This is a genomic window from Westiellopsis prolifica IICB1 (assembly GCF_004323185.1).
GTDB lineage: Bacteria > Cyanobacteriota > Cyanobacteriia > Cyanobacteriales > Nostocaceae > Pelatocladus > Pelatocladus prolificus_A.
Map to the genome: position 1 here is coordinate 584,237 of NZ_NAPS01000001.1, position 89,017 is coordinate 673,253.

Genomic DNA, 89,017 nt, shown 5'->3' on the forward strand with positions numbered 1-89,017 from the left:
GGCATTGGGCATCGGGCATCGGGCATTGGGCATCGGGCATTGGGCATGAATCAGTTAACAGTTTAATTTGATAACTGATAACTGATAACTGATAACTGACAAGTCTCCCCACACCCAGACGCGATGAATCGCGTCTCTACATTACTCCCCACACTCTCTTGTCTCCTTTATACCTGAATGCTGACGCCTGAATCCTGGCAAACGTGGTAATATCGGTTTCCTTAGACAATTGCACAGGGTTGTGACTACAGTAATTAAATCTCGTCGGGTGGATAGAAAACACCGGGGTTCTGTTCATCCCCTCAAACGCCTGCTGAACTACGGACACAAGTATCGCAAACAAATTTGGTGGGCTACTATTTGTTCTATCCTGAATAAACTTTTTGACTTAGCACCACCAGCGTTAATTGGTATTGCGGTGGATGTGGTAGTCAAGCAGCAAGATTCTATCATTGCACGGTTGGGAGTCAGAGATATCTTTGGACAATTTTTAATTCTTTCTGCCCTCACTGTGATTATTTGGATTTTAGAATCGGCTTTGGAGTACGCTTATGAGAGATTTTGGCGAAATTTAGCACAAAACATTCAGCATGATTTACGTCTTGATGCTTATGAGCATTTACAAGATTTAGAATTAGCATATTTTGAGGAACGCAGCACTGGTGGTTTGATGTCTATTCTGAGTGATGATATCAACCAACTCGAACGCTTTTTAGATGTCGGCGCCAATGACATTATTCAGGTTGTGGTGACGGTGTTAATTATTGGCGGTGCTTTCTTTATTTTGGCTCCGAATGTTGCATGGATGGCAATGTTGCCTATTCCTTTTATTCTTTGGGGAACATTCACTTATCAGAATGTATTAGCACCCCGCTATGCTGATGTGCGAGAAAAGGTAGGTTTATTAAATTCTCGCTTGGCTAATAATTTAACTGGCATTACTACGATTAAAAGTTTCACGGCTGAAGATTATGAAATATCCCGTTTAGGTTTAGAAAGCGAAGCTTATCGTCGCAGTAATTCCAAAGCTATTCAACTTTCTGCTGCTTATATTCCTTTAATTCGGATGTTGATTTTGGCAGGATTTACCGCATTACTGTTTTATGGTGGATTAGCAGCAGTTAATGGGACAATTTCTGTCGGTACATATAGTGTTTTAGTATTTTTAATTCAACGATTGTTGTGGCCTTTAACTCGATTAGGCGATACTTTTGACCAATATCAACGAGCAATGGCTTCTACAAATCGTGTGATGAATTTGTTAGACACGCCGATCGCAATCCATCCGGGAGATATATCTTTACCTGTTGAAAATGTGCGTGGGGAAGTAACATTTCAAAATGTCACTTTTAATTATCAAGATCGCCAAGCGGTAATTAAAAATTTATCATTAGATATTCCTGCTGGTAAAACGATCGCCATTGTTGGTTCGACTGGTTCTGGTAAAAGTACTCTCGTAAAATTATTACTCCGCTTCTATGAGGTGCAATCTGGAACAATCACCCTTGATGGAATTGATATCCAAAACCTGCAATTACGAGACTTACGCCGTTGTATGGGTTTGGTAAGTCAAGATGTATTTTTATTTCATGGTACTGTTGCCGAAAATATCGCCTACGGAACTTTTGACGCTACAGAACAAGAAATTATTACGGCGGCGAAGATCGCAGAAGCACACGATTTTATAATGCTATTGCCCCAAGGTTATGAGACAATTGTCGGGGAACGAGGGCAAAAGTTATCTGGTGGACAACGCCAAAGGATTGCTATAGCCCGTGCTGTATTGAAAAATCCACCGATCCTTATATTAGATGAAGCGACATCAGCAGTAGATAATGAAACAGAAGCAGCAATTCAAAAATCGCTAGAACGAATTACTGTTAATCGAACAACGATTGCGATCGCTCACCGTCTCTCTACGATCCGTAATGCTGATCGCATCTACGTTATGGAATACGGAAAATTTGTTGAATCTGGAACCCATGAACAACTGCTAGAACAAAACGGAGTCTATGCAAGTCTCTGGCGTGTGCAGTCGGGTTTAAGATAGGGGATCGGGGATTGGGGATTGGGGATCGGGGATTGGGGACACGGGAGACACGAAAGACACGGGAGACACCGGAAAATTATTTAATAAGTCTCTTTGTGATCCCCGTTACCCCTTCGCCCCTAATCCCCACTCCCTTGGGGGGAGTGGGGGCCGGTGAGTTCCCCAGAGGGGACCCCACCTTAAGCGATCGCTATTACTTTAATACAAATAAGTTGGGTTTCAACTGGCGATCGCATCTTGAGTTTTGCCTAGAAGTCCCAAATCTCTGGATAAACTAAATAGAGTCAGACCGAAATACCATAGATGCGATCGCTACTTCAAGGGAGAGTAATTTCAAATCCAAAATTGTCTGACTTGTGCAATAAGTCAAAATACTTTGCACTTTTGCGCCTATGGGTGAGATTATATTTTCTGATAATCCAAAATCCAGAATTAATATGATCTTCGGTACTACCCAACCAGAGTCACCAGATAACACATGGCGTCGCCAATTAGATCAATTTGTGAAAGCACATCAGCAAGAATTAGGGGCGCTGGCTTGGGGTCTATGGCTAGAAAATGGTAACACTCAGGGTACTATCGGTATTGATTTGCAACCTCAGCCGCATTTTGTTTATTGTCCCAAAGAAGCCATAGAAAAATTAAATGATAATGTTGAAAATAGGCTTCAGGAAATTATTGGAATCATAGAACATTATCAACCAGAAGTTGAAGTTGTGATGGTTGGTATTGGTAAAGATCAAATCAAGCTGATTCATTTTGAACCACAACCAGCACCACCAGATTGTTTTCAACAAATTGGTCAGGATGTTAATAGTTTATTGGATGTTTTGGAAAAACTTTTAACAAAACAATTGCAAGAGTATAGGTAAGGCGCAACCGTGAGCGAATAAGCAGGTGTGTTAGAGAGCGGCCAGGATTTTCACCCTAGCCTCTATTCCCTGTCTAATCCTCATGATCCTCAAAGGGATCGCTCAACTGCTTAGAGGGAGGCCCGAAAGCAGTATAAATAGATAGCGCTGTGATGACGATCACAACTGTACCAACGGAAATGCTAAGAACTGTTGCGGGTTCCATAATTTAAAGATGGATTATGAGTGCTATTCTTATAGAATATTACAGAAGATTAAAAAATGCTTTGGCAACTATCTTAAGGTGAGATATGGCACAACGGACGCGGTTAGGAGATATCCTCAGACCTTTAAACTCTGAATATGGTAAAGTTGCCCCAGGTTGGGGTACTACTCCTGTGATGGCTGTTTTTATGGGTCTGTTTTTCGTGTTTCTGCTGATTATTCTGCAACTTTATAACAAGTCAATTATTATCCAAGATGTCAGAGTCGGTTGGTAGAGCTTGGTCTATTAACTGAACACATAAGCTTTACAGCAATAAAAGCAGAAAGCCCAGCTTCCGTACCCGGTTAGTCCGGGTTTTTTTGTCACTTGACCATTGACACTTGACTCTTGAATTAAACTAAATCTGTAGGACTTTGGGTTCTTCAACTTACAGGAGAAAGCACAAATGAACGTATTTGGTATTGGTCTACCGGAAATGGCTGTGATTATGGTTGTGGCGCTATTAATATTTGGGCCAAAGAAATTGCCAGAAATTGGTCGGAGTATGGGAAAGGCGATTCGCGGTTTCCAAGATGCTTCTAAGGAATTTCAAAATGAGTTTCAAAAAGAAGCAGCTCAGATAGAAGCAGCTGTCAAAACTACTGCTGAACTCGAACCAAAGCAATTAGAAGCGCCTAAAAAAGAAGAAGCGTAAAGCTAGTTATCAGTTATCAGTTATCATTTACCAGTTATTAGTTAATAACTGTTTACTGTTTGCTCATTTTACACTTCATACTTGATATTCCCAATGACAGAAGCTACTGCCAAAACAACTTTGGTGATTCCCCAATTAATTGTTGGGTTGGGGAATCCAGAACCAAAGTATGATCAAACACGTCATAATATTGGTTTTGCTGCTTTAGATGTTCTATCTCGTTCTTGGCAGATTCCTCTGGCTGAAAATCGCAAGTTTCAAGGTGAGTACGGTGAAGGTATCGCACCAACAAAAGACAAAATCCGTTTGCTGAAACCACTCACTTATATGAATCGTTCTGGACAGGCTATACAAGCTGTTACCAGTTGGTATAAGTTACCGCCTGAGTCTGTGTTAGTTATTTATGATGAGATGGATTTACCCCTTGGGAAAACTCGTCTGCGGTTGTCTGGTTCTGCTGGTGGACACAACGGAATGAAAAGCGCGATCGCACACTTGGGAACACAAAATTTTCCTCGCCTGCGTATCGGTATTGGTAGACCTAAGAATGGTACTAATGGCGACGAAGAAAATACTGTGTCTTATGTATTGGGAAAGTTTTCAAGCACTGAAACTAAGTTTGTTTCTGAGGTATTAAACTTTGTCTGTGAATGCGTAGAATTATGCCTCGAACAAGGAGTAGAAAAAGCGATGAACCGTTGTAACAGCAATGGTCTTGTCTATCCTGAGCCTAATAATGTTAAGTAACGTCGGTTTGTAAGCAGTGATCAGTAAAGCTATACTTTACTCATAGCTCCTGAAGTTCTTTATTTATAATAATACCTGAGTCTGCTAGACACAGTCTTTTTTGTCTTATTTCAATGATTGGGTTGATGGGCAGCAATTCAGCTTGCTCCATCCAACCGCTATCGGACACTCGGCGCGCTCCGTAACTTGGCAAGTATATTATTTTACACCTCTATTTGAGGAGGTGGTTCTTCTTGCTTATTTTTTTTCAAAATGATAACGGAGGCTCTGTAGCTGTTTTAACATTAATCTTGTCAAGCAACGTCAGTGCCGATTTCTTATTTAAAACGCCGCTTACGTCTAGCAGCCACTGCTTTGCGTTTGCGTTTTTCTAAAGGTGTTTCAAAATGCCGATGATACTTCACATCAGCTAAAATGCCAGCTTTGGAAACCTGGCGCTTAAAGCGCCGCAGAGCTGACTCTATTCCTTCATTCTCTCCTAAAACCACCTGGGTCATTCTTTGTCCTCATTCTCATGATCAATATTTATCCCATTGTAATAGCTATTGGGAATTGGGAATTGGGGCATTGGGCATGGGGTATCAAGAATTGTCTTTCGTAAACAAGTATTTCTATTTCGCTGACGACTGTTTGATATTCGGCGGCGACTGTTTGATATTCGGCGGCGAGTCTTTTATACTCGGCGACGACTGTTTGATACTCGACGGCGAGTCTTTTATACTCGACGGCGACTGTTTGATATTCGGCGGCGAGTCTTTTATACTCGGCGACGACTGTTTGATACTCGACGGCGAGTCTTTTATACTCGACGGCGAGTCTTTTATACTCGGCGACGACTCTTTTATACTCGACGACGACTCTTTTATACTTCTATTGCAAGAGCTAGTTGATAAAGTTGACGGCGGGGTAGGGAAGTTGCTTTTGCTAACTCTCGGCTAGCTTGCGATCGCGACATTCCCTGTACAATGAGTTTTGTTAATTCAGCTTTTAATTCTACATCCGATAACACTAATTGGGTGGGTGGGCTTCCTGCTAAAACTAAAGTGTATTCTCCTTGGGGTTCCTTTTGACCACAGTAAGAAAGCGCCTGGGCTAGGGTTCCCCGCCAGAATTCCTCATACAATTTAGTTAACTCCCGTGCTAAAACAATTTGGCGATCGCTGCCAAAAATCTCTGCTAAATCTTGTAAAGTATCTCGCAAACGATGAGGAGATTCATAGAAAATTAAAGTGCGGAATTCTGTCTTCAAAAATTCTAAATGTTCTCGTCGCCCTTGGGCTTTTGCTGGTAAAAATCCTTCAAACACAAACTTATCAGTTGGTAATCCTGCTGCACTCAACGCCGTAATTGCAGCATTTGCACCGGGAATCGGTACTACAGAGATTTGAGCGTCAATACAGGCTTTAACTAATTCAAACCCAGGATCAGAAATGCTTGGCATACCCGCATCTGTCACCAAAGCGATCGCTTTACCTTCACTCAACTGCTGTACTAATTCTGGAATACGGCTATTACGATTATGTTCGTGGTAACTAATTTGTGGGGTCTTAATTTGAAAATGCTGTAGCAATTTCCCCGTATGGCGTGTATCTTCAGCCGCAATCAGATCCACCATTTGTAAAATTCGCACTCCCCGGAAAGTCATATCTTCCAAATTGCCAATGGGTGTAGCGACGATGTAGAGTATTCCTGGTTTTGGATCAGTTTGCATGAAAAAACTTTGTTGATAGCTGATGGTTGGTTAGAACAAACAACAAATGACTAATTTCTTGTACAGACGCGATGTTCCTCGCGTCTAATAACAAATGACCAATTATGCCTTATTTGTAGGTTTAGTAACCCTCGATCTAATTTACCTTGCTCAATCTCCCCCTCAAAACAATCAAAAAATAGTTGCTGTTGATTATACTGTTGCCGCAGGTGGTCCTGCTACCAATGCTGCTGTTGCTTTTAGCCATTTGGGTAATCAAGCTAAAGTGTTGGGTATAGTAGGTTCTCACCCGATGACACAGTTAATTCGTGGAGACTTACACAAATATCAAGTAGAAATCACTGATCTTGATCCCACTACAACCAATCCACCGCCAGTTTCTTCTATTATTGTGACTCAAGCCAGTGGCGAACGGGCGGTAGTTTCGATCAATGCTGTCAAAACTCAAGCCAATAGCCAAGCTATCCCAGCAGATATTTTACAAAATGTTGATATTGTTCTCATCGACGGACATCAAATGACGGTAGGAATAGAAATAGCTCAAACAGCAAAAGCTAACAATATTCCTGTTGTCGTAGATGGTGGTAGTTGGAAACCTGGTTTTGACAAACTTTTACCTTTTGTAGATTACGCTATTTGTTCTGCTAATTTTCATCCCCCCAATTGTCAAACTGAGGAAGAAGTCTTTAATTATCTGCGTCAACTTGGAATTCCTCACATCGCCATTACCCACGGTGAAAAACCAATTGAGTATTTCATACAGGAAACGGGTATAAGTGGCTTGATAGACGTGCCAAAAACTACTGCTGTTGATACACTGGGGGCTGGAGATATTTTCCACGGAGCTTTTTGTCATTACGTATTGCGAGAAAATTTTCCTGATGCACTAGCATCAGCAGCAAAAATAGCTGCTTTTTCCTGTCAATTTTTTGGCACACGTCACTGGATGGAATCTTTTCAATAAGATGGTTTAGGGGAGAATGTTAAACCCCCAAAAAATATAGGAACAAATTAATGCCAGACTTAAAAGAAATACTTGAACTCACTCGTTCTGTTGGTTGGGGTGCAGCAGAGATACTGCGGACTTACTACCATGGAACTCACAAAAATTTAGACGTACAGTATAAAGATAGTGATCCTGTGACTGCTGCTGATTTAGCTGTTAATCACTTCATTTTGTCAAAGTTGCAAGCAGCTTTGGGGAATGAAGATTTTGCCTACATTAGTGAAGAAACTTATAAAGAAGAACAAACTAAGCAGTCAGCTTCTGAGTGGTCATGGATTATTGATCCTCTAGATGGTACACGAGATTTTATCGAAAAAACTGGTGAGTATGCCATTCACCTTGCCCTAGTGCAGGAACATCGTCCCGTGTTAACAGTCGTAGTAGTTCCAGAGCAAGAAAAATTATACTATGCGACTAAAGGAGGCGGGGCATTTGTAGAAACTCGCGATCGCCAAACTACCCCTTTAAAAGTATCATCAAGAGAACGCATCGAAGATTTAACCCTAGTTGTCAGTCGTTCCCATCGCAACGACAGACTCGAATATTTACTACAAAATTTACCTTGCCAAAATCAAAAAGCTGTCGGTAGTGTCGGCTGTAAAATTTCAACTATTGTAGAACAACAAGCAGATATTTATATTTCTCTTTCTGGTAAATCTGCACCCAAAGATTGGGACATGGCCGCACCCGAATTAATCTTAACAGAAGCAGGTGGTCAATTTACTCACTTCGATCGCAGACCATTGCAATACAACACCGGAGATATTAATCAGTGGGGTGGATTATTAGCCAGTAACGGTCAATTTCATGAAATACTTTGTCGCGAAGGAGAAAGGATATTAGCAGAGTGGGAAAAAATCAAAAGTTAAGGTAAGGGATCGGGGATCGGGGATCGGGGATTGGGGATTGGGGATCGGGAAGCTATGACAAATGACAATTGGCACATGACAATTGACTAACTACTAAGAATTCATTAATTGAGTCACAACTTTCATAATCTGGGCATGATATTCAAAAGGTAAATTATCAACAGACAGGCTTGGTACTCCTTTAATACCGTCTATTGCTGGCCCATGCTTAACAATTGATTCCAAAATATCAAATTCTGTTTCGGAATTTAACCCAGAAATAATTGCTAATTTCCAATCAGGACGAAGTAAAGATAAAGCAGTTAATAAACCAGTTGCTCCCCAATTAGATACACCACAAACTATTAAATAATCACAATTAACAATACAAGCTATTTTTTCGCCATGCTGAATATGTTGACGAATTATATCTTTAGGAATATTGCCCATTCCTAATTCATTTCCACCATCACCAATACCTACTGTAATGATATTTTTTGATGCAAATAAAAGATGTAAAGGTGCTGTATAAGCGGTGATATCTTGTCCTCGCATATTGCGGACAATGCCATCATAACTAGGGCCTGGTCTTTCTATAGAAATAAGATGAGAAACCGGTGTTTCTAAAGATTCCCACAAGTTCAGCAGTGAAGAAACCGCTTGCGGGTTTTTTGTCGTCTCTATTGGCACAATATCAAAGGGAATTTCACCAGTAATTCCAGCGGCTTGCACTGCGATTTTAACAGTACGGAAGCAAAGAGAGTCAGTGACGATTCTTACAGATACACCCGCTCTAATCAAACCTGCTGCTAACAATGCACAGCCAATCGGCCCATCAGTTTCGGGTGCGGGAGGATGACCATAGGGAAGAAAAAAACCTGTAATAATAGCTATATTTGGCTTTGGATGTTCTGCGATCGAACGAGCGGTTTTTAGTAGTCCTCCCCTAGTTGCTTCCACTAGAGGCTGAATTCCTCTACCAACATCTTGCCCACAAATAGATTCTAGTTGAGCAATTTTGTTGATGATTTCTTCTTTTTTCCCTTTAAATTTTAGCCCGTCACCCATTAGACATCTCCAGAAATTAAATATGGGTTATCCAGAACACTGCTACGTCTCTACATTCTTTTTCACCAGGTGTTTATTTTAAAAAAAGATTGATTCATCTTTGAGATCCGTGATCAACATATGTCCAGGAGCATGAGTGATTGCTATTTCTGGTTTTGCTTGAACTATTGCTGTGTGTGTCGTCACACCACAAGCCCAGAATACAGGAATTTCGCCTTCTCGAATGGTAACAGGATCACCAAAATCAGGAGAGTTGATATCTGCGATCGCGATCGCACTGGGATCACCTAAATGTACTGGCGCACCGTGTGATTTTGGAAAACGACTGGTAATTTGTACCGCCCGAATAGCATCAGCAGGAGAAAAAGGACGCATGGAAACTACTAAAGGACTAGAAAATACCCCAGCCGATATACAATTCAGACTTGTTTTATACATCGGTATATTTTTATTTTCCTCAATATGTCTCATCGGTATACCCGCACTCAACAGCGCAGCTTCAAAGGAAAATGAACAACCAATCAAAAAACCAACAAAATCATCACGCCACAATTGTTTGATATCTGTAACTTCTTCTACTAGTTCACCATTACGAAACACATGATAACGAGGTAAATCTGATCTGATATCAGCACCAGGCGCAATCATCCGGGGTTCAGGATTTCCAACTTCCGTGACATCTAATAAGGGACAAGGTTTGGGGTTGCGATGACAGAACAACATAAAGTCAAAAGCAACAGACTTAGGTAAGATGACTAAATTAGCTTGTACGTATCCAGATGCAAGTCCAGGAGTTGGGGCTTGATATTTTCCATGACGACAAAGTTGGCGAACTTCGTTTGCTGTTAATAATTGATTCATAACTTTAGAATATACGCAGGGTCATATCTAATTCTCATTTTAAGTTTGTAATGAGGACTTTAGTCCTCATTACAAACTTAATAGATAAAGTATTTTTTGTTGTTTTAATGTTTCTCTTTTATCGGTATAGTTGGAATTTGGTTTGATTGACAAAGTAAACAAGACATGAAAAAGAACAAATTATTTCTAATTCCAATAACAGTAGTGCTTTTAGTAATTTTTAGCTGTAACATCAATTTTAATGGTAATATATCCAATCAACCACAGCAAGAAATTAAAATCTCTGGTTATAGTAGTGTTTATCCAGCGTTAAAGGTGTTAGCTGGTGCTTACGAGGCGAAAAATCCTACTACCACAGTTTCCATGCTTACACCTACTAAATTAGAAGTAAGTATTGCAGCAGTGAAAGACGGGTTGTTAGACATTGGAACTCTAAGCCGGGAATTGAAGCCAGAAGAAAAAGAAGACAAAGTAGAATATTATTTACTAGCAAAAGATGCTCTTTTAGTTGCCACTCATCCCAGTGTCACAAATATCATCAATGTGAGTACAGAGCAACTGAAGGGAATATATAGTGGTAAGATTAAAAATTGGAAAGAGTTAGGCGGTTCTGATGTTAATATTGTTATTTTAGATCGAGCAGAAAACGAACCCGCTAAGTATTTATTGCGTAAAAATTATCTTGGTCAAGACCTTAAAATATCCTCAGAAGCAATTGTTCTGCATAATGAAAGCGAAGTAATTGCAGCTATCCAAAATATACCTTATAGTATTGGTGCTTTTTCTTTAGCTTATGCAATTTCCAACAACTTACCAGTGAACCGCCTCAGCTTGAATGGTGTGGAACCTAGCATTGAAAATATCAAAATAAATAAATATCAAATGGTCAGATCGATTGGAATTACGATCAAAAAATCACCTGCAAAGCCAGTGCAAGAGTTTGTTAATTTTGCCATGAGTAAAGCTGGAAAAGAAGAATTAGCAAAGTATAACTTTGTTGCATATACAGAGGAAAAATAGAGATAGTCATTTGTCATTTGTCATTAGTAGAGACGCGAGGAAGATCGCGTCTGTAATGATTTAAATAATGTCTTTAAGCTGACGATATGATATCAAAGCTAAGGTTGGACAGTCCCTATAAATTTACCGCAAGGAGGTTGCAAATTTCCTTTTTTCTCCCCCAGGGATTTTCTCTAGTTGCAGATACCGGGAAAAACCACGTATTTATCAGAATTAGAAGAACCATCATTTTTCATAACCAAGCTCTGACTTTCGTTAGAGGGATAATTATTTTTTGAAAGTTAGTCTTATATTTGTGTTCAAAAAACTCTCTTGGTTCGGAAGTAGGTTATGGGTTGGTTTTTATGAGAATTCAACGCTAACCTATAGCTCCAATTTATTAGCTAATTACACTTAGAAGCTAAGTTCAGTTTCTCACAGTATTAGCTGAAATTGGAGTGAGCTAATTGTAGCTATCTCAAAATTATGAAAAATTAACTCACGGAGTATAATCATGACCAATTTGATTTCTAATGCGATCGCTCGTGTCAGTTCTTTGTTGAAGGGACTCCAAGTTAAGCGTTTTTTGGCTGTTGTGATGCTTGGTGTTCTCTTGCTGACAACCAATACCTACATCACTCCTGGTGATAATAAAGCTTTAGGAAAAGAAGTTCGCGATCGCGCCCATCTGAATGATACTCAAAGACCAAGAACAACAGGCGAATGGCAAAAAGAAGCTAAGGAAGTAAAAGGTAATCCTGGTGAAAGACTGAAGAGAATTGGAGAAGATTCAGCCGAAGCTTTTAGAGATTTTGGCTCAGGTTATGTAGAAGGTGCTAAGAGAACCGCTAATCAAGTAAAAGACAACGCAGTAGACGCAGGTAAAGATATTTCTAACCAAGTTCGACGTTAAGTGTCTGCTGAGATCACATAGTTTCAACTAGCTATTGAATCTGCACTGTGTAAACTCAGTGCAGATTTTGGTGTATAATGCACAAACTTATTACCATCCATTGTCACCATGATCATACAAGTTCTCGCAGTCATCAAAGCTACTGCAACTGGGTTGTAAGTTATCAATAGCACGAGACTGAATGACTTTTCCATTCTTAATTGTGACATGAATCTCTTGTTCATACACGGAACCAAAGCCCATGTGAACATAACGAAGCAGTTTCCCTTGAGGAATTTTGATCACCCCAGTAAACCAATTGGCAGGAATTGGAGCTTTGCCAAGCATTTTATAAAAGCCAAATACATCTACAAGATATAATTGACCATTTTTAATTTCCCAAGTTCCGATCTGGAAGCGCCAGCAAGTAGTTGAGAATGTTAAGGGGCTATCATTATCTATGTTTATATTTTGATCATTTAACTTCATCACTCTGGGCTTTTGCTCAAGCAATTGCTGACGAAATGCCATTGGGATTATTTCGCCGTTAAAGATTAGTCTCTCACAAACCTGAGCTGTCATAATCAATCTCCTCTTAATTATCTCTGCGTGCTTGTAGTAAAGCTACAAGTCCATCTACAAGATTTCCTGATTTCGATGGAAATTTCCTCAAAAATTTTTCAGAATGCCATTATAGTTATAGTACGAACATACTGGAGATAGAACTACGGTTTACGCACGTCCTCTAGCACGCCTAATAGAACAGTTGCAACGCTTACCTGGAGTGGGGCCAAAAACTGCCCAAAGACTCGCGTTGCACATTTTGAAACGTTCAGAAGCAGAAGTAGAAGCTTTAGCACAAGCTTTGATTGAAGCCAAAAAGCAAATTGGTTTGTGTAAAGAGTGTTTTCACCTTTCTGCTGAACCTGTTTGTGAAATCTGCCGTAATCCTAATCGGGACAACACTACTATTTGTATAGTAGCAGACTCTCGTGATGTGATTGCTTTAGAAAAAACTAGAGAGTACAAAGGTAAATATCATGTTTTGGGTGGAGTAATTTCGCCGATTGATGGTATCGGCCCAGAACAATTAACAGTTCAACCTTTGGTACGGCGAGTCAGTCAACTAAAACCCAAAGAAGTCATTCTAGCAATTAGTCCGAGTGTAGAAGGAGAGACAACAACACTATACGTCGGTCAGTTACTCAAACCATTTACCAAGGTGACACGGATTGCCTTTGGTTTACCAGTAGGTGGTGATTTAGAGTATGCTGACGAGGTGACGCTAGCGCGAGCTTTGGAAGGACGACGAGAGTTGGATTAGCTTATCCAGTACGCTTGGAAGGCTCAAAGGGGTATGAAAATTTATTCCCTAATCCCCTTTCCCCTTTCCCCTTTCCCCTTTCCCTTTAAGCTCCTCGACTTAGTTGGAGACTTTGTTGTTGAACGACTTCTTCATATAACAGCTCTAACTGAGCAATATTACCGTTAAGGGTGTAGCGTTCTAAGGCTCGTTTTCTGGCTTTCTGCCCCAGCAAAGTTGTGAGTTCAGGGTGATCTTGGAATAATGGTAGTAGGGTTCTCAGTTGGTGCCGTACTGATTTCGGGTTAATAATTACACCTGCTCCTTTTTCTAAGACTTCTCCATCAGCTCCAACATCAGTAGCTAAACAAGCTACTCCACAAGCCATTGCTTCTAATAAAGATAAAGATAAACCTTCGACTAATGAAGGCAAAATATATACATCTGCGCTCCGTAGAATTTCGATTCGTCGTTCTTCGTCAGCGACAAATCCTAACCAGTGAATACCATTCTCGGAGTTATAAAAAGGTTCTAAAGAAGACTTGAGGGGACCATCCCCAACTATTAGCAACTTGCTTGTTGGTGCCATTTCTGATTGCTTCCAAGCACGCAGTAGAGCTTCAACGTTTTTTTCTGGAGCTAACCGTCCTTGATAAACAAACAGGCGATCGGCATCAAATTCTGCTTTAACTTGAGAAATACCAGGAGAATATTTATTAACATCCACGCCATTGGGTATGACAGCAATATTTTTTGACGGTACACCCATGCGTGCTAATAATTCACGCTGAATTTGGGAAAATACAATTACGCGATTGTAATTGCCTAGAAAAGGCGCGTAGAGTTGATAAGCCAATAGTTGGGTTCCTGAGACTAGCTTTGCTCCTTTACCTGCAAAGGGTGTGTGGAAAGTCGCAACTAATGGTAGGTTTAGCTCCTCACAAATTTCTGGCAAAACAAAATCTAGGGGAGATAAGGTGAGAGAAGCATGAACAATGTCAGGTTTAATCCGCCGCAGCGATTGAGTTAAAACTTTAGTCGCTTTGAAAGTGGGAATAGTGTAAACCTGAGATTTATAAATGAAGGGCAAAGGGACTTCTGGACAATTTGGCCAGTTGTCGGGCTTGGACTCTTCTTGAGCGAAATGCAGGAAGCTAACTTCGTGTCCCTGCTCTAGTAAAGCATTCGTAATCTCTCGACTGTAGGTAACATTGCCACAAAAGGGCGATTTTTTTCCAATCCAAGCTATACGCATTCTTTATTGATTAATTTATGGGAAAAGCGGGTTTAATTGATCAGTTTTTTACCACTATTCTGCTGCTGTTTGTGATTTTACTTTTTTTTTGGCTTGTTGATTTATCATAAATCACAGCCAGCACCCACCTAACACACAAAATTTTATGTTTTTATGAAAAAATCCTGGAATTTATTTATTTTGTTTATGATTCGGTTTTGAGATATGAAGTGACTACAAATTAACTAGACGCGAAAACTGCGCCTAGCTGATGTAGACATGATCTCTCTGGTAGTATCCAAGATTTTATTATGCATTTCAGCTTAACACAAAAGCATTAATCCCCACTAGAGAACGAAATATACCAGTTTAATAAACCACCTAAGAAAACGATCGCAGCTAATCCTAAAAATACAGCTTGCAAACCAACAAAAGTTTCTGCTACACCTGCTAATCCTAAAGGCAAAGTTAGGGCTATATTGATGACATTATTTTGTAAACCAAAAACCTTACCACGCATTTCTGTGGGCGTTTCTGTTTGAATAGCGGTTTGCATGGGTATACCTAATAAGGCCCCGAAAATACCCAAAGTCATTACTAAAGGCAATACAGCCCATAATTGTTGTGTAAATATCGATAAACCAATTAGGGATGCAACCATACCAACACAGCCAATTAGACTTAATTGAGTATAGGAGAAGCGTTGCCCAAACTGACCTAAAATTAATGCTCCTAAGCCAATTCCCACACCACCAGATGCTAGTAAAAAGCCAAATTGTTGTGGTTTTAAGTTCGGAATTATTTCTGCCATCCGGACAGCTAGGACTGTTAAGGCTGCAAATACAGAAAATAAGATAATTAATTGGATCAGAGCGTTGCGGAGGCGATGATTTTTTCCTAGATAACGCAAACCATCCCGCAGATCGTCAAAAATGTGAGGAGATTCCTGTGTGGGTGCGTGGGGTTTTTCATTGGTTACGAGTAGTAGTAAAATTAGTCCTGCGATCGCATAACTACCACCGACAACTATTTCTTTTCCAAATCCGTCACTACCACCAAGAAGTAACCATAAGCTATCGGCTGCTGCTAATAGTGGTTCACCAATAGCAAAACCAACAATCACCGATGCCATCATTGTTGTGGTGTAAAGAGAATTAGCTGAAAGTAAATCCTTCTCTTTTACCACTAAAGGAATTGCTGCTTGTTCAGCTGGTGCAAAAAACTGTGTGAGTGTGGAGACTAAAAAAGTAATCCCTAGAATAATCACAAAACCTACAGGTAACATGGCGATCGGTTGCCAATCCTGAGTTAACCACAGTAGTGAGGGAATAACCAAAACTAGGATACCGCGCCAAATATTTGTTCCTACCAGTACCATCTTTTTTGACCAACGGTCTACAAACGCACCAGCTAGGGAACCAAACAACACAGCAGGTACTGTAAAAGTCATCATCAGCGCTGACACCCAAGCGCTAATAGTTTGAGCGCCTGTCTGAAAATGAGTGTTGATCAAGGCGATCATCAACACTAGATATACTTTATCTGCCAATTGACAAAAGACTTGACCACCCCAAAGAGCCAAAAAATTAGGGTTTTTCAATACTGGCCAAAATCCATATTCTTGGGTATCAACTGAAGTTGATTCTGTGTCTACAGGTTTATCCCCATCTGGTTTTTGAGACACCGCTGCATTTGGTTCATGAAAGTTGGCTTCCCCTGGTACATCGTTTTTAGCTGCTGGCGATGTAAAATTTTGATTTTGATCTTCTTGAGAAACGTCTTTTGCAGACATTTCTTGCCGATGAACTTGACTGGGTGTGGTATCGCGAACTACACTCAGATAATTTTGTGATCTAAAGCTTGATGTTTTATTGTGTTTTTTAACATGGCTTGGTGATAGTGGTAGGATTTTTTTATCCAAATCAGACGATTGCATCATAGTTAGCAGCAAAGTAAGAGTCAATCAAGGCAGCAGAGCGAATAGGACGACCAAAATGATACTGAGCATACTGACGCAGAATTTGCTCAACAGATAACCAGCTATTTTTTTCGGCTGCATTTAGCATTATCTCTGATTGCGACAGTTGCTGGAGTATTGTCAATTCTTCCGCATCCAAGCGCTTAGAAAGCGCTGGTATTTCTTGGCGATGGGTGATAGTTTCGTAGGCTTGGGGTTTAGGGGTATAAGAGTGTAAGGGTATAGGGGTATGAGAAGAAATACTATATTTCACCCTCTCGCCTTCTGCTACTTTCTTAGTGTCTCCTTCCTTCTTCAGGCGTTCCCAAGCTGCAAGACAAACCGTTCCACCAGCACTGACACTAAATCCGACTCGTGAGTGGGGGTCTTGAAAATCTGGTTTCAAAGTGCGTCCAGTTAAACAACAAATTTGTACTTGTGGCGTCAATCCTGCCAAAGCTAAAAGCTGAAATACACCATGTGTCAGATGGGCTACAACACCGGGTGTATCTGTGTTAGGTAAATTCTCTATACGTTGGAGATGTTCATTTAGTAACTCATACAATTCTATTTGGGGTTGTTCACTTAAAGCCTGACATAGGACAATTTCGGCTAAGTATTGGCTGGATACTAATTTTACCAAGTCCTGAGCTAGACGGGGGTAAGATTTTATAGTTTGTGCTTGTGTAATTTTATCGAGCGATCGCCCTTTAGCAATCAATAATTCATTAACTACAAACATTGCACTCCTACCGCTCAAGCTAGAATTGTGTTTACGAGAACCAGGAGCGATCGCACGAATCAGCCCAAATTCCTGTGTCAAAACTGTCACAAGTCGATCCGATTCACCAAAAGCCTGAGTTTTAAGATTAATACCAGTTGCTTTATATGTTTTACTCATTTGTTATTTGTCATTTGTCATTTGTCATTTGTCCTTTGTTATTTGTCATTTGTCATTTGTTATTTGTAATAAGTAGTGAGTATTAATCAATGCCCAATGCCCCATGCCCAATGCCCCATGCCCAATGCCTAATGACTACTCTTTTCCAGCGTATCGCGCTGTTTTAGTAAATCGACACTATAAGATGTTCCTAATCTCGTAGCACCCGCTAAAATTAAGTCTAGGGCTTGGTCAACAGTACGAATACCACCCGAAGCTTTGATTCCAACTCTTTCCCGTGCCACCTCTTTAATCAAACCCACATCAGCCACTGTTGCACCTCCATTCCAACCTGTACAGGTTTTGATGAAAGCTGCTCCTGCATCCATACATATTTCCGTAGCAAGCCTTTTCTCGCCATCCGTCAGTAGGTTGGTTTCTATTATTACCTTGACTACTTGCCCCGTTTCTTCGCAAATCTCAGCAATTTCTCGATGCACTTCATCAGTTTTACCAGCTTTTAACCAACTTAAATTGATGACTACATCTAATTCAGTAGCACCGTTTTCCACCGCTTCTTGAGCTTCATACAATTTCACTGCTGAAGTCGTCGCTCCAGTAGGAAAGCCTATTACGGTACAGATTTTCGGTGTTTTATTATGGAGTAATTCAGCCGCTAGGCGTACATAGCAGGGGTAGACACAAACTGCTGCAAAGTTAAACCGTTGTGCTTCTTCACACCATTGTTCAATATGCTCAGTCGTAGCTGTGGGTATCAGCAGAGTGTGATCTATATATGGCGCAATATCAATATCATGATCTGGATATTCTGCTGCCATTGCTTTATTACCAGTAATTAGTTCTAAAAGATTTATAAAACTTTAAGACTATTTTAATAAAAAAATCTACAATTCTTAGCATTTTGCGGAAAAACCAGTACTACTTTGCTGAGAATATAGTAGAGACACAACTAATTACATTTCTACTGTTGACAATTGTAATGGTCTTGTGAAAGTCCTAAAACTTCCAGAATAGTTTGAGCTAAGGCTTTCGATGCTAAATAAGGTACACCATTACCAATAGTTTTAAACATATTAGTTAATGACATACTTTCTGGAAGTACAAAATTTGCAGGTAAAGATTGTATTGCTAAAGCTTCAGCCACAGATATTCGCCGTATTTTATAAGGATGTAAATGTACTTCATTATTGCCATAGCAAGCAGTGGGAGAATAACGCCATCTGTGCAGACGTTTATATGATTTTTTGGAATTATCCCCTTCATCAATCGTAGCAATTTTTTTCATGCCTGCCCTGGGTTGAAAATAATGTTTAGCATTGGGGTGATGAAGAACATTGTTTTTCTCAAACCAATATTCGACTGTTAATTCTTTGGGAATATTATTAGGACAATGGGATATGGAATTTTCTCTGAATGGTTCACTTTTTATCCAAGGATAGGTAAAAACTATTTCTTGAGAAAATACAGAATATTTGTTCCAGGGGAAAGTAAATTTAGAGATAGATATTCCCATATCAATTATAAGCTTGTTCTGTAAACCAATCAAAATGATTCTATCTCTATCTTGAGGTACACCGTATTCCACAGAATTAATCAAACGCTCTGTTAATATATATCCAAATTTTTTGAATTTCTGCTTCAAGGATTCATAGAATGAACGATGTTTTTTAGTCTTCAACAAACCTTTGACATTTTCAAATAAAAAAAAATCTGGTTGTTGTTGGCAAATTAAGTCAACATAAGAAGCTGAAAGTTTACCGCGTTCTCCTAAATAGCCTCTATTTTTACCACCAATAGAAAAATCTGGACAGGGAGGACCACCAATAAAGCCAATGATATTATTAGATTTGCGACAGTCTTTTACTAATTCCTGTAAGCGTAGAGATTGTAAATTTTCAGTGAGTTTAGCAACATCTGCTTCTTCACCGCAATGATAACCATATTCTGCTAATGGGAGATTCAAACAAGAGCGTGCATAACGGTATGCTTCCATGAATGAAGCAGAAATTTCATTCACATAAACAATATTAAAACCGCTATTCTCAAAACCTAAATCTAGAAAACCAGACCCCGCAAAAAAGGAGAAAATACAAGGGCGATCGCTCATTTTCTTTCTTTAGCCAAATGCGATAACGATTTTGCTCCTAAGAACCTTCCCAAAAGGGAGTAAAGTTAGCCTCAACAATAACTAGAAAAATGAACCAGGAAGACCCGCGCCCTACACGAAGCATGAGCGCTGGGTAATTCAATTATTTCCTGTATGTACAGTTTTCACCCATTTCAAACGCTTAGGACGCACAGACATGCGAGCAGTGGTGCTACTGATTACTATTAACCAGTGAAGCATATAGAAAGTACCACGCAAAGTCTGAAGCAGCAGCACAAAATAACTAGATAAATTTAGCCCCTTTTGTTTTCTGATCCTTGCTAGACCAGCAAACATACCTGCCATAGACATTGTAATGGTCAAACTTGTCATGGGGCTAAGTATTGGTGGACGATGCCGAGCGATCGCCATCAATAAATCTGGTACTGCTGCTGAGGGCAAAATATACTGACTGAGCAGGAAGACCAGCATATCCCAAGTTTTGCGGCTACCCATGCGGTTTTTGAGAATTAAATCCCAATAATCCAGGTAGCGTTGATAACCACCCTCCGCCCAACGGTTACGCTGATGCCAAAGAGCGATCGCATTTGTTACACCCTCTTCTTCAACTGCGGTACTGAAGACATTTTCTATATCCCACTTATCTAGGTGCAGGCGGAATGTTAGATCCAAATCATCGGTGATTGTCTCTTCATTCCAGCCACCGCAACGTTTCAAGGCTGCTCGCCGGACAAATTGACCGTTACCCCGTAGTTCGCCCAAACCACCAATGACAGTCCGTCCCTGTTGTAAATAGGCATCTATTGCCATTTCTGCCATTTGTCCCTTTGTCCAAAAGTTTTCTTTGGCGTTGGCGATCGCTTTTCGCACTTGCACCGCCCCCACTTTTTGACGTTCAAACAAAGGTACGACTTGTAGCAGGATGTCTGGTGATACTTGAGCATCAGCATCAAACACCGCCAAAATATCACCTTTAGTGAGTGGCAAAACCTGATTCAAGGCTCCAGATTTGCCACCACCAGATCCTGGCGAGCGTTGCAGAATTTTTAATTGCTCGTATTCATGAGCAAGTTCTGCTAAAAATTGCGGCGTGCGATCGCTGCTATCATCATCAATAATCCAAACTTCGTACTTTCCTTCTGGATATTCCAGATTGCAAAGGTTTTTCACGAGTTTGCCAATCACAGCTTCCTCGTTTTTTGCAGCTACTAACACCGAAACATAAGGATAATCACCTTCTATTGCTTCATGACTATGACTGGGTCTAGCAAACACCAGCACAAATACATGAAGCCCGATGATAGTAGTTAGTCCTAGTACGAACAAATAACCCCAAGAAACAAGATGCAAAGCGATCGTGCCACTCCAGACCATTGTCAGAACTAGAGCAGCTTTGCGTCTGCGACCTTGAAACCGGGATGGAACAGACACACAAGGCGATGTCTCTTCTTCTAACTCCTCTTCCATTGATAAATCAGAAAGCAAAGAGTCGAGCGGATCAAGCTCTTTGTAAGAATCGTTTTCGGGCCAGGAATTCGCTGGCATAGGTCACTTGATTCAACCACCAGTATTTGTCAACACCCATAAAGAAGCTGGGTATCAGGTAACACCAAACTGTACAACCTTCACACACTTTTAACTTACCTTGAGATTGGCGGTAACTTTCTACCTCCTCTGACTCACGATAAAGTTCGTAAAGTCTTCCCTGGATGGGAACTCCGGTTTGGGCAAAGTGGTAACAAGGTAGCAACAGCTCGTCGTTAGGAGAAATTGCAATGACTGCATCTACCGCTTTACAGCGAGGATTCTTAGTGTCATTACCTCCAGCTTCAATAAAAGCCAATGCAGCCCTATTGTACCCGACATTCTTGTATTTCTTGGCAGTAGCTTCGATCGCTGCCACCATTTGAGGCGTAGGATTTTTATTTGAGTTGTAGTGTTCATGGGCTGTGAAAGCAGGATTCAGCCAGACGCGCACACCCAAATTTTTCCCCAATTCACCCACTTCATCAATACGTTCGTAGTTTTGGGCAGTAACGGTATGATTCAGGACTGGGAATTCTCCCAAAGACTTAGCAATTTTTACCGACTCGACCAAGTTGTCAAAAATTTTTACTCCACGTGAGTGATCGTGAGTTTCTGCATCCGCCCCATCCAAAGAGAAATTCAAAAAGTCCACTAACCCCTGAATTTCTTTTGCTTTCTGCGGATACAAAATTGTATTTGTGGTCATGCTAGTATAAAAACTTTGGCGCTTTGCCTCAGTATAAATCTGACCCACATCTTGCCGCAGCAACGGTTCACCACCTGTAAAGTCCACATATTTGACTCCCAGACGGCGTAAATCATTCAAATTATGTTTGATTGTCTCAAAATCAGCTTCTTTCCCAGGTTCTAATGCCCAGATGTTACAAAAATGACATCTAGCATTACAGCGATAAGTCAAGTAATAGTTTGCAACCAGTGGAGCCATAAAATCTTATAGTGTTACACCACTAAAGTTTTCCTTAAGACATCTTTAAACGTAGTTTACACACAGTCAATAATTATTTAGTTATTTGTCATTGGAGATCGGGGAAAGGGGATCGGGGATCAGGGATCGGGGAAAGGGGATCGGGAAGAGACTTGTGAAATAATTATCCCCCCACTCCCCCTCGTCTTCCGACTCCCCCTCGTCTCCCCACTCCCCCTCGTCTCCTTTCCCCAATCCCCGATCCCCGATCCCCGATCCCCTGTGTATCAAAATACTTTTTTGGGAATACTATGTAAAATCACCAATATGCTTGTTTTTCAAGCAACGTAAGGAATACTTAGTATGTCTTTTGATCAACTTCAACCTGCTACGGCGCAACAGGCTAATGTCTACTTGCCATACATTCAAAGCAGCAAGCGTAATTTTTTACCCTATGCCATCAGTCTCTATCACAAAGGTGTTTTAGAAGGACAGCGCAAAATAGAAGGCAGTGAGAATATTCCTTTTGTGGCGACTTGGAATATTGCGACTCTACCCTCAGACCTGACCCGTTGTCGAGTCCAGTTTGAAGGCAACGCAGACCTAAGCTATGAAGTGATGATGGCTAGCTTCGAGTTTATAAATTTTTTAATTGAAATGATGGAATATTACAAACGCTATCGCCTCACTGATTTTTCTCAGGCTTTTTACCGTAAACTCTTACGAATAGATGAATGATATTGGTTGGTGATTGGTGATTGGGCATTGGGCATTGGGCATTGGGCATTGGGCATTGGGCATTGAGCATTGNTTTTGTACTAGCTTTTCGCGGTGGCGACCTCTAATATAAAACTCAACTAATTTTAATTTTCTTTGCTCTGGCCCGCGCTAAGTGCGGGCTTTGCTGGGCATTGGGCATTGGGCATTGGGTATTGGGCATTGGGCATTGGGCATTGGGCATCGGGCATTGGAATAAATTCTCCCTTGTCCTCCCTTGTCTCCCTTGTCTTCCTTGTCCTCCCTCCCCACACTTCCCACACTTCCCACACTTCCCACACTCCCTTTTGATCCCGAATCCTTCAATCTCTTCTCTTGCAACAACGCGATCGCATTGGTTAGTCCTAAAATGAGGAAACACCAAGCAAAGGTTGTGCCGACTTTTGAATTTAGGAGTACGTGTGTGCCAAAATCTGCTAAACATTTGCTAATTGGTTCGACGGAGGCTTACTGTGGCAAATCTGCAACTATTATCGGTTTGTCTCATCTGCTACAGCAAAAAGGATTAGATATTGCCTATGGCAAACCAATAGGCACCTGTTTGAGTGAGTCTGCTGGTAGCATGGTTGAGGATGATGTCCAATTTATTGCGGCTAGTCTCAATCTCCCTGAAAACCGCATCGTACCATCCATACTGGCTTTAAATGAAGCCACAATTCAAAAACGTCTACGCGGGGAAGACAAAACCGATTATCGTCAATCTTTAGCACAACAATATCTACCAATGTCAGCTGGTAATTTGGTTTTGCTAGAAGGACCAGGTAATTTGGAAGAAGGTAGTTTATTTAACTTGTCTTTACCACAAGTAGCTGAAATTATTGATGCTGCTGTGGTGTTAGTTAGCCGCTATCAATCGCTGCTTTCAGTTGAGTCTTTATTGTCTGCTAAAAAGCGATTAGGAAAACGCCTAATTGGTGTCTTGATTAACGATGTTCCTGCACAACAAATACCAGCGCTGGATAGTACTATCCGTCCATTTTTGGAACAGCAGGATGTAGCTGTGTTGGGAATTTTGCCTAAAAACGATTTGTTACGTAGTGTCAGTGTCCGGGAACTAGTACATCAATTAAATGCAGAAGTTCTTTGCCGCAGCGATCGCTTAGATTTAATGGTGGAAAGTTTAGCGATTGGGGCTATGAATGTAAACGCCGCCGTTAAGTATTTCCGCAAACGTCGGAATATGGCGGTTGTTACAGGAGGCGATCGCGTTGAAATTCAGCAAGCAGCATTGGAAACTTCTACCCAATGTTTGATTCTGACTGGACAACTACCACCACCTCATTTTATTCTCACCCGCGCCGAAGAATTAGAAATCCCCATTCTATCAGTAGATTTGGATACCCTAACTACTGTGGAAATTATTGATCGAACTTTTGGTCAAGTACGTGTCCACGAACCGATTAAAGTTCACTGTATTCGTAATCTTATGGCTGAACATTTCGATATTGCTCGTTTGCTCAGTCTCCTGGATTTAAGTCCAGCAGCAGCCTTACCATAAACTATACTCTTTCTCTGGAAGATTATAGTGTTTTTAAATCATTCGTGAGACACAAGATCCCCGACTTCTCAACAGAAGTCGGGGATCTGCGCTTTGCGATGCTTACAAAGCATATAGGATTGCTATATCTATATTGATAGGTGTTTCATTTCCACCGACTTACTTATCTCAGACGTGAATAATGAATTATTTAGAAACCCTAAGTGAGGATAATTTTACTCACGCATTAAATCTACTCGCCGCAAATGATCCAGACCTTGACTACATTCTCAATACTTTTGGTTTACCGCCACTTTGGTTACGAGAACCAGGTTTTGCAACTCTAATTCAAATCATTCTCGAACAACAAGTTTCTCTAGCTTCAGCCAAAGCAGTTTTTGAAAGATTGCAAGCAAAAATTTCACCAATTACTCCTGAAAAGTTTTTTCAACTTGATCATACAGAATTAAAAACTATTGGATTTAGTCGCCAGAAAGCTATCTATGGACGCTTATTGGCAGAATCAATTCTTACTGGACAACTTGATTTAGATATTCTCAACACAATGAGTGATGAGGATGTTCGTAGTGTCCTCAAACAACTTAAAGGAATTGGAGATTGGACAGTAGATATATATTTATTAATGGCACTACGGCGACCAGATGCTTTACCAAAGGGAGATTTAGGGTTAATACTAGCAATCCAAAAAGTGAAGAAATTAGCACAACGACCCACACCACAAGAAATCGAAATTATTGCTGAAAATTGGCGTCCTTGGAGAGCAGTAGCGACGCGGTTGTTGTGGCATTATTATCTTAATCGCAAAGTTTGACCGCAAGATTCAGATAGATTCAACTTGTTTGCTTTGTTTATGATTGGGAGCGTGGGTGAGTTATACCAATTCTCCATTTGAAATTGCAATAAATCCATGAGTGAAGCAGACTTTTGGCAAGCTGTATTAAACAGAGATATTCGCTTTGATAATATATTTGTGTATGCAGTGCGCTCTACTGGTATATATTGCCGTCCATCGTGTGCTGCACGCAAGCCACGAAGAGAGCAAGTTGTTTTCTTTGCTTCGTCCCAAATAGCTGAAGATGAGGGTTTTCGTCCGTGTCGGCGCTGTGAACCGCAAAACCCAATAGACCCGCAAACAGAAATAGTGCGGCGTGTGTGCGCTATTATCGAAGCCAAACCGACAGATTCACTAACTTTAGCAACACTCAGCGCCCAGGTTAATGTTAGTCCTTTTCACTTGCAGCGAATGTTTAAGCGAGTCATGGGTGTGACACCTAAGCAGTATATACAAGCACAACGAATGCAAATTTTAAAAACAGAACTTAAAACTACAAGCAGTGTCACTGATAGCATTTACAATGCAGGCTATGGCTCAAGTAGTTGTCTTTATGAGTGTGCAAAAACACAATTTGGTATGACTCCTGCTACGTACAAACGTGGCGGAGATGGTATGGTAATCAACTACATAATTCTAGATTCTGCTTTGGGCTACTTGCTAGTAGCTGGTACTGAATATGGAATTTGCATGGTGAGTCTGGGTGATTCTGATAGAGAATTAGAAACTGCTTTGCTCAAAGAATTTCCGGCGGCTAATATTTATCGTTGTGAACTAAATGAAGATAACTTGAGCAAATGGGCGATGTCTGACGACAAGAAGCAGAGCTTCTACGCTCTGTTACAATACCTCAATGGTGAACAACCGAGTTCCCATCTCTCAGAATTACCCCTTGATATTCAAGCTACAGCTTTTCAAGCTAAAGTTTGGCAAGCTTTACGTCAAATTCCCAGTGGTAGCACACAAACATATAGTGAAGTTGCTCAATCTATTGGTCAACCAAGTGCTGTTAGGGCTGTGGCGCGTGCTTGTGCGACAAATCCCGTATCTTTAATTATCCCTTGTCATCGCGTTATCCGTTCTGATGGTAGCTTGGGTGGTTATCGCTGGGGTATTGAACGCAAACAATTTTTGTTAGCACAAGAAGCAGGGACTACAAGGAAGAGGGAAGGGGGAACAGGGAACGGGGAGTAGAATACTGAGTTTTTTAAACGCAGGCTACGCTAACAAAAATCTAATAGGAATTTTGTATCAGCTTGCATTATTAATGTATTGGCTTGCATTATTAATGTATTGGCTTGCATTGTTAATGTATCAGCTTGCATTGTTAATGTATGGGCTTGCATTGTTAATGTATGGGCTTGCATTGTTAATGTATGGGCTTGCATTGTTAATCTATTTAACCCAAAAGAGTTTAAGTTACGAGTCTTCATAACTATACTCAACCCCGTATCGTAGAAATCTAACCCTAAAATCAAGCAATTNACGCTAACAAAAATCTAATAGGAATTTTGTATCAGCTTGCATTATTAATGTATTGGCTTGCATTATTAATGTATTGGCTTGCATTGTTAATGTATGGGCTTGCATTGTTAATGTATGGGCTTGCATTGTTAATGTATCAGCTTGCATTGTTAATGTATGGGCTTACATTGCGATTTGTTGGGCGATCGCATAAGCTTTAGCTTTACCCATAATCAAGCAATTTAACCCAAAAGAGTTTAAGTTACGAGTCTTCATAACAATACTCAACTAGGAGTCGTCAATGCCAACCAGTCACGACCTCTCAGTAGTTATAGATGATCTTGTAAAATCAGCTTTCACTCAAGATGAACCTGGAGTAGCAGTCATTGTTACTCAAGCTGGCGAAGTTATCTATCGCAAAGGCTATGGAATGGCAAACCTGGAACTTGGTGTGCAGATTCAGCCAGACATGGTTTTCCGCCTCGGCTCAATCACCAAACAGTTCACAGCAGTGGCTATTTTAATTCTACTAGAGCAAGGTAAGCTCGCCCTTGACGACTCAATTACTAAGTTTTTGCCCGATTATCCTACTCACGACCACTTAATTACAATAGAACATTTATTGACTCACACTTCTGGGATCAAGAGCTATACCACTATACCTGAGTGGTGGTCTTTACAAACAAAAGATTTCACCGTCAGTGAATTAATTGATTTTTTCAAATATCAGCCCATGCAGTTTGCACCGGGAAAGCAATGGATTTATAACAATTCAGGATATATTTTACTGGGCGCGATTATCGAAAAAATATCGGGGCTGACTTATGGGGAATTTATTCAGCAGCATATATTTGATGTGCTGGGAATGAAGCATTCCTACTATGATGTGGCACAACGTATTATTCCTCAGCGTGTTTGCGGTTATCAAACTGGAGCAAATGGTTATCTCAATGCCAACTATCTGAGTATGACACAACCCTATGCTGCGGGTTCCTTAGCTGCAAATGTGGATGACTTAGCAATCTGGGATGCAGCACTTTACACAAATAAATTAGTCCCACAGAAAACACTCCAGCAAGCATTTACAACCTATAAATTAATAGATGGTTCATTGACTAATTACGGTTATGGTTGGTTTATTTCTGATTATGAAGGACATCGATTGGTAGAACATAGTGGTTCAATTAACGGTTTCTCCACCCACGCTATCCGCGTACCAGATGACCAAATTTTTGTAGCTGTACTCTCAAATAGTGAAAGTAAAGGTTCAGTTATCCAACAACTCATAGTGAAAATAGTCGCCCTCACCATTGGAAAACCATATCAAGAACCACAAGCAGTTCAGGTAAATTCAGAAATTCTTGCGACGTATACTGGTGTCTACCAACTGAACGAAGCTTTAGAAATCATTATTACCTGCCAGCAAAATACCCTTTTCTGCCAAGGAAAAAGTTCTACTCCCCAAGAACTTATAGCAATTTCCCCAATCGAATTTATTTTCAAATCAAATAGTTTTTCCAAGCTTCAATTTATAAAAAATACAGAAGGAACAGTTGCAGGAGTTGAGCTACATATTCGTTTAAAACCACCAGAAGTGGCAAAGAAAACAGCTAAACCCTTACCGGAGAGTAGTTCCACAAAAGAGAAAACTAGTAGTGGTTTGTAGTGAGGACTTTAGTCCTCAAATGAGCGCGGTAGCGTACCCTACCCTACGGGAACGCCTTACAGCGTATTAGAAGCCGCTACCCCGTCTACACTACGAACCCATCAAAATTAATATGGTGAACCAATAGTACGCTTTGCTCTCCCGAAAAACCGTATTCAAGCACAGTCCATCCCAGTCTAAAATAGTAGCCTGAACAAGCATTAACCATAATTTGTGTTTTTATGACTGCTGCTACGACTGTAAAAACAGAGTATGAAGCGATTATTGGCCTAGAAACCCATTGTCAGCTGAGTACCAAAACTAAAATTTTCTCTTCTAGTTCCACGGAATTCGGAGCTGATCCTAATACTAATATTGACCCCGTTTGTATGGGTTTGCCTGGTGTATTGCCTGTACTCAACGAAAAGGTTCTAGAATACGCTGTCAAAGCGGGTTTGGCGCTGAATTGTCAAATTGCTGAATATAGCAAGTTCGATCGCAAACAATATTTTTATCCTGATCTTCCTAAAAATTATCAAATTTCTCAATACGATCTACCCATTGCCGAACACGGTTGGTTAGAAATTGAATTGGTAGATGCAGATGGTAATCCTGTGCGTAAAAAAATTGGGATTACTCGTCTGCACATGGAAGAAGATGCAGGAAAATTAGTACATGCAGGTAGCGATCGCCTGTCTGGTTCGTCCTATTCTTTGGTAGACTACAACCGGGCTGGTGTGCCGTTGGTAGAAATTGTCTCGGAACCAGATTTACGTTCTGGACAAGAAGCTGCGGAATACGCTCAAGAGTTACGCCGGATCATGCGTTATCTCGGTGTCAGTGATGGCAATATGCAAGAAGGTTCACTGCGCTGTGATGTAAATATTTCTGTGCGTCCCGTCGGTCAAGAAAAATTTGGCACGAAAGTAGAAATTAAAAATATGAACTCGTTCAACGCCATTCAAAAGGCGATTGAATACGAAATCGAACGCCAAATTGCAGCCGTAGAAGCGGGTGAACGCATTATCCAAGAAACCCGTTTGTGGGAAGAAGGCGCTCAACGCACAATTAGTATGCGGACTAAAGAAGGTTCTAGCGATTATCGCTATTTCCCAGAACCAGATTTAGCACCAATTGAAGTATCAGACGAACAATTACTCACATGGCGGTCTGAATTACCAGAACTCCCCGCCCAAAAACGCCATCGCTACGAAGATGAGTTGGGTCTTTCAACCTACGATGCGCGAGTTTTGACTGAGGAACGCGCTACTGCTGAGTATTTTGAAAGTGCGATCGCTCTCGGTGCTAACCCCAAAGCTGCTGCTAACTGGATTACTCAAGATATCGCTGCTTACCTCAACAAAAATAAACTTAGCATCACCGAAATTGCCCTCACTCCCCCCAATCTCGCCGACGTCATCAGTCGAATTGAAAAGGGTAAAATTAGCAACGCCCAAGCTAAAGAAAAATTGCCCGATTTGCTCAGTGGTGTTTCTCCAGAAAAAGCCTTTGCAGGTCAAGAATTAATCAGTGACCCCAGCGTCTTAGAACCCATCATTGATGAAGTGATTGCTGCAAATCCCAAAGAATTAGAGAAGTACCGCAATGGTAACGTCAATCTCAAAGGCTTCTTCGTCGGACAAGTCCTGAAAAAAACCAACAAACGCGCCGACCCCAAGCTCACTAACCAATTGGTAGAGAAGAAGTTGAATGGGTAATATCGGGGATTCTCCAGAGGAGACGCTACGCGAACGGGGAAAGGGGATCAGGGATTGGGGATCGGGGAAAGGGGATCAGGGATTGGGGAGAGGGGAGAGACAAAAAAACAAATTTCTCCTTCTCCTCCCTGCCTTGTCTGCCTTGCCTTATCATCCTATTTCCCTTTCCCCAATCCCCGATCCCCGATCCCCTTTCCCCAATCCCAAAATTTTTCCAAAAAGGGGTGTTGCCCCTCATGCCAATAATGCTATACTATGCTAGTTAGATGCACCCTGATGATCTGGAGAGCTACCCAAGTGGCTCTCTCTTTTTTTGTTTAATTTTTCTTTGATGAATTTTTACTCTGGTTATTTACTGCGTATCTTTGAAGAATTAAAATGGCAAAACTAACTGTTGTTCTCCCCAATAGTGCATTCACGGAGATTTTTCAGGAAACCTTGATAAAAAACTAGATAAGGGGTATTGCCCCACACCCCAAAAATGATATACTCTGATATGTAGATGCACCCTGATGATCTGGAGAGCTGCCCAAAAGGCTCTCTTTTTTTTTATCTGTTGCGATCGCAGTATGATTAAGCAACTAGCAACAAAAAATATTTTTCCTAGTTTTTTCTTATCACCTTTGCTACATACAGTTATCTAACCAAAAACAAAAGAAGTTAATTAAGGTGTATTGCCCCACACCCTGGAAATGGTATATTGTGTTATATAGATGCACCCTGATGATCTGGAGAGCTGCCCAAGTGGCTCTCTATTTTTTTTGTCATTGCTTTAGAGACGCGATAAATCGCGTCTGTACAATAGAGATTTGATAAATCGCGTCTGTACAATAGAGACCTGATGAATCGCGTCTGTCATTGGTCATGATTTATTGATTTTGGACGAAGGACAAATGACAAAGGACAAATAACAGAGGACTAATACTTGGTATAATCGCCAGTCAGCCGAGTAATAGTTGCAAGGGGGAAATCATGGCAGAGTGGCATGAGATTACTGGTGGTGTGACTGCACCGAGAGGATTTCGGGCATCTGGAATTAAGGCGGGATTGAAACCTTCAGGATTGCCAGATTTGGCGTTGATAGTATCAGACGTAGAAGCGATCGCAGCTGGGGTATTTACAACCTCTCAAGTCAGAGCAGCATGTGTAGATTATTGCCGCCAACATTTGCAAGCCAAGCATAACGCCCGTGCTATTCTCTGCAACGCCGGACAGGCAAATGCTGCTACAGGTGAGCAAGGTTGGTTGGATGCGCTAGAATCGGCGATGGCGATCGCTCAAGGCTTAAATCTCCGCAGTGATTCAATTCTACTGGCTTCGACTGGGGTAATTGGACAGCGTATACCGATGGATAAACTCAAAGCTGGAATTCCCCAATTAGTAGCAGCACTATCTGAAACTGGTTCCGATGCTGCCGCAGGTGCGATCATTACTACAGACTTAGTACCAAAATCCATTGCTCTAGAAACAACAATAAGCGATCGCCCAGTCAGAATTGGTGGTATTGCCAAAGGTTCCGGGATGATTCATCCGAATATGGCTACTCTGCTAGCATTCGTCACCTGTGATGCAGCCGTTTCCCCTCATCTTTGGCAGCAAATGTTAAGTAGGGCAGCAGATAGAAGTTTTAATTCGATTACCGTTGATGGTGATACTAGTACTAACGATAGCTTAATCGCCCTTGCTAATGGTGAATCCCGCACCCCAGCCATTACCGAAATGGGACAGGAAGCTGAAAAATTAGAAGCGATGTTAACAGCAGTATGTCAGCATTTAGCCAAAGCGATCGCTCGTGATGGCGAAGGTGCAACTTGTTTGGTGGAAGTGCAAGTCAGTGGCGCACAAGATGAACAAACTGCACGTCAAATTGCCAAAACTATTGCTGGTTCTTCTTTAGTAAAATCTGCAATTTTTGGACGCGATCCTAACTGGGGACGGATTGCGGCGGCTGCGGGACGTGCCGGCGTACCTTTTGAACAAGAAAATCTCAGAATTCAGTTAGGGAATTTTTTAATGATGGAAAATGGTCAACCCCTAGCTTTTGACAGAAAAGCAGCAAGTGAATATCTACAAAAAGCTGCTGCGGGTGCTTATCTCAAAGAAGATACCGTATTAATTTCTGTAAGTATAGGCAATGGTCATGGTTCCAGTAAAGCTTGGGGTTGTGATTTAAGTTATGACTACGTGAAGATAAACGCCGAATATACGACTTGAGAGGAGAATTTTGCCATGTAGAGACGTTGCAGTGCAACGTCTCTATAGATTTTAAATGTCAATCGATTTATATTCTCTAAGCAGTATTGGAAGGCATTCTAGCGAAATTTGATGATAATAAGAGATTTGCAAGACTTAGGCTAGATTTTTGCCTTAAAAATCAGTTTTATAACTTCTGAAGCTAATTTAAGACTAAGAAACTTGATTCAGGACTCAAAAACTTGATTCAGGACTCAAAAATTTGATTCAGGACTCAGAAACTTGATTCAGGACTCAGAAACTTGATTCAGGACTCAAAAACTTGAATAGCAATTTGTGTCAATACTGCAAGGGATAGGATTTTTCGTCATATTTTTGGGGTTGTAGAGACGCGATATATCGCGTCTCTACAGGATTTAAATGTCAATTGATTTGTCTTATCTGAGCAGTGTAGGGATTTGTGTGAGTTGCAACCATGAATAATTCCGAAGCGATCGCCGTCGGGAGTCACGTTTCAATCCCTAATAGGGATTTGTGTGAGTTGCAACGAACGCGCACTAAATTGATAGACGTGATTGACGATGCGTTTCAATCCCTAATAGGGATTTGTGTGAGTTGCAACATGAAATTAGAAATCTGGGTAAATGTCGTAGAAGTTTCAATCCCTAATAGGGATTTGTGTGAGTTGCAACTTCAGCAGTATGTAATAGAATCCACAATGGATTTCGTTTCAATCCCTAATAGGGATTTGTGTGAGTTGCAACTTTGGTGACATCTCCCGCATCTGGTGCGATCGCTATGTTTCAATCCCTAATAGGGATTTGTGTGAGTTGCAACTGCTCAATTTGGAAGCCTTGCTGTATTTGGTTTTCAAGGTTCAGTGGTGCAGACCTGGAGTAAATATAGCGTTTGAGCGATCGCACTGTCAACAGTGGTTCGGAAAAAATCGCTTCAAAAGCTTTCTTAGCAGGAGTTTCAGACATTGCGCGAACCTCTTTTTTGTTTTGAGTGGCTCAAATCTAGAACAGGCAAAGCTTTCAGGCGTAAAGTTCGAGTCTTGGTTTCAAACACCTACAGGTTGGCGCAATCATAGGCTAAAAGAGTTCATGGTCAGGGGAAAATCTCTATACCCCCACACTGATTTTCAATCAATTAAATAAGGGCTAAAACCCCTACTACAAACCTATCAAAATTAGTGTATTGGGATAATAGTTAATATATCGCTAAAAAAAGCCTATAAGTTTGTTTTCTGCCAAAATGCCAAATGCTAGCGAACTGATCCTGTTATTCACGCTATTTTTGGTAGATGGAATTAGATAGATTATTAGGGAGCATCTTATGAAATTTCAAGCTTTTGGGCAGCATATTACTAACACCGATAGTGATGGGCGTGGCAGTGGCAGGTAAGGAAAAAACTATCAATGTTGGGATAAAATTAAAATATTTTCTGTGATTAAAAAACAGATTACAATAACCAATATTAGTTAGTTGAAGACTACAGTCTTGACTACCTACCAAAAGTTTTAGTGAATCAAATGCATAATTTTATGAGGTTATAAATCCTCGTAAAATTATGCATCAAGGCTAAAGTCGCTGACTACGAAAAAACTTTGCGCGTTTCAATTATTACTATGCCGCGTCTCTTAATTGTGCCTTTTCGTTGACATCGGTAACATTCAAAGATAATTGTTCGGCGTAAGGTACAGCTGCTTGTTCTAAAATTTTGACTTCGATATTCACACTTACCAAATAGCTACCGGTGTCAGCACCAACAGCTTCAGTCACTAGTTTGGCAAGATCAGGACGTTTGGCTGTGAGTGGATCGCGTAGAATACACCGATCCCAGTCATGTTTAGCAGTTGGATTGAGGCTGAGGATATAGTGCTTAATCATAGTGGCAAACCTTGATCCATCTCCAAAAGTCTGTCTAGTCTGAGAAAACGTGAAAGGGAAAAGGTAAAGAGATAATGTCCTTCCTCCTTTGTCCTTTCCACATTTCACATCGTGAATCCTCTTTTATTATAGTATATTTGTACTAAAAGAGGAAGGTAAATGAAAATTTCTTGGTGTCTTAGTGTCTTGGTGTTTCAATAATTCTTTTTTCACCACAAAGACACAAAGAGGAAATATTAGACCTTTTGCATTCGTGCAAAAGGTCTAATGACCATTGACTGTTGAGTGTTGCTCCTTGATCCTGGACTCTGAACTAACTAACATTTGACCATCATTTACCCAGATGGCTTGTTGGGGGACGGGAATAGAGATTCCAGCATGATCGAAGGCTATTTTGAGACGACGGCGAAATTCTCGCGCGACATCCCATTGTTTGAGTGGTTGAGTTTTGATCCAGACACGAATTAATAAACCGCGATCGCCAAAGTTATCGATTCCCAAAACTTGGGGTGTTTCGACTATTTTGTGTTGCCATTCTGGATCGTTATCCATGTCTAAAGCAACTTTTTTGATTAAATTCAAGGCTTTGTCAATGTCAGTTTGGTAGTCAACTGGAATTGTTAAATCAGCGCGTGACCAACGACTAGAAAGATTGGCGACAATTTTAATTTCACTGTTGGGAATAGTAATTAAGCGCCCTTCTGCATCTCGAACTTGGGTCATCCGCAGATTGAGATTTTCTACTAAACCTCCCACAGTTCCCACAGAAATCACATCGCCTAAAGCGTACTGGTCTTCTAGGATGATCAAAAAGCCGTTAATTGCATCTTTGATCAAGTTTTGGGAAGCCAGAGATACGGCCACACCAACTAAACCTGCACCTGCTAGCAAAGGAACGACATCTATACCTAAGGACACCAGGGCAAATAGAATACCTACACCTAACCAAACAATGGTGACGATACTTTTTGTGACACCAGAAATCGTAGAAACTCGTAGTTGGAGACGTTCAGAAGTTTCTGGAGTTAGTAAAGCGCTGCTACTGACAAGGGCAGAAGTGAAACGATCTATGAGGACATAGCTCAGACGCACTGCTACATAAGTGCCAATTGCTACAGCACCTAGTTTGACAGGAATTTGCAAACCCAAAAAAATTCCTAACTGGAGCGATCGCGTGTAGGGAAATAAGCCCAGGACAAACAAACCTCCACCTCCCCAAATCCCTACTTGGGCGATCTGATGCAGTCGTTTCTGGACTTCTTGGATATGAGTTTGCTGCTGTTTATTTAATTGCAGTGTAATCGGTTTAGCTGTTGGTGAAGCGGTAGCAGAAGCTAGCTGTTGTTGGATTGAAAGCCTTTGTGAGCGGTTTTTCCACTGAGTCAGTCCCCAACTAATGGCAAGGATAGTAAGTCCACATCCAACAGCAATTGCACCCTGACGGACTAAAAACTCTGGTTCTCGCTCTTGTCTTGCTTGTTCTAATTGTTCTTGTAAACTTTCCGAGATTTGCCTTGCTAGTGTTAAAGCATCTACCTGTCGCAGTCTGGCATCTTGGTCAGTAATGGTCAATAACTGTCGGTTGTTGACATAAATTACTGGCAATCCGTTTTCGGTCTTAACCTGCACATCCAAATTGGCGTCAGGATTTTGAAAGTAGTTTTGGCTAATTTGATCGAGATTTTGCTGGATATTCTCTAGACGCTCCGTAATATTCGCCCTTGGTGCGGTGATCTGAAATAAACGCCTACCATCCAAATAAACCCAACCTGTAACTGTTCTGTTGTCGGAGTCACTACTCCGCAGATTCGGCGGTTGCAGGTTCGGTATAAAAGGAATCTGCGCTGTAGCTTGTGGCATTACTCCAACAGTGACGACTATTGAAGAGAAAGCGATCGCTACAAATCGAGAGCGCAATGGATACCTCCTTTTTCAGTGAACAGTTATCAGTGAACAGTTATCAGTAAGTAATTTAATTTGATAACTGATTACTGATTTTATCCATACTGGCACATCACTTTCAGTAATTATACCTGTCTACGGGTTGAGTATTTACCCCTATTTACTTTATGAGAATTTTATTATTTTTTCAAATTTATTTTTGTTCTACCTAAACTCAACACTGTTAGGCAATTTTGGATTTTGGATTTTAGATTTTGGATTGATTCCCCAATCCCCGATCCCCGATCCCCAATCCCCAACCCCCATTTTCACAAAAATACTGGTTGAATTTGCCTTTCTTGGAATACTCTAGTAGAGTACGTAAGAATTTACGTCACCTTATTAGTTTGTATAGAGGAACTATTTGATGACCGCAACATCTCCCCGATTAAAGCACGAGGTTAAGGACCTCGGCCTCGCTCCCTTGGGAAGACAGCGCATTGAATGGGCAGGACGTGAAATGCCAGTTTTACGGCAGATTCGCGATCGCTTTGCTCAAGAAAAACCTTTTGCAGGTATTCGCCTTGTAGCTTGCTGCCATGTCACAACTGAAACAGCAAATCTGGCTATTGCTCTCAAAGCTGGTGGTGCAGATGCTGTATTAATTGCCAGCAATCCCCTCTCCACCCAAGATGACGTAGCTGCTTGTCTCGTCACCGATTACGAAATTCCTGTCTTCGCGATTAAGGGCGAAGATAACGAAACTTATAACCGCCACGTCCAAATTGCTTTAGACCACCGTCCGAATATTATTATTGATGATGGTTGTGATGTGGTTGCCACCTTGGTACAAGAACGCCAAGAACAACTGGCAGACATTATTGGTACTACAGAAGAAACCACTACCGGAATTGTGCGGTTGCGTGCCATGTTTAGAGATGGCGTTCTCAGTTTCCCTGCTGTGAATGTCAACGACGCCGACACCAAGCACTTCTTTGACAACCGCTATGGTACTGGACAATCAACCCTAGATGGGATCATCCGCGCTACAAACGTCCTACTAGCTGGTAAAACCATTGTTGTTGTTGGTTATGGCTGGTGTGGTAAAGGTACAGCCCTGCGCGCCCGTGGACTTGGTGCGAACGTAATTGTTACTGAAATTGATCCGATTAGAGCGATCGAAGCCATCATGGATGGTTTCCGCGTTCTGCCAATGGCAGAAGCTGCACCCCAAGGCGACTTGTTTATTACCGTGACTGGTAACAAGCACGTGATTCGCGGCGAACATTTTGACGTGATGAAAGATGGTGCGATCGTTTGTAATTCTGGTCACTTTGATATTGAAATTGACCTGAAAGCCTTGGGCGCAAAAGCTAAAGAAGTCAAGACAGTCCGCCCTTTCACCGAAGAATATCGTTTACAAAACGGCAAGTCAGTTGTAGTTTTGGGTCAAGGACGCTTGATTAACCTCGCCGCTGCTGAAGGACACCCCAGCGCGGTTATGGATATGAGTTTTGCTAACCAAGCTCTAGGTTGCGAATACCTCGTGAAGAATCAAGGCAACCTAGAACCCGGTATCCACTCCATTCCTACCGAAGTAGACCAAGAAATTGCCCGGTTAAAATTACAGGCCATGGGAATAAAAATAGATACCCTCACACCTGAACAAATCGAGTACATCAATTCTTGGACTTCTGGAACCTAATCTTTACCGAGAATTTACCAAAAGCCACTAAAGAAAGGCTTAAGCTATAGCTAGGTTTTCTAAGGCTATTGCCTTGGGGTAGGCGCTCCGCCTATCCCTTTTTTTTATTTGTTGGTTGTTGGTCAATACGATTTGGATAAGACAAATCGATTAACATTTAAACCCACCAGAGACGTGCCATGGCACGTCTCTACATACCCAAATTGTGACGAGAATATTCTTAACTGAACCGTATTGGGTGGTTGGTGGTTGATTCTGGCTTGATCAACCAATATTTCGCCAGATAACTTTATGGATTTTCGGCAATATTTGAATAATTAGAACGTACCATTAAATACAATCATAAGTCTTCTAGGTTACCAACAATTATTTCATTTTATTTCACCAATCTTAATATTTTCTCAAAAAATTCGATCCGCCTGACGGCGGAAAAGAGAAAAAAACAAGTGTAAAGGGCAAGAGAAATAAAGCATAAAGGGCTACTGAAGAGACTTCCCGACAGCACAGACAACACGAAAACCAATATTGTAGAAGATGTAGTCGCGCTCCGCCCTAAGGTCGTAGTAGCGGGACGCGGAACGGCAGTACTTAGGAAGGTCGATCCAAGAACCGCCCCGCAGTACGGCATTTATTCGTTTTTGAAAAAGATCATCATTATTATCAAACCAAGGAGTACCATCTGTAGGCGCACTTTTATAGTTATCATGCCAATCGTCGAGACACCATTCCCATAGGTTTCCGTGCATATCGTAAAGTCCAAAATAATTGGGCGGAAAACTTCCTACTGGCGTTGTTTGCCTTCTATAATTTCCCTCGATTCCATCACCGTAAACATAGGTAGCATTATAATTTGCTACCTGATCTGTGATTGTATCGCCAAAGTAAAAAGGAGTCGTCGTACCTGCACGACATGCATATTCCCATTCTGCTTCGCTGGGTAGTCGATAATTACGACTTGTTTTTTGGGAAAGTCTAGCACAAAATTCTACCGCATCGTACCAAGAAATCTTCTCTACAGGAAGACGATCATTACCCTTGAAGTAAGACGGTCTTAGTTTTAACTCTCTATTGACCGGAGGACAAGAATTGACAACTCTATGCCATTGTTCTTGAGTGATGGTATATTTCCCCATAAAGAAGGTTGGGACTGTTACGTGATGTACGGGGCGTTCAGAATCTCTACTTTCTTCCTCATTAGCATAAGCGCCCATCAAAAATGTATCACCAGGAATTTCAACCATCTCTAGCTTGACACCAAACCCCAAATCCTCTACAAAATAATTAGCTTGATTGTTGTAAAAATTACTTTTAATTATAGATTTTCCAGAAGAATCCCTTTCTACAGATAATTTCACTGTTTGGAAATCAAATGTTTGCAATTTTAAGGAAGAATTTTCTTTTGGTTTATTTATATAATTACTGTTTACGCCTGCTTTTATAAGTGCTGCAATAATATCATCAACAACTTTATCAAGTCCTTTGGAAGTATTGGATGCAAGTTTGCCAGCAATAATCGGAGAAAAGTCAAAAACTTTCTGATATGAAACATTATGCCAAATTGGCAGTATTACTTTTCCAAACTTTATTTCCTTCTGCACAAGCCCTTCTAACTCAGACTTTGGCCATGGCTTGCTAATGAAATTAGGGCTGATGACAATTATTCCAAACCTGGATTCTGAGAGTCCTTTATTAATTGACTCACTTAAGTTGTCTCCTACTGTCAAAGAAAATTCATCATACCAAACACGATATCCTTTGTTTTGCAATTCTTTAGCTAGTGGTCTGACAAAATCTTTATCTTCACTTGCGTGACTTATAAATATGTCATGTTCATAACTCATAATTACGACTGTTCAGTACGTATATTATGATAAAAAGTTTAACCCGGATTTCTTGCAAACCTTGAGAAATATAGCAATCCTAATTGAGTTGTGAGAAAATACGGAATCCCAGATCCCCGACTTCTCAAAGGATACAGCTGGCGAATCAGGGGTGACATCCCTCATGAACGATTTTTCGTCATTCCACCAGATGTAGAGACGCGCCATGGCGCGTCTCTACAACCAATTTGTAGACGAACGAGGGGTCAAACCCACCATTCGCCAGCTGTATCCTCAAAGAAGTCGGGGATTTGAATCAAAATTAGTTGAATCTAAGCCGCAGATAAACAAAGAGGGGTAGGTTCTAAACCTACCCCCAATTCTTCAGATATTTTTCTGCCAACTGCTGCTGCTACTGGCTTTAAACTTTCAACTAAATCAGCCATATCTTCTAAAGACAAAGCTTGACGGGCGTCGGAAACAGATTTTTCTGGTTCTGGGTGACATTCAATAATTAAACCATCTGCACCACAAGCAATAGCAGCTCTGGCGACGGGTGCTACTAATTCCCGCTTACCGACTGCATGGGAAGGATCTACAATCACGGGTAAGTGGGTAATTTGCTTGAGTGCTGCGACTGCTCCTAAATCCAAAACGTTGCGAGTATAGTTATCGAAACTGCGGATACCGCGTTCACACAACACAACATCTGGGTTGCCATGGCTTAAAATATATTCGGCTGCCATGACAAATTCTTCAATTGTTGCTGCTAAACCACGTTTGAGGAGAATGGGTTTACCTGCTTTTCCTAAAGCTTTGAGTAAATCGAAGTTTTGCATATTGCGGCTACCTACTTGTAGCATATCAGCGTGGGTGGCGACGACTTCGATTTGAGAAATTGACATGACTTCGGTGACAACAGGAAGATTGTAACGCGATCGCACTTCTGCTAGAACTTTTAATCCCTCTTCTCCCATTCCCTGAAAAGCATAGGGAGAAGTGCGGGGTTTGTAGACACCGCCACGCAATGCTTGTACAGATGTAGTAGATAGCTTATGGGCGACAACCTCCATTTGTTCGATACTTTCAACCGTGCAAGGTCCCCCAATCACTACTACTTCCTGACCTCCAAAAGCAACTGTTTCGGAAATTTTCACAATTGTTTGGTGCAGGGGATGGGGTTTGGCTGCTAATTTGGCATTGATCATTTTGTTATTCTCCTGAAAAATAGAATCATGATGGTAGTTAGTAGTTGGTGCAATACTGCAAGGGATAGGATTTTTCGTCATAATTTTGAATATGTACCAGACGCGATATATCGCGTCTCTACATGATTTAAATGTCAAGCGATTTGTCTTATCCGAGCAGTATTGGTAGTTGGTGGTTGTTCTAAACAACAAACCACAGAAAACAAAAAACCCGGAACCTTGGTTAAGTTCCGGGTGCTGACGTTTCATCGACATGACACTTTACCCGGAACTTATTCTGGGCCAAAAATAAAAGTAAAACCAGCTACCGAAGTAAATCATGACGATGGGATTCTCCTTAAAAAAACAAAAACCGCAGAGTTCGCTCTGCGGTTCACCGGGCGGTTTCCATTAGGAAACTGAATTCACTCCCGGTGAACCGCCCTAAACCAATAAAAAAAGTAGAAGTTACTGCTAAACATAACGCGAGGTGCTTTCTTGAAAAAATTAATCTAAGCCTATATCCAAGAACATAACAGACGATTTGATTATAGTCAAGAGCTTTTCCAAGAAAGTTAAGAAGGATAAGAAAATGCAAATATCGAGAGTAAGAGTGAGAATAAAGAAGTATATAATATCTATTTTTTTAGGTACGTAAGTCAAATGTAGAGAATAAAGTAGAAGACCCCACAACTGTCCAAAAAACGATAGACTCATTACAAAGCTGGGGTTTAAGACTACGGCTTAATGTACATGTTAAGCGAATTGTTGTTATACATATCTCTCTGATAAATTCAAGATGCCTGTGTTAGTGTGCCAATATAAATTAACAGCAATTAGCTACATTAAATGGTTAATAGTTAGTAATTAGTGGTTAGTAGTTAATAATGGGTAGGATTGCAAAACTTTTCATTTATACAGTAACTAGTGGTCTGTCCCATTAATTTTGATCGCGGGTCTTCAAATCCCCAACTTTTTGAATAAGTTTGGGATCTCTTGCCCCTCACAATTAATACGATGAACCACTAGTACAGCGAAATAATTAATACCCAACACACAATAACCAAAAAACCCAAGGACTAGCTATTTTGATTTATTTTCGGCTGAATTCTAGTGATTGTATTATGCCTAGCTCCAAAACCAACATTTTAGCCACATCATTTGACTATAAAGGAGTTTATTCATGCCCTGTTTGTCATGTTGGCAAGATTAGTAATATGCCATTGATGGAAGCAATGTCTTGTGATTTTTGCCATCAGATTTTCACTGTTAATTTAGAACAACAGCAATTAGTTTTGCCTTCGAGACAACCTCCTTTAATTTGGCGTTGGAATGGCTTCAACTGGACAGAAGCTCATTTAGAAGGGGTTGAATTTGGTTGGAGTTATGTGGTAGCGGCAATCGCGTTTATACTTCTACCCACCGCTTTAATTGGGACAGTTGCTTACATTTTTCCGCCACATCCATACGCCCCTTTATCTTGGGTTCCATACATCTGGACAGTATTAACTTTTATCTCACATTTCACAATTATTGTTTGGCTTTTAATTGAAATTTATCAAATTCCAGTCAGGGCATATTTACGCGCTCTGCGACAACGTTTAATCGGTCGTTAAATTATAGATGTACTCTCAACAAATGCTCCTGGCTCTTATTCTCGTTACCAGGTTGAACTTGGTAACAAGAGTTTGAAGTTTCCCTATCCCGATACTGCAACTGGTACTCCACCACATTGATTTTATTCAGATCCCCGACTTCTTAAATAAGTCGGGGATCTATAACCAACTAACAAAAAAGTAATCGTCTAATAAACTGTATCAAAACTTACAAACTTTTGATTTTGAAAAAGTAATATTACGTAAAAAGCCAATTATTGAGCATGTGATGCAGGTAAATCAGCCATTACAAAAAATTGATTATCAAGTTGAGCAGTTAAAACAATTGTTACAATTTTTAGACAATCCTATCAGAGCAGAGCAATAACGTATTGCTCTAACCGTAGCAAAAGCAACGGAAAAACTAAGAACTTTAGCTGAAATATTCCCAATAGTAGAAACAATAGATAAAGAATTTAGCTGATAGTTGGTTGCATCACTCATAATTAAGTTGATTATCACCAATACGTCTTATGAGAGAGCTGGAGCGGTATTATCGGGTATTAGAGTTGGAGCCTGGAGCGACTTTAGAGGAAGTGAACCAGGCTTACAAAGATTTGGCTTTTATTTGGCATCCCGATCGCATCCCCTTAGATAACCAGCGTCTGAGAGAAAAGGCGATCAAAAAGTTACAAGAAATTAACGAGGCTAGAGAACAATTACGCTCTCTCAAAACCAAGCATCAAGTTCCCCATCATTCTCATCACTCCTATCAATCCCGTCAATCTCGTCAACCGAATCAATCTCATCAACCGAATCAATCCCATCAAACTCATCAACCGAATCAATCCCATCAAACTCATCAACCGAATCAATCCCATCAATCTCATCAAACCCATCAAACCCATCAATCCCATCAAACCCACCAATCACCCCCACCGAAAAAGCCACAACCACAAACTACGTATTCTTCAACAAACCCTCAATCACCAAACTACGAACCACCCAAGCAAAACCCAGACTTGAGTGGTCAAGATTTCAGCAGCGCCAATTTAAGCAATAAAGACTTATCTAGCAGAAACATGAGTTACGCCAACTTGAGCGGTGCTAATCTCAGTGATACTTTTATGCACAAAGTCATCCTCAGAGGTGCGGATTTATCTGAAGCCAATTTATTTAGAGCCAACTTACTTTTGGCAGATTTGCGAGAAGCCAATCTCCGAAATGCTAACTTGATTGGTGCTGACTTGAGTGGGGCTGATTTGCGGGGTGCTGACTTGACAGGGGCGCGTGTTCGTTCTGGCGATCGCTTACTTGTAAAATTGATTGGTGCTAACCTCAGTGGTGCGATTATGCCCGATGGCAATGTTCACGACTGATAATGTACCGACTTACTCTAACAAAAATATGAATATAACAATTATTGGTTGTGGTTATATAGGCTCTAAAGTTGCTAAATTTTGGCAGCAAGAACGGGGTTTTATTGTCACTGCAACCACAACCACTGCTGAACGAGTTGCAGAACTAGAAACTATCGCTCAACGAGTTGTAGTAGTAAACGGTAATGATTCTGAGAAGCTAAAATCAGTTTTAAAAAATCAAGATGTTGTCCTTTTAAGTGTTGGTGCAAAAAGTTTGAATACTTATGAACAAAGTTATTTAGAAACTGCTCAGACTTTAGTTTCAGTTCTCAAGCAAATTCCTAGTATTCAACATCTAATATATACCAGTAGTTGTTCTGTATATGGTGAACAAAATGGTGCATTAGTAGATGAAGAAACAGAGGTTGCACCCACAACTCCCAATAGCGAAATTCTCTCTAAAACTGAGCAAGAATTACTTTCAGGATCTAGTGAGCATCTGCGTGTGTGTATCTTACGTTTAGGAGGAATTTATGGCCCTGGTCGAGAACTAGTAAAAATATATAGCCGAATTGCTGGTACAACTCGTCCTGGAAATGGTGAAGAACCAGCAAATTGGATTCATCTTGATGATATTACTGCTGCTGTAGAGTTTGCTCGTCGTCATCGTTTACAAGGGATTTACAATCTTGTTGACAATGACGATCTTACAACTAGAGAAATATCTGATCGTGTGTGTGAAATACATAATCTGCCTAAAGTTGCATGGGATTCTTCCTTAAGTAGCAAGCGCCCATATAATGCCAAGATATCAAATAGAAAAATCAAAGAAGCAGGATATGAGTTGATTCATCCCCAGATGATTTTTAGCTGATTATTAAAGTAATAAAATATTATGATTACTCAACAGCAAACAGAATTCCCTACACAGTTTTACACTTGGCAAAATTACCGTTGTGCTTACACAGTTCATCAATCGATTAATTCCCCAGCAAATAGTATACCTCTGCTATTAATTCATCCCATTGGTGTAGGTTTATCGCGGCAATTTTGGCAAAGGTTTTGTCAGGAATGGGAAGAACAACAACAGCCTAATTTAATATATAATCCTGATTTACTAGGTTGTGGTGAAAGTGAACAGCCTCATATTGCTTATAATCCCAGTGATTGGGCAGAACAATTACAACATTTTGTGAAAACCGTTGTACAAAAACCTGTAATTGTTGTAGTCCAAGGAGCTTTATTTGCAGTTGCAATTCAATTAGTTAACAAAGAACCAAATTTAGTAGCGGGATTAGTATTAGCATCTCCTCCAGCTTGGCCATTGATCACAAAAGAATTACCAAAATGGCAAGCGAAATTAATTTGGAATCTGTTAGATTCACCTTTAGGTAATGTTTTTTATCGCTACGCCCGCAGAGAAAAATTTTTGCGTGATTTCTCAACCAAACAACTTTTTGATTCTCAAGAAGATGTTGATTCAGAATGGTTAAATACTTTGTGTGTCGGTGCAGAAAATACTACTAGTCGCTATGCTGTGTTTTCATTTTTAGCAGGATTTTGGTTACAAAACTATGGTAGTGCGATCGCAGCAATCAATCAACCTACATTAGTTGTTCTCGGTGAAAATATATCGAGTATTGCTAAAGAAGGTAAAAAACTTGAACCAGATGCATGGTTATCAGATTATCTTGCAGCTTTACCTCAAGGTCGTGGAATAAAAATTCCTGGTCGCAATGTTTTACCATATGAGTCCACGGCTGAATTTGTGAAGGTAATATCACCGTTTATCAATGAATTTGATTGAGTCTATAACTCTATCAAAACAAAGGAATGCAAATAATAACGATGCAGAGACATATAGTCATTATTAATATATTTCTTAGAATGGAAAGGAATGACTAGTGGTTTATCGCATTAGTTTTGATAAGTTGCGAAAGTTTGTAATTAGGGCTTTAGCTCTTGAAATTGAGCGATAAATCGCTCACTACAAACCCTTCACACTAGTTGTTTCACTACCAAATTATTAAATAAAATAAAGCAAAATTTATTTTTAAAAGTAAATTTATGTAAACATTTGCTTGTAATTGCTGTTTTTTGGTGAAAAAATTCCAAAAAACAGCTTTTTATTGTATTGAAAAAAACCCGTTTGATCATTTTTTTGGTTTTCTCTTAGTCTTCTTTAGTTTAGGTGTGAGGCAGTGTCATTCAACACTTATTTTCTTTCTTTTCTTCTCAGTCCAGTAGTTCTGCTATCAGCCTTTGTTGTACCATCTGTAACGGTGGCACAACAAGCCCAAGCAGAATTTCAAATTCAGCCTGAATCAATTGCGGAGACTGAATTTTCCTCAAATAAATTAGCACAGGTAAACTCGGTTTCCCAACTTTCTGATGTCCAACCAAATGATTGGGCATTCCAAGCATTACAATCATTAGTCGAACGTTATGGTTGTATAGCTGGCTATCCAAATGGTACGTATCGAGGCGATCGCCCGATGACACGATACGAGTTTGCTGCTGGTTTGAATGCTTGTTTGGATCGGGTGAACGAATTAATCGCTACTGCTACAGCTTCTCTGGTGACAAAAGAAGATTTAGCCACACTACAAAAACTGCAAGAAGAGTTTTCAGCAGAACTTGCAACACTGCGCGATCGCGTGGATACTTTAGAAGCTAGAACCGCCCAATTAGAAGCAAATCAATTCTCTACCACCACAAAACTCACTGGAGAAGTGATTTTTGCTCTTGCAGGTGTATTTGGTGATGAAGCAGCCGATAACAACAATAATTCTGATGACAACCCAGACTTAGAAGATAACATCATCCTCGCCGACCGTGTGCGTTTAACTCTTGACACTAGCTTTAGTGGTAAAGATCGTCTGCGAACCCGTTTGCAAGCCAGAAACGTTACTGAGTTTCAAAATAATGTGACAGGTACGAGGATGACTCGTTTAGGTTTTGATGGAGATGAAGATAACGATGTCGGGATTTCTGAACTTTACTACAAATTCCCAGTAGGAGATAAATTAAAATTCATAGTTGCCCCTGTTAAAGGTAATTTGGATGATCTTGTCCAAACCCTGAGTCCCTTTCAAAGCAGTAGTAGCGGTAGTATTTCTCGCTTTGGTCGATATAACCCTATCTATCGATCTATTGCAAGTGGATCAGCCTTAGGGTTAACCTATGGTGTCAGTAAAAATACAAGTCTTACTTTAGCCTATAAGGCTAGTGATGCCGCAGATCCAACTAATAGCAATGGGCTTTTTGATGGTAACTACAGTGCTTTAGCACAACTAATATTTCAGCCAATTAAAAGTTTTGATGTCAGCCTGACTTATATTCGCTCCTACAACACTGACAATGGCAATACTGGCGTCAATATTACCAGTAGTACAGGTAGTGAAAATGCCCGTAGACCATTTGGTAATGTTGCGACTTCCGCAGATACCTTTGGCTTGGAAACCAACTGGCGAATTAGCCCGAAATTTATCATTGCTGGTTGGGCTGGCTACTCGTTAGCACAGTCAGAAGTCAGTGATGATGATGCAGATATCTTAAACTATGCTGTGACTTTAGCTTTTCCTGATTTAGGGGGAGAAGGAAATTTAGGTGGTATTGTCTTTGGTATGCCGCCAAAAGTCATATCCAGCAGCCAAACGGAGGATCGGGACACCTCTTTACATATAGAAGGTTTTTATCGCCTCCAAATCACAGATAATATTTCTATTACCCCTGGTGTATTTGTAATTACCAATCCAGAACACAATGACAACAACGACAGCATTTTTGTAGGTACTATTCGGACTACCTTTAAGTTCTAATGTTGGTTCTCATTTCAAATTGTTTATGAGGTCAGACTTATGGAGGTAACGCCTCTACATACAATGAATCCTCTGACTCGATTCTCTGATAGAGCAGAGGATTATGTGAAATATCGAGGAAGTTATCCTCCCTCAGCCATAGATGCTATCTTGGCAGGGTTAGCACCACCACAGGAACTGATTTTAGCCGATATTGGTGCAGGCCCTGGAGTAGCCTCCCAATTGTTTGCCCAAAGGGGAGTGCGTGTCCTAGCAATAGAACCCAACGCTGCGATGAGAAAAGCAGCCATACCTCATCCCTTGATTGAATTCCGTGATGCGACAGCAGAGTCTACTAATCTACCAGATGCATCTGTTGATGTAGTTACTTGTTGTTCAGCTTTTCAATGGTTTAATCACGAGGTAAGTTTATTGGAATTTCGCCGGATTTTGAAAGCATCAGGAAGGCTAGCAGTGCTAGCTAACAATCGCTTGAAAAATGATCAGTTTACTGGGGAATATGTCCGACTTCTGCACGCATCTTCCGAAAATCATCCACCAGAAGCTTGTTTTGGATCAGTGGAACCATTGATCAATAGTCCCCATTTTGTCAATATCCGCCAATATACTTTTGACCACAGACGAGAGGTAGATTTAACTGGACTAATTGGAAATGCGATGAGTTATTCCACGGTTCCGCGTCAAGGACTTGCACACCAACAACTGATTTCTAGCTTGCAAGATTTACATGAGCGCCACTGCAATGAGCATGGTATGGTTAGCTTAATTTATCGCACCATTGTCCATCTAGCGGAACCAGTCAATGAGTAGGTGATAGTTTAATTTATTAATCTGCACGGATCGGGACTAAGCCAGCTTTCTTAATAAACTGCTGTCCTTCCTTGGATAGCAGTTGGTTAGCGTATGCGACTCCAGCAGCTTGGTCAGGTGTGTTATCCCGGCGAATCAAAACAAACACACGCCTACTTAGGGGGTAAGTGTTATCTTGTAGAGCTTTGACATTGATACGGCGATCGCTAGTGATCACTGGTACATATTCGTTGCTATTATTGGGAGCAACGGCGAGGGAGTGAATAGACCTCTGATTGATAATGTGTGTGGCTGAAGCAAAACTGATCGCACCTGGAGTTGCGGCTACTTTACGAAAAGCTGTAGTGTTATCCCGCACATACTCCATTTTGGAAGTGAGGCTATTGTTTTCTATTCCCAAAACCATTGTTACAGCAGTGGCCTTTTTGAGATAAACAATTGTGATCGGCAGATCAGGTCCTCCAACCTCTTTCCAGTTAGTTATTTGACCTGTATAAATTCCTTGGAGTTGCTGCACAGAAAGTCCAGGAATGGGCAAATCTGGATGAGTATAGAAGCTCATTCCGTCGAGCGCAATTGGCACAGCCTGCAAATTAAAACCCCGTTCTTTTGCCTTGTTGTAATCATCGTCCTCAAATGCTTTACCGGACAAAGCAAAGCTCACTTCCCCATTAAGTAGCATGGAGATACCAACACTTGAACTTGGACTACTATTATTGGCAGGCTCAGTGTAGCGTAGGTGAAAATTTGGATGAGCCTGCATCATCGCCTTGTGTGTACCCTGAGCAGTAAGAGTTGCTACGATCTTGGCACCACCATAGTTGAATGTTCCCTCTGGCACATTTGGGACTTCTTTCATGGAGTTGTAGAGTTTAATGTCTGAAGAAGCCTTATCTGGAGAGTTATTCAAACTGCTACTAGTCGTTAAAACTTGCAATTGCTGCCATAAAAAGTAACTTCCCCCACCTACCAGCAACAAGACTACAGCCAGAGCTAACCAACCTATACCAGGGGCGAGTTTTAATTTGCGAACCCCATCGTTGCTAGGTGCATAAGTAATCACAAGAGGTTTGCCACAATTTTGACAGTGTTTCGCCCCTACAGGATTGGCATCATAGGAACACCAACCGCAGATTACTGTTCCCCGATTATTAGATCCGTTAGATTCGTTAGAGTTTTCTTTAGTGTTAGATTCACCAGTATTCATCAAACCTCCTGGGAAGCGTATGTATAAACCTCAGTAGCCATAATGAGTGAGAGTGTCGAAATTCTCCCGTAGGGTAGAGTAAAGGATAAAGAGTAAAAGGTAAAGAGAAAGTAATTTTTCTTTCCTTTTTCTCTTCTTTTTCAAATTTTTCCCTTTTTATTTGACCTTTGCCCTTTTACCTCTTCCCAATCTCTGCAAAAAGTCTGGTTGTATAAATCTAGGAGCAGCCACTCTTTTAGCCACAAATTGGTTTGTAGACGCTATGATTTAATCTTTATTTGCGATCGCTTTTACGTTTGTGTGAATATTGGTTCATTTATAATAAAAAATAAAGTTTTTCAAGAAAGTCTTTAACCTTTATTATGAATTATCAAAGTATCATAATAAACATTCAAACGTTTTTTACAAATGCTTTAACGTTTTCTATAGTTAAGACAACATAATAAGTAAGATAAAAATATTTATCCAAATACTTTTATCTTACTTATCTTAATATCTTGCACCTAGCCCGAAATTAAAATTTGGGCTTAAAGCTAAAGTCGGTTCAAAACCGACTGATACCATTTCACGTTAATCGCGATACACATAAATCATGTACCAGACGTGCCATGGCACGTCTGGTACAAAAAAATATGTTTCACTTTTATTTAAAGGAAATTGGTATGACTAAGGTTTTAATACCAATTCTCCAAAATCAAGCAACAGATCCAAACCCCTAAAACCAGGCTGCATCTAATTTTCTTACTTGCGACTTGCGAATTGCGAATTGGTATAACCCATTAAAATGGGTTTAAGCTTTGAGCCGAAAATTTATTTTACGGCTGATTGCTGGTGCAAGATGTTATTTATAGATGAAACAATTTTTGTGCCGACTTACTTACTACTTTCATTTTGAGGTTGCCAAACAGCATCTGCTACTTTGACTGGTTTAGTAATTAGCTTCATACGCAATAAGTTATCAGCAAGTTTTTGTTGTTCAGAAACAACTTCATTATTGATCGGTTTTATACCGTAGCGTTTTCGCCTGGTTTCTGAAAGTTCTAGTGTGGTAACATCGACTCCCATCTTCGGTGAAAGTAATTCAGCAACTTGGCGAGGATGATCTTTTGCCCAGTTTCCCGTCTTTTCAATTTCGTCGATAATTTCCTGGATGATCTGGGGATTGGTGTTAGCAAAGTCTCGTGATGCAAAATAATATTCCCGTGCTGTTACTAAACCTTTACCATCTTTCAAGATCCGCGCTCCTCCCTCATTTTGAACAGCAGCGAAAGATGGGTCTTGAGTCGCCCAAGCATCAACATTTCTTCCTTCAAAGGCTGCACGGGCGTCAACACCACTAAGGTAAGTTGGCTGAATGTCAGAGAATTGCATACCTTGCTGTTCCAAGGCTCGCATCACTAGAAAACTAGAAGTTGAACCTTTATTAAAGGCAATTTTTTTACCTTTGAGATCAGTGACGGTTTTAATTGGGGAATCTTGATGAACTAAAATTGCTAGACTTTCTGGACTCGGCGGAGTACTGGCAAGATATACCAATGGTACACCAGCAGATTGAGCAAATATAGGTGGTCCATCGGATGCATGGGTAAAGTCCATATTACCTGCATTCATGGCTTGAAAAGAGGGAAGAGGGTGAGGAAACTCTGTCCACTTGACAGTAATTCCATTGGGAGATAGGCGTTTTTCTAAAGTACCTTGTTGCTTCACCAAAGCAAGAGTTCCACTTTTTACATAGCCAATACGCACGACTTTGGCTGTAGATTGTGTATTATTTGCAGAATTGGCAGAAGAATTTTGAGTGTTGGAAGTGCAACCAGAAAATCCTAAAGTCATGCACAAGCCGACCGTGAATAGCAGTGCAAAAATTTTGACTCTAAAAAATTGCTGAAAGAATTTTTTCAAAAAAGATAATCGCTTCAAGAAAATGAAAATATTCATGTCTAAATTCCATGACAAAACTGCGATGGTTAAACTTTAGGGAGCAATTCGTTTTTGAATTAGTTTTGGCGATCGCTAAATAATTTGTATTGATTTGATTTCTCAAGGGTGGATGTTGGCGATCGCTGATTTGCCCAATGCATACTGTTGTGGTTCCGACTTTTGAGAATTGGTTTTTGTATTCAAGACTCGCTGTAAGATTTGCTCTACGAGGGTTGCAAAAGCAGCATTTCCACGCTGACGAGGACGATTCAGAGCGATCGCCCAATCCATCGCCACTCTACCTTCTTCAATCAAAAGAACTCTATCTGCCAAAGTGACAGCTTCTTCCACATCATGAGTAATCAATAAAGCAGTAAATCCTTCTTGCTGCCAAATCTTCTCAATCAGTTGTTGCATTTCGATTCGAGTTAAAGCATCCAGAGCGCCCAAAGGCTCATCTAATAAAAGTAAACGCGGTTCACTTACCAATGCTCTAGCTAGTGCAACCCGTTGGCGTTCTCCTCCAGAAAGTACCCTGGGCCAATCAAAAGCACGGTCAGCTAATCCTACTTGTTCTAAAGCCCAATGCGCCTTGTGTCGCCAGTTTTGCTTCAATCCCAAACTCACATTTTCTAAAACTCGTTTCCACATCAAAAGACGAGCATCCTGAAACATCATTCGTATTTCTGGATTGAGCTTGTACAAGGGCTTTTCATCTAGCAATATACTTCCGCTACATGGACGTTCCAATCCTGCTACTAGCCGCAACAATGTACTTTTACCGCAGCCACTACGGCCGACAATTGCCACAAATTCGCCCCTTGCTATTTCTATATTCAATCTCCGCAATACGTCAATATTTCCAAAGCTTTTATTCAGACCTAATATCTTCAGGTCTACTCCTATGCTTTTTAGTTTATGCACCGTCAAATCTCCTCAAAGCTTTAGCTTAGATTTGCTGATATCCAGGATGCCAAGACAGCAGTTTTTTTTCTAAAAATCTTGCAGATACATCTGCTAACTTACCCAACAACGCATATAGCAAAATACTCAAAACTACGACGTCTGTTTGCATGAATTCACGAGCATTCATGGCCATGTAACCAATACCAGAATCAAAGGTAATTGATTCCGCAGCTATCAAAATCAGCCACATTACTCCTAAGGCATAACGCACACCAATCAAAATAGAAGGCATAGCACCGGGGAGAATGATTTGCCAAAACAAAGACCAACTATTCAGCCCATACACTTTCCCCATTTCTATTAATCCTGGATCTACAGTACGAATGCCATGAAAAGTATTTATGTATATAGGAAATAATACACCTAAAGAAACCAAAAATATTTTAGCTTCTTCCCCAATCCCAAACCATACTATAACTAAGGGAATCAAGGCTAGACTAGGAATATTACGTAACATTTGAATAGATGTATCCAACAGCTTTTCAGCTAAGGGAATAATGCCATTTATTAATCCTAAAATGAAAGCGATACTACCGCCTATAGAAAAGCCAATAAATGCCCGTTGCGTACTAACGCCAAAATGATAGGGTAGTTCGCCTGTGCTAGTCAGACGAATTCCAGCCAGAACAACATCAATTGGAGCAGGCAAAATTCTTGTTGAAACCCAACCAAATTGCACAAGTAATTGCCAAATCACTATTAAGATAATCGGTACAACCCAAGGAGAAAATGCATGTAGATATTGATGAAGGTGTTTAGCTTTCATTTCTTAATCTTTAATTTGCCAGATTGAAAATTTTGAAATCCAAGAGGCATTGACTGAGATGAAGCCGTATTTTACAGTATTTTAAATTTGATTATCTTTTGTAGCTTAAGAAAATGTGAATAAATTTATACATAAGAAAAATATATGAATATTATTAAAGTGATGATTTTGACTACCAGTTAGGTAAAATAATTTGCTCTACCTCTAGCTAACATATCATAAACAGGATTATGTTGACGAAAAATCACATACTTGTACTGTAATTTCCTGGTTTTTTGTACTTTATTTTCCATCACTCCTCCAAAAATTAATCGCTTTATTTTCACATTAAATTAACTTCTTCATTAAGAAACTTACCATATACTCGATTAATTTCAGGGTTAGATGTCGCAGAAGTGTGTAAATTTTTTTAAGCCTGATTTAGTGAGCATTATCAGTAATATAAGTAAGTCGGTGGGAATAAATAAAACTATATTACGAAATTTAAATATAGTTGAAACCCTTACCAATGACATAGGACATAGACGCGCTCATGGGCTTCAAGGTAGAGTAGGACAAATGACGACCCCAACTCGTACCAGACGAGCTGTTTGAAGCGTCTCTACAATTTGCATCGACCTACTTACTCTCAGTGCTAGTGACTTGGCGATCGCATCTGTGAAATTTGAGCGAAAAACCCGCCTCACTACTTAAACCCACAAATTCTTGTTCAGGCGATCGCCAACAGTAACCAAATCCATTTTTTGATCAGATGATCCCATGTTTGATCCTTGATGATTTGTTTGGTTATCGTAAAGAAATACTTAAAATTATTTTCTAAAATATTGTTTGTATTTATACTAATTTTAATTGATATCAAACTCGTTTTTAGTGTTAACACATACTCCAAAAACCTTATTGTTGTGATTTTTAGCTCAATTTTATAGGTAATAATTTCTTTGGTTGACAAGGACTAATTTTCCTCAAGCTGAGTTAAATAGACAACAACAATACATCAATCATTCAATATCTGATGTGATATTTTACATTCCCAGGCTGTACCTTTGCTTTTCTGTTGAAACGCAACTGAGTATTAATTTGCCATGCCATAAATACAAATTATTTTTTGCTCACAATTGCTGAACTTGTAAATATGTACATTTGCAAATTTTGCGGAACCGCTTTTTGTGTTGTTGAAGTACACAATAACCCAGCAATCTCAAATCAGCGTTTCACAAATTTTTGGCTTCCTTATGTCTTTGTTGGGGCTAATGTAGTAAATTTCGCTGTGCCAGGGGAATATATAGCATGACTCGTTTATCAAGTCCTATTGAAAACATCAAAAATCACTACACAGTAGTAGTAATTGGTTCTGGATATGGGGGTGGAATTGCAGCTTCACGTCTCGCCCGTGCTGGACAACAGGTGTGTGTTCTTGAAAGAGGTAAAGAGTTTCAACCTGGGGAATATCCAAATCAACCAAAAGAAGCAATCAAAGAAATGCAGGTGGACTTACCTAGTGGTAAACAGATTGGTTCACCCACAGGTTTGTATGATTTTCATATTAATAAAGATATTAATGTTTTCGTAGGTTGTGGTTTGGGTGGCACATCATTAGTTAATGCTAACGTCTCTTTGCAAGCGGAACCCCGTGTTTTTGCAGATACCCGCTGGCCAAAAGGTTTGCGTGATGATGTAGATACTTTATTGGCACAAGGATATCGGCGTGCCGAAGAAATGCTCAAACCAACTCCTTATCCTCAAAATTTGCCACACATACAGAAATTACAAGCTTTAGAGAAATCTGCTCAATACTTAAATGAGAAATTTTATAGACCACCAATTAACGTTAATTTTAAAGATGGGGTAAATCACGTCGGTGTAGAACAGAAGGCTTGTAATCTCTGTGGTGATTGCGTCTCTGGTTGTAATCATAAAGCCAAAAATACTGTACTGATGAATTATCTGCCCGATGCTAAGAATCATGGTGCAGAGATATATACGCAAGTATCAGTGCGTTATTTAGAACGGCAAGAAAATCGTTGGTTGGTTCACTACCAATTAATGAACACAGGACAGGATAAATTCAACGCGCCGACGATGTTTATCAGTGCTGATATGGTAATTCTGGCGGCGGGTACCTTGGGGTCTACAGAAATTTTATTACGTTCTCAAGCCAAAGGTTTGACTGTATCTGATCAGCTAGGACACTACTTTACAGGTAACGGTGATGTTTTGGCTTTTGGATATAATACCGAACATGTAATTAATGGTGTTGGCTTTGGCGATCGCTCTGCTAACGAACAGGAACCTGTAGGGCCTTGCATTACTGGAATTGTGGATATGCGTCAACAGCCCATCTTAGACAACGGTATGGTGATCGAAGAAGGTTCCATCCCTGGCGCACTTGCTCCAATCTTGCCGAGTAGCTTTGCAGCGGCTGGTAAAATATTGGGTGAAGATACTGATCAAGGTATAGGCGATCGCTTACAAGAAAAACTCAGAGAAGCAGAAAGTTTAACTCACGGCGCTTACACCGGTGCAGTCCGCAACACCCAGACTTACTTAGTCATGACTCATGATGATGCAGCCGGACGGATGTACTTAGAAAATGATCGTCTTAGTATCGAGTGGGAAAACGTAGGTAAACAACCCATCTTTCAAAGAGTCAACGATCGCCTAGAAGAAGCAACCCGTCCTTTAGGTGGTACGCAAATTCCAAACCCGATTTGGACTAATGTGTTTGGTCACGACTTAATTACCGTTCATCCTTTGGGTGGCTGTATTTTAGCAGAAGATGCTGAACATGGTGTAGTTAACCACAAAGGACAAGTATTTTCTAGCCAACAGGGTACAAATGTCTACGAAAATTTGTACGTTGCTGATGGTTCAGTAATACCTCGCACACTAGGAGTTAATCCGCTACTAACTATTTCGGCTGTCGCTGAACGTTGCTGCGCTTTAATTGCTAAAGATCGGGGTTGGACAATTAACTATGATCTCTCTTCTGCACCAGCACCAACAAACCCCACACCCACAGCCAAAGTTGGAATTCAGTTCACAGAAAAGATGCGTGGTTTCTTCTCTACCAAAATCAAAGATGATTATCAAAAAGCAGCACAACAAGGTAAAAAAGATGCATCGCCTCTAGAGTTTACCGTGACAGTCATTGCTGATGATTTAGAGTTATTGCTCAACGATCCTCAGCACCCTGCTAAAATCCTTGGTACAGTCACAGCCCCCGTAATTTCTACAGATCCACTGACAGTAACCAAGGGTGATTTTAACTTATTCATTGAAGCAGAAGATCACCCCCAAACCCGTAAGATGTGCTATGGCATGTACATGACCGCAGAAAACGGGCAAACCTACTATTTTGAAGGCTTTAAGCAAATTCACGATGATCCGGGTTTCGATGTCTGGGCTGACACCACCACTCTCTACGTCACTGTTTATGAAGGTGACAGCAACAAAAATCCTGTAATTGGTAAAGGTATTCTCAAAATTAAACCTGTAGATTTCATTAAACAAATGACCACTTTAAAAGTCATTAATGCCAAAACCCGTTGGGAACAACTACAAGCAATAGATCGCTTTAGTCGCTTCTTTGCTGGTACCTTAACTAAAATTTACGTTTAAGAAAAAGTGAGTGGTTAGTGGTATTTAGTTCTTTATTGGTTGTTAGTGCCAACAACCAACAATAGACCTCTTGCATGAATCCTAAAAACCCCCCTCAATCGCCCCGTTCACTGGGGGAAGATTTAGTTCCCTCACTGATTTCGGGGAGGGTTAGGGTGGGGTAAAAAATATTTGTGCAAGATCTGAGTCAACAACCAACAACTAAACTATATATGCAAATCGACTTTCATCATGGTGTTACTTATGTAGTCGCACGACTCGCCGGATTTGAACATCAAGCGGCTAGTATCGTTGCATATTGCGCTCAATACGTAGATGATGCTACGAATGCTGGATTGATCCGCTTTGATAACGGTGCGCTGTTTAGCCGCATGAGTTCGGCACACAAAATGCTTGACTACCGTAACTTTAAGGAATTAGCAAATAATCGTGTTTGGATTCCCTTTCATTTTCTACCTGGAAATGGCGGGAAAAAAGCAGAAGAAAATATTACAGGTAGCTTTATTGACAAGCTCATTTGTCGTCCCAACAGTTACATAGCTCAGGATATGGTTCGCGAATGCATTCGTCGCCGCGATTCTATCTATGGACTGCATCGCCTGGGAATCACAATGCATGTATATGTAGATACTTGGGCGCATCAGGGGTTTGCGGGTGTCAATCATCGAGTTAATGAAGCGAAAAAGCTAGTTGATGAACATGGTAATCCCGATCGCAGTCTAATGGATCGTCTCAAAAACTATTGTGTCAGTGAAGCTTTACCCCTCGGACACGGTGCAGTTTTGAGTCATCCAGACAAACCTTACTTGCGTTGGGGTTACACCAATGGACGAGGCGAGAAAATTACCAGAGACAATCCGAAAGATTTTCTGGAAGCAGCAGAGCATATGTGTAAAGCTATGCAACGTTATATAGCAGGTAATCCAGATGCAGATGTACCAGGTCTACCAGAATCTGATCGGCATACAATAGCTTCTATGCTCAAAAATATTACGGTAAATAAAAGTGATTTTAGACACAAAGAATGGTTGGAGGCGATCGCTCAAGGTAAATTTAGTTTTGGTAAAGAATATGTCACTTATATTCCCAAAGGCAAAAATTCTTGGAAATACCAAGCCCTTGGTACAGAAGCAGAGATAGACCGAGTTAACGAAATTTTTTCCTATCACACCACCTTTTTAGCCAGTGATTGGAAACTATTTCACGATGCTTTACAAGCACATCACTTTTACATAGTCCACGAATTATTACCTATGTATAGTATTTGTGTTGCCTGATACTTTAAATTCATAAAGATGTGGAGAAAGAAGGAGAATAACAAATGACAAATCATCAACCATTCCTTGATGGTACAAGCCTCCAGATTTATCTGTGGAATAAATCCAAAATCCAAAATCGGATGACCCCGCTTAATTATTTATAATCGAGGTTATTTATGAATATTTTTGTCACAGGTGGTTCAGGCTTTCTTGGCAAAAGATTAATCAAACGTTTAATTAATGATAATCACAATGTTATAGCTTTAGCTAGATCTGATTCTGCACAGAAAACAATTGAGCAGTTAGGCGCAAAAGTTATCAAAGGTAATTTAGACAATATTAACGAATGGGAAGCGCAACTTTTAGGACAAGATATTGTGATTCATTGCGCCGCACCAGTTGAATTTTGGGGTTCTTGGGATAAGTTTTATCAAGAAATTACTCTGGCTACAAAAAACTTATTAATTAGTGCTAGTCGGATGAATGTGAAAAGATTCATCTATATTAGCTCCGAATCAGTTTTACAGGATGTTTCTCCTTTAATTGATATAGATGAAACATATCCTTATCCAGCAGAACCTAATTCTTATTATGGCAAAGCTAAAAAATTAGCTGAAGAAGAAGTTTTGCATTTTTCTACAAGTATGACATGCATGATCCTGCGTCCTACTTATATTTGGGGCAAGGGTGATAAAACTCCCCAAACATTAGCCCAAAAAGTTAAGTCTGGACAATTTTTATGGATAGATAACGGTAAATGCGTAATTGAGACAGTTCACGTTGATAATCTAGTAGAAGCAATATCTTTAGCTTGTGTCAAAGGAGAAAATAAAGAAATATATATAGTTACTGATGATGAACCAATTACTGTGAGAGATTACTTTACTAAACTTTTCAAAATTAGTGGAATTAATCCTCCAAATACTAATTTGCCAAGTTTTATTGTTAATCCTTTGGCAAGTGTAATAGAAGCAATTTGGAAATTATTCAATATTAAAACCGTACCTCCTCTTTCTCGTTTTGAAATTTCTTTTGTGGCTATGCCGAGAAAATACAATATTTCTAAAGTTAAACGGGAGTTGGATTATAAACCGATTGTTACAAGAGAAAGGGGACTACAAGAGATGATGAATGGTTAGTAATTAGTGGTGATCACGACAATAAATATTAATAAATAGAACAGAGTTATAGATGATTTTGGAAGACTGTACTGCTTCGCAGTTCCCGCAGGGTAGCCCAGACTAAAAACTTAGATTGAGGTAAATTTATGAAACGTGAAATACCACTTTATACTTTAGAAGGTGTGAAGAATGCAGAAGTTTCTACACATCACTTTTCTACAGAAGATATGTTGGGACTGAGTATGTTACGCTTCCAACGTGCAACTTCTGATGATGTAGTTTTGATTATTCATGGTTTGACTACATCAACTGATATGTTTATCATGCCTGAACATTACAATCTCGTGCAGTATTTGTTGGACAAAGGGTTTGGTGATGTTTGGACTTTAGATTATCGGATGAGCAATAGACATTCCTATAATTTACAAATGCATCGTTACAACATGGATGATATTGCGCTGTTTGATCATCCGGCGGCGATCGCGAAGATGCGCGAACACATAGGCGATCGCCGTATCCATGTGATCTGTCATTGTCTAGGTTCTGTATCCTTTGTCATGAGTCTATTTGCCAAAGCTGTCACGGGTATTTCCAGCGTGATTGCTAATAGTGTGGCATTGACTCCACGTGTGCCTAAATGGTCGCAAGTTAAATTAACTTTTGCACCTTTCTTAGTCGAATATGTTTTGGGAATTCCTTATATAAACCCACGCTGGAGTGAAGATCCAGGTTTGACAAAAGGTAAAATTTTCTCTCAAGCTGTTTCAGCATTTCACCATGAATGTGATGTCCCAGCTTGCCACATGTTGAGTTTAATGTGGGGAACTGGCTGGCCTGCTTTGTATAGCCATGAAAATCTTCATGATGTTACCCATCGTCGAGGCGGCGATTTGTACGGCGGAAACGGGTTACATTACTATCGCCATGTCCGCAAAATGGTGAAAAACAACAATACAGCAGTCAAGTTTGAGCCAAATAATCCTAAATATGATCGCCTACCGAATAATTATTTTGAGTATGCAAGAGAAATCGAAACTCCTGTTTTATTCATGACGGGCGATCGCAATCATGTATTTACTGATTCTAATATTGTCTGTCACCAAAGACTTGAGCAAATTGTCCCAGGTAGACACGAACTTCACGTATTTCCTGGTTATGGACATCAAGACGTATTCATGGGTAAAAATGTCCACGTCGATATCTTTCCTAGACTGCTGCAATTTTTAAACAAGCAACGGTCGAAATATATCAATCAAAACACAGTAGCAGCTGGATAAGACTCATCGGGCATTGGGCATTGGGCATGGGGCATCGGGCATCGGGCATTGGGCATTGGTTATTCTTCCCACACTCCGCACACTCCGCACACTCCCCGATCCCCGATCCCCGATCCCCGATCCCCAATCCCCGATCCCCGATCCCCGATCCCCGATCCCCAATCCCGAATTTCCATAACAACTAAAAAAAGGAGATTTGAAAATGAGCGCTCTGACACCATTTCCAGAATCATTTATGTTTGGTGTTGCTTCTGCTGACCACCAATGTGAAGCTTATGATGCTAACTTTGAAGACATTCGCGATGTTTGGGAACGTCGTCGTGCGATGACGCTACGGGGTCAGGCTACAGATTTTTGGAACCGCTATGCTGAAGATATTGCGCTTGCTAAATCTCTTGGTTGCAAGATGTTCCGTTTTTCTCTTGCTTGGTCGCGGTTAGAACCGGAACCAGGAAAATTTAGCGATTCAGCTTTTGACCACTACCGCCAAGTCATTGAAACTATCCGTTCCCATGGTATGGAACCTATTGTCACCCTACACCACTTCACTCATCCGTTACATGTGGAAAAACGGGGTGGTTTGATAGCTAAGGATTTTCCCACGATTTATGCCAGTTATGCCACAGAAGTTGCTAAACGTTTAGGTAATTTAGCTCGCTACTGGGTTACTTTTAATGAACCTAGTCAATTAATTTACGGTTACGTCAAACCTTGGTGGGAACGAGCTTATTTTATGCCTCCTGGGCTATCTCGTGGTGCTTCTATGTCAGAACAAATGTCAGCAGTAGGTGATTTGATGCGGAATTTGTTCATTGCTCATACTAGAGGTAGAGCCGTTCTCAAGCAATTTAACCCAGATGCTCAGGTCGGAGTCAACCCGATGTTGCTAGGTTTACCTCTGTGGTTGCAAAAAATTGCGGATTACAACGTCACCCGTCTTCGCAGCAAAGAAGATTTAATATCTCAAGGTAAACGCTTTACCGAACGAGCTTTACTAGAAAAAGGACAGGTAGATGTAGTGATTGCTACGCTTACCGTGAGCCAAGAACGAGAAGAACAAGTAGCATTTTCCGAGGTTTATTATCTAGCAGGTGAAGTTTTATTGGTTAAGTCCCGTAGTCAATTTCAACAACTAAGTGATTTCGCTGGGAAAAAAGTAGCAGTTATCAAAAGTACTACTGCTGAAACTAATATCTACGCAATGCTACCTAACACCGATGTCGAGGTGTTGCCAGATTATGAAGATGCCCTGAGAGCCTTGGACTATGATCAAGTCAGTGCAATTTTGGCTGACGATGCCATTTTGTTAGGAGTTATCCAGCAGCATCCAGAACAGTATCGAATTGTTAATCATAGATTGACAGAAGAACCCTATGCTGCTGCTGTGGTAAAAGGCGATCGCTTTTTACTCAATGCTGTAGATCAAGCAGTGCGGCGCTTCAAAGAATCTGGTGCTTGGTCACAAAGCCTTCACGAGCATTTCCCTGGTCAATCGATACCAGAACCACCGAAAATAGGTAGACGTTCGACTTTAGGGGATATTACTGGTAAAGATAGAGTAGAAGACGCGGGGAGGTGGGGAATTCCCTTGCTAAACCAGGAACGGCGTTACGTCGCATTCAAGATCGGGGTTATTTGATTGTTGCAGTTAAAGATAATGTCCCCGGTTTTGGCTATCGTGACCCAAAAACAGGTGAATTTAGCGGTTTGGAAATAGATTTGGCGCGGACAGTCGCAGAACAAATTTTTGGCGATCGCACTAAAGTCCAGTTTCGCCCAGTCAAATCTGAACAACGTTTACCCCTGTTGCGTTCTCTTGTTAGCATCTTTGACCCGGTGCAGAAGATTTTCAGCATCTTGTCAACATCCTTAACGAGTAACTGGTGGCACCTCGGTATGGCAGGAAAATTACCAGAATTCCTCTGTCCTAAAGAATGCATCGGTCAACAGGATTTTGTCGGTTTTGACTATTACTGGGGTACTAGCAATTTACAGATTCACCGCGTTAAACAATTGATGGATGCTGCTTTCGGACGGTATAATAATGCACCCGTTTGGTCTGGTGTACTTTACGATATGCTCAAATTCCACGCCAAACTATTCCCAGACAAAGAAATCTTGATCGCTGAAAATGGTTGCGTTGATGTCGCAGATGGTGTGAAGCGCGAAGAGTACCTGCGTCAGCACATCCAGCAAGTGCAACGCGCTTGTAACGAAGGTGTCAAAGTCATAGGTTATGTCTGCTGGAGTCTGACCTCAAATCGTGAGTGGGGTTTGAAGTTCAACTCAGCCAGCGACTTTGGACTGTATCACATAGACTTAGACACAGATTGGGAGTTAAAGCGCATACCAACTCAAGCGGCGGCTACGTATCGAGAGATTATTGAGAAGCGCAGTGTGTAAATTCATGTGCTGCGGCAAGCCGATGTCACGTCTACGTTACTTTTCCAAGCATTGTTAGTGTGACAGAGTACTAGTCTGCTTTAGCAGACTTTAGCTATTAGCCCGCAATTTATTGCAGGGCTAAGTTCCATCTGCCAACAAAAAATTAGTAGCATTGACAACAGCCTGCGCGGCTGATGTAAAAAACGAACGTTCAATATTAGAAGGAAGATCACTTGGTTGATGGTAGTGGGAACTACGGAGATTAGCTGTATCTGTCACCAAGACAGCACCCACCCCTTGCAACCAGAAAGGAGCATGATCGCTGCGTAGGGTATCTGGAGTGAGTAAGCCTTTGAGAGGAACTGGCAAAGTAAATATAGGTGGTAGAGTAGTTGATGCAGAGAGATTAATTGAGGAATTCTCCACATCTGTCTTTCTCCGTATTCCCGTGTTCTCTTTCTTTACGATGTCTGAATTAGAACGTTCAAAAGCCTGCAACAACGGTAAATTTTCTGTATCGCCTACTACCGCGAGAAAATCTCCTTTGTTGCTGGGTGGGGTTATTGGTAAATTTGCAGGGTATTTTTGACAATCAGCAGTGTAGCAAGCGTAACCAACCATATCTAAGATAATTACACCATCCAAGTTTTTGAGATTGGCTGGTTTTGCTGTAAAAGCTTGACTTCCTAATAATCCGGCTTCTTCTTTGTCGAAAAATGCTAGTTGCAAAGTTCGGGGTGTGGGACGAGAACCAAGTAAACGAGCAATTTCCAGCACCACAGCCACACCACTAGCATTATCATCAGCACCAGGGGAAACAGCAACGGTATCGTAATGCGCCCCTACTAAAATTGCTTTTGCTGTTTTGTCAGTTCCTTGACGTTGGGCGAAAACGTTAATACCTTCAGAGAAATTTTGTAGCTGGGGTTTCCAGCCAAATTTTTTCAGTTGAGAAATTATGTAAGTGCGGGTACGCGATCGCTCTGCATTAGTATAGCGTTTAAAATTTAAGTTTTGAATGTGGGTAAATAGCTTTTGTTTCGAAACTTGAGGAGGTTGGGGAGCGATTGGTATTTTTCTTGAAGACTGAGGTGGAGTAGTTTGCGCGTCTAATTTTACTGTTTCGATCACAGCTGGTTGTTGCTGCTGTCGCCAAAAGCCGCTACTACCTACCGCTGCAAATGCTACTATTACCACCAACAGCAACCAAATCCATTTTTTCATGGGATGCATCCGTGCTTTTTTGACTTAATGTTATACATAGTTTGATCGCTCCGGTACTAACCTGTACTCATTGTTGATTTGCTAATATGCCGATGAGACCATCGTGCGTACTGCGGAGGAACAGCACCTATGGAACAAGCAGGTCCAAACTTCACGGTTGAAGACTATTTCCATCTCCTCAATCAAGCTGGATTTATGATTGAGGATCTGCGTGAAGCGCGTCCGCAACGCGAACATTTTCACGACGTGCAAACCTACGAGCGGCGAAAGCGTATTCCACTGTTTTTGATTCTCGCAGCACGCAAGCCCGTATAGCCTCCAACTTTAAATTTGACAGTTTGTCTTTTGACAGACGTACAAACTTAGCTTAAAGTCTCTCAAGAAACACAGCTAAGTTAACATGCTCGATTTGTGGCTACTCATAACTTTAGGATTCTTGGGAAGTTTTGGACATTGCTTAGGAATGTGTGGCCCTTTAGCAGTGGCTTTTTCTCTTTCTCATCAACAAGAAACTGCTAACTGGCGACAACAAATCAAATTTCACACCCTGCTAAATTTAGGGCGGATGCTGAGTTATACCCTAGTTGGTGCGGGAATTGGGGTATTAGGTTCTGTATTACTTGCCAGTGGTCAAATGGCAGGAGTTGGTAGTCAATTACGCCAGTGGGTTGCTATCTTAACTGGTGTGATGTTGATTTGGTTTGGGTTAGGACACATCAAACCCGATTTATTACCGCGTATACCAGTGTTACACCCTTTATTACAAAAAAGTTTGCACAACCGTTTGAGCAGTGCAATGGTCAAACTTTCGCTACAAAATAAATGGTGGACACCAGCAGTTTTGGGTATGACTTGGGGTTTAATGCCTTGTGGTTTTTTATACGTTGCCCAAATTAAAGCTGCGGAAACTGGTAATTTATGGATGGGTGCAGCAACAATGCTGGCTTTTGGCTTGGGAACTTTCCCAATGATGTTGGGTGTAGGTGTGTCTACATCTGTATTAAGTAAAGACAGACGCAGTCAATTGTTTCGTTTGGGTGGCTGGGTAACTCTTATCATTGGTGTGCTGACACTGCTGCGGACTGGTGACACAATGGCAGATTACACCGGACATGCAGCACTGATATTGTTGATGCTAGCACTGGTTGCTCGTCCGATTAGTAACTTATGGGCAACACCTTTGCGTTACCGTCGTGCTTTGGGGGTAGGCGCTTTTGTACTTGCTGTTGTCCACGCTGTCCACATGATGGAACACTCGCTGCAATGGAATATTGATGCTTTTTGGTTCTTACCGCCTGATTTTCAATGGGGAATGACTGCGGGTGCTGTAGCCTTAGTTTTGATGACTCCTGCTGCTTTGACAAGTTTCGATTCGCTGCAAAAGTCTTTAGGTAAACGCTGGCGACAGATTCATTTATTAAGTTTACCAGCTTTATTCTTGACTACCATGCATATCGTCATGATTGGTTCCCATTACTTGGAAAATAAATTCACAACAATACTATTGGGAATAATTACTCTGACTGTATTGCTAGTCAGAACCAAATTATTCTGGTCAATATTATCGTTAGAAAAATTTTATGTACCTCCGAATAAATCAAACCGTATTGAATCACAAAAGAACCAGATTATTTAAAATTTAATTCAGTTGAAGGGTAAAGTTTCGGAAAAACTTGCCAAAATGAAAGAAACTTAAAAACCCTTTACCCTTTACTCAAACTCTTGCAAAAGATTTAATGATTCGACTCAATTGTTGTTGAGCCATCAGCTTTCACCCAAGCAATCTGAGCGATGGAGCGATCGCGTGCATATTGGCGAATTGCTTCGGTGTCTTGTCCCCCCAAATCCATTTCTACACGCACTAAATGAGTAGAATTACGGAGTTTTTCAGCATAAGCAAAAGCCGCATCATATGCATAATCATTTTCTGCGACGACTAACCAATTACTAGCTGGTGTTGTTTGCGGTAATTGCTGAGAATAATCAAGGGCTTGGTATAAATCTTCAATAAAGAAAGCAAAACCAATACCCGGAATATTATTCCCTTGGGGATGATACTGTCCTAATAATTGGTCATAACGACCACCACGCCCTAATACTCTTGCTCCAATTCCGGTATCACTTACTACCTCAAAAGAAATGCCAGTATAGTAGTCAAAAGTTTGAATCAGGCTCAAATCCAAAATTAATGGGAACTTTGAGCGATTTTCTAATAACTCGACCAAAGATTTGAGGTTGTTCACCGCTTCTTGCTGGGAAGCATCCAGATCCAGGCTACTAACTTTTTGTAAAACATCACCACTGTTTCCACGCAAATCCAAGATAACTCTGGCGCGGGAGCGTAATTCTTCAGTTAGAGGTAGATTATCGATCGCAATTCGGTCAAGATGAGCGATCGCATAACGGACTTTGTTACGTACATTAGCGGGAAATACCTGTAACAACGATTGGGTAATTCCAGCTTCGCCTAAAATTAAATGCCAGTGGTTAATTGAGAGTGCTTGCAAACAATCTGCCAGCAAAAGCACCACTTCTGCATCAGCAAGTAAGCCACCAGCACCTAATAACTCTACTCCAGCCTGATAAAATTCCTGCGGTTGATTGCGCCGATAATCCGAGGAGCGCTGGAAAACATTGGTATTGTAATACAAACGCTGGGGATAGGTAACACCCGCCATGCGAGTGACGGCTGTACGAGCAATTGAAGCTGTCAGTTCGGGACGTAACCCCAATTCTTCGTTTTCGGCATTTTGCAATTGAATCACAGTTGAGCGTTGAATCGCACCCCCCGCCATCAGCGTATCTATCCGCTCTAGGGTTGAGGTGATAATTCTGTGGTATCCCCAACGGTGAAATACCTGCTGTAGCCTATCTTCGATCCAGCGTTTCTGAGCCACATCAAGGGGTAAGAGATCCCTAGCTCCCGCCGGTGGTTGATACACCATTATTTTTTCTTCCCACCAAACAAACCACCAAAAAGACCGCCACCTCCAGATTTATCTGGTTGTTTAGCCGCAGCAGATGAAGTCGCCGCAGCTTTTGCGCCACCGGGTTTTTGACCCGATATTTGTTCAATTTTGCGTTTCCCCTCCAACGCTGTTTCGTTTTTGGGGTCTAATTGCAAGGCGCGGTCAATATGAACTTTTGCCATCGTGGTTCGATTTTGCCTTAAATAGACCATCCCGATCAAGCTATGGCAATGACTATTATTTGGCTCAAGCTTGAGAGCATCTCGTAATTCTACTTCTGCTTGGGTAAGTTGATTTTTGGCAATTAAGTCTTGAGAACGACGGATATATTGAAGAACTACGACTGAATCTTCCTTGGGTGATTCAGATTGGGGTAAAGAGGTTGCAGTGGCTTTGTTTATTGTCGGTGGCGCAGGTTGTGATGGCGGTGTAGCGATAGATTTACCAGCATTCCGCATTAAATAAACCAAGTTTAACTCGCTGACTAAACCAATAATTTGCACCGCTCGCTCTAAACAGTCATATTGAGTTTCAGCAATTTTGGCGATCGCAACTTTATAAGCATGTTCTACATTGGGCGCATTTACTAGCTGTTTTGCTACATCGGTAGTGAGTTCCAAACTAGCAGATTCTTGTAATAAACGCTTACCCATTTGCGACAGAACAAGAACATACTCTGTATATTTTTTTTCTCTAGAAAGTTTTTCGTAAGCAGGATTAACTAACTTTGACAACAAATTGCTTGCTAGCTGTTTTTCCATTTCACCAGATACAGAAGAACTATCCGGGTGCAGACGCCGAGCTATTTTCAAATAACGTTTGCGGATCTCTTTTATATCTGCATTAATTGGCACACTTAGAATTGCGTGGTAATCTATGAAATCATATTTAAACAGTCCTTGGTCTATTTTGAAAGACATAGAGCAGTTTTATACCAATAATTATGTGATTCTTACTAGTTTATCTTCTGAGTTAAGCTTACCCGCAAGAGTTATACCATTTTGAATTTTGGATTTTGGATTGTCCCCCTTGCGATCCCCAATCCCCTTTCCCCCTTATCCCCGATCCCCGATCCCCGATCCCCTTTCCCCTAAGATCTAACTTGCTGAAGTTCTTGACTTAGACTTTGGTGAAGATGTCCATTTGTTGCCAAAATTCTACCTGACTCAATTTTTACAGGAGTGCGATCGTAAGCAGTGACTTCCCCCCCAGCTTCACGCACTATAATTATGCCTGCTGCTATATCCCAAGGAGAAAGACCTCTTTCCCAGTAACCATCCAAACGTCCACAAGCAACATGAGCTAAATCCAAGGATGCTGAACCACTGCGTCGTACTCCTTGGGTAAGATGGGTAAGATGACAAAATTCTGCGTAGTTGTTATCAGAAGTTTCACGGCGATCGTAAGCAAATCCCGTCACCAGTAGACTCTTACTTAATTCAGAAGTGTCCGAAACTTTGATTGGACGACGGTTACGGGTTGCACCCATATCTTGAGCTGCACGAAATAGTTCATCGTGAAAAGGATCATAAATAACCCCTACTTGGGGAACACCATTGATCAGTAATCCAATGGAAACAGCAAAAAATGGGTATTGATGAGCAAAGTTTGTTGTACCATCTAAAGGATCGATCGCCCAAAGAAATTCATTGTCTTGATTTCCCAGTTTCCCCGATTCTTCTGTGAGAATGGCATGATCAGGAAAGTGACGATCTAAAGCTTGTAAAATAACTTCTTCGGAAGCTTTATCCGCAACAGTCACTAAGTCCCCAGGACGTCCTTTTTCAGTAATTGCGTCTTCTACCTTACCCAAGTAACTTTGCAAAACCGCACCAGCAGCCAGCGCCGTTTCTGTGGCAATATCTAGAAAAATTTGTAAATTAGTCATTGGTTGTTAGTTATTGATCATTGGTCATTGGTCATTTGTCATTAGTCCATAATCGATGGTTAAGAGTCAACAACTAACAACGAAGTAACTAATCACTAGTAACTAATAATTAACAACTAACAAACAAAACAATAAAATTTATGAATGCTTTTCGAGTCGGAGTTGCTGGGCCTGTAGGATCAGGAAAAACTGCTTTAGTCGATGCTTTGTGTAAGGCGATGCGTGACAAGTATCATATTGCGGTGGTAACTAATGATATTTATACACAGGAAGATGCACTATTTTTAGTACGTTCTCAGGCTTTAACGAGCGATCGCATTATCGGTGTAGAGACTGGCGGTTGTCCTCACACTGCTATCCGTGAAGATGCTTCGATGAATTTAGCAGCAGTTGAACAATTAGAAACACGTTTTTCTGATTTAAACTTAGTATTTTTAGAAAGCGGTGGCGATAATTTAGCTGCAACTTTTAGCCCCGAATTAGTAGATTTAACAATTTACGTTATCGATGTTGCTGCTGGTGATAAAATTCCCCGCAAAGGTGGCCCTGGTATTACCAAATCTGATTTATTAGTGATTAATAAAACTGATTTAGCTCCCTACGTTGGTGCAGATTTGAGCGTCATGGAACGAGACGCTAAAAAAATGCGCGGCGACAAACCCTTTATTTTCACAAACTTAAAAATAAAGTCAGGTTTAGCAGATGTAATTGAATTTGTGACTAAAAATATTTGTTAGTAACTAGTAGTTTTTTATTACTTAATCTCTCTACTCTACTCCTCACAGTCCCCTTTCCAGGGTTGTTTTTTTCTCTAAAACATGTAAAAGAATAGTCAATCGCACCTCAATTTTAAGAAGTGCGATCGCTTTTCCATAACTTTAATTCAAACTTTCATCTGCTTGACAATCAAACATAACCATAAAATTAGCTTCCGGTGAAATTTGGCGTAAACGTTGCATGTGTCCGTCGGCGTCAGAGCGACTACGGAAGCGAGCAATAATCTGACGCTGTGTATCAGGTAGCAAACGGGCAATTACCCAGGAATTTAGGCGATTTTTATAGGCTACTGTCTGGGTGCTGGTCTTCGGCTCGTTGTATTGTGTATTTTGTGTCATGATTAAGTTATCGATAAAGTGTTTAACAAAGGGCGTTAGTGACTCTCTGAACAGGAATGTGCTAGCGCCTTACTTCTTTGAAGCATTTAACCCCATATCACAATTATTGTCAATTGTCAATTAACACCATCAACTTAGGTAGTGCGTACAGTCAGAGAAAACGCGCAGAAGTTGTGAAATATTAAAGTAGCAGTTAGACTAAGTACACCTGGTATTAAAAATAGGGTTTAGGTGATCAGGGCTTGCAGACTAAGCACGAAAGACCTCATGTAGTCTGTTTGTGATGTATCACAATTAGTTGTTCGTCTTTAATACATAACCAAGAATACCAGGAACACTGAAAAAGAAGGAATAAAATTCCACCTCTATTGTGTAGGTCTAAGATTATGGGCTTCCATTTTTATATTCCTAGTTGGAAAAAAGATTCAGGAACACCCAAGCAGAAAATTTGGTTCGTATTTCCGCTTACGTGATTTGTATCAAAGCACAGAATTTGGACTAGTGCAAGTAATTCATGAGTCAACCCATTTTGGATTGATCTTCAGCCCCCATTCTCCCAAATTGGGGGTTAAGGGGAAGGGCTTGTACCATAGAGGAATTATCGATCATTATGAACTATAAATATGCCACTTTGTAAACTGCCCTTTTGTGTCTAAGTATATGGGCATCTCTAAAAACTGTCATCCTCTAACAGGATTTTAGATTTTTGAAAATGGAATTGACCTTACAGATAAATCTGGGGACTTGTACCATCAAGGAATTATTGGTCATTAAATATTCTACGAAAATGGCAGAAAATTTGAGGTAATGACAGATTTATATGGTTTTTTGAAAGCATAAGCTTGTAAATTTTCTAATCAAACAAGATTTGGAAGCTCCTCAAGCGATTATTACAAATATCTCTATACTCCAAATGATAACCTTCATATTTACAGTTTTGGCAAAATGGCAACTCAAGTAATTTGATGCTACTTATGATGTAATGAAGCTTTCCAGTGAAATGGCAGCGCAGGCTCAAACAAACTTCCACAAGCATGATTTTTCATGCTGTGGAATTTTTCAGAATTTCCAGCAAAAATATGGGAGAAGAAATAGCAATTTCCCTAAAAAATATCTCAAAGTGCTTTAAATGCTATATTCATCCTGTAGATAGGCTCAAAGAAATTTTTTTACCAGGTAAAAGCAGAGCTAGTGAATTTTGGGCTTTACGAGATATTAATTTAGAAATTCCAAAAGGTGAAACTGTAGGAATTGTCGGTAAAAATGGCTCTGGTAAGAGTACCTTACTACAAATTATTGCTGGTACTTTGACACCAACTACAGGTGAAGTAATAGTGAATGGCCGTGTATCGGCATTATTAGAATTAGGTAGTGGATTTAACCCGGAATTTACTGGTAGACAAAATGTATTTTTTAATGCCCGATTACTAGGATTAAATCAAAAAGAAATTGAAGATAAATTTGATGCAATAGCTAGTTTTGCTGATATTGGAGATTTTATTGATCAACCAGTTAAAACTTATTCTAGTGGAATGTTTGTCCGCTTGGCTTTTGCGGTAGCAGTGAATGTCAATCCAGAAATTTTAATTGTCGATGAAGCGTTAGCGGTGGGGGACATAGTTTTTCAACATCGCTGTATGCGACGGATGCGAAGTTTAATGGATTCTGGAGTTACCACATTATTTGTATCTCATGATTCTGGAGCAGTCAAAACATTATGTAATTCCGCAGTCATGATTCATGAAGGTAAAAATTACTTTTCGGGAACGCCTAATGCTGTAATTATCAAGTACATGAAGCTGGTTACAGAAACAGAATTAGGAATAGTTACCAAAGAGGAAGATTCTTCTCAGCAATCTTTAGTAAAGTCCCAGCCAATTCGCAGAGGAAATCGGAAAGCATTAATCACAAATATTCAATTACTTAACTCAATGGGAGAAGAATTAGGAGAAACACCTACTATAGGATTTAATGAACAAGTTAAATTAATTGTTGAAATAGATGTTCATGAGGCTTTACACGCATGTATAGTTGGGTTTTTTATTTGTGATAAAAATGGCAATGAACTAATTGGTAGTAACACCTTTGAAGAAAATTATCCGATTGATAAATTAGAGCCAGGAGAACAGTTAAAAATAGAATTTATATTTCATTTACCATTACGTCCAGGCTCTTATAGTTTGACTGTAGCAGGTGCAGAAAACTATACAGCAATGACATTTGATTGGATTGACAATGCAATGGTATTCCAAGTGCTTCCCCCTGATACAGGTAAGCGCATCCATGCTTGGGTAGATTTGCCAATAAGTGTTCAGGTGTCACCTCAAAAATTACCAGCAATCAGATCATAAGAGTGTATTTGTATGATGATTAAATCTGAAAAAGATTATCCTTTATTACCAAATATAACTATAGAAGAACTAGATGAAAATAGTAGTTTAAAAAAAATGCTCCATTGGGTAGGAGAAAATAAACGTGTCATTGATTTTGGCTGCGCTACAGGTTATTTTGCGAGATTGCTAAGTAGTAAAGGCTGTCAAGTTACTGGAATTGAAATTAATGCTAAGGCTGCGAAAATAGCTGAAGAATACTGCGAAGAAGTGATTGTTGCTGATTTAGATTTTGTAAATTTAAGAGATATTTTATCAGGAAAAACTTTTGATGTTGCTGTATTTGGAGATATTTTAGAACATCTGCGAAATCCCTGGAGAATACTAGAAGAAACTAGGCAAATATTACAGCCAGGAGGATATGTCATCGCTTCTATTCCTAATATTGCTCATGGAGCAATTCGACTAGCTTTATTACAAGGAAAATTTGAATATACAGAACTCGGTATTTTAGATAATACACATTTACGATTTTTTACTCGTCAAACAGTTAGAGAATTATTTGAGCGTTCTGGATATTTTGTTGATATTTATGAACAAATTAAATTACCAATTTTTTCTGGCTCAGACTGGATACCTTATATAGATAAAAATAAAATTGATATTAATGTAATTCATACTATTGAAGAAGATGAGGATGCTGATACGTTGCAGTTTGTCCTGCGAGCGTTCCCATTAAGTTTAGAGGGTAAATATTCATGTTTATATCAACAATATTCTCAGTTGTCAGAAGAATATAATTATTGCCAAAATCAGCTAAAAGAAATATATGCTGAATTAAAGCGATCGCAGTTTAATTTAGAAGATCAACAAATTCAGTTAGAAAAAACTCAAACCCAACTAGAACAAACAAAAAATCAACTGCAACAATCTCAATCTCAGTTACAAGAAATTCAGCACCAATGGGAAAATACACAAACTCAGTTACACCAAGCTCATACAGCTTGGGAGTATTGTCAAAACATTATCAAAGCAATGGAAACTAGTAAATTTTGGAAACTTCGTCAAGCTTGGTTTCAAATCAAAAAAGCTTTTATTTTGCAAAAGGAAACTCAGCAATGATTAAAGCAAAAGAACAGTCTCAATTAATATTAGAGCAGAAAAAACTGGACTCTCGTCACTCAGACTTATTAACAAATCAAATCAATTTAAATACTGAATATTTACAACCGCAGTTGATTTTCAACTCTCATCATGTTCATCATGAAAAACTTTTTTATAAATCCACGCAATTAGAACCAAAACCCGTCCAAATCAAAGACTCAAATTTAACTATAGACGAAAAAAGACTACTATATATATCTCGCTTAAAAGCCGCAAATTTATGTGATGACATGGGTAATTATCCGTGGAATTTGCAATCAAATTCTGCATACAATAGGTGCAACAAACCGTCTATATCAGTAATTATTACACTTTACAACTACTCAGAATATATTTATGAATGTTTAGAAAGTGTTGCTAAAACAGACTTAGCTAACATACCAGGAGGTATTGAAGTCTTAGTTATTGATGACTGTTCAACAGATAACTCAGCTAATCTAGTCGCAGAATATCTACAACAATCTCAATTACCAATTTCTTTAGTTAGTAAGTGGTTTAATACTGGTTTAGCAGATGCTAGAAACGTAGGATTGAGACTCTCTCGTTCTCCCTATGTTTTTATCTTAGACGCAGATAATTGGATTTCCCCAAATTGTTTATCTGTTCTTTATGAAACAATTAAATCTTCCCGATATGCTGCGGTTTATGGTGAAATACAAAGATTTGATCACCAAACTAAACAAGAAATTAATCGCATCTCTTGCTATGACTGGGATGTAAATAAATTAGTTAAACAGCCATATATAGATGCTATGGCTCTGTTTGATAAAAATATATTACTCCAATTAGGTGGATATTCTACAGAATTAATTGAATATGGTTGGTTTGGATGGGATGACTATGATCTTTGGTTAAAAATTGCTCAGTCAAACTACTCTTGTAAACTTGTCCCAACAGTACTTAGTTACTATAGAGTACATTCAGAATCCATGATTCATACTACTAACAAATATGCGCTGAATATAGCTAAATATTTTTGTCACAAATTTAAAAATTTAGCTAGCAAATATTATGCTTCAGATATGTGGTTTGGATTTCCTAAAAGTGAAATTTATCTCGAACTAAACTTATCTTCTCAACATAATCAAAATAATTTAATTCTGCAAGAACTGCAATATGCTTATGCTCAAATTGCAGCAATGGAATCAAGTAAGTTTTGGAAACTGAGAAATCAATGGTTGAAAGTGAAAAAGATGTTAGGTTTAGCGAAAGGTATTGAGATTCATTAGTTGTTTGTAGTGAGTGCTTTAGCACTCTAAACTTAAATGAAAAACTATAGAGTAGCAGCTTACATAACAGCTTATCAGGAAATAGAAGCACTTCAGAAAACTATTACAGCCATCACAAAACAGTCATACCCAATTGAAAAAATATTTATAGTTGATAATTCTAACAGTCAAATCATTGCCAATAACACTCAGGAAAATATAATTGTAGATTTCCATCCTGAAAACATTGGAGTTGCTGGAGGTTTAAAAATTGCTGTTAGTTGGGCGATCCAAAAAGGCTATGATTTTATTTGGTTGTTTGATCAAGATAGTGAACCTGATTCTGATGTTTTAGAAAAACTATTAACTAATTATCAAGATTTATCCAAAAATCAAAACATAGGAATTATTGCTCCTGCAATATTCGATATTAATACAAAGCAAGAATTTCCCGGTTGTCTGTTTACAGATTACAAGCTTGCACCTATACCCGGAATTGATGTAATTCAAAAATTTTATCAATGTGACGCTGTGATTACATCGGGTTCTTTAATTAATATCAATGCAGCCAAATGTATCGAATTACCAAGAGCAGATTTATTTTTAGATGCTGTAGATTATGCTTACTGCATGAATTTCCGCAAGCAAGAATATAAAATCATTGTTGTCAAAAATGCGATGATGAAACATCGGATTGGAAATTATTCTCAAGTGAAAGATAGATTTAAAAGATATACCAACACATTTAGTACTTTTCTTTGTTCTCCTTCCCGATATTACTATGCTTGTAGAAATCATACTTTTTTTGAAACCCGCATTGTACAAAAAGAATTCTTACATCGTTCAATAGCTTACAGAATAAAAATTTTACTGACGATGATGGAAAGAATTATCCGTTACGAGCCAGATTCCATATTCATCAAATTATGGGCTTGTATTGTGGGAACTTTTGATGGTTTTCGTGGTAGACTGGGTAAGACTTGGTAAATAATATTTACAGTAAATATTTTAAGCTACAAACTAAATTTACAAGAATATCTGTAAAATAAATACTGCGATCGCACTTAATCCATCACCAAATTCTGGAATCAAAAATAGCATCATTAAAGCAAACAATCCAAAGTGTGTATATTCTAGTTCTCTTAAACGTGGGAATATTTCACTAAATATATAGAAACCGTCCAAAGGTGGAATCGGTAGGAAATTAAACAAGAACAGCATCAAATTAATATGTGCTGCTATATAAAAAAATTTAAAACTCAAAAACTCTGCATGTGTGGAATCAGCAAGTAATTTTAGTATTGCAATACATAAAAAAGCCAAACCTAAATTGCATAATGGCCCTGCTGCGGATACTAAAATATTACCCAATCTTTTTGAGCGAAACTTAGATGCATTTATTGGCATTTTTCCCCAAGCAATACCAGCTACACACAAAAATAAAATTGATTCCCAACCCATATGTACTAAAGGATTAAAAGTTATGTGTCCTTCTTTGCGGGGAGTATCATCTCCTTGACTCAAAGCAACTAAACCATGAGCAAGTTCATGTAAACTAATTGAGATGATGACAATAATCACCACTCTCAAAAAGACTATTGGGCTAATAATTATTGTTTCGATAAACATACTGAAAATCAGCTACTGATTCGCTTGTTTTTGAGAGTTTAAATTAGCAGGGTTAATATTAATTAATGGCAAGCTGCCATTACCACCCATGACTGTAGGAAAATGTCCATCCCATTTTTCGATTGCTTGCTTTTGTAATAACTCTGGAGTTAAAGTCAGTCGTAGTAATTTTTGTGCTTCTGCTTGACCTTTTGCACGGTTAATATCTGCTTGTGCTTCTTGTGTTGCTCGTTTCGCAATAAATTCTGCTTGTTTAGCTTCTTGTTCAGCTATTTGTTTAGCTTCAATCGCCCGACTAAACTCTGGAGAAAAAGCAAAATCCACTAAAGAAACATCATCAACAATTACACCATAATCAGCAAGACGGTTTTTTAAATCATTATCAATTTCTTGTTTTAATTCTGTTCTTTTAGTGATAATTTCTTCTGCTGTTTTTTTAGCAGTAGCTGCTTTCAACACTTCAGATACTGCGGGAGTCATAATTCCCACAACAATTTGTTCATTATCTCCAACTTGTTGAAAAACTTTATTTATCCGTGTTGGATCTATATGCCAATTTACAGCAAGTTCGGTTGTAACTTTTTGCAAATCACGAGAAGCAGCATCGGCTTTAAAACTATTTTGAGCAACTCGAACATTCAGTCTTCTCACAGATGTGATTACTGGCACAATTGGGTGGATACCTTCATCTAATACCCTGTCTTGAACTTTGCCAAATTGCATGACAACACCCCTTTCTCCGGCGTTTACAATAGTAAAGGGGCGGAAAAAAACTGCCAATATTAATACCATCACTCCTCCACCCAAATAAAATGCAAGAGGAGAGTTTTTTTCTATGTTTCTTCTGTTGTTATGCATACTTGTGTTATCCCCAGTAAAGTATATTGAAATAATGGGAAATACTTAGTGAGCAAGTGCGAAATCACTCACCAACAACATCGCAACTTTAATACGTGGCTAACTACTACTCTGCTAAAACTAAAATTTGATATCCAAGGTTTAACAAAAAGTTACAAATTTGTCTAATATTAATGACATGATTTAAATACACAATTTCCTGTAATGATTTCGGAACAATTCTTTTCTACCTGGTAGTAGTTAGTTGCTACCCATAAAATTTAGATATGAAGATTAGCCAGCGTCATGCTTGGACTCTAACACTAGAAGAAGCGATCGCTATCCAAGAACAAATGCAAACTGAGGTGATCACCTCAGATCAACTCCAAGAACCTGTACAATACGTTGCTGGCGTCGATATGGGTTTTGAAGCTGATGGTACTATTAGCAGAGCAGCAGTAGCAGTACTGAGTTTCCCAGATTTGAAATTACAAGAAACGAGTATAGCCCGCCGTCCAACATCTTTTCCCTACATCCCTGGTTTCCTTTCATTTCGGGAAATACCTGCTGTCCTAGATGCTTTAGAAAAGATAAAAATTACACCAGATTTGATTTTATGCGATGGTCAAGGAATAGCCCATCCTCGCAGATTTGGCATAGCTTGTCACCTGGGAGTCATCATAGATATACCTAGTATCGGTGTAGCAAAATCATTGCTCATCGGGAAACATGAAGAATTACCAGATATACGAGGTAGTTGGCAACCCTTAATTCATAAAGATGAAATAATTGGGGCAGTATTGCGAACCCGTGTGGGAGTCAAGCCCGTATATGTTTCTAGCGGACATCGCATTAGTTTACCCACAGCAATTGATTACGTATTACGTTGTACGCCAAAATATCGTTTACCAGAAACTACACGAATTGCTGATAAATTAGCAAGCGATCGCTAGGTAAAAATTTGCACAAATTTGTAACAAATTAAGTTTGAAAATACTATCAATATAAGTTACTTTTTAAAGTTTCATCTAAATATGTTTTGATTAGTTGCTTACACCTGCCTCATCATGCTAGGAATCGCACAGGGAGGAATTGTATTTAAAATATAGGTTTTGGGGGGAGAACAATGAATGCACTAACTTTACAATGGCACGACGCAGGTCAAATAAAAACTCAGAAAATTCACGAAACACAGCCAAGTAAAAATCCTGGCACTATCCGTATTGGTCGTGATCCAGTCCGGTGTGATATTATTTTGAGTCATCCTACGGTATCAGGCTTACACATAGAAATCTTTTTTAACGCCCAACAGCAGCGTTTTTTGATTAAAAATTTGCGTGAACAAAATCCTCCCCTTGTAGATGGGCAGAAATTGGTACAAGGTGAAATGCCTTTGAGTGAAGGTAGCATTATTTATCTAGGACAACAACAACTCAAAGTCACAGAAGTTTCTGTTCCAGGAGGTAGCACCGTACCGCCAACAATTTTGACTCCCCCACAGCCACAAGCTATAAATCCTCCCCCAATTCCTGTAGCACAACCACAGTTACATCCCAATTATTACCAGCCCAAGCCCACACCACAACCACAGGTACATCCCAATTATCATCAGCCCGCACCACAACCACAAGTAGCAGCACATCATCACCATCATCCAGTCACACCCCCCGTACAACAGCAACCACAACCACAAGGGGTTTATGGATTGCAATGTCCCAGATGTAAAAAACTTTCCTCGTATAAACACTTACTATTAGGCTGTCAGCACTGTGGACATTCTTTACAAGATGCCCACAGTGTATTAGTACCACCAAATCGTTAAAGAATTGTAAATAAATAAAAGAGGACATATCAATTCAAAATACCTGCGGAAGCCGCTACGCGTCTACAAAATTCAAAATTCAAAATTCAAAATTAAGAACTTGTTGCCCGATGCCCAATGCCCGATGCCCAATGCCCAATGCCCAATGCCCAATGCCCAATGACTATTGTACAGACGCGATTTATCGCGTCTCTACCAATGACAAATGACAAATGACTAACTACTTTAAATATTTATTTGCTTATAAACAAAAATAATTATGAATAGTGGTTCTTTAGAAATTCAATTACTTTGGCAAGATCCTGTCACAGGAGAAAGACGAGAACCAAAATTGAGGGTACCTGTTGCTTTCGGTAGAGAATTTGCCCGGATGCCTGCTGAACTTAGGGGACAACCAGTTGCCCGGATGGTATTAAATAATGACCAAGTTTCTCGCTTCCATGCCTTAATTGAATGGGAACAAAATCAACTGCTGGTGACAGACCAAGGCAGTGTCAACGGTATCTACGTCAATGGTCAACGCCAGACACAGGCCGTGATCAATAGTGGCGATATTGTACAAATAGGCCCTTTTGTCATTTCTGTAACTTTTGCTGCTTCAATTCCAACGAGTCCACCTACACTAACAAGTCCACCTAGTCCTGTCCCACCAGTCCCCAGTGGAAATTCGGTCATTGTCTTTAATCCTAACACCAACCTCCCAGATCCTACCTTAGTTCCGCAAGTAGTAACACCACTGAGCAGCAGTTTTCCGCCACCAGTATTTCTGCAAGAAGTTGTTCCTGTCCAAGCACTTCATGCAACGGGTATGCCAGTCGATGAAACTTATTATTTAGCTGTTGGGGCAGGATTAGGTAGTTTTATTTGGGTAGATTTGCTGAGATTATCTGGTGTTCCAACTGACAAAATAGTGGCTTTGGGTATAGATAAAGAACCCTATGCTCGTTACAAACTTTTGTGTATGAATTCGCAAATTCCTTTACATGAAAGATTACGTTCCAATTCTGACTCTTGTCCTGATAATATTTGGGGTTGGCCTAGCTATGCTTTACGAGAAGCTTGGCATGACTTTGGCAAAGGTAGAATCAATGATTCTATGAAACATCTGTGGAAGGTTTTTGCAGAACCTACTTTTTCTGAAACCTATACTCCCCGTGCAGGTAATGTTTTTAATTCTATTGATCGGGAAGCAAAACGCATCGGTTGGGACAAAATTTATCAGTTTGGACGAGTTTTGGCAATTCGTAAAACCAATGATGGTAGATACTGCGTAGCTTATTCTCGCGGACGTGGGAACCATGCTTTTTTCGTGACTCGTTATTTACACTTAGCGACTGGTTATCCAGCGCTACAATTTCTTCCCCATTTACAAGTTTATCGGGAAAGATATAAAGATTTTAAGTCGGTTGTGAATGCTTACGAAAACCACAACCATGTTTATGAACAGCTAGAACGTCAAGGCGGTAGAGTCTTAATTCAAGGACGAGGAATTGTTGCTTCTCGCATTGTGCAACGCATCTATGAGGCACGTCAAAAAAACCCGAATATTTCTATTTTGCATTTAATGCGATCGCCAAAACCCCAAGGTAATAAATATGGTACTTCTCAGCGTACCGTCAAAAATCATATCGAATTGCAACCATTTAACTGGCCCAAAGCTTGTTGGGGTGGAGAACTACGAGAAACCCTAGAAAAAGCCAATCCAGAACAGCGTAAAGAATTAATATCTAATCGAGTCTGGGGTGGAACCACCACCGCAGACCGCTTAGATTGGCAGTTGATCACAGAGGTTGGGCTGAGAGAAGGTTGGTATAAAATTCAGTTTGCAGTCGTCACCAGAGTCGAACAGGATGGTCAAAACCATCTGATTGCCTATATTCAAGATAAAGATTTTGGCGAAATTCAACTCCCTACTGTTGATTTTATTATTGATGCCACTGGTCTTGATGCCAAGGTCAAAGAAAGCCCCCTACTCCAAGATTTAGTTGAACACAACCACTTACCACTTAATCCTGTGGGACGTTTGAGTGTTGCCAACGATTTTGAATTAGTAGAAATGCGTAATGATCAAGGTAAACTTTATGCTGCGGGTGCAATCACATTCGGTGGCCCTCACGCAGCAGTTGACAGCTTCCTCGGCTTGCAATACGCCTGTCTGTGTGCTGTTGATGGTTTAGCCGCAGCCCGTGCGCCTGGTGTGCGTCGTCTCAACTTTATCAGCTCCTTTGCACAATGGTTAAAGTGGGTGTTTAATCAATCACCTTAGAGTTGTGGGGATCGGGGATCGGGGATCGGGGACAAGGAAGTGTGGGGAGTGTGGGAAGTGTGGGGGGAATTATTTAACAAGTCTGGTTCCCAATACCCAATCCCCAATCCCCAATCCCCGATCTATTGACCATAGTCATTTGCCTAAAAATCAGATACTCTGAAATGGTGTAGAAATGTATAGAATTCTGTAAAGATATAAAATATAGTTTGTTCAAATGCAGTTATTTTTAACACCTTCTTCAATGCAGCTGTCTACTCGACCAACTAAAAGTCAACCTTTAAAGATTGTCGCACTAGGAGACAGTTTAGTATATGGATTCGGTGATCCAGAAGGAGGTGGCTGGGTTGAACGACTACGGCGACAGTGGATGTCACCTGATAGTCCTGGTCATATCATCTATAATTTGGGTGTCCGGGGCGATCGCGTCCAACAAGTAGCCCAAAGATTAGAAGTTGAATTTCGTCATCGTGGTGAACTACGCAATCAAGTTCCAGATTTAATCATTCTCTCAGTCGGTGTCAATGACTCAGCCCGCTTAGGTCGTCCCAATGGACGCAATTATACAGACTTTGAAACTTTTCAAACACAAATCACTTCCTTACTCGAAATGGCCCAGCAACTGTGTCCTGTATTATTTGTCGGTATGACACCTGTTGATGAGTCAAAAATGCCATTTCTTGATTGCTTGTATTACAATCACACAGATCAGCACCACTACAAAGAAGCAACTAGAATAGCTTGTCTGCAAAGGGGAATTCCCTATCTTGATATCTTCCGAAAATGGACTGAACGTGGTAGGGATTGGTGGTCAAAACGCCTGAGTCATGACGGTCTTCACCCCAATACCTTAGGTTATCAAGCTTTATTAGCAGATGTTACTCATTGGGAAGCGATCGCAACTTATCAACATAAATCCTATTTTTCAACCTCAAAAAAAGATAACATCTGAAATAAGATCAAAAATTATTCTTTCTGATTTTTGAGTCTGGAATTTTGTACACCCTTGGCATTCCAGTCAGGAATTTTGAATTTTGAATTTTGAATTTTATAAAGATGACTCCCACTTTATTAGGTCGCTGGCAAACTCGATTATTATTACTAGCAACTGTAGGTATATTCGTATCCATACCCTTTGCATTGGGTTTAGTTGCTTCTCCCCCTGGCATAGTTTATTTTTGGATCATTATATATGTCGCTATATTTGGAATTGTTTGGGATATAGTGTATGACCAAATCCAAAAAAAACGCTGGGATAGAGATTGGCCAGCACTTTATCAAGTATTAGCTGGTATCTGGGAATTTATATTTATACTTTGTGGAATCAAAGTTTTTGGCTTTTTACCTGTATTAATTCCCAAAGAACGATTATCTCCTTTCTGGATATTTGCACATTATAGTGTTGTTTGGCTAGCAGTTTTTATTGCTTCGCAATCCTTAATGCGAATCATATTTCCTCGGTGGCGTTTCCGTGGAGGTGAATGGCTATAAGGTATGACAACAGAGGGAAGCAGTTCAACGTACTAACTTCCCTAAAGTAATTTTATTTTTGTTTGATTAATAACCTCTAAATCCTACACAAAGACTAAAATTTTCACCAAACCATGCGAAATCTAACTCAGTTTCAGTGAAATTGAAACCAATAGAAGCAGCAAAATCAACTATTTTAGTTTTGTCCCAATCCCAGATACCAAAAACACCTTTATTAGAGCATTTATTATAATATTGCTCGTAGAGGACTTGATCTGAATTTAAAAGCTCATAAAAAGCATTTACTTGTTCTAGTGACATAAAATTTTGTTTCCAATGATAGGATTTTGTGAGTTTACTAAAAACTACACAGCTTACTAGGACAATTTCCGTCTAGATACTTTTGATCTTCAATATTCTTGCTTCGCCACAAGGATAAAATTGAAAATAGTCACTAAAATTCTATGATTCCCCGTTTGCAAGTTAGCAATATTAGTAAATCTTACCTTGGTTATATAGCAAACAAGCAGGTGAATTTGACAATTCAACCAGGTGAAATTCATGCTTTGTTAGGAGAAAATGGGGCGGGTAAAAGTACCCTCATGAAAATTATCTACGGGGTGGTGCGTCCTGATCATGGTGAAATTTTTTGGCAAGGACAACAGATTAATATTAATCACCCAACAAAAGCGCGATCGCTAGGAATTGGTATGGTATTCCAGCACTTTTGTTTATTTGAAACCCTGACTGTAACAGAAAATATCGCCCTTGCACTTCCTCCTAAGGAAAAATGGGATTTAACAGCAATTAAGCGCAAGATTCGTGTTTTATCTCAAGAATACGGTTTAGATATCAATCCTGATCGCCCAGTTCATACATTATCTGTAGGTGAAAAGCAGCGAGTAGAAATCATCCGTTGTTTATGTGTTGCAACCAAGTTACTAATTTTGGATGAACCCACAGCGGTGTTGACTCCCCAAGAAACAGAAAACCTATTCGTGACCTTGCGCCAAATTACTGCTAGTGGTTGCAGCATTTTATTTAGCAGTCACAAATTACAAGAAGTGCGATCGCTATGCACTCACGCAACAGTATTAAGAAATGGCGAGGTAGTCGCAGAATGTAACCCCCAAGCAGAGACAATTCAGAGTTTGGCAAAGATGATGGTTGGCGAGGATGAGATTTTGGGACAAGGAAGCAGGGAGTGCTTGGAGTGTGGGGAGAATTATTTAACAAATCTGTTCCCGCTCCCCGTTCGCGTAGCGTCTCCTCTGGAGAATCCCCGATCCCCAATTTACTTGCAAGTTCGCGATTTGTGCTTGGAATCAAAGCATTCTTTGGGAACAACGTTGCAGCACATTAATTTAGAGGTTCACAGTGGTGAAATTGTTGGTATTGCAGGAGTCGCGGGGAATGGACAAAGTGAACTTATTGCAGCTTTAAGCGGTGAAATCATCTGTCCTCAGGCAGATATGATTAGGTTGGGAGAAATATCTATTGGTGATTATGATACCCTCAAACGTCGGCGTTTGGGTTTGGGATACGTGCCAGAAGAACGCTTGGGAGTGGGTGTTGTGCCGAATATGAGTCTTTCGGAAAATGCTCTATTAACTGGTTACTCACAAGGGTTAGTGCGGCGTGGTATAATCCGGCAGCGCAAGTTAAAAACTTGGACTAGTAGAATTTGCAGTGCTTTTAATGTCAAACAGGCGGGGTTAAATTCTCTTGCTGGGAGTTTATCGGGTGGTAATCTGCAAAAGTTTATTATCGGGCGAGAGATTCAGCAAAACCCGACCATATTGATTGCAGCACATCCGAGTTGGGGTGTAGATGTGAATGCAACTGCGACTATTCATGAAGCTTTAATCGAAATCCGAGATTTGGGTGCAGGGGTGCTGGTGATTTCTGAAGATTTGGATGAGTTGTTGATGTTGTGCGATCGCATTGGCGTAATTTACAAAGGACAACTTTCTCCTTTCGTACCAATAGCAGATATTAGTCGCGAGCAAATTGGCCGTTGGATGGGAGGAATTGGTTTTGTTTGATTTCAAATTAGAACCCCGTGAACAACCTGCAAAAATTTGGTTAGTTTTATCACCTCTACTAGCATTACTAGGAACAATAATTGTAGGTTTTTTTCTATTTCGTTTGTTGGGTAAATCTCCCCTCACAGCATTTACTACTTTATTTATCTCGCCTTTAAGTAGTTTGCACGGAATCACAGAAATCGCAGTTAAAGCAGCACCAATTATGTTGATTGCAGTTGGTTTAGCTATATGTTTTCAAGCCCAAGTTTGGAATATTGGTGCAGAGGGACAATTTACTCTTGGGGCAATTTTTTCTAGTGCGATCGCTTTAATATTTGCTAATTTTGATAACTATATTTTACTTTTATTTTGTTTACTGGCTGGGATAATAGGTGGTGCAATTTGGGCTAGCATTCCTGCTGTATTAAGAGTGAAGTTTCATACCAATGAAATCCTTACTAGTTTGATGCTGAATTATATAGCAATTTCTATCTTAAATTATTTAGTTAGAGGAATCTTAAAAGATCCACAAGGATATAATTTTCCCGAATCTGCACCTTTTAGTGAATATGCCAGCTTACCATCATTAATTATCGGAACACGCTTGCATTTGGGTGTAATTTTCGCTTTGGTAGCAGCATTATTAATTTGGGGAATGCTGCGACAAACATTTTTTGGTTTTAGTGTGCGCTTAGTTGGTGCAAGTCCTAGGGCTGCAAATTATGCTGGAATAAAAAGCGGGAGAATTATTTGGCTAACTTTAATTATCAGTGGTGGTTTAGCAGGTTTAGCAGGTGCGTGTGAAGTTCTCGGTCCCATTGGACAATTGCGCCCTTTTATTTCTCCTGGTTACGGTTATGCTGCTATCCTGGCTGCATTTATTGGTCGCTTACACCCATTGGGAATTATTTTATCAAGTTTATTGATGGCACTATTTTATGTTGGCAGTGAATTATTACAGATCAAATTAGGACTTCCCTTAGCTTTAGCAGGAATTTTTCAAGGTATTTTGTTTTTCTTTCTTTTAGCAGGTGATTTATTGATTTCTCATCGAATCATCAAGAGTCATTAGTTATCTGATTGTTGATTTGAAAGTGGGGGAGCATCCCAATTTTTCAAAAATTCACGGGAGACGCAAAAACCCTTTAGAGTTATGCTAACTTTGCGTTCTACTCTGCGGGAATCCGCTTGCGCGTCTAATGCGTCCTACCTTTACAGGAAGTCATGTGGTTCGTTTGTTCATAATCTGTTATGGCAAAACATGCTGATGTTATAGCAAAACATGCTGATGTTATAACGAAACATGCTGATGTTATAGCAAAACATGCTGATGTTATAACGAAACATGCTGATGTTATAGCAAAACATGCTGATGTTATGACGAAACATGTCGATGCTTCTTAATAACGCTTGAGTGCTAAAGCACTTACTACAAACCTTTCACAAAATTAAGCGCTTCTTAACGCTACAATTGGGTCGAGTTGAGCAGCACGACGAGCAGGAACAACGCCAAAGAATAAACCTATACCACCAGAAACGCCGACTGTAAGACTAATAGCGACAACAGAAAGACCTGCATCTAATGGTGTTAAGGCTGCTACTAACAAAATACCACCGACACCGATCGCAGTTCCAATCAAACCACCTGCTGCTGAGAGAATCACGGCTTCAATGATGAATTGTAATAAAATATCTTGCTGGGTTGCACCAATTGCTTTCCGCAATCCAATTTCTTGAGTACGTTCGGTGACAGAAACAAGCATAATATTCATGATGCCAATACCGCCAACAATCAAAGAAATAGCCGCGATCGCAGCTAACATAATTGTCAACGCACTAGTGATTTGACCGATAGTTTGCATTGCATCTTTTTGAGTGCGGATTGTAAAATCATCTTCACCATTGATTTTGTGTCGCTGACGGAGCAAATTTGTAATTTGAAATTCTGCTGCATCAACACTATTTGCATCACGAGCCGAGAGGACAATATAATCTAGACCGATCCCATAGGGAGAATTTCGTCCCACCAATCGGTTCGCAGATGTAGTGATTGGTATTAATGCTGCTTCGTCATAATCTGCACCCAAGCTTGAGCCTTTAGCTTCCAACACACCAATGACTTGAAAGCTGGAATTTTTGATTCGTAATTGTGCGCCGACAGGATTACTACTACCAAAAAGTCTTTCTGCCAATTTTGCACCTAGCACCGTAACTTGATTATTGCGCTTAGTATCTACTTCGGTGAAAAACCGTCCTTTAGTAGTGTTGAAATCCCGTACCTCTGGGAAAGTGGAAGTTGTGCCAATAATGTTGACGTTGGTATTGCGGTTTCGGTAACTAACTGCTTGTCTTCTATTCAACTCTGGTGCAACTCCTGCTACCGTTGGTACTTGAGTAGCGATCGCTTCTGCATCAGCCAAAACGAGAGTTTTCGGTACTTCAAAAGAAATACGTTGTGTTTCCCGATTTCCAGGAAGCACAAACAACACATTTGGTCCCAAAGATTCTAATTGCTTATTGACATACTTTTGTCCAGCTTCACCAATACCAATCATAGCAATTACCGAAGCATTACCAATGACGATACCCAACATGGTGAGAGTGCTACGTAATTTATTAGACAGCAGGGTTTTTCCTGCCATTTTGATGCTTTCTGCTAGGTTCATTTTTGTTCTTTTGCTTGCTGTTCACGTTTATAGTCTTTGGGTGGGTTGATAAATACGCGATCGCCTTCTTTAACACCAGACACAACCTGAGTTTGATCTTTTACCTGCGCCCCTACTGTTACTGAACGGAACAGGGGTTTATTTTGAGCATCTGGGACAAGTACTCCAGTGTCACCTTTTTCCGTCACAATTGCTACGGTTGGTACTAGTAAGGCATCGTCTACTTGATCACCTAAAAACGTCAAATCAACATTTAAGCCAGAACGTAATTGTTCTTGACCAGTATTAATCGTTACTCGCACTTGGAATAATGTCACGCCTTCTTCTTTGACGGCTTCAGGAGCAATCAGGCGCACACGACCTTTAAATACTTGGTCAGGATAAGCATCGGTAACAATTTCTACCTGTTGTCCCTCTTTGATTCTGCCAATATCGGCTTCTGGAACTTGGGCTAATACCTCTAAACCTTTAGCTAGAGCCACGATAGAACTGGAAGTAGCCGAAGCACTCGAAGAAGCAGAAGTAGTCGGTGCTACATAGGCTCCGTCGTTAGCATATTTCTGAGTGACAATTCCTGCAAAGGGAGCGCGGATAACTGTATCTTCTAAATTTACCTGAGCCGATTTTAATTGGGCGTCAGCAACAGCCACTGCTGCTTGACGTTGAGCAATAATTTCTGGACGTGTACCGTTTTCCAGCAACTTTAATGCAGCTTTGGCTTCTGCAACGGCGGCTTTTTGACGATCAATTTCTTCAGAACGAGAGCCATTGCGTAGCTTTATGAGTTGTTGTCTAGCAGATTGGAGACTCGCTTGAGCTTGTTGGAGATTATCTTTAGCGTTTCGTTCTTCAGCCAATGCTTCATCCAATGAATCACGAGATATCGCTCCTTGGGAAACTGGATATTCTCGGCGCTTGACTCGCACAGATGCTAATTCCAAACGAGAACGAGCTTGCTGCAATTGTGCTTCAAATTTATTAACATCTGCTTCTGCTTGAGCAATTTCTTCTACACGAGTTCCAGTTATAGCTTCCTCAAGCTGTGCTTCTGCTTGTGCTAGACGCGCTCTAGCTTGAGTAATTTCTTGAGGGCGACTCCCAGCTTGGGCTTCAGCTAACTGTGCTTTGGCTTGTTGTAAGCTGGCTTGATATTGTAAAATTTGAGTCTTGACATTTGCACTATCCATCACAGCCAGAATTTGTCCCTTTTGGACGCGATCGCCTTGTTCAACCTTTAACTCTGCAACAATACCCGGTTGTTTTGGGCTAATATTCACGCTTTGATCTGGCACTACCTTACCACTGGCAGTGATCCGCAAGGTAACATCTTTTGCTTCTACAGGAATAGTAAGTGCCGCAATATCTTCTCTACTTGCTCCCCGATTTACCAAAGTATAAGTTGTAGTGCCGCCAACAACCAAAATACCAGCTGCAACTAGCCCAATTAGCCAGCGTTGGGGATACTTTATTTTGCCAATAACGGGAATTTCTATATACGTATTCATTACAGCAGCCTTGAGGAATAACTTGGATTTAAAGATGATATGGGGGGAGGTAAAGCAGAAACATTGATTAGAAATCTTTATCTGTTGTAGGCAATATCATTAACTTTCTATAGAGCTTAAGTTCTGTTAACATTCATCTTGCGTGAGAGAGAAAATGAGTATAAATAGCGAACTTATAGTTTCTTAACTTTTATTTGATGTTAACCCTTCCCAAGTATTCTTCACTTCACCTGAATGGGTGACTCTAGGGGATCGGGGAAAGGGGATCGGG

General features: G+C 40.1%; 77 protein-coding genes and 1 CRISPR repeat array. Of the genes, 45 read left to right on the plus strand and 32 right to left on the minus strand.

Going from position 1 to position 89,017, the window contains the following annotated elements; genetic code table 11:
• Positions 1–241: 241 nt before the first annotated feature.
• Both B4U84_RS02485 and ccmS read left to right on the plus strand, forming a co-directional pair.
• Positions 242–2,050, plus strand: coding sequence for an ABC transporter ATP-binding protein (locus B4U84_RS02485; protein WP_131115349.1), 1,809 nt, complete (start codon positions 242–244; stop codon positions 2,048–2,050).
• 437 nt (positions 2,051–2,487) lie between these two features.
• Positions 2,488–2,922, plus strand: coding sequence for a beta-carboxysome assembly chaperone CcmS (gene ccmS / locus B4U84_RS02490; protein WP_026081999.1), 435 nt, complete (start codon positions 2,488–2,490; stop codon positions 2,920–2,922).
• Between the two features lie 73 nt (positions 2,923–2,995).
• On the opposite strand, the gene psbN is transcribed toward ccmS, so the two are convergent.
• On the minus strand, positions 2,996–3,127 hold the full coding sequence (gene psbN, locus B4U84_RS02495) for a photosystem II reaction center protein PsbN (protein ID WP_131115351.1): 132 nt from the start codon (positions 3,125–3,127) through the stop codon (positions 2,996–2,998).
• An 85-nt stretch (positions 3,128–3,212) separates the two neighbouring features.
• Here psbN and psbH point away from each other — a divergent pair, with 85 nt between their 5' ends.
• From psbH to pth, 3 genes are all read left to right on the plus strand, one after another.
• A complete protein-coding gene (psbH, locus tag B4U84_RS02500; protein WP_016858681.1) occupies positions 3,213–3,401 on the plus strand; it encodes a photosystem II reaction center phosphoprotein PsbH in 189 nt (62 codons plus the stop codon).
• A gap of 171 nt (positions 3,402–3,572) precedes the next feature.
• Positions 3,573–3,821, plus strand: coding sequence for a TatA/E family twin arginine-targeting protein translocase (locus B4U84_RS02505; RefSeq protein ID WP_016858680.1), 249 nt, complete (start codon positions 3,573–3,575; stop codon positions 3,819–3,821).
• Positions 3,822–3,914: 93 nt separating this feature from the next.
• Complete coding sequence (gene pth / locus B4U84_RS02510) at positions 3,915–4,568, plus strand: aminoacyl-tRNA hydrolase (protein ID WP_131115353.1); 654 nt, start codon at positions 3,915–3,917, stop codon at positions 4,566–4,568.
• A gap of 317 nt (positions 4,569–4,885) precedes the next feature.
• Here the strand turns inward: pth and rpsU are convergent, their stop codons facing one another.
• Both rpsU and rsmI read right to left on the minus strand, forming a co-directional pair.
• Positions 4,886–5,065, minus strand: coding sequence for a 30S ribosomal protein S21 (rpsU, locus tag B4U84_RS02515; RefSeq protein WP_009459242.1), 180 nt, complete (start codon positions 5,063–5,065; stop codon positions 4,886–4,888).
• A gap of 365 nt (positions 5,066–5,430) precedes the next feature.
• Positions 5,431–6,279 (minus strand): 16S rRNA (cytidine(1402)-2'-O)-methyltransferase, encoded by an 849-nt coding sequence (gene rsmI, locus B4U84_RS02525; protein ID WP_131115355.1) that lies wholly within the window; start codon positions 6,277–6,279, stop codon positions 5,431–5,433.
• Between the two features lie 94 nt (positions 6,280–6,373).
• On the opposite strand from rsmI, the gene B4U84_RS02530 reads away from it, so the two are divergent.
• Together B4U84_RS02530 and B4U84_RS02535 are read left to right on the plus strand one after the other, a co-directional pair.
• Complete coding sequence (locus tag B4U84_RS02530) at positions 6,374–7,243, plus strand: sugar kinase (RefSeq protein ID WP_131115357.1); 870 nt, start codon at positions 6,374–6,376, stop codon at positions 7,241–7,243.
• A gap of 50 nt (positions 7,244–7,293) precedes the next feature.
• A complete protein-coding gene (locus B4U84_RS02535; RefSeq protein ID WP_131115359.1) occupies positions 7,294–8,154 on the plus strand; it encodes a 3'(2'),5'-bisphosphate nucleotidase CysQ family protein in 861 nt (286 codons plus the stop codon).
• A gap of 93 nt (positions 8,155–8,247) precedes the next feature.
• Here the strand turns inward: B4U84_RS02535 and B4U84_RS02540 are convergent, their stop codons facing one another.
• A complete protein-coding gene (locus B4U84_RS02540; RefSeq protein WP_131115361.1) occupies positions 8,248–9,201 on the minus strand; it encodes a DUF4392 domain-containing protein in 954 nt (317 codons plus the stop codon).
• Positions 9,202–9,279: 78 nt separating this feature from the next.
• Positions 9,280–10,062 carry a putative hydro-lyase gene (locus B4U84_RS02545; RefSeq protein WP_131115363.1) on the minus strand — a complete coding sequence of 261 codons (783 nt, stop codon included), beginning with the start codon at positions 10,060–10,062 and terminating at the stop codon, positions 9,280–9,282.
• A gap of 165 nt (positions 10,063–10,227) precedes the next feature.
• Here B4U84_RS02545 and B4U84_RS02550 point away from each other — a divergent pair, with 165 nt between their 5' ends.
• Both B4U84_RS02550 and B4U84_RS02555 read left to right on the plus strand, forming a co-directional pair.
• Positions 10,228–11,082, plus strand: coding sequence for a substrate-binding domain-containing protein (locus B4U84_RS02550; protein ID WP_131115365.1), 855 nt, complete (start codon positions 10,228–10,230; stop codon positions 11,080–11,082).
• 493 nt (positions 11,083–11,575) lie between these two features.
• Positions 11,576–11,974 carry a hypothetical protein gene (locus B4U84_RS02555; RefSeq protein WP_017311761.1) on the plus strand — a complete coding sequence of 133 codons (399 nt, stop codon included), beginning with the start codon at positions 11,576–11,578 and terminating at the stop codon, positions 11,972–11,974.
• A gap of 90 nt (positions 11,975–12,064) precedes the next feature.
• Here the strand turns inward: B4U84_RS02555 and B4U84_RS02560 are convergent, their stop codons facing one another.
• Positions 12,065–12,535, minus strand: a complete 471-nt coding sequence (locus tag B4U84_RS02560) for a hypothetical protein (protein WP_017311762.1) — start codon at positions 12,533–12,535, stop codon at positions 12,065–12,067.
• A 184-nt stretch (positions 12,536–12,719) separates the two neighbouring features.
• Here B4U84_RS02560 and recR point away from each other — a divergent pair, with 184 nt between their 5' ends.
• Positions 12,720–13,277: a recombination mediator RecR gene (recR, locus tag B4U84_RS02565; RefSeq protein ID WP_242677516.1), complete on the plus strand. Its 558-nt coding sequence runs from the start codon at positions 12,720–12,722 to the stop codon at positions 13,275–13,277.
• An 85-nt stretch (positions 13,278–13,362) separates the two neighbouring features.
• On the opposite strand, the gene B4U84_RS02570 is transcribed toward recR, so the two are convergent.
• From B4U84_RS02570 to B4U84_RS02600, 7 genes are all read right to left on the minus strand, one after another.
• Positions 13,363–14,511, minus strand: a complete 1,149-nt coding sequence (locus B4U84_RS02570; protein ID WP_017311764.1) for a glycosyltransferase family 4 protein — start codon at positions 14,509–14,511, stop codon at positions 13,363–13,365.
• Between the two features lie 316 nt (positions 14,512–14,827).
• Entirely contained in the window at positions 14,828–16,426 is a 1,599-nt protein-coding gene (locus B4U84_RS02575; RefSeq protein ID WP_207390941.1) for an MFS transporter, read from the minus strand.
• Positions 16,413–17,348, minus strand: a complete 936-nt coding sequence (gene recO / locus B4U84_RS02580; protein WP_131115369.1) for a DNA repair protein RecO — start codon at positions 17,346–17,348, stop codon at positions 16,413–16,415. The genes B4U84_RS02575 and recO overlap by 14 nt, the downstream gene beginning before the upstream one ends.
• A gap of 128 nt (positions 17,349–17,476) precedes the next feature.
• Positions 17,477–18,166 (minus strand): deoxyribose-phosphate aldolase, encoded by a 690-nt coding sequence (gene deoC, locus B4U84_RS02585; RefSeq protein WP_131115371.1) that lies wholly within the window; start codon positions 18,164–18,166, stop codon positions 17,477–17,479.
• A gap of 143 nt (positions 18,167–18,309) precedes the next feature.
• Entirely contained in the window at positions 18,310–19,455 is a 1,146-nt protein-coding gene (locus tag B4U84_RS02590; RefSeq protein WP_131115373.1) for a DNA cytosine methyltransferase, read from the minus strand.
• A gap of 138 nt (positions 19,456–19,593) precedes the next feature.
• Positions 19,594–21,000 carry a glycosyltransferase family 2 protein gene (locus B4U84_RS02595; protein ID WP_131115375.1) on the minus strand — a complete coding sequence of 469 codons (1,407 nt, stop codon included), beginning with the start codon at positions 20,998–21,000 and terminating at the stop codon, positions 19,594–19,596.
• Positions 20,954–21,928: a radical SAM protein gene (locus B4U84_RS02600; protein ID WP_017311771.1), complete on the minus strand. Its 975-nt coding sequence runs from the start codon at positions 21,926–21,928 to the stop codon at positions 20,954–20,956. Before B4U84_RS02600 ends, B4U84_RS02595 begins: the two co-directional genes overlap by 47 nt.
• 342 nt (positions 21,929–22,270) lie before the next feature.
• On the opposite strand from B4U84_RS02600, the gene ebsA reads away from it, so the two are divergent.
• The 4 genes from ebsA to ada all read left to right on the plus strand — a co-directional run bounded on the left by ebsA (position 22,271) and on the right by ada (position 26,208).
• Positions 22,271–22,645, plus strand: a complete 375-nt coding sequence (ebsA, locus tag B4U84_RS02605; RefSeq protein ID WP_017311773.1) for a type IV pilus biogenesis protein EbsA — start codon at positions 22,271–22,273, stop codon at positions 22,643–22,645.
• Positions 22,646–23,087: 442 nt separating this feature from the next.
• Positions 23,088–24,182: a phosphotransacetylase family protein gene (locus B4U84_RS02615; protein ID WP_017311774.1), complete on the plus strand. Its 1,095-nt coding sequence runs from the start codon at positions 23,088–23,090 to the stop codon at positions 24,180–24,182.
• A 181-nt stretch (positions 24,183–24,363) separates the two neighbouring features.
• Positions 24,364–24,993, plus strand: coding sequence for a DNA-3-methyladenine glycosylase family protein (locus B4U84_RS02620; protein WP_131115377.1), 630 nt, complete (start codon positions 24,364–24,366; stop codon positions 24,991–24,993).
• 96 nt (positions 24,994–25,089) lie between these two features.
• The gene (gene ada / locus B4U84_RS02625; protein WP_131115379.1) at positions 25,090–26,208 is read left to right on the plus strand and encodes a bifunctional DNA-binding transcriptional regulator/O6-methylguanine-DNA methyltransferase Ada; all 1,119 of its coding nucleotides are present in this window, start codon (positions 25,090–25,092) and stop codon (positions 26,206–26,208) included.
• A 29-nt stretch (positions 26,209–26,237) separates the two neighbouring features.
• On the opposite strand, the gene B4U84_RS02630 is transcribed toward ada, so the two are convergent.
• A partial coding sequence (locus B4U84_RS02630) for a hypothetical protein (RefSeq protein ID WP_510650794.1) occupies positions 26,238–26,498 on the minus strand: 261 nt, incomplete at its 5' end.
• 281 nt (positions 26,499–26,779) lie between these two features.
• Between B4U84_RS02630 and B4U84_RS02635 the strand changes: the two genes are divergently transcribed.
• From B4U84_RS02635 to argJ, 3 genes are all read left to right on the plus strand, one after another.
• Positions 26,780–28,144, plus strand: a complete 1,365-nt coding sequence (locus tag B4U84_RS02635) for a serine hydrolase domain-containing protein (RefSeq protein ID WP_131115383.1) — start codon at positions 26,780–26,782, stop codon at positions 28,142–28,144.
• 221 nt (positions 28,145–28,365) lie between these two features.
• On the plus strand, positions 28,366–29,841 hold the full coding sequence (gene gatB / locus B4U84_RS02640) for an Asp-tRNA(Asn)/Glu-tRNA(Gln) amidotransferase subunit GatB (RefSeq protein WP_131115385.1): 1,476 nt from the start codon (positions 28,366–28,368) through the stop codon (positions 29,839–29,841).
• A 972-nt stretch (positions 29,842–30,813) separates the two neighbouring features.
• Positions 30,814–32,055 (plus strand): bifunctional ornithine acetyltransferase/N-acetylglutamate synthase, encoded by a 1,242-nt coding sequence (gene argJ / locus B4U84_RS02650; RefSeq protein ID WP_044453067.1) that lies wholly within the window; start codon positions 30,814–30,816, stop codon positions 32,053–32,055.
• 490 nt (positions 32,056–32,545) lie between these two features.
• Positions 32,546–32,871: a CRISPR direct-repeat array (repeat unit 37 nt; unit sequence GTTTCAATCCCTAATAGGGATTTGTGTGAGTTGCAAC).
• A gap of 792 nt (positions 32,872–33,663) precedes the next feature.
• On the opposite strand, the gene B4U84_RS02655 is transcribed toward argJ, so the two are convergent.
• Positions 33,664–33,927: a hypothetical protein gene (locus B4U84_RS02655; protein ID WP_017311781.1), complete on the minus strand. Its 264-nt coding sequence runs from the start codon at positions 33,925–33,927 to the stop codon at positions 33,664–33,666.
• A gap of 264 nt (positions 33,928–34,191) precedes the next feature.
• Positions 34,192–35,844, minus strand: coding sequence for a DUF8459 domain-containing protein (locus tag B4U84_RS02660; protein WP_510650795.1), 1,653 nt, complete (start codon positions 35,842–35,844; stop codon positions 34,192–34,194).
• Between the two features lie 391 nt (positions 35,845–36,235).
• Here B4U84_RS02660 and ahcY point away from each other — a divergent pair, with 391 nt between their 5' ends.
• On the plus strand, positions 36,236–37,513 hold the full coding sequence (gene ahcY / locus B4U84_RS02665; RefSeq protein WP_017311784.1) for an adenosylhomocysteinase: 1,278 nt from the start codon (positions 36,236–36,238) through the stop codon (positions 37,511–37,513).
• A gap of 479 nt (positions 37,514–37,992) precedes the next feature.
• Here ahcY and B4U84_RS32065 read toward each other — a convergent pair whose 3' ends face one another.
• Together B4U84_RS32065 and aroF are read right to left on the minus strand one after the other, a co-directional pair.
• The gene (locus B4U84_RS32065; RefSeq protein WP_131115389.1) at positions 37,993–39,354 is read right to left on the minus strand and encodes an SUMF1/EgtB/PvdO family nonheme iron enzyme; all 1,362 of its coding nucleotides are present in this window, start codon (positions 39,352–39,354) and stop codon (positions 37,993–37,995) included.
• A 311-nt stretch (positions 39,355–39,665) separates the two neighbouring features.
• A complete protein-coding gene (gene aroF / locus B4U84_RS02675; RefSeq protein WP_131118679.1) occupies positions 39,666–40,541 on the minus strand; it encodes a 3-deoxy-7-phosphoheptulonate synthase in 876 nt (291 codons plus the stop codon).
• Positions 40,542–41,644: 1,103 nt separating this feature from the next.
• Between aroF and B4U84_RS02685 the strand changes: the two genes are divergently transcribed.
• The 6 genes from B4U84_RS02685 to B4U84_RS02710 all read left to right on the plus strand — a co-directional run bounded on the left by B4U84_RS02685 (position 41,645) and on the right by B4U84_RS02710 (position 48,107).
• Complete coding sequence (locus B4U84_RS02685) at positions 41,645–42,136, plus strand: hypothetical protein (RefSeq protein ID WP_131115391.1); 492 nt, start codon at positions 41,645–41,647, stop codon at positions 42,134–42,136.
• A gap of 512 nt (positions 42,137–42,648) precedes the next feature.
• Complete coding sequence (locus tag B4U84_RS02690) at positions 42,649–43,494, plus strand: pentapeptide repeat-containing protein (RefSeq protein WP_131115393.1); 846 nt, start codon at positions 42,649–42,651, stop codon at positions 43,492–43,494.
• A 28-nt stretch (positions 43,495–43,522) separates the two neighbouring features.
• Positions 43,523–44,350, plus strand: a complete 828-nt coding sequence (locus B4U84_RS02695) for an SDR family oxidoreductase (RefSeq protein ID WP_017311789.1) — start codon at positions 43,523–43,525, stop codon at positions 44,348–44,350.
• Between the two features lie 21 nt (positions 44,351–44,371).
• On the plus strand, positions 44,372–45,283 hold the full coding sequence (locus B4U84_RS02700) for an alpha/beta fold hydrolase (protein WP_131115396.1): 912 nt from the start codon (positions 44,372–44,374) through the stop codon (positions 45,281–45,283).
• Between the two features lie 394 nt (positions 45,284–45,677).
• Positions 45,678–47,297, plus strand: coding sequence for an iron uptake porin (locus B4U84_RS02705; protein ID WP_131115398.1), 1,620 nt, complete (start codon positions 45,678–45,680; stop codon positions 47,295–47,297).
• A 39-nt stretch (positions 47,298–47,336) separates the two neighbouring features.
• Positions 47,337–48,107: a class I SAM-dependent methyltransferase gene (locus tag B4U84_RS02710; protein ID WP_026082003.1), complete on the plus strand. Its 771-nt coding sequence runs from the start codon at positions 47,337–47,339 to the stop codon at positions 48,105–48,107.
• Between the two features lie 16 nt (positions 48,108–48,123).
• Here the strand turns inward: B4U84_RS02710 and B4U84_RS02715 are convergent, their stop codons facing one another.
• From B4U84_RS02715 to ssuC, 4 genes are all read right to left on the minus strand, one after another.
• Positions 48,124–49,314, minus strand: coding sequence for a PstS family phosphate ABC transporter substrate-binding protein (locus tag B4U84_RS02715; protein ID WP_131115400.1), 1,191 nt, complete (start codon positions 49,312–49,314; stop codon positions 48,124–48,126).
• An 873-nt stretch (positions 49,315–50,187) separates the two neighbouring features.
• Positions 50,188–51,252: an aliphatic sulfonate ABC transporter substrate-binding protein gene (locus tag B4U84_RS02720; protein ID WP_131115402.1), complete on the minus strand. Its 1,065-nt coding sequence runs from the start codon at positions 51,250–51,252 to the stop codon at positions 50,188–50,190.
• A gap of 102 nt (positions 51,253–51,354) precedes the next feature.
• Entirely contained in the window at positions 51,355–52,158 is an 804-nt protein-coding gene (locus tag B4U84_RS02725) for an ATP-binding cassette domain-containing protein (RefSeq protein ID WP_131115405.1), read from the minus strand.
• A 25-nt stretch (positions 52,159–52,183) separates the two neighbouring features.
• Positions 52,184–52,966 (minus strand): aliphatic sulfonate ABC transporter permease SsuC, encoded by a 783-nt coding sequence (gene ssuC / locus B4U84_RS02730; protein ID WP_044453078.1) that lies wholly within the window; start codon positions 52,964–52,966, stop codon positions 52,184–52,186.
• A gap of 1,287 nt (positions 52,967–54,253) precedes the next feature.
• Between ssuC and B4U84_RS02735 the strand changes: the two genes are divergently transcribed.
• The 6 genes from B4U84_RS02735 (at position 54,254) to B4U84_RS31435 (ending at position 62,644) form a co-directional block, all read left to right on the plus strand.
• The gene (locus B4U84_RS02735) at positions 54,254–56,584 is read left to right on the plus strand and encodes a GMC family oxidoreductase N-terminal domain-containing protein (RefSeq protein WP_131115407.1); all 2,331 of its coding nucleotides are present in this window, start codon (positions 54,254–54,256) and stop codon (positions 56,582–56,584) included.
• Positions 56,585–56,796: 212 nt separating this feature from the next.
• Complete coding sequence (locus tag B4U84_RS02740) at positions 56,797–57,861, plus strand: DUF6765 family protein (protein ID WP_131118681.1); 1,065 nt, start codon at positions 56,797–56,799, stop codon at positions 57,859–57,861.
• Positions 57,862–58,019: 158 nt separating this feature from the next.
• Positions 58,020–58,982: an NAD-dependent epimerase/dehydratase family protein gene (locus B4U84_RS02745; protein ID WP_131115409.1), complete on the plus strand. Its 963-nt coding sequence runs from the start codon at positions 58,020–58,022 to the stop codon at positions 58,980–58,982.
• Between the two features lie 128 nt (positions 58,983–59,110).
• Positions 59,111–60,241, plus strand: a complete 1,131-nt coding sequence (locus tag B4U84_RS02750) for an alpha/beta fold hydrolase (RefSeq protein ID WP_131115411.1) — start codon at positions 59,111–59,113, stop codon at positions 60,239–60,241.
• 202 nt (positions 60,242–60,443) lie between these two features.
• Positions 60,444–61,880 carry a family 1 glycosylhydrolase gene (locus B4U84_RS02755; protein ID WP_242677517.1) on the plus strand — a complete coding sequence of 479 codons (1,437 nt, stop codon included), beginning with the start codon at positions 60,444–60,446 and terminating at the stop codon, positions 61,878–61,880.
• Positions 61,817–62,644, plus strand: a complete 828-nt coding sequence (locus tag B4U84_RS31435; protein ID WP_242677518.1) for a family 1 glycosylhydrolase — start codon at positions 61,817–61,819, stop codon at positions 62,642–62,644. The genes B4U84_RS02755 and B4U84_RS31435 overlap by 64 nt, the downstream gene beginning before the upstream one ends.
• Positions 62,645–62,764: 120 nt before the next feature.
• On the opposite strand, the gene B4U84_RS02760 is transcribed toward B4U84_RS31435, so the two are convergent.
• Positions 62,765–63,850: a M28 family peptidase gene (locus tag B4U84_RS02760; RefSeq protein ID WP_131115413.1), complete on the minus strand. Its 1,086-nt coding sequence runs from the start codon at positions 63,848–63,850 to the stop codon at positions 62,765–62,767.
• A gap of 129 nt (positions 63,851–63,979) precedes the next feature.
• On the opposite strand from B4U84_RS02760, the gene B4U84_RS02765 reads away from it, so the two are divergent.
• Positions 63,980–64,165: a hypothetical protein gene (locus B4U84_RS02765; protein ID WP_242677519.1), complete on the plus strand. Its 186-nt coding sequence runs from the start codon at positions 63,980–63,982 to the stop codon at positions 64,163–64,165.
• Between the two features lie 85 nt (positions 64,166–64,250).
• Positions 64,251–65,486 (plus strand): urease accessory protein UreH domain-containing protein, encoded by a 1,236-nt coding sequence (locus B4U84_RS02770; protein ID WP_131115415.1) that lies wholly within the window; start codon positions 64,251–64,253, stop codon positions 65,484–65,486.
• 97 nt (positions 65,487–65,583) lie between these two features.
• On the opposite strand, the gene B4U84_RS02775 is transcribed toward B4U84_RS02770, so the two are convergent.
• From B4U84_RS02775 to B4U84_RS02785, 3 genes are all read right to left on the minus strand, one after another.
• Entirely contained in the window at positions 65,584–66,795 is a 1,212-nt protein-coding gene (locus B4U84_RS02775) for an ATP phosphoribosyltransferase regulatory subunit (protein ID WP_017311809.1), read from the minus strand.
• A complete protein-coding gene (locus tag B4U84_RS02780) occupies positions 66,795–67,739 on the minus strand; it encodes a J domain-containing protein (RefSeq protein WP_131115417.1) in 945 nt (314 codons plus the stop codon). The genes B4U84_RS02775 and B4U84_RS02780 overlap by 1 nt, the downstream gene beginning before the upstream one ends.
• A gap of 170 nt (positions 67,740–67,909) precedes the next feature.
• On the minus strand, positions 67,910–68,707 hold the full coding sequence (locus B4U84_RS02785) for an inositol monophosphatase family protein (protein WP_017311811.1): 798 nt from the start codon (positions 68,705–68,707) through the stop codon (positions 67,910–67,912).
• Positions 68,708–68,847: 140 nt separating this feature from the next.
• Here B4U84_RS02785 and ureG point away from each other — a divergent pair, with 140 nt between their 5' ends.
• Positions 68,848–69,444: an urease accessory protein UreG gene (gene ureG, locus B4U84_RS02790; RefSeq protein WP_131115419.1), complete on the plus strand. Its 597-nt coding sequence runs from the start codon at positions 68,848–68,850 to the stop codon at positions 69,442–69,444.
• 141 nt (positions 69,445–69,585) lie between these two features.
• On the opposite strand, the gene B4U84_RS02795 is transcribed toward ureG, so the two are convergent.
• Positions 69,586–69,822: a hypothetical protein gene (locus tag B4U84_RS02795; protein ID WP_131115421.1), complete on the minus strand. Its 237-nt coding sequence runs from the start codon at positions 69,820–69,822 to the stop codon at positions 69,586–69,588.
• A gap of 1,079 nt (positions 69,823–70,901) precedes the next feature.
• Here B4U84_RS02795 and B4U84_RS02800 point away from each other — a divergent pair.
• The 4 genes from B4U84_RS02800 to B4U84_RS02815 are packed head-to-tail and all read left to right on the plus strand — an operon-like array spanning position 70,902 to position 75,511.
• Complete coding sequence (locus B4U84_RS02800) at positions 70,902–72,173, plus strand: ABC transporter ATP-binding protein (protein WP_207390942.1); 1,272 nt, start codon at positions 70,902–70,904, stop codon at positions 72,171–72,173.
• A gap of 12 nt (positions 72,174–72,185) precedes the next feature.
• Entirely contained in the window at positions 72,186–73,274 is a 1,089-nt protein-coding gene (locus B4U84_RS02805) for a class I SAM-dependent methyltransferase (protein WP_131115423.1), read from the plus strand.
• Positions 73,271–74,545 carry a glycosyltransferase family 2 protein gene (locus tag B4U84_RS02810; RefSeq protein WP_131115426.1) on the plus strand — a complete coding sequence of 425 codons (1,275 nt, stop codon included), beginning with the start codon at positions 73,271–73,273 and terminating at the stop codon, positions 74,543–74,545. The genes B4U84_RS02805 and B4U84_RS02810 overlap by 4 nt, the downstream gene beginning before the upstream one ends.
• A gap of 36 nt (positions 74,546–74,581) precedes the next feature.
• A complete protein-coding gene (locus tag B4U84_RS02815) occupies positions 74,582–75,511 on the plus strand; it encodes a glycosyltransferase family 2 protein (RefSeq protein WP_131115428.1) in 930 nt (309 codons plus the stop codon).
• Between the two features lie 39 nt (positions 75,512–75,550).
• On the opposite strand, the gene B4U84_RS02820 is transcribed toward B4U84_RS02815, so the two are convergent.
• Both B4U84_RS02820 and B4U84_RS02825 read right to left on the minus strand, forming a co-directional pair.
• Positions 75,551–76,153: a site-2 protease family protein gene (locus B4U84_RS02820; RefSeq protein WP_131115430.1), complete on the minus strand. Its 603-nt coding sequence runs from the start codon at positions 76,151–76,153 to the stop codon at positions 75,551–75,553.
• 12 nt (positions 76,154–76,165) lie between these two features.
• Positions 76,166–77,011, minus strand: a complete 846-nt coding sequence (locus tag B4U84_RS02825; protein WP_131115432.1) for a prohibitin family protein — start codon at positions 77,009–77,011, stop codon at positions 76,166–76,168.
• A gap of 266 nt (positions 77,012–77,277) precedes the next feature.
• Between B4U84_RS02825 and nfi the strand changes: the two genes are divergently transcribed.
• The 5 genes from nfi (at position 77,278) to B4U84_RS02850 (ending at position 82,569) form a co-directional block, all read left to right on the plus strand.
• Entirely contained in the window at positions 77,278–77,943 is a 666-nt protein-coding gene (nfi, locus tag B4U84_RS02830) for a deoxyribonuclease V (protein WP_017311820.1), read from the plus strand.
• A 173-nt stretch (positions 77,944–78,116) separates the two neighbouring features.
• On the plus strand, positions 78,117–78,812 hold the full coding sequence (locus B4U84_RS02835; protein WP_131115434.1) for an FHA domain-containing protein: 696 nt from the start codon (positions 78,117–78,119) through the stop codon (positions 78,810–78,812).
• Positions 78,813–79,071: 259 nt separating this feature from the next.
• Positions 79,072–81,078 carry an FHA domain-containing protein gene (locus B4U84_RS02840; protein WP_131115436.1) on the plus strand — a complete coding sequence of 669 codons (2,007 nt, stop codon included), beginning with the start codon at positions 79,072–79,074 and terminating at the stop codon, positions 81,076–81,078.
• 217 nt (positions 81,079–81,295) lie between these two features.
• Positions 81,296–82,030 carry a GDSL-type esterase/lipase family protein gene (locus B4U84_RS02845; RefSeq protein WP_131115437.1) on the plus strand — a complete coding sequence of 245 codons (735 nt, stop codon included), beginning with the start codon at positions 81,296–81,298 and terminating at the stop codon, positions 82,028–82,030.
• A 104-nt stretch (positions 82,031–82,134) separates the two neighbouring features.
• Positions 82,135–82,569 (plus strand): hypothetical protein, encoded by a 435-nt coding sequence (locus B4U84_RS02850; protein WP_017311824.1) that lies wholly within the window; start codon positions 82,135–82,137, stop codon positions 82,567–82,569.
• A 66-nt stretch (positions 82,570–82,635) separates the two neighbouring features.
• Here B4U84_RS02850 and B4U84_RS02855 read toward each other — a convergent pair whose 3' ends face one another.
• Positions 82,636–82,869, minus strand: coding sequence for a Nif11-like leader peptide family natural product precursor (locus B4U84_RS02855; RefSeq protein ID WP_131115439.1), 234 nt, complete (start codon positions 82,867–82,869; stop codon positions 82,636–82,638).
• A 143-nt stretch (positions 82,870–83,012) separates the two neighbouring features.
• Here B4U84_RS02855 and B4U84_RS02860 point away from each other — a divergent pair, with 143 nt between their 5' ends.
• The 3 genes from B4U84_RS02860 (at position 83,013) to B4U84_RS30285 (ending at position 85,979) form a co-directional block, all read left to right on the plus strand.
• Positions 83,013–84,593, plus strand: coding sequence for an ABC transporter ATP-binding protein (locus B4U84_RS02860; protein ID WP_131115441.1), 1,581 nt, complete (start codon positions 83,013–83,015; stop codon positions 84,591–84,593).
• Positions 84,586–85,647, plus strand: coding sequence for an ABC transporter permease (locus B4U84_RS02865; RefSeq protein WP_026082009.1), 1,062 nt, complete (start codon positions 84,586–84,588; stop codon positions 85,645–85,647). Before B4U84_RS02860 ends, B4U84_RS02865 begins: the two co-directional genes overlap by 8 nt.
• Positions 85,648–85,826: 179 nt before the next feature.
• Complete coding sequence (locus tag B4U84_RS30285) at positions 85,827–85,979, plus strand: hypothetical protein (protein ID WP_165490239.1); 153 nt, start codon at positions 85,827–85,829, stop codon at positions 85,977–85,979.
• 44 nt (positions 85,980–86,023) lie between these two features.
• Here B4U84_RS30285 and B4U84_RS02870 read toward each other — a convergent pair whose 3' ends face one another.
• Together B4U84_RS02870 and B4U84_RS02875 are read right to left on the minus strand one after the other, a co-directional pair.
• Positions 86,024–87,241 (minus strand): ABC transporter permease, encoded by a 1,218-nt coding sequence (locus B4U84_RS02870; protein WP_131115443.1) that lies wholly within the window; start codon positions 87,239–87,241, stop codon positions 86,024–86,026.
• Positions 87,238–88,746, minus strand: a complete 1,509-nt coding sequence (locus B4U84_RS02875) for an efflux RND transporter periplasmic adaptor subunit (RefSeq protein ID WP_131115445.1) — start codon at positions 88,744–88,746, stop codon at positions 87,238–87,240. The genes B4U84_RS02870 and B4U84_RS02875 overlap by 4 nt, the downstream gene beginning before the upstream one ends.
• Positions 88,747–89,017: the final 271 nt, after the last annotated feature.

Bases quoted from the DNA above. Each gene is read 5' to 3' on its own strand.
- B4U84_RS30285 (WP_165490239.1), top strand. From the start codon at position 85,827: ATGGCAAAACATGCTGATGTTATAGCAAAACATGCTGATGTTATAACG.
- B4U84_RS02695 (WP_017311789.1), top strand. From the start codon at position 43,523: ATGAATATAACAATTATTGGTTGTGGTTATATAGGCTCTAAAGTTGCT.
- gatB (WP_131115385.1), top strand. From the start codon at position 28,366: ATGACTGCTGCTACGACTGTAAAAACAGAGTATGAAGCGATTATTGGC.
- B4U84_RS02765 (WP_242677519.1), top strand. From the start codon at position 63,980: ATGGAACAAGCAGGTCCAAACTTCACGGTTGAAGACTATTTCCATCTC.
- psbN (WP_131115351.1), bottom strand. From the start codon at position 3,127: ATGGAACCCGCAACAGTTCTTAGCATTTCCGTTGGTACAGTTGTGATC.
- B4U84_RS02685 (WP_131115391.1), top strand. From the start codon at position 41,645: ATGCCTAGCTCCAAAACCAACATTTTAGCCACATCATTTGACTATAAA.
- B4U84_RS02535 (WP_131115359.1), top strand. From the start codon at position 7,294: ATGCCAGACTTAAAAGAAATACTTGAACTCACTCGTTCTGTTGGTTGG.
- B4U84_RS02710 (WP_026082003.1), top strand. From the start codon at position 47,337: ATGGAGGTAACGCCTCTACATACAATGAATCCTCTGACTCGATTCTCT.
- B4U84_RS02505 (WP_016858680.1), top strand. From the start codon at position 3,573: ATGAACGTATTTGGTATTGGTCTACCGGAAATGGCTGTGATTATGGTT.
- B4U84_RS02555 (WP_017311761.1), top strand. From the start codon at position 11,576: ATGACCAATTTGATTTCTAATGCGATCGCTCGTGTCAGTTCTTTGTTG.
- B4U84_RS02700 (WP_131115396.1), top strand. From the start codon at position 44,372: ATGATTACTCAACAGCAAACAGAATTCCCTACACAGTTTTACACTTGG.
- B4U84_RS02855 (WP_131115439.1), bottom strand. From the start codon at position 82,869: ATGTCACTAGAACAAGTAAATGCTTTTTATGAGCTTTTAAATTCAGAT.
- B4U84_RS02550 (WP_131115365.1), top strand. From the start codon at position 10,228: ATGAAAAAGAACAAATTATTTCTAATTCCAATAACAGTAGTGCTTTTA.
- B4U84_RS02540 (WP_131115361.1), bottom strand. From the start codon at position 9,201: ATGGGTGACGGGCTAAAATTTAAAGGGAAAAAAGAAGAAATCATCAAC.
- B4U84_RS02815 (WP_131115428.1), top strand. From the start codon at position 74,582: ATGAAAAACTATAGAGTAGCAGCTTACATAACAGCTTATCAGGAAATA.
- argJ (WP_044453067.1), top strand. From the start codon at position 30,814: ATGGCAGAGTGGCATGAGATTACTGGTGGTGTGACTGCACCGAGAGGA.
- B4U84_RS02570 (WP_017311764.1), bottom strand. From the start codon at position 14,511: ATGCGTATAGCTTGGATTGGAAAAAAATCGCCCTTTTGTGGCAATGTT.
- B4U84_RS02735 (WP_131115407.1), top strand. From the start codon at position 54,254: ATGACTCGTTTATCAAGTCCTATTGAAAACATCAAAAATCACTACACA.
- ssuC (WP_044453078.1), bottom strand. From the start codon at position 52,966: ATGAAAGCTAAACACCTTCATCAATATCTACATGCATTTTCTCCTTGG.
- B4U84_RS02835 (WP_131115434.1), top strand. From the start codon at position 78,117: ATGAATGCACTAACTTTACAATGGCACGACGCAGGTCAAATAAAAACT.
- B4U84_RS02755 (WP_242677517.1), top strand. From the start codon at position 60,444: ATGAGCGCTCTGACACCATTTCCAGAATCATTTATGTTTGGTGTTGCT.
- B4U84_RS02750 (WP_131115411.1), top strand. From the start codon at position 59,111: ATGAAACGTGAAATACCACTTTATACTTTAGAAGGTGTGAAGAATGCA.
- B4U84_RS02635 (WP_131115383.1), top strand. From the start codon at position 26,780: ATGCCAACCAGTCACGACCTCTCAGTAGTTATAGATGATCTTGTAAAA.
- B4U84_RS02810 (WP_131115426.1), top strand. From the start codon at position 73,271: ATGATTAAAGCAAAAGAACAGTCTCAATTAATATTAGAGCAGAAAAAA.
- B4U84_RS02690 (WP_131115393.1), top strand. From the start codon at position 42,649: ATGAGAGAGCTGGAGCGGTATTATCGGGTATTAGAGTTGGAGCCTGGA.
- B4U84_RS02850 (WP_017311824.1), top strand. From the start codon at position 82,135: ATGACTCCCACTTTATTAGGTCGCTGGCAAACTCGATTATTATTACTA.
- nfi (WP_017311820.1), top strand. From the start codon at position 77,278: ATGAAGATTAGCCAGCGTCATGCTTGGACTCTAACACTAGAAGAAGCG.
- ada (WP_131115379.1), top strand. From the start codon at position 25,090: ATGAGTGAAGCAGACTTTTGGCAAGCTGTATTAAACAGAGATATTCGC.
- B4U84_RS02530 (WP_131115357.1), top strand. From the start codon at position 6,374: ATGACCAATTATGCCTTATTTGTAGGTTTAGTAACCCTCGATCTAATT.
- B4U84_RS02745 (WP_131115409.1), top strand. From the start codon at position 58,020: ATGAATATTTTTGTCACAGGTGGTTCAGGCTTTCTTGGCAAAAGATTA.
- recO (WP_131115369.1), bottom strand. From the start codon at position 17,348: ATGAGTAAAACATATAAAGCAACTGGTATTAATCTTAAAACTCAGGCT.
- rsmI (WP_131115355.1), bottom strand. From the start codon at position 6,279: ATGCAAACTGATCCAAAACCAGGAATACTCTACATCGTCGCTACACCC.
- ccmS (WP_026081999.1), top strand. From the start codon at position 2,488: ATGATCTTCGGTACTACCCAACCAGAGTCACCAGATAACACATGGCGT.
- B4U84_RS02760 (WP_131115413.1), bottom strand. From the start codon at position 63,850: ATGAAAAAATGGATTTGGTTGCTGTTGGTGGTAATAGTAGCATTTGCA.
- B4U84_RS02795 (WP_131115421.1), bottom strand. From the start codon at position 69,822: ATGACACAAAATACACAATACAACGAGCCGAAGACCAGCACCCAGACA.
- ebsA (WP_017311773.1), top strand. From the start codon at position 22,271: ATGTCTTTTGATCAACTTCAACCTGCTACGGCGCAACAGGCTAATGTC.
- B4U84_RS02860 (WP_131115441.1), top strand. From the start codon at position 83,013: ATGATTCCCCGTTTGCAAGTTAGCAATATTAGTAAATCTTACCTTGGT.
- ahcY (WP_017311784.1), top strand. From the start codon at position 36,236: ATGACCGCAACATCTCCCCGATTAAAGCACGAGGTTAAGGACCTCGGC.
- B4U84_RS02800 (WP_207390942.1), top strand. From the start codon at position 70,902: ATGGGAGAAGAAATAGCAATTTCCCTAAAAAATATCTCAAAGTGCTTT.
- B4U84_RS02720 (WP_131115402.1), bottom strand. From the start codon at position 51,252: ATGAATATTTTCATTTTCTTGAAGCGATTATCTTTTTTGAAAAAATTC.
- B4U84_RS02545 (WP_131115363.1), bottom strand. From the start codon at position 10,062: ATGAATCAATTATTAACAGCAAACGAAGTTCGCCAACTTTGTCGTCAT.
- B4U84_RS02805 (WP_131115423.1), top strand. From the start codon at position 72,186: ATGATGATTAAATCTGAAAAAGATTATCCTTTATTACCAAATATAACT.
- B4U84_RS02595 (WP_131115375.1), bottom strand. From the start codon at position 21,000: ATGCCAGCGAATTCCTGGCCCGAAAACGATTCTTACAAAGAGCTTGAT.
- B4U84_RS02590 (WP_131115373.1), bottom strand. From the start codon at position 19,455: ATGAGCGATCGCCCTTGTATTTTCTCCTTTTTTGCGGGGTCTGGTTTT.
- B4U84_RS02780 (WP_131115417.1), bottom strand. From the start codon at position 67,739: ATGTCTTTCAAAATAGACCAAGGACTGTTTAAATATGATTTCATAGAT.
- ureG (WP_131115419.1), top strand. From the start codon at position 68,848: ATGAATGCTTTTCGAGTCGGAGTTGCTGGGCCTGTAGGATCAGGAAAA.
- B4U84_RS02740 (WP_131118681.1), top strand. From the start codon at position 56,797: ATGCAAATCGACTTTCATCATGGTGTTACTTATGTAGTCGCACGACTC.
- B4U84_RS02775 (WP_017311809.1), bottom strand. From the start codon at position 66,795: ATGGTGTATCAACCACCGGCGGGAGCTAGGGATCTCTTACCCCTTGAT.
- psbH (WP_016858681.1), top strand. From the start codon at position 3,213: ATGGCACAACGGACGCGGTTAGGAGATATCCTCAGACCTTTAAACTCT.
- B4U84_RS02655 (WP_017311781.1), bottom strand. From the start codon at position 33,927: ATGATTAAGCACTATATCCTCAGCCTCAATCCAACTGCTAAACATGAC.
- B4U84_RS02785 (WP_017311811.1), bottom strand. From the start codon at position 68,707: ATGACTAATTTACAAATTTTTCTAGATATTGCCACAGAAACGGCGCTG.
- rpsU (WP_009459242.1), bottom strand. From the start codon at position 5,065: ATGACCCAGGTGGTTTTAGGAGAGAATGAAGGAATAGAGTCAGCTCTG.
- deoC (WP_131115371.1), bottom strand. From the start codon at position 18,166: ATGGCAGCAGAATATCCAGATCATGATATTGATATTGCGCCATATATA.
- B4U84_RS02825 (WP_131115432.1), bottom strand. From the start codon at position 77,011: ATGCATAACAACAGAAGAAACATAGAAAAAAACTCTCCTCTTGCATTT.
- B4U84_RS02575 (WP_207390941.1), bottom strand. From the start codon at position 16,426: ATGCAATCGTCTGATTTGGATAAAAAAATCCTACCACTATCACCAAGC.
- B4U84_RS02560 (WP_017311762.1), bottom strand. From the start codon at position 12,535: ATGACAGCTCAGGTTTGTGAGAGACTAATCTTTAACGGCGAAATAATC.
- pth (WP_131115353.1), top strand. From the start codon at position 3,915: ATGACAGAAGCTACTGCCAAAACAACTTTGGTGATTCCCCAATTAATT.
- B4U84_RS32065 (WP_131115389.1), bottom strand. From the start codon at position 39,354: ATGAGTTATGAACATGACATATTTATAAGTCACGCAAGTGAAGATAAA.
- B4U84_RS02770 (WP_131115415.1), top strand. From the start codon at position 64,251: ATGCTCGATTTGTGGCTACTCATAACTTTAGGATTCTTGGGAAGTTTT.
- B4U84_RS02715 (WP_131115400.1), bottom strand. From the start codon at position 49,314: ATGAATACTGGTGAATCTAACACTAAAGAAAACTCTAACGAATCTAAC.
- B4U84_RS02875 (WP_131115445.1), bottom strand. From the start codon at position 88,746: ATGAATACGTATATAGAAATTCCCGTTATTGGCAAAATAAAGTATCCC.
- B4U84_RS02840 (WP_131115436.1), top strand. From the start codon at position 79,072: ATGAATAGTGGTTCTTTAGAAATTCAATTACTTTGGCAAGATCCTGTC.
- B4U84_RS02820 (WP_131115430.1), bottom strand. From the start codon at position 76,153: ATGTTTATCGAAACAATAATTATTAGCCCAATAGTCTTTTTGAGAGTG.
- B4U84_RS02845 (WP_131115437.1), top strand. From the start codon at position 81,296: ATGCAGTTATTTTTAACACCTTCTTCAATGCAGCTGTCTACTCGACCA.
- B4U84_RS02870 (WP_131115443.1), bottom strand. From the start codon at position 87,241: ATGAACCTAGCAGAAAGCATCAAAATGGCAGGAAAAACCCTGCTGTCT.
- B4U84_RS02620 (WP_131115377.1), top strand. From the start codon at position 24,364: ATGAATTATTTAGAAACCCTAAGTGAGGATAATTTTACTCACGCATTA.
- aroF (WP_131118679.1), bottom strand. From the start codon at position 40,541: ATGATCAATGCCAAATTAGCAGCCAAACCCCATCCCCTGCACCAAACA.
- B4U84_RS02600 (WP_017311771.1), bottom strand. From the start codon at position 21,928: ATGGCTCCACTGGTTGCAAACTATTACTTGACTTATCGCTGTAATGCT.